This is a genomic window from Erythrobacter sp. S57(2025), assembly GCF_057365055.1.
This window is the reverse complement of sequence record NZ_CP200299.1, coordinates 167762-283104: the sequence shown is the minus strand read 5'-3', so window position 1 is coordinate 283104 and position 115343 is coordinate 167762. Positions and strand designations below refer to the sequence as shown.

General features: G+C 56.8%; 101 protein-coding genes, 1 tRNA gene, 2 pseudogenes and 1 riboswitch (2 of these 105 running past the window's edge). Of the genes and pseudogenes, 56 read left to right on the top strand and 48 right to left on the bottom strand.

The features are described from left to right. Nucleotides 1-117 carry the 3' end of a TonB-dependent receptor gene (locus AC0V6N_RS01390; protein WP_486172402.1) on the top strand. It extends 2226 nt beyond the left edge of the window, so 117 of the gene's 2343 nt are visible here — the last part of the coding sequence; the start codon falls outside the window, past its left edge; its stop codon occupies nucleotides 115-117. 167 nt (nucleotides 118-284) lie between these two features. On the opposite strand, the gene AC0V6N_RS01385 is transcribed toward AC0V6N_RS01390, so the two are convergent. Then, on the bottom strand, nucleotides 285-2237 hold the full coding sequence (locus AC0V6N_RS01385) for a hypothetical protein (RefSeq protein WP_486169804.1): 1953 nt from the start codon (nucleotides 2235-2237) through the stop codon (nucleotides 285-287). 169 nt (nucleotides 2238-2406) lie between these two features. Between AC0V6N_RS01385 and AC0V6N_RS01380 the strand changes: the two genes are divergently transcribed. Further along, nucleotides 2407-4689, top strand: a complete 2283-nt coding sequence (locus AC0V6N_RS01380; RefSeq protein ID WP_486169803.1) for a trypsin-like serine protease — start codon at nucleotides 2407-2409, stop codon at nucleotides 4687-4689. A 95-nt stretch (nucleotides 4690-4784) separates the two neighbouring features. On the opposite strand, the gene AC0V6N_RS01375 is transcribed toward AC0V6N_RS01380, so the two are convergent. From AC0V6N_RS01375 to AC0V6N_RS01365, 3 genes are all read right to left on the bottom strand, one after another. Continuing rightward, nucleotides 4785-5042 (bottom strand): hypothetical protein, encoded by a 258-nt coding sequence (locus tag AC0V6N_RS01375; RefSeq protein ID WP_486169802.1) that lies wholly within the window; start codon nucleotides 5040-5042, stop codon nucleotides 4785-4787. Between the two features lie 36 nt (nucleotides 5043-5078). Beyond that, the gene (locus AC0V6N_RS01370) at nucleotides 5079-7064 is read right to left on the bottom strand and encodes a TIR domain-containing protein (protein ID WP_486169801.1); all 1986 of its coding nucleotides are present in this window, start codon (nucleotides 7062-7064) and stop codon (nucleotides 5079-5081) included. 126 nt (nucleotides 7065-7190) lie between these two features. After that, complete coding sequence (locus AC0V6N_RS01365; protein WP_486169800.1) at nucleotides 7191-9284, bottom strand: 7TM diverse intracellular signaling domain-containing protein; 2094 nt, start codon at nucleotides 9282-9284, stop codon at nucleotides 7191-7193. Between AC0V6N_RS01365 and AC0V6N_RS01360 the strand changes: the two genes are divergently transcribed. The 3 genes from AC0V6N_RS01360 to AC0V6N_RS01350 all read left to right on the top strand — a co-directional run bounded on the left by AC0V6N_RS01360 (nucleotide 9268) and on the right by AC0V6N_RS01350 (nucleotide 12111). Beyond that, a complete protein-coding gene (locus tag AC0V6N_RS01360) occupies nucleotides 9268-9906 on the top strand; it encodes a response regulator (protein WP_486169799.1) in 639 nt (212 codons plus the stop codon). The two genes, AC0V6N_RS01365 and AC0V6N_RS01360, sit on opposite strands and share 17 nt — an antisense overlap. A gap of 255 nt (nucleotides 9907-10161) precedes the next feature. After that, complete coding sequence (locus AC0V6N_RS01355; RefSeq protein WP_486169798.1) at nucleotides 10162-10728, top strand: hypothetical protein; 567 nt, start codon at nucleotides 10162-10164, stop codon at nucleotides 10726-10728. A gap of 39 nt (nucleotides 10729-10767) precedes the next feature. Further along, the gene (locus AC0V6N_RS01350; protein ID WP_486169797.1) at nucleotides 10768-12111 is read left to right on the top strand and encodes a hypothetical protein; all 1344 of its coding nucleotides are present in this window, start codon (nucleotides 10768-10770) and stop codon (nucleotides 12109-12111) included. A gap of 152 nt (nucleotides 12112-12263) precedes the next feature. Here the strand turns inward: AC0V6N_RS01350 and AC0V6N_RS01345 are convergent, their stop codons facing one another. The 5 genes from AC0V6N_RS01345 to AC0V6N_RS01325 all read right to left on the bottom strand — a co-directional run bounded on the left by AC0V6N_RS01345 (nucleotide 12264) and on the right by AC0V6N_RS01325 (nucleotide 28263). Then, entirely contained in the window at nucleotides 12264-23462 is an 11199-nt protein-coding gene (locus AC0V6N_RS01345; protein ID WP_486169796.1) for a hypothetical protein, read from the bottom strand. Between the two features lie 121 nt (nucleotides 23463-23583). Further along, nucleotides 23584-24789, bottom strand: a complete 1206-nt coding sequence (locus AC0V6N_RS01340; RefSeq protein WP_486169795.1) for a TIGR03032 family protein — start codon at nucleotides 24787-24789, stop codon at nucleotides 23584-23586. Nucleotides 24790-24931: 142 nt separating this feature from the next. Next, nucleotides 24932-26521: a bifunctional AfsR/SARP family transcriptional regulator/alpha/beta hydrolase gene (locus AC0V6N_RS01335; protein WP_486169794.1), complete on the bottom strand. Its 1590-nt coding sequence runs from the start codon at nucleotides 26519-26521 to the stop codon at nucleotides 24932-24934. Continuing rightward, complete coding sequence (locus AC0V6N_RS01330) at nucleotides 26518-27195, bottom strand: Fe2+-dependent dioxygenase (protein ID WP_486169793.1); 678 nt, start codon at nucleotides 27193-27195, stop codon at nucleotides 26518-26520. Before AC0V6N_RS01330 ends, AC0V6N_RS01335 begins: the two co-directional genes overlap by 4 nt. Nucleotides 27196-27606: 411 nt before the next feature. Beyond that, nucleotides 27607-28263, bottom strand: a complete 657-nt coding sequence (locus tag AC0V6N_RS01325; RefSeq protein WP_486169792.1) for a helix-turn-helix domain-containing protein — start codon at nucleotides 28261-28263, stop codon at nucleotides 27607-27609. A 235-nt stretch (nucleotides 28264-28498) separates the two neighbouring features. Between AC0V6N_RS01325 and AC0V6N_RS01320 the strand changes: the two genes are divergently transcribed. Then, nucleotides 28499-29689 (top strand): hypothetical protein, encoded by a 1191-nt coding sequence (locus AC0V6N_RS01320; RefSeq protein WP_486169791.1) that lies wholly within the window; start codon nucleotides 28499-28501, stop codon nucleotides 29687-29689. A 93-nt stretch (nucleotides 29690-29782) separates the two neighbouring features. Next, nucleotides 29783-30172, top strand: a complete 390-nt coding sequence (locus tag AC0V6N_RS01315; RefSeq protein WP_486169790.1) for a hypothetical protein — start codon at nucleotides 29783-29785, stop codon at nucleotides 30170-30172. 35 nt (nucleotides 30173-30207) lie between these two features. Here the strand turns inward: AC0V6N_RS01315 and AC0V6N_RS01310 are convergent, their stop codons facing one another. From AC0V6N_RS01310 to AC0V6N_RS01300, 3 genes are all read right to left on the bottom strand, one after another. Then, nucleotides 30208-31467 carry a hypothetical protein gene (locus AC0V6N_RS01310; protein WP_486169789.1) on the bottom strand — a complete coding sequence of 420 codons (1260 nt, stop codon included), beginning with the start codon at nucleotides 31465-31467 and terminating at the stop codon, nucleotides 30208-30210. Between the two features lie 113 nt (nucleotides 31468-31580). After that, nucleotides 31581-32639, bottom strand: coding sequence for an alpha/beta fold hydrolase (locus tag AC0V6N_RS01305; RefSeq protein ID WP_486169788.1), 1059 nt, complete (start codon nucleotides 32637-32639; stop codon nucleotides 31581-31583). A gap of 31 nt (nucleotides 32640-32670) precedes the next feature. Beyond that, complete coding sequence (locus AC0V6N_RS01300) at nucleotides 32671-33318, bottom strand: LytTR family DNA-binding domain-containing protein (protein WP_486169787.1); 648 nt, start codon at nucleotides 33316-33318, stop codon at nucleotides 32671-32673. Between the two features lie 376 nt (nucleotides 33319-33694). On the opposite strand from AC0V6N_RS01300, the gene AC0V6N_RS01295 reads away from it, so the two are divergent. Genes AC0V6N_RS01295 through AC0V6N_RS01275 form a run of 5 tightly spaced genes read left to right on the top strand, consistent with a single transcriptional unit; the run spans nucleotide 33695 to nucleotide 41039 of the window. Next, nucleotides 33695-35386, top strand: coding sequence for a putative bifunctional diguanylate cyclase/phosphodiesterase (locus tag AC0V6N_RS01295; protein ID WP_486169786.1), 1692 nt, complete (start codon nucleotides 33695-33697; stop codon nucleotides 35384-35386). Nucleotides 35387-35428: 42 nt separating this feature from the next. Next, on the top strand, nucleotides 35429-37501 hold the full coding sequence (locus AC0V6N_RS01290; RefSeq protein ID WP_486169785.1) for a TonB-dependent receptor plug domain-containing protein: 2073 nt from the start codon (nucleotides 35429-35431) through the stop codon (nucleotides 37499-37501). Between the two features lie 12 nt (nucleotides 37502-37513). Then, nucleotides 37514-38041, top strand: coding sequence for a YfiR family protein (locus tag AC0V6N_RS01285; RefSeq protein ID WP_486169784.1), 528 nt, complete (start codon nucleotides 37514-37516; stop codon nucleotides 38039-38041). After that, the gene (locus tag AC0V6N_RS01280; RefSeq protein WP_486169783.1) at nucleotides 38038-40302 is read left to right on the top strand and encodes a response regulator; all 2265 of its coding nucleotides are present in this window, start codon (nucleotides 38038-38040) and stop codon (nucleotides 40300-40302) included. Before AC0V6N_RS01285 ends, AC0V6N_RS01280 begins: the two co-directional genes overlap by 4 nt. Further along, nucleotides 40299-41039 carry a response regulator gene (locus AC0V6N_RS01275; protein WP_486169782.1) on the top strand — a complete coding sequence of 247 codons (741 nt, stop codon included), beginning with the start codon at nucleotides 40299-40301 and terminating at the stop codon, nucleotides 41037-41039. The genes AC0V6N_RS01280 and AC0V6N_RS01275 overlap by 4 nt, the downstream gene beginning before the upstream one ends. A 208-nt stretch (nucleotides 41040-41247) precedes the next feature. Here the strand turns inward: AC0V6N_RS01275 and AC0V6N_RS01270 are convergent, their stop codons facing one another. The 4 genes from AC0V6N_RS01270 to AC0V6N_RS01255 all read right to left on the bottom strand — a co-directional run bounded on the left by AC0V6N_RS01270 (nucleotide 41248) and on the right by AC0V6N_RS01255 (nucleotide 47989). Beyond that, the gene (locus tag AC0V6N_RS01270) at nucleotides 41248-41568 is read right to left on the bottom strand and encodes a hypothetical protein (protein WP_486169781.1); all 321 of its coding nucleotides are present in this window, start codon (nucleotides 41566-41568) and stop codon (nucleotides 41248-41250) included. A gap of 119 nt (nucleotides 41569-41687) precedes the next feature. Continuing rightward, nucleotides 41688-44528 carry an autotransporter outer membrane beta-barrel domain-containing protein gene (locus AC0V6N_RS01265; protein ID WP_486169780.1) on the bottom strand — a complete coding sequence of 947 codons (2841 nt, stop codon included), beginning with the start codon at nucleotides 44526-44528 and terminating at the stop codon, nucleotides 41688-41690. 803 nt (nucleotides 44529-45331) lie between these two features. Further along, a complete protein-coding gene (locus tag AC0V6N_RS01260) occupies nucleotides 45332-46000 on the bottom strand; it encodes a response regulator (protein WP_486169779.1) in 669 nt (222 codons plus the stop codon). Between the two features lie 90 nt (nucleotides 46001-46090). Beyond that, nucleotides 46091-47989 (bottom strand): sensor histidine kinase, encoded by a 1899-nt coding sequence (locus AC0V6N_RS01255; RefSeq protein ID WP_486169778.1) that lies wholly within the window; start codon nucleotides 47987-47989, stop codon nucleotides 46091-46093. 248 nt (nucleotides 47990-48237) lie between these two features. Here AC0V6N_RS01255 and AC0V6N_RS01250 point away from each other — a divergent pair, with 248 nt between their 5' ends. Together AC0V6N_RS01250 and AC0V6N_RS01245 are read left to right on the top strand one after the other, a co-directional pair. Further along, nucleotides 48238-48720 (top strand): DUF3617 domain-containing protein, encoded by a 483-nt coding sequence (locus AC0V6N_RS01250; protein WP_486169777.1) that lies wholly within the window; start codon nucleotides 48238-48240, stop codon nucleotides 48718-48720. After that, nucleotides 48698-49174 (top strand): hypothetical protein, encoded by a 477-nt coding sequence (locus tag AC0V6N_RS01245; RefSeq protein ID WP_486169776.1) that lies wholly within the window; start codon nucleotides 48698-48700, stop codon nucleotides 49172-49174. The genes AC0V6N_RS01250 and AC0V6N_RS01245 overlap by 23 nt, the downstream gene beginning before the upstream one ends. 18 nt (nucleotides 49175-49192) lie before the next feature. On the opposite strand, the gene AC0V6N_RS01240 is transcribed toward AC0V6N_RS01245, so the two are convergent. Continuing rightward, a complete protein-coding gene (locus AC0V6N_RS01240) occupies nucleotides 49193-50107 on the bottom strand; it encodes a hypothetical protein (RefSeq protein WP_486169775.1) in 915 nt (304 codons plus the stop codon). A gap of 531 nt (nucleotides 50108-50638) precedes the next feature. Here AC0V6N_RS01240 and AC0V6N_RS01235 point away from each other — a divergent pair. From AC0V6N_RS01235 to AC0V6N_RS01220, 4 genes and pseudogenes are all read left to right on the top strand, one after another. Then, on the top strand, nucleotides 50639-51028 hold the full coding sequence (locus AC0V6N_RS01235) for a hypothetical protein (protein WP_486169774.1): 390 nt from the start codon (nucleotides 50639-50641) through the stop codon (nucleotides 51026-51028). After that, a pseudogene (locus tag AC0V6N_RS01230) lies at nucleotides 51025-51321 on the top strand (helix-turn-helix transcriptional regulator); the annotation flags it as partial. The gene AC0V6N_RS01235 and the pseudogene AC0V6N_RS01230, both read left to right, overlap by 4 nt. 135 nt (nucleotides 51322-51456) lie before the next feature. Further along, nucleotides 51457-51768: pseudogene (rpsJ, locus tag AC0V6N_RS01225) on the top strand (30S ribosomal protein S10); the annotation flags it as partial. A 140-nt stretch (nucleotides 51769-51908) separates the two neighbouring features. After that, a complete protein-coding gene (locus tag AC0V6N_RS01220) occupies nucleotides 51909-52190 on the top strand; it encodes a hypothetical protein (protein ID WP_486169773.1) in 282 nt (93 codons plus the stop codon). Between the two features lie 70 nt (nucleotides 52191-52260). Here the strand turns inward: AC0V6N_RS01220 and AC0V6N_RS01215 are convergent, their stop codons facing one another. The 4 genes from AC0V6N_RS01215 to AC0V6N_RS01200 form a co-directional block, all read right to left on the bottom strand. Beyond that, nucleotides 52261-52899, bottom strand: a complete 639-nt coding sequence (locus AC0V6N_RS01215) for a hypothetical protein (protein ID WP_486169772.1) — start codon at nucleotides 52897-52899, stop codon at nucleotides 52261-52263. A gap of 243 nt (nucleotides 52900-53142) precedes the next feature. Next, complete coding sequence (locus tag AC0V6N_RS01210) at nucleotides 53143-53949, bottom strand: SDR family oxidoreductase (protein ID WP_486169771.1); 807 nt, start codon at nucleotides 53947-53949, stop codon at nucleotides 53143-53145. A gap of 16 nt (nucleotides 53950-53965) precedes the next feature. Continuing rightward, nucleotides 53966-55105 carry an acyl-CoA dehydrogenase family protein gene (locus AC0V6N_RS01205; RefSeq protein ID WP_486169770.1) on the bottom strand — a complete coding sequence of 380 codons (1140 nt, stop codon included), beginning with the start codon at nucleotides 55103-55105 and terminating at the stop codon, nucleotides 53966-53968. Nucleotides 55106-55185: 80 nt separating this feature from the next. After that, a complete protein-coding gene (locus AC0V6N_RS01200; RefSeq protein WP_486169769.1) occupies nucleotides 55186-56379 on the bottom strand; it encodes an acyl-CoA dehydrogenase family protein in 1194 nt (397 codons plus the stop codon). Between the two features lie 173 nt (nucleotides 56380-56552). Here AC0V6N_RS01200 and AC0V6N_RS01195 point away from each other — a divergent pair, with 173 nt between their 5' ends. The 5 genes from AC0V6N_RS01195 (at nucleotide 56553) to AC0V6N_RS01175 (ending at nucleotide 62478) form a co-directional block, all read left to right on the top strand. Then, on the top strand, nucleotides 56553-57419 hold the full coding sequence (locus tag AC0V6N_RS01195; RefSeq protein ID WP_486169768.1) for an SDR family NAD(P)-dependent oxidoreductase: 867 nt from the start codon (nucleotides 56553-56555) through the stop codon (nucleotides 57417-57419). Nucleotides 57420-57430: 11 nt separating this feature from the next. Next, nucleotides 57431-58855 (top strand): MFS transporter, encoded by a 1425-nt coding sequence (locus tag AC0V6N_RS01190; RefSeq protein WP_486169767.1) that lies wholly within the window; start codon nucleotides 57431-57433, stop codon nucleotides 58853-58855. A 102-nt stretch (nucleotides 58856-58957) separates the two neighbouring features. Then, complete coding sequence (locus AC0V6N_RS01185; protein ID WP_486169766.1) at nucleotides 58958-60292, top strand: acyl-CoA dehydrogenase family protein; 1335 nt, start codon at nucleotides 58958-58960, stop codon at nucleotides 60290-60292. 27 nt (nucleotides 60293-60319) lie between these two features. Further along, nucleotides 60320-61408: a Zn-dependent alcohol dehydrogenase gene (locus AC0V6N_RS01180; RefSeq protein ID WP_486169765.1), complete on the top strand. Its 1089-nt coding sequence runs from the start codon at nucleotides 60320-60322 to the stop codon at nucleotides 61406-61408. Then, a complete protein-coding gene (locus AC0V6N_RS01175) occupies nucleotides 61408-62478 on the top strand; it encodes a phosphotransferase family protein (protein ID WP_486169764.1) in 1071 nt (356 codons plus the stop codon). Before AC0V6N_RS01180 ends, AC0V6N_RS01175 begins: the two co-directional genes overlap by 1 nt. On the opposite strand, the gene AC0V6N_RS01170 is transcribed toward AC0V6N_RS01175, so the two are convergent. Beyond that, nucleotides 62479-64884, bottom strand: a complete 2406-nt coding sequence (locus AC0V6N_RS01170) for a S8 family peptidase (protein ID WP_486169763.1) — start codon at nucleotides 64882-64884, stop codon at nucleotides 62479-62481. Between the two features lie 241 nt (nucleotides 64885-65125). On the opposite strand from AC0V6N_RS01170, the gene dapD reads away from it, so the two are divergent. The 4 genes from dapD to AC0V6N_RS01150 all read left to right on the top strand — a co-directional run bounded on the left by dapD (nucleotide 65126) and on the right by AC0V6N_RS01150 (nucleotide 66667). After that, on the top strand, nucleotides 65126-65947 hold the full coding sequence (gene dapD, locus AC0V6N_RS01165) for a 2,3,4,5-tetrahydropyridine-2,6-dicarboxylate N-succinyltransferase (RefSeq protein WP_486169762.1): 822 nt from the start codon (nucleotides 65126-65128) through the stop codon (nucleotides 65945-65947). A gap of 76 nt (nucleotides 65948-66023) precedes the next feature. Next, nucleotides 66024-66176: a hypothetical protein gene (locus AC0V6N_RS01160; RefSeq protein ID WP_486169761.1), complete on the top strand. Its 153-nt coding sequence runs from the start codon at nucleotides 66024-66026 to the stop codon at nucleotides 66174-66176. Nucleotides 66177-66244: 68 nt separating this feature from the next. Next, nucleotides 66245-66472, top strand: coding sequence for a hypervirulence associated TUDOR domain-containing protein (locus AC0V6N_RS01155; RefSeq protein WP_486169760.1), 228 nt, complete (start codon nucleotides 66245-66247; stop codon nucleotides 66470-66472). Nucleotides 66473-66475: 3 nt separating this feature from the next. Beyond that, nucleotides 66476-66667 carry a DUF3008 family protein gene (locus AC0V6N_RS01150; RefSeq protein ID WP_486169759.1) on the top strand — a complete coding sequence of 64 codons (192 nt, stop codon included), beginning with the start codon at nucleotides 66476-66478 and terminating at the stop codon, nucleotides 66665-66667. Between the two features lie 6 nt (nucleotides 66668-66673). On the opposite strand, the gene AC0V6N_RS01145 is transcribed toward AC0V6N_RS01150, so the two are convergent. Further along, entirely contained in the window at nucleotides 66674-68008 is a 1335-nt protein-coding gene (locus tag AC0V6N_RS01145; RefSeq protein WP_486169758.1) for a dipeptidase, read from the bottom strand. Between the two features lie 52 nt (nucleotides 68009-68060). On the opposite strand from AC0V6N_RS01145, the gene AC0V6N_RS01140 reads away from it, so the two are divergent. Together AC0V6N_RS01140 and AC0V6N_RS01135 are read left to right on the top strand one after the other, a co-directional pair. Beyond that, complete coding sequence (locus tag AC0V6N_RS01140; protein ID WP_486169757.1) at nucleotides 68061-68513, top strand: cupin domain-containing protein; 453 nt, start codon at nucleotides 68061-68063, stop codon at nucleotides 68511-68513. After that, nucleotides 68510-68908 carry a DoxX family protein gene (locus tag AC0V6N_RS01135; protein WP_486169756.1) on the top strand — a complete coding sequence of 133 codons (399 nt, stop codon included), beginning with the start codon at nucleotides 68510-68512 and terminating at the stop codon, nucleotides 68906-68908. Before AC0V6N_RS01140 ends, AC0V6N_RS01135 begins: the two co-directional genes overlap by 4 nt. Before the next feature lie 92 nt (nucleotides 68909-69000). Here AC0V6N_RS01135 and AC0V6N_RS01130 read toward each other — a convergent pair whose 3' ends face one another. Beyond that, nucleotides 69001-69243 carry an SWIB/MDM2 domain-containing protein gene (locus AC0V6N_RS01130; protein ID WP_486169755.1) on the bottom strand — a complete coding sequence of 81 codons (243 nt, stop codon included), beginning with the start codon at nucleotides 69241-69243 and terminating at the stop codon, nucleotides 69001-69003. A gap of 27 nt (nucleotides 69244-69270) precedes the next feature. Then, nucleotides 69271-69861: a YbhB/YbcL family Raf kinase inhibitor-like protein gene (locus tag AC0V6N_RS01125; protein WP_486169754.1), complete on the bottom strand. Its 591-nt coding sequence runs from the start codon at nucleotides 69859-69861 to the stop codon at nucleotides 69271-69273. A gap of 243 nt (nucleotides 69862-70104) precedes the next feature. Between AC0V6N_RS01125 and AC0V6N_RS01120 the strand changes: the two genes are divergently transcribed. After that, nucleotides 70105-71538: a S41 family peptidase gene (locus tag AC0V6N_RS01120; protein ID WP_486169753.1), complete on the top strand. Its 1434-nt coding sequence runs from the start codon at nucleotides 70105-70107 to the stop codon at nucleotides 71536-71538. Between the two features lie 15 nt (nucleotides 71539-71553). Here the strand turns inward: AC0V6N_RS01120 and AC0V6N_RS01115 are convergent, their stop codons facing one another. The 3 genes from AC0V6N_RS01115 to AC0V6N_RS01105 all read right to left on the bottom strand — a co-directional run bounded on the left by AC0V6N_RS01115 (nucleotide 71554) and on the right by AC0V6N_RS01105 (nucleotide 73283). Then, nucleotides 71554-71925: a response regulator gene (locus AC0V6N_RS01115; protein WP_486169752.1), complete on the bottom strand. Its 372-nt coding sequence runs from the start codon at nucleotides 71923-71925 to the stop codon at nucleotides 71554-71556. 208 nt (nucleotides 71926-72133) lie between these two features. Further along, nucleotides 72134-72580, bottom strand: a complete 447-nt coding sequence (locus AC0V6N_RS01110) for a COG3650 family protein (RefSeq protein WP_486169751.1) — start codon at nucleotides 72578-72580, stop codon at nucleotides 72134-72136. Between the two features lie 118 nt (nucleotides 72581-72698). Further along, the gene (locus AC0V6N_RS01105; protein WP_486169750.1) at nucleotides 72699-73283 is read right to left on the bottom strand and encodes a fasciclin domain-containing protein; all 585 of its coding nucleotides are present in this window, start codon (nucleotides 73281-73283) and stop codon (nucleotides 72699-72701) included. Between the two features lie 162 nt (nucleotides 73284-73445). Here AC0V6N_RS01105 and AC0V6N_RS01100 point away from each other — a divergent pair, with 162 nt between their 5' ends. After that, nucleotides 73446-74753 carry an FAD-binding domain-containing protein gene (locus AC0V6N_RS01100; protein ID WP_486169749.1) on the top strand — a complete coding sequence of 436 codons (1308 nt, stop codon included), beginning with the start codon at nucleotides 73446-73448 and terminating at the stop codon, nucleotides 74751-74753. A gap of 40 nt (nucleotides 74754-74793) precedes the next feature. Then, nucleotides 74794-75762: a patatin-like phospholipase family protein gene (locus tag AC0V6N_RS01095; protein WP_486169748.1), complete on the top strand. Its 969-nt coding sequence runs from the start codon at nucleotides 74794-74796 to the stop codon at nucleotides 75760-75762. A gap of 35 nt (nucleotides 75763-75797) precedes the next feature. Here AC0V6N_RS01095 and AC0V6N_RS01090 read toward each other — a convergent pair whose 3' ends face one another. The 4 genes from AC0V6N_RS01090 to AC0V6N_RS01075 all read right to left on the bottom strand — a co-directional run bounded on the left by AC0V6N_RS01090 (nucleotide 75798) and on the right by AC0V6N_RS01075 (nucleotide 77614). Beyond that, nucleotides 75798-76328, bottom strand: a complete 531-nt coding sequence (locus tag AC0V6N_RS01090; RefSeq protein WP_486169747.1) for a DUF6491 family protein — start codon at nucleotides 76326-76328, stop codon at nucleotides 75798-75800. A 70-nt stretch (nucleotides 76329-76398) separates the two neighbouring features. Next, nucleotides 76399-76743: an HPF/RaiA family ribosome-associated protein gene (locus tag AC0V6N_RS01085; RefSeq protein WP_486169746.1), complete on the bottom strand. Its 345-nt coding sequence runs from the start codon at nucleotides 76741-76743 to the stop codon at nucleotides 76399-76401. A gap of 338 nt (nucleotides 76744-77081) precedes the next feature. Then, a complete protein-coding gene (locus tag AC0V6N_RS01080; protein ID WP_486169745.1) occupies nucleotides 77082-77306 on the bottom strand; it encodes a hypothetical protein in 225 nt (74 codons plus the stop codon). A gap of 95 nt (nucleotides 77307-77401) precedes the next feature. Then, nucleotides 77402-77614, bottom strand: coding sequence for a cold-shock protein (locus tag AC0V6N_RS01075; RefSeq protein WP_486169744.1), 213 nt, complete (start codon nucleotides 77612-77614; stop codon nucleotides 77402-77404). Nucleotides 77615-77912: 298 nt separating this feature from the next. Here AC0V6N_RS01075 and AC0V6N_RS01070 point away from each other — a divergent pair, with 298 nt between their 5' ends. Both AC0V6N_RS01070 and AC0V6N_RS01065 read left to right on the top strand, forming a co-directional pair. Beyond that, a complete protein-coding gene (locus tag AC0V6N_RS01070; protein WP_486169743.1) occupies nucleotides 77913-78518 on the top strand; it encodes a lipocalin family protein in 606 nt (201 codons plus the stop codon). After that, nucleotides 78515-78970, top strand: a complete 456-nt coding sequence (locus tag AC0V6N_RS01065; protein WP_486169742.1) for a YaiI/YqxD family protein — start codon at nucleotides 78515-78517, stop codon at nucleotides 78968-78970. The genes AC0V6N_RS01070 and AC0V6N_RS01065 overlap by 4 nt, the downstream gene beginning before the upstream one ends. A 49-nt stretch (nucleotides 78971-79019) precedes the next feature. On the opposite strand, the gene AC0V6N_RS01060 is transcribed toward AC0V6N_RS01065, so the two are convergent. Both AC0V6N_RS01060 and thiC read right to left on the bottom strand, forming a co-directional pair. Further along, nucleotides 79020-80159 (bottom strand): DUF4062 domain-containing protein, encoded by a 1140-nt coding sequence (locus tag AC0V6N_RS01060; protein WP_486169741.1) that lies wholly within the window; start codon nucleotides 80157-80159, stop codon nucleotides 79020-79022. A 37-nt stretch (nucleotides 80160-80196) separates the two neighbouring features. Then, nucleotides 80197-82062: a phosphomethylpyrimidine synthase ThiC gene (gene thiC / locus AC0V6N_RS01055; protein ID WP_486169740.1), complete on the bottom strand. Its 1866-nt coding sequence runs from the start codon at nucleotides 82060-82062 to the stop codon at nucleotides 80197-80199. A gap of 39 nt (nucleotides 82063-82101) precedes the next feature. Beyond that, a riboswitch (TPP riboswitch) is annotated at nucleotides 82102-82206 on the bottom strand. A gap of 52 nt (nucleotides 82207-82258) precedes the next feature. Between thiC and AC0V6N_RS01050 the strand changes: the two genes are divergently transcribed. Continuing rightward, a complete protein-coding gene (locus tag AC0V6N_RS01050) occupies nucleotides 82259-83377 on the top strand; it encodes a nitronate monooxygenase (RefSeq protein ID WP_486169739.1) in 1119 nt (372 codons plus the stop codon). A gap of 706 nt (nucleotides 83378-84083) precedes the next feature. Further along, nucleotides 84084-84740 carry a hypothetical protein gene (locus AC0V6N_RS01045; RefSeq protein WP_486169738.1) on the top strand — a complete coding sequence of 219 codons (657 nt, stop codon included), beginning with the start codon at nucleotides 84084-84086 and terminating at the stop codon, nucleotides 84738-84740. 37 nt (nucleotides 84741-84777) lie between these two features. Here the strand turns inward: AC0V6N_RS01045 and AC0V6N_RS01040 are convergent, their stop codons facing one another. Further along, entirely contained in the window at nucleotides 84778-85386 is a 609-nt protein-coding gene (locus tag AC0V6N_RS01040; RefSeq protein ID WP_486169737.1) for a thiamine biosynthesis protein ThiC, read from the bottom strand. A gap of 101 nt (nucleotides 85387-85487) precedes the next feature. On the opposite strand from AC0V6N_RS01040, the gene AC0V6N_RS01035 reads away from it, so the two are divergent. Continuing rightward, complete coding sequence (locus tag AC0V6N_RS01035) at nucleotides 85488-86123, top strand: SOS response-associated peptidase family protein (protein ID WP_486169736.1); 636 nt, start codon at nucleotides 85488-85490, stop codon at nucleotides 86121-86123. Here AC0V6N_RS01035 and AC0V6N_RS01030 read toward each other — a convergent pair. The 3 genes from AC0V6N_RS01030 to AC0V6N_RS01020 all read right to left on the bottom strand — a co-directional run bounded on the left by AC0V6N_RS01030 (nucleotide 86113) and on the right by AC0V6N_RS01020 (nucleotide 89400). Next, nucleotides 86113-87012 (bottom strand): MBL fold metallo-hydrolase, encoded by a 900-nt coding sequence (locus AC0V6N_RS01030; RefSeq protein ID WP_486169735.1) that lies wholly within the window; start codon nucleotides 87010-87012, stop codon nucleotides 86113-86115. The genes AC0V6N_RS01035 and AC0V6N_RS01030 overlap by 11 nt on opposite strands. Before the next feature lie 103 nt (nucleotides 87013-87115). Continuing rightward, nucleotides 87116-88102 (bottom strand): MBL fold metallo-hydrolase, encoded by a 987-nt coding sequence (locus tag AC0V6N_RS01025; RefSeq protein WP_486169734.1) that lies wholly within the window; start codon nucleotides 88100-88102, stop codon nucleotides 87116-87118. Beyond that, complete coding sequence (locus AC0V6N_RS01020) at nucleotides 88099-89400, bottom strand: metal-dependent hydrolase family protein (protein WP_486172401.1); 1302 nt, start codon at nucleotides 89398-89400, stop codon at nucleotides 88099-88101. Before AC0V6N_RS01020 ends, AC0V6N_RS01025 begins: the two co-directional genes overlap by 4 nt. Before the next feature lie 140 nt (nucleotides 89401-89540). Here AC0V6N_RS01020 and AC0V6N_RS01015 point away from each other — a divergent pair, with 140 nt between their 5' ends. Together AC0V6N_RS01015 and AC0V6N_RS01010 are read left to right on the top strand one after the other, a co-directional pair. Next, on the top strand, nucleotides 89541-91622 hold the full coding sequence (locus AC0V6N_RS01015) for a prolyl oligopeptidase family serine peptidase (RefSeq protein WP_486169733.1): 2082 nt from the start codon (nucleotides 89541-89543) through the stop codon (nucleotides 91620-91622). Beyond that, complete coding sequence (locus tag AC0V6N_RS01010; RefSeq protein WP_486169732.1) at nucleotides 91623-92360, top strand: DUF2059 domain-containing protein; 738 nt, start codon at nucleotides 91623-91625, stop codon at nucleotides 92358-92360. Here the strand turns inward: AC0V6N_RS01010 and AC0V6N_RS01005 are convergent. Beyond that, nucleotides 92357-93340, bottom strand: a complete 984-nt coding sequence (locus tag AC0V6N_RS01005) for a MipA/OmpV family protein (protein ID WP_486169731.1) — start codon at nucleotides 93338-93340, stop codon at nucleotides 92357-92359. The genes AC0V6N_RS01010 and AC0V6N_RS01005 overlap by 4 nt on opposite strands. A gap of 147 nt (nucleotides 93341-93487) precedes the next feature. Between AC0V6N_RS01005 and crtY the strand changes: the two genes are divergently transcribed. From crtY to AC0V6N_RS00955, 10 genes are all read left to right on the top strand, one after another. After that, a complete protein-coding gene (gene crtY / locus AC0V6N_RS01000; RefSeq protein ID WP_486169730.1) occupies nucleotides 93488-94744 on the top strand; it encodes a lycopene beta-cyclase CrtY in 1257 nt (418 codons plus the stop codon). 62 nt (nucleotides 94745-94806) lie between these two features. After that, a complete protein-coding gene (locus AC0V6N_RS00995; protein WP_486172400.1) occupies nucleotides 94807-96318 on the top strand; it encodes a phytoene desaturase in 1512 nt (503 codons plus the stop codon). Nucleotides 96319-96377: 59 nt separating this feature from the next. Further along, nucleotides 96378-96713: a hypothetical protein gene (locus tag AC0V6N_RS00990; RefSeq protein WP_486169729.1), complete on the top strand. Its 336-nt coding sequence runs from the start codon at nucleotides 96378-96380 to the stop codon at nucleotides 96711-96713. Nucleotides 96714-96834: 121 nt separating this feature from the next. After that, entirely contained in the window at nucleotides 96835-97248 is a 414-nt protein-coding gene (locus AC0V6N_RS00985; RefSeq protein WP_486169728.1) for a hypothetical protein, read from the top strand. Nucleotides 97249-97356: 108 nt separating this feature from the next. Next, complete coding sequence (locus AC0V6N_RS00980) at nucleotides 97357-97791, top strand: hypothetical protein (protein WP_486169727.1); 435 nt, start codon at nucleotides 97357-97359, stop codon at nucleotides 97789-97791. Nucleotide 97792: 1 nt separating this feature from the next. Next, the gene (locus AC0V6N_RS00975) at nucleotides 97793-98374 is read left to right on the top strand and encodes an LOG family protein (RefSeq protein ID WP_486169726.1); all 582 of its coding nucleotides are present in this window, start codon (nucleotides 97793-97795) and stop codon (nucleotides 98372-98374) included. Between the two features lie 10 nt (nucleotides 98375-98384). Next, nucleotides 98385-99341, top strand: a complete 957-nt coding sequence (locus tag AC0V6N_RS00970; protein WP_486169725.1) for a phytoene/squalene synthase family protein — start codon at nucleotides 98385-98387, stop codon at nucleotides 99339-99341. Nucleotides 99342-99372: 31 nt separating this feature from the next. Continuing rightward, nucleotides 99373-99915 (top strand): hypothetical protein, encoded by a 543-nt coding sequence (locus tag AC0V6N_RS00965; protein ID WP_486169724.1) that lies wholly within the window; start codon nucleotides 99373-99375, stop codon nucleotides 99913-99915. Continuing rightward, nucleotides 99912-101816, top strand: coding sequence for an acetyl/propionyl/methylcrotonyl-CoA carboxylase subunit alpha (locus tag AC0V6N_RS00960; RefSeq protein WP_486169723.1), 1905 nt, complete (start codon nucleotides 99912-99914; stop codon nucleotides 101814-101816). Before AC0V6N_RS00965 ends, AC0V6N_RS00960 begins: the two co-directional genes overlap by 4 nt. A 124-nt stretch (nucleotides 101817-101940) precedes the next feature. Next, a complete protein-coding gene (locus AC0V6N_RS00955) occupies nucleotides 101941-103491 on the top strand; it encodes an acyl-CoA carboxylase subunit beta (protein ID WP_486169722.1) in 1551 nt (516 codons plus the stop codon). Nucleotides 103492-103514: 23 nt separating this feature from the next. On the opposite strand, the gene AC0V6N_RS00950 is transcribed toward AC0V6N_RS00955, so the two are convergent. Continuing rightward, nucleotides 103515-104744, bottom strand: a complete 1230-nt coding sequence (locus tag AC0V6N_RS00950; protein WP_486169721.1) for a multidrug effflux MFS transporter — start codon at nucleotides 104742-104744, stop codon at nucleotides 103515-103517. Between the two features lie 116 nt (nucleotides 104745-104860). On the opposite strand from AC0V6N_RS00950, the gene dinB reads away from it, so the two are divergent. After that, nucleotides 104861-105985, top strand: coding sequence for a DNA polymerase IV (gene dinB, locus AC0V6N_RS00945; protein WP_486169720.1), 1125 nt, complete (start codon nucleotides 104861-104863; stop codon nucleotides 105983-105985). Nucleotides 105986-106015: 30 nt separating this feature from the next. Here dinB and AC0V6N_RS00940 read toward each other — a convergent pair whose 3' ends face one another. The 4 genes from AC0V6N_RS00940 to AC0V6N_RS00925 all read right to left on the bottom strand — a co-directional run bounded on the left by AC0V6N_RS00940 (nucleotide 106016) and on the right by AC0V6N_RS00925 (nucleotide 108349). Next, nucleotides 106016-106495 carry an NUDIX domain-containing protein gene (locus AC0V6N_RS00940; RefSeq protein WP_486169719.1) on the bottom strand — a complete coding sequence of 160 codons (480 nt, stop codon included), beginning with the start codon at nucleotides 106493-106495 and terminating at the stop codon, nucleotides 106016-106018. Continuing rightward, nucleotides 106483-107103 (bottom strand): 6-phosphogluconolactonase, encoded by a 621-nt coding sequence (locus tag AC0V6N_RS00935; RefSeq protein ID WP_486169718.1) that lies wholly within the window; start codon nucleotides 107101-107103, stop codon nucleotides 106483-106485. Before AC0V6N_RS00935 ends, AC0V6N_RS00940 begins: the two co-directional genes overlap by 13 nt. A gap of 74 nt (nucleotides 107104-107177) precedes the next feature. Then, nucleotides 107178-107639, bottom strand: coding sequence for a Dps family protein (locus AC0V6N_RS00930; protein WP_486169717.1), 462 nt, complete (start codon nucleotides 107637-107639; stop codon nucleotides 107178-107180). A 146-nt stretch (nucleotides 107640-107785) separates the two neighbouring features. Then, complete coding sequence (locus AC0V6N_RS00925; RefSeq protein ID WP_486169716.1) at nucleotides 107786-108349, bottom strand: hypothetical protein; 564 nt, start codon at nucleotides 108347-108349, stop codon at nucleotides 107786-107788. Nucleotides 108350-108459: 110 nt separating this feature from the next. On the opposite strand from AC0V6N_RS00925, the gene AC0V6N_RS00920 reads away from it, so the two are divergent. Beyond that, a complete protein-coding gene (locus AC0V6N_RS00920; RefSeq protein WP_486169715.1) occupies nucleotides 108460-109254 on the top strand; it encodes an SDR family oxidoreductase in 795 nt (264 codons plus the stop codon). Between the two features lie 110 nt (nucleotides 109255-109364). Here the strand turns inward: AC0V6N_RS00920 and AC0V6N_RS00915 are convergent. Continuing rightward, nucleotides 109365-109438, bottom strand: a tRNA-Gly gene (locus tag AC0V6N_RS00915). Nucleotides 109439-109492: 54 nt separating this feature from the next. Then, nucleotides 109493-110134, bottom strand: a complete 642-nt coding sequence (gene eda / locus AC0V6N_RS00910) for a bifunctional 4-hydroxy-2-oxoglutarate aldolase/2-dehydro-3-deoxy-phosphogluconate aldolase (RefSeq protein ID WP_486169714.1) — start codon at nucleotides 110132-110134, stop codon at nucleotides 109493-109495. Nucleotides 110135-110330: 196 nt separating this feature from the next. Between eda and AC0V6N_RS00905 the strand changes: the two genes are divergently transcribed. The 5 genes from AC0V6N_RS00905 (at nucleotide 110331) to AC0V6N_RS00885 (ending at nucleotide 114075) form a co-directional block, all read left to right on the top strand. Further along, nucleotides 110331-111824, top strand: a complete 1494-nt coding sequence (locus AC0V6N_RS00905) for a CoA-acylating methylmalonate-semialdehyde dehydrogenase (RefSeq protein ID WP_486169713.1) — start codon at nucleotides 110331-110333, stop codon at nucleotides 111822-111824. Between the two features lie 9 nt (nucleotides 111825-111833). Further along, nucleotides 111834-112238: a hypothetical protein gene (locus tag AC0V6N_RS00900; RefSeq protein ID WP_486169712.1), complete on the top strand. Its 405-nt coding sequence runs from the start codon at nucleotides 111834-111836 to the stop codon at nucleotides 112236-112238. An 8-nt stretch (nucleotides 112239-112246) separates the two neighbouring features. Beyond that, complete coding sequence (locus AC0V6N_RS00895) at nucleotides 112247-113188, top strand: polysaccharide deacetylase family protein (protein WP_486169711.1); 942 nt, start codon at nucleotides 112247-112249, stop codon at nucleotides 113186-113188. A gap of 117 nt (nucleotides 113189-113305) precedes the next feature. Beyond that, on the top strand, nucleotides 113306-113683 hold the full coding sequence (locus tag AC0V6N_RS00890; protein WP_486169710.1) for a hypothetical protein: 378 nt from the start codon (nucleotides 113306-113308) through the stop codon (nucleotides 113681-113683). Continuing rightward, complete coding sequence (locus AC0V6N_RS00885; RefSeq protein WP_486169709.1) at nucleotides 113680-114075, top strand: RidA family protein; 396 nt, start codon at nucleotides 113680-113682, stop codon at nucleotides 114073-114075. The genes AC0V6N_RS00890 and AC0V6N_RS00885 overlap by 4 nt, the downstream gene beginning before the upstream one ends. Before the next feature lie 105 nt (nucleotides 114076-114180). Here AC0V6N_RS00885 and AC0V6N_RS00880 read toward each other — a convergent pair whose 3' ends face one another. Beyond that, the gene (locus AC0V6N_RS00880) at nucleotides 114181-115146 is read right to left on the bottom strand and encodes a Kelch repeat-containing protein (RefSeq protein WP_486169708.1); all 966 of its coding nucleotides are present in this window, start codon (nucleotides 115144-115146) and stop codon (nucleotides 114181-114183) included. Nucleotides 115147-115184: 38 nt separating this feature from the next. Further along, nucleotides 115185-115343, bottom strand: partial view of a hypothetical protein gene (locus tag AC0V6N_RS00875; RefSeq protein ID WP_486169707.1) — the 3' end only. 291 nt of this gene lie beyond the right edge of the window; 159 of the gene's 450 nt are visible here — the last part of the coding sequence; the start codon falls outside the window, past its right edge; its stop codon occupies nucleotides 115185-115187.

The window sequence follows — 115343 nt, the reverse complement described above, 5'->3', positions numbered from 1 at the left end:
GTTGCAGGCGGTGTTGGTGGGGCACCCTTTACCCCGACCCTGGGCCTCGAGGGAACGCTGACAGGCTTTTATGGCGACCCGCAACGCTTCTATGTGTCAGCTGAACTCAATTTCTAGGCCGCATGGTAGCCTATGAAAAATGAATTGGTGATGCGATTGTCCCAGGTTCTCCGGTCGGGTTGCGGCGCAGATGCGGTCTCCAGCCTTGGGTTGGAAGCGCTTCAACAACGGCTTACCGCTTCGGGATTTGGAGAGGGTGGCCAACCTGAAAAGAGCGACGCGGCTTAGGCAGGAAGGGCAAGGCTCTTCGCACCATAGACGGCCTGCCAGCTTTCTATCTCATCAACGATGATCTCTTCCACTGTGCGTACAAGGTCTGAGGCAACATGATAGGTCAATCGCGCCTCATGCCCGCCTAGCAGCAAATTGATACGCTCCTCGACCTCTTCAAGCTTGGTGGCTGTAACCCGCGAAATCGACCCAAAGCGCTCAAAATCGCCAAAATATCTCAGACCCGCAAGGTTCGCACCTATGGTCGGCAAGGCGACGCCCAAAAAGGTGAACGCCTTCGCACTCGCATACGGCCAGCCCGCTGGAGACAGGCCAAGAGCAGCGCCAATTTCAAGCATCAGGTAGATCGAAACGGAGACTACGGCTGCAAGAAAGCTCCAGTCCGCCGCTCTGTCTATTCGGTGGTGTACGCGGTGCAACTGCTCAGATTTCGCCTGATGATATGCGCGCTGATTTTGGACATGCGGCAATACCACGCGCTCCAACACATCACGCATGTAATTGCGATCAACTTTGACTTGGGGCAGACCCGCATCGCGCAAGGCATCACGCCCAAATCGCTCGGGCCAGTCGCGCCCACCGCTGCGAGGCCAACGGCCCAGTGGGCGCGCAACCCCCATCAACAAAACTGCCGGCGCAAAGCGCAGATATTCCGCCACTCGCCGCGTCTCAAACCAGCGACGATGCCAGCCCCTGCGATATCCTGCAAAAGTGATCGCGAGGATGAGAACCAACAACAGCAATTCGACCGAGGCAAATATCCATTTATGCGCGGCAAGGCCGAGCGGCAGATAGGCAATTCCAGCAATGATCGCGATTGCCGACAGGATAAAATTGATCGACATGCCGCTGCGATAGGCGTCGGAAAGTCGCGAAGAGACACCATCGGCCCATGCGAATAGCGGTATGAGCTCGTCACGCAATTTCGAATGAAGTTGCTGGTCCTGCGCTAGGATCGTTTCGCTGGCCTTTAAGATCGGCTCCGCGCTTCCCTGTGCGATGGCATCTGGCGCTTCGTAGATCGCTTTGGTCGTGCCGGATTTGATCGAGCGCCCTCCAAACAGAGCCTCAATCTTGCGATATATGCCGAACCCAAACGTGCTTTTGCGGCGCCATTTTTCGCGATCTAAGTCTTCAGCACCGCTTTCGTCGGTTCCCGCAACAGTCGTGATGAGCGATCGCAGACGGGCTTCATCCGGCTTGGATGCTTTCTCGGTTCGATGGCCCAACTCCTCTGGCCGAGTAAGAATGGACCAGTTCTTTGGAGCCACCGGATCAATCACCAACACGGCGGTCCCCTGCTCGAGCGCTTTGAGAACGGTGTGCCCAGTGCCACCGGGCAAATCGGTCATCTTGCCATCCCACACCGCAATCAGAAAATCGCACCGCTCAATCATCACCCGGCCAGCGAGCGCGACATTGTCAGAGCATAGGGCGGCAAAACGATGCACCGCATTTACATTTTGAGGCTCAGCAAGGGTCGTTTCGAACAATTGCCGGATTTCGGTGTCGCGATCCGCGATTTGAAACACATGCGCGCGCTGTGCCAATTCTCTAATCGCAGCAGCATGGCGCTCAACATCAGGATCGCTGGCAGCTTTGCCATCGGCCAATGCTGCGACGTCTGCGCTCGTCGTCGCTCCTGCATTGATGGCGAGGTTGAGGTCGGTTCCAAACGGCAGCGGTGCAACCAGCGACCACCCGCGATCAAGAGCCAGGTTGGCCGACAATTGATCAATTCCTCGCGCCAGCAAACAGTGCAGCCGGACATCGGCAAGGGTCGCCGCGTGCTCTTTTCTGATCACATCAATGCGCTCAAACAAATCGCTGAGCACTGCGCTGACTTCGGCTTCGTTGGCTGCAAATGATGCGTTGTCAGGTCGATGGCCGGTGACGGCGATAGCCAGATGCGGCCGCCACGAAATGAGCGAGCTTGGGTCCATCATTGCCTTGCCTTGTGTCCCTGTATCGCTGCCGAACCGCTGGTTTATGCGCGCGCCCCTTTTTACAATCCTTAGTCCGCTTGCCTTGCGCAGTACAAGCCCCTCGCAAAAGGCTCTCAGCTTGACAGGCTGAAATGCAACGCGCAGCATCTTCGATGTGCGGGGGTGCAGCATGATTACGCTTAAGGTTCAGCGACTTTGTGGGCTGTTTTTGGCAATAGGCGCGATGTGCCTGCCCAGCGCGATTGCTGCGCAAACAACTCAAGCAGAGCCGGGTGAAGCACGCCAATACGAACGCAGGGGCACGATTAAGGCTCCGCTCGAAAAGTCCCCAGCGCGGCTGGAGGATGAGGCGAGAATTTTCGCTGAGCGTCAAAGCGCGTGCGACATGGGATCGGCGTCTGCATGCGGTGAGCTTGGCGAGGCATATGAGCTTGGAATCGGGACTTCGCAAAACCGCCCAATCGCCGGAATATTGTACGACGAAGCCTGCAATGCGGGCGATGCGCAAAGCTGTACACGCCTTGGAAGACTAACGCTGCTCGCTGTCGAAGACGATGCCAAAAGCGCCAGTTTCGCAGCGTTTGAGCGTGCATGTACGCTCGGTTCGCTCGATGGATGTGCCGGGGTTGCCCGTGCCTATCGCGACGGTAATGGCACGGAGATAAACGCGGCTCGTGCGCAAATCATAGTGGCCGAGACTTGTGAAAAAGGCGGCCAATTGGCGTGCCATGACCTCGCCATGAATATCCGCAGCACCGATCCGGATCGACACAGGATGGGGGAGTTCCGAGAGCTTTGGCTGGGTGCATGCCGTGCCGGAGTTTTGGCTGCTTGCGACGAATTGCGGATTGATCTGCGCGAATATCCAGAAATTGAAGGCCCTGTCAGTCCGATAGAATTGCTGCGCATCGCATGTGACAATGATGATGCCTATAGCTGCCAAGAGCTTGGAGACAACGCGCTTTGGGCGAGCAGCCCGCAGCGCGATGATGCAGCCGCCCTGCAGCTGTATGACCGCGCCTGTTACCTAGAGCCTTATAGACTTTGTGAGCGGGCAAAGGATCTGCGCGCTGAGCCCATTGAATACGCTGCGTGCCAGAACGGCAACGCCTCTGCCTGCAATCGGCTTGCAGAGATTTACGCAAAATTTGACACGCCTCTGTTTGACCGGAGCTTTGCACGCGCGTCGTACGAATTCGCCTGTTACGAGGGCGTGAGCGAGGCGTGTGCGCCTGCTGCATCCTTGGTACTGGATGCGGATGACTATGTAAGCAGCGATGATGCACGCCAAGCGCAAGCTTATCTAGAACGCGGATGCGCAGCCGATGTCTCTATGGCGTGTTGGCGACTGGCCCAGGAATTGAAGTCTGGGCGGGCAATCGCACAAGACATGGAACGCCATTACAGTCTGTTGGTCGAGCTGTGTGATACCAATTGGGGAAGCGCGTGCGAAGACCTTGAAAAGGAATTTGAAAACGACCCGCTCGCTCCATTGACTGAGGCAAGTGTGCGATACGCGCCGCCGCTTGACCCAGAAAATCCCGATGCCCTCGAGGCTATTCAAGCCAGCCGCTCAGAAGAAGAGCGCGAGGCCGATCGCCGCTTGTGTGCTGAAAGCGAGATTGAATTTCGCGGTGAGGTTTACACCGACATCGTTTGCGTCGCGAAGGATCGGGTTATTGGTGGCGAACGGGTCCGCCCCGGAGGCGCGCCGTGGCAGGCACTGATCTGGAGACCGGCGCGGCTCAATGGACAAAACCTACTGCCCGAATACCGCGTGAAGTGCGGCGGTTCGCTCATTGCGCGCGGCTGGATTTTGACCGCCGCGCACTGCCTGGATGATACTGGCCGTTCAATAGCGGGGCGTGGTTATACAATCAGGCTTGGCGTTTCCAATCCGCGGGCCAATGAAGGCGTCACCTATCCGATCACAGGCCTTTACAAGCATCCCAGATACAATTCAGACACTTACGCCTTCGACATTGCGCTGGTTCGTTATGATGCAGATGCTGGGCGAAAGGGTGACTACACCAACTCCATCACAAGCATTGCAATCGACCGCCAGTCTATGAGCGAACGCGTGATCCGGCGCGGCGCACCGGTTTATGTCTATGGCTGGGGCTGGACACAGGCGAATAACAGCACCAGCACGGCCCAGCTGCGCGGGGCGAGGCTGCTGCTGGAATCGCAAATCGCCTGCAATGCGATCACGCAATTTCCGCGTTCACAATGGAATTCGATGCTCTGCGCAGCAGGGCCCAATAACGAGCAAGCTTGCAAAGGCGATAGCGGCGGCCCGCTTATCACTTATAGCGATGCGGATCGCAGGCCTCGGGTGATTGGCGTTGTCAGTTCAGGGCGTTCATGCGGCCAAACGGGCGAAGCCAGCCGTTATGTGCGTATAGCGGCCGCACGCAATTGGATCGACCGGATAATGCGGTCTGCGCGGTAGCCTTCGCGGCGGGTGTTTAGGCAAACAAAAAAGGCCGAAGCAGATAATACTGCACCCGGCCTTTTCATATTCGAATTGCGTGTCAGCGCAGTGCTTTACTGTGGGCCGATTGGGTTGCCGGTGCCGTCAACATCATCGCCGCCTTCTTCAGCAGCACCTTCAGCAGCGCCTTCCGCAGCAGCAGCGGCGGTTTCAGCGCCATCGGCTGCCATTGCGTCTGCCTCTTCGGTCATGGCGTCCGCTTCAGCAGCCATCGCATCTGTGCCTTCCTCGACACTGTCAGTGGCTTCGCCAGCGCAAGCGCTGAGTGCCAGAGCCGATCCAAGCATAGTGATTGCAAAAGTCTTTTTCATAATTTCCCCCTGTGTTGTTCAAACACGCACGCGCTATCACGAGGATAGACGCAAAAGCAAACGATCCAGCGCAGGCTCCCCTCGAATAGGGTCAAGCAGCGGATCATTTGTGGTCAGCAAAACGCCCGGATCACCTTCCTCAAACGCCCGCTCAAGCGCTTCGATGGCAAGCGTATTCTGCCCCCATTGCCCATAGACCTGAGCCTGCTGATAAAGGGCAGCATCACCATATTCTGCAAGCATAGCGTCGAAGCTTTGCTGTGCGCTTTCGCGGTCTCCCAGCCTGTGCTGAGTGATCGCCAGGCCGGTCAGGCGGAACAGTTCCAAAGCCTCCTGATCAAAAGCATCACGTGCGCCTTCCAAGTCACCCAGCATCAAACGCGCATTGCCAATCGCATAATAGGCGCTCGCCAAGCTAGGATTGAGCGCCAGTGCCTTTTCAACCCGGTCAATCGCCGCCTGATAATCGTCAGCAAACAAGGCGATGAAGCCGCCGCTGCGGAAAGCGAGCGCGTTCAAAGGGTCGAGCTCAAACACCTGCTCAATCATCTGCGTCGCCAGCGCCTGCTGGTTGCCATAGGCGTAGAAGACCGAGACTGACCGCAGCGTATCGGCATCGCCCGGCGAAAGCTCCTCGGCGCGCTTGTAATGCGGATAGGCGCCTGAACGATCGGTTTGGCCGTAATAGCGAACATAGCCGAGCGCGAGGTGCCCTTGCGCTAAGTCGGGTGCAATCTCGATTGAGCGCTCTGCGGCTCGGATACTTTCAGCAAACAGCCGGTCAACTTCGTCCGCATCAGAAATGGTGTTTGCAACGGCCGCGAGCATATTGGCGCGCTCCGCATGGGCAGAGGCGTAGTTGGGATCGAGTTCAATAGCGGTTTCAAACTGTGTCAAAGCCGACCGGTCGCTTTCCACGCCCGCAGAAAGGGCCGCGAAAGACTGCCCGCGCAAGTAAGCCTCATAGGCGCGCATATCCTCGGTTCCGCCCACGCCTTGTTGCTGCTCTAAACTTTGGCGCGCTTTGTCTTCGCTTGCGATGCGCTCCACCAGCGAAAGCGCGACCACATCAGCAATTTCTGACTGGACGGTAAGCAGATCCTCAAACTCGCGGTCATAAGTTTCCGACCATTGGACGACGCCATCATCCACTTGGAGCAGCTCTGCAAAAATACGCACAGTTTGGTCGACCCGCTGGACCGTTCCGCGCAGAATGCTGGTGACGCCTAAAGCGCGCCCGATAGCAAAGTCATCATCGCCATCGCTCGCATTGGACGATGTTGGAGCGGACACGCGCAGCAGCGGATTGCGCGATAAAGCCTGCCGCAACTCGTTCGACAAACCATCTGAGAACCAGTCTTGATCATCGCCCTCATTCAAATTTCCAAAGCGCAAGACCGCCATGGATAAAGTGGCTTCGTCGCTGCTAAGTCCAAACCATCCACCTTGCCACGCAGTAAGCGCAGCAGCTGTCCCAGCGAGACCCACGCCGCCCAATAAGAGCGTGCGGCGCGAAAACGGGGTCGCTGAACGAGGCGCTTGTCCCGCCAAGCCCGTCTGAAGTGCAGGCGTTGGATCAATGGCCGAACCAACAGAAACCTGATTGCGGATTGCGGCGACAACTTTGGCTATCTCAGGGGTGTTTGGTTTGCCCGACCAGCCATTGATATCGACCAATTGAATCTGGCGAAATCCCAGCGGTGACATCGTCCCGTCCAGTGAAACGGGGACCAAACACCCTCTCTCCCGCCCGCGCTGGGCCTCATCGCGCACCCAGCTGGATTCCACCGAAAGCTTTGACCACAGCACAACCACACAGTCCGCGCCTTCAAGCGCGGCTTCGGTCGTGGGAAGGTAATTGACGCCGCCTTCGAGTTGCTGATCCCACCAGACCTCAAAGCCTTCGTTCTGGAGGATATCGCGAATACCGCGCGCGGTTTCGATATCGGCGCGCGTGTAGCTTAGGAAAAGCTTGGGCAGGCTTGCAGCCTGCTCATCACCATTGTCGGCGGCGTCTGACATCTATGCTTCCCCCTAAGCAATTCGAGGAGAATATCCTGAGTTGTGCCGCCTGACCAGTCATGGTCTGATCATATCGCCGTGATGGCGTCAATCGCATTGACCCGAAGCGTGAAATGGTCGGACAATTCACGCATAGGCCAAGGTCGCAATCTCAAAACAGGCGCCGGCTCCGGGCAGATTGCGCGCCCGAACGCTCCATCCCTCCCCTTCTGCCAAGTCCAGCACTGCGGCCAGGCCCAGCCCTTCGCCGCTGGATGCTTCGCCGCGCTCATATTCCTTGAACAGATCTTCGATCGATGTGCCCTGCAGCCCCGCCCCATCATCGATCACCTGGACAATTACGCCCGCATTGCGCCTTCGCACACCGATTAGAATGCGTTTCCCACCCGAATGGTTGATCGCATTGGCCACAAGGTTGGTCAAAATCCGCATCAGGGCGACAGGGTCCGCCAAAACGCGGGCGGATGTGGTGACATGATTAAGGCGGATATCTTTGGCAGCGGCCTCATCTTCAAACATCAAAACGACGCTGCTCAGCGCCTTGTTCAACTCAAAACCCTCGTCCCTGTTCAGTGGTTTCGTAGCAGGTCGCGTGTTGTCCAAATTGCGCTGCAAGACCTGCTCAATATAAGAAACACCCAGCGCCGCATTTTCCCCGCCATCCAGTTTGCCAAGCGCCATTTGCAGCGACAAAAGCGGCTGCCTCAAATCATGGCTGGTTGTGGCAAGGTCCCGGCGTCTTTGCTCGGCCAACTGCACAGCTTGTTCGTAATTGCTCTGTGCCTCGTCAAGCTGACCGCGCAGCGCCTCGGCAGCTTGCTCTGCTTGGTTCTGATCGGAACGCGCGACATCACGCTGCTCGCGAATGGCGATTGCGCGAATGACCAGCGCGACCGCAAACAGCAGCCCATCGGCCAAGAACACTGTGTTGATCCCATGATCAACTTGCCATTGCGGCACGCTCCACTGATCGACCGCGGAAAGCGCGCTGATGCAAGCCAGCGCCAGCAACACGAGCGATGCAGACAAGAACCACCGCGCGCCAGGCAAACGCTTCACCACGGCCCAGACAATTCCGTACCCTGCCACAATGGTGAATTGTAGCATGGCTGCAGCTTCGACCAAGCGGCGCGCCGATTGCCATTCAATATTGGCATCAAAGATCGAAAGGACAGGAATGGTCACCAATCCGATCACCGTCGAGATGAAAAGCACGCGGTGATATCGCGGGTTGCTTTGGCGTGAATTGAGAAAGGCTGCGATTGTCAGCGCATAGAAAACCAGTGCAATCGCGGTCGTAATGCGAAACACCACACCGCCCTGCATTTCGCTCAACTGAAGATAAAAGCTGTCAAAGCCGTAATTCGACAAGGTGACCAGCAACAGCCCTGCATGAAAGCCTGTGTAATACAGCGCAGTTCGGTCTTTCAGGACCAGAGCAAAGGCCAAGAGCGCCAGCAGCAAAGCGCCGCGCCCACCGAACAGTAGCGACGACAGTGTGGTATCGAGTTGGCGGTCGTTGATGAAGCGATCCTCCCGCACCAATCGCAGCTGTGTATCCAGCGAATATCCGTATTTCGCATCGATCCAGATTTCGACCTCACCACCTGCGGGAATGGTGACGATGCGCGATGCAACCAGCCTTTCTTGGGGCACGCGCAGTGAAATGTGTTGTTCGACCCAGCGATTATCTAGGATGAGTTGCTCATCGCCTGCCTCGAAGACGGCAAAGGCTCTGATCGAAGGGCTGTAAGCTTGCCTCGCATCGAGCCGCCAGATTGCGTCTTGTGAGGCGGAGTTTTTGAGCGATAACCGTGCCCAAAACGGGCCCAGCATGTAAGTTCCGTCAACATAACCGGGATCATCACGGGCCAGTTCGGTGCGCACTTGTTGGAACGAATGTTCCGCCGTGGTCCCTACCAAACGCCTCGCTTGGTCGAATGGAAGATTTGGGGTGATGCCGGAGCTCTCAGCCTCGCTGTCGCCATCATATTCGGGATAGATATAGCTCGCTTGCTCTTGAAGTTGCGCGACTTCGCTGATCTCGGCGAGATCAATCGGACCTTTAGCCTGCGCGCTCGGTTGAGCCTGCGCTGGCCAAGCGGCGACAATTAGGGCAAAAATCAAACACGACCAGAATGCACTGATCAGGCATCGCGATTGCGCGCCAGGGCTTGCTCCGCACCCAGCAGGGCGGAAGGACATGAGCGAATTGAACAAGACTGTCCTCATTGCTGATGACCATGCCATAGTTCGCCAGGCGATGCGCGAGCTTATCGAAAAGCTCGGCGCGGTCGAGGTTGTTGCAGAGGCAGCCGACGGGCTCGAAGCCATCGCCCTGTGCCGCAAGTTTCGGCCTGACCTGATCATCCTTGATGTCGGCATGCCGCTCGCCAATGGCGCGCAGGTTTTCGCCGATGTGCGCCGCTGGTCCCCTGATAGCAAGGTCGCCGTCTTTACCGGCTTTACCGCCACCGCCATGCTCGCAGATTGGATCGCGACCGGTGTGGATGGCCTGTTTCTCAAAGACTGCTCCGAAGAGGAGTTGAGCCGCGGGATTGGATTGATCCTCTCAGGCGGACGATATGTGATGGAGGCGATTACGGAGCGGCTGGCGGAGAGTTCTGATAGCCCCCAACTCACCGACCGTGAACGCGAAGTGCTGGCCCATATCGCAAACGGATTGACCACCAAACAAATCGGCGAAGTGCTATTCATCAGCCCCAAAACGGTTGAAAAACACCGCGGAGCCTTGTTTGAAAAATTCGGCGTGACTTCAGTCGCGGCCTTGCTGACTGCAAGTTTCAAGGCGGGCATTTTCGACCACCTATTGCAAGAATAGCGCATACTCCAAAGATCGCTACGAAGCTGCCGCTCTTCTCTTCAACAATGCTGCTGTCCATGTGCGGCTCCCATATTCGCGATGACTAATCACTAGGCCCGCTGCCCCACGCGCGCATGGGGTGTTTCCCCCAATGCGCAGCTGACAACCCGTTTTGGCATTTGGGGGAATCCCCCCATGTGCCGCGCTGCTGCTCTGTCTACTCCTTGCCTGTCGCCATCGAACACATGGCATCTAACCACGAAGGAGCAGACTATGTTCAACGCCAAGACAAAACTCGCAATCACTGCCATTGCTCTGGCTATCGCCCCCACTCAGGCGGTGCATGCACAATCCGCTGATGCTTCGGCTGCCAGAGAGCAAGTCGGATGGGCGCTCAACGATCTTGATCGCATTCTACAGCGCGAAAATGAGCTAAACCGCACCGCCAACCGTCTCGACCAGCGCCGCAGCGAGCTGCAACGCTCTGAAAGCAATGCGAATGTCACGATCGGCAATTTCAACCAGCATTGCACCAATGGCCGCTGGGCTAATCCCTGCAATGGCTGGCAGCGCGAGCTTGATGATTGGCAGGCTGGATTTGAACGCGATCTTGCCGCGCTGAATGAGGATTATGACAGGCTCAACGACCAGCTTCGCCGGTCAGAAGATCAGGTGCAGAGTAAGCGTTCCACGTTGATGACTCATGTCGGTGAATTGCTGCGTGCGTGCCGCGCGATGCCGGCTGCTGCGCGCAGCGAGGTCTGCACGATACCAGCGATCGGCAACTACACCGGCGACTTTTACAGCGAAGCGCGCTCTCGGCTGCGCGCCGGACTCTAAATCGCATCCCACCCAAAAGACTTACAGGAGCGTCTCACAATGCCTGTACTCAGCTCAAAATCGCTTTCGACATACACGCCGCTCGCGCTTGTTTTGGCATCTTTAATGCACAGCCCGCTTGCAGCCCAAGAATTGTGGCCCAGCGATCCTATCGTCGGAAGCGCCACATATGTCTGCGACAATGACATGGATATTGATGTGCGCTTCGCGCTGGTCGATGGGCTAAGCGCTGCGGCGGTCAGTTTCCCTGATGGCCGGTCGGCTGAGGGCGTAGCGCGTCAATTATTGCCGCAAACGCAATCAGGCAGCGGGATGCGCTATGCCAGCGACATTGTGGAGCTGCATCTAAAGGGACCTGACATCCACTTTGAGGCGCAGGCGTCTTATTTGTCGGAAGCGGTGGGGCGCACACAGTGCCAGCGGCTCGGTCAGAACCTGTCTGGCCCGCTCACGCAACACGCGCAGAGCGGATCGTATAGCTACCTCGCTCCACGCCAAAGCAACGATCCCACGGTTCGCAAGACCCATCGTTGGGCAGAGAATGTCTGCTTTGCCAGCGATGGTTCGGGGGCGATTGTCTTGGCACCAATCGTACAGGGTCGAAACGCGCGCCTCGTTCAACTCGGGAGCGAGGCGCGGAGCATTGAGCAGGCTGTTGTCGGCCCAGTAGATGCTGGCGCCGGGCAGAGGCAATATGGCCTTTCCCACCCCGACACAGGCCAGGCGATTGGCGCGCTCCACTATTCCGCGCGCGGCACAGGTGATGCAAGCGACATAAACGCCGCAGCCCGATTTAGCAGCGTCACTCTAGATGGTGAGCGCACCCAATGTATGGGGCTCGAAAACGCGCTCTATGCCGCGCTAACGCATAGCGGATTTGTGCAAGTTTCCCTTATTGATGGGTCGTTGCAAGCCAGCCTGATCAGGCCATCCGGCGAAGAGGTCACCTTTCACGAAGGCTATCAGCACGGTGTTGGCACACAGGGGCAATATTGGTTTTTCGACGGTGAGAACCGGCTGAAGGTCGACGTCTCTACAGATGCCACCAAGCACACATCAATCGAATTGAACGATTGGTCCACGCGTCGGCTTACGCCTTTGGCGCACTTTGCGACCGCACCTATCGATCGCTCTGTCGAAGGCGTGCCTGCCCTTTCACAAGCAACTGCGGACCTGATTGAAGACCTGCTGCATTGCAATCACATTGCTGGCGAGGCCAGCGAAGACACCCGGCGTAATGCGCAATTGTCTGTGTTCTCAGCCGAAATCGGGTGCGACACCGTGCCAGCACGATATTCTCAGGTCCTGCGCGAAAGCGAAGGCTCCGCAAACCTCAACCGGTTCCTCGTCGCAAGATCACCCAGTTGGACGGCACCCTTCTGATTGAATGCGATCTCTCATTGCGAAAACTGGCTCCGGCGCGAAAAGGGCCCCATAAAGGGACCCTTTCCGTGTTGCAGGATCGATAAGATCAAAAGCCGATTATTATGCGTGCGACGCCAGTATGCGTTTTGCGGCGCAGAGCGGCGTTGGCGTCAGAACCGCAGTCTGACGCCAACTTTGCCACCGAAGCTCGTGTAGTCTTCGGAGATATCGCCTTCGACCTGGAAGAAGCCCGAAATTGGTCCCGTTCCATCAATCGCAATGCCAGCCTCGACATGGGCATAGGTGTCGATCGCTTCATTTGAAAATTCGGTGCGGTCGCTTCCGAAATTGAAGCGCGTCACCCCGTCTCCTTCAAACTCGCGCACCGCGCTTGCATCAAGGTAGTATCCGATTGCCGAACCGCCCGAACCAAGATCGTTTTGGCCGCCGATCCGGATGCCAGCAGAGCCGCGAAGACCATCAAAGCCATCGAAGTCGAACTGTGTCCCCGCAACGGCAACGCTGTCGAGATCGGTATCCTGGAATTCCAGACTAATGCGCGGCTCAATATACAAACCACTGCCCTGCGTCCGGTAACCAAGTTCGATCCGTCCACCAACGGCGCTGCCGCTAAGCTCGTCATTTAGCCCGCCAATCGTCACATCGCTGACATTGCCAGTAATATCGTCGTATTTGGCCAATGCTTCGGCAAACAAGCCATCTTTCGCAAATGACAGCGACAGACCAATGTTTAGAGCTTCATAGCGTGCTCTTAGCGCGCTTTGATCCAGCTTGAATTGCGAGCTTAGATAACCGCCGGTGACCCCGGCAGTGACCGTTTCACTCGCGCCGAATTCAATTCCGGTCTGGAAACCGAAGAAGTCCTGCGAATAGTCAAGCGTCGCGTCACCAACAGCGAAGCCTGTGCGATCGACAAAGGTCTCATCACGGTTGGCCTGAGCGCCGTAGAGGACGGCCCAAACCGGCGTTGTATTGTCATTGGCAAAGCGCGCGTTGGACCGGTGGTTAGACCACGCATCAGCGCTGCGATACCACAGCGACTGGGCGCTCTCTGCAAGCTTTCCGGCTTCGAACACGCGCGGCTCAAGAGACAATCCAAACAGGAAGTCATTGGTAGCTGCATCGAAATCGAGACGGAATGACAGGAACGGTGAGATCGCTTGTTGCCCTTCCGAGATCGAGAACGCATCCGCTGCGGTGCCCGCCCCTGCATTCACGATCACAACATCGTTTGCCAGCGTGGCCTGAGTGTTCAGGACATTGAGCTCCAATTGCGTTTGACCGGTGGCAGCACCACCAATTGTGATCGTGTCTGCCAAACCAGTGGCAAAATCGATGTCGAGAGCCACGATGCCGCCTGCACCTTCGAAGTCACCGGAGGTCGAGATTGCGCCACCTGCCGTGCCATTGACTAGAGTGATCAGACCGGAATTGGTCAGCTGCTCAAGCCGTTGAAAGTCGGCAACATCTGACACCGAAACCGTGCCGCTATTGGCAAGAGTGTCGAACCCTTCGCCAAAATCGCTGACACCCGCTGCCCGGAACACATCGTTATTGGCGAAACTGTCATCCGCTGCAGCGAAGCTGATCGCTTGCGCAACGACACCATCATTGACGAGGCTGATTGGGCCAGTGCTCTCGGTACTTGCGAAAATCGCGAAATCACCGCCTGTCAGCGTGCCACTATTGGTTATATCAACCGCGCCGCCAGCGTTTGAGACCGCGATCCCGTTCGCATCGCCAATGGTTGTTCCGCCTACATCAATGCTGATCGTGCCTGCATCATTTGTGTTGGCGGTGATGCCTGCAAGCGTACCGGCAATGCCTCCATTGCCTGCAATCGCAATGTTGCCGCCTTCAGCATTGGCAAGAATGCCACTGCCGCCCTCACCGATGACCATGTCGATAGCAGTGACCGAAATCGCGCCACCAGCGGACCCCAGGTCCAATCCTTCGCCCGTCAGACCCTGAACCAGATCGATATCGCGAATTGCAATGTCACCGCCAGTTGAGCGGACATAAATGCCGTCCGAGGCGCCTGAAACCGATCCAGAAGAACCCTGAACCGAGATCGCACCGCCCGTGGACCGAGCATCGATGCCGAAGCCATCAGTGCCTGCAACAATTGCGGTGGAAGACAAGGTGATCGAGGTCAGACCGCTTGTGACCTGGGTATCGATCCCGATTGAACCCATCACTTCATTGACGGTCAGGTTGAGATCCGCATCGCTTTGCTGGTCAGCAAAGATACCCGCGCTGTTGCCAATGATAGTGCCAGCGGAACTGTCGATGTCGACATTGCCTGCGTCACCATCGCTGATCGCTCTAATCCCGGCAGCGCCGCTGCCTTGAACATCGCCGGTTACGATTGCGAGCGCCGCGCTACCATTGTTGCGCGCATCAATACCGTCATCGCCGCCCATTACGGTCCCAGCGCTGGTGTCGATCAACATGGCACCTACAGAGGACGCAGCGTTGATGCCATCGCCAACTGCGCCCATCACGCCTGCGGCTGTCAGAGCGAAATCGCCTGAACCGTTGTGTTCAACGAACAGTCCGTTCGTGCCTCCGGCGATCGTACCTGTGGTACTGTCAATTGACAGAGATGCGCTGCTGGCATTGGTCGTAACCGAAAGGCCGTCCGCATCTACGCCCGCAACATCAGCTGTGGTGATCGAAGTGTCACCAGAGCCATTGTTGACCACTCTAATTCCGATATCCGAACCCACGACAGAGCCCGCTACGCTGTTGAGCGTCAGATCGGTGCCTTCGTTAAATGCACGGATGCCGCGATCCGTCATGCCTGTCACATCGCCAGTGGTGATGGACAGCGCGCCTGTGCCATTGTTGCGCGCCCGAACACCGTTTCCAGAGCCTGTTACTGTTCCAACGCTCGTATCAACGACCAAGTCTGTTCCGAAGGCTTCGGCATCGATGCCATCGCCTGCCAGACCCGTCACGTCAGCGGTCACGATCGCGGATGCACCTGACCCATTGTTGCGGGCGAATATACCGTTTGCGCCGCCGCTTACGGAACCTGCGGTCGTATCGATGGCAAGAGATGAAGTGTTGCCAGCGCTTGTGAACGCGATGCCATCGCCGCTGCCGCCTGTAACATCAGCCGTGATGATAGATGCATCACCATCGCTGCCTGCGTGGTTGACGCGAATGCCGCCCACACCGCCAGTTACGCTGCCAGCTGAGCTATCGATCGCAACACTTCCGCCGCTGGAATTGTCGACTTCGATACCGTTGCCAGCCGCGCCAGAGACGTTTGCACTCGTGACGCTGACGTCACCGCCGCTATCATCATTGCGCACCAGGATGCCGGTCGATCCTCCTGTCACTGTGCCTGCTACCGAATTGACGGTTACATCGCCACTCGCAAAGCCAAACGCGAAGATGCCGTAATTGTTGGTGCCAGTGACATCAGCTGTGGTCACAGTTAGCCCGCTGCCTATTGCGGCAAAGGCATAGATACCCGTCTCACCGCCTGTGACTGCGCCAGGGACGGTGTCGATGGTCACTGTGCGGTCGGTGGAGTTCAGATTGATCCCGGTATCGCCGGCATTCACATCGGCTGTCGCAATCGAAATCGGATTATCGGGGCCAAAGCCATTGTCGGCATCAACCACAATCCCATTTGCACCGCCGGTTACCGTGCCACCGGTTGTGTCTATCGAGAGCATCCCTGCATCACCCTCCAATTCGGCGCGGATTGCATCGCCCATGGTCGCGGCCACATCGCCTGTAGTGATAGCGGTTTCGCCTGTGCCATTATTGACGGCAACGATCCCGTCGGTGAGGCCGGATACGACCCCTGCTTGCGTATCGATTGCAATATCGCCGCCATTGGCCTGAGCAAGGACACCCTCACCGCCGGTGCCACTGACATCCGCGGTGGTCACGCTCACATTGCCATCACCATAATTGACAGCGCGGATACCGACCGCTGCGTTCACGGCGTAATTCGTTGTGTCGATGGTCACATCACCAACGCCATTGTCGGCTCCGGAGTTCACTCCGAATGTGTCGCCTGACACAGGGCCGGACGTGCCAATGGTGATCGTGCCGCCATTGTCGGCATAGGCTGCGATACCGATGCCGCCCGTGGCGGTGATGCCACCTTCAAAACCGACATTGTTGATTGTGATGTTGCCCGTATCGCTGATCGCGAGAATGCCGTTCCCGCCAAGGCCGGTGATTGTGCCAATATCGCTGACGAATATGTTCCCGCCATTGGAGGCAAGGTTTAGGCCATCACCTGCTTGCCCGGTCACGCTGTCGAGACCCGCGACAGTAATATCTGCCCCTTGCGTCGTAAGAGCTATACCGGTTGTCGCGCCGATTACATTGCTATCAACGCCCTCGCCACCCTGAACGAAGATGTCTGCATCGCCCTGCTCGGTTGAGGCAAGGATACCTTCGGCACCCTGTCCGATGACGTTGGCCACTGTAATGGTCAGGTCGTCCGAGCCGCCATGGTTCGCATAGATCCCGCGATTGGCGCCGGTCACCGTGCCCGCACTGGTGTCAATCTCCAGCGTGACGGTATCGGCACCGGTTACCATATTGACGCCATCTTCACCGGTACCGGTGACATTGGCAGTCCTTACAACAGTAGAGCCCGATCCGTTATTCACGCCCCGGACACCGTTCGCCGCGCCAGAAACTGAACCAGCCGTGCTATCGACGATCAGATCGGTCCCGTCGTTCGATGCGTAGATCGCGTCGATGCTGACGCTGGAGACATCGGCCGTGGTGATTGAAAGAATGCCGGTTCCAAAGTTCTGAGCCGCTATTCCGAACCCGCTGCCAATGCCCGGGGTTGGATCCGACGTTTCGCGCTCGCTCGAAACCGTTCCGGCCGATGAATCAATGGTTAGATCGGTGCCAAAGTTTCTAGCGTCGATGCCATCCTCACCGTAGCCCGACACGTCTGCCGTGACGATAGAGAGCACTTCGACCAGGCTATTGTCATCGAATAAATTTCCGTTGGCGGCATAGACGCCGCCACCTTGGCCCGAGACTGTCCCGAGCGAGCTGTCGATGAAAAGGTCGGTTCCATAGTTGAAAGCCTGAATGCCTTCGTCACCGTCGCCTGTCACATCTGCGGTAACAATCGTCAGAGACCCTGTCCCGCCGTTGTTAGCGTCGACGCCTTCGTTACCGCCAAAAACGCTTCCCGCAGTGGTATCGATCAGCAGGTCGGTACCTTCATTATCAACTGTGATACCGAAGTTTGCAACGCCTGCGACATCACCAGTGATGACTGTAAGAGCACCGGTTCCTCCATTATCTGCATCAATGCCATCGTCTCCGCCAGAGACTGACCCTGAAGTGGTATCGATCACAAGGTTGGCTGACGTAGTGTCGCTTCGCGCATTTACTCCGTCGCCTGTTTCACCGGTGACATCGCCGGTGGTGATGGTGGTGTCACCCGTACCATTATTATCAGCAAAGATGCCATTGCTTCCACCCGACACGGCGCCCGCACTCGTGTCGATAGTCAGAGCACCGGTTGAAGTGTTGTTGTTCACCGCTGAGATTCCGGCCCCGCTTGTGCCGGTCACATCGCCGGTCGTAATGACCAGATCGCCAAACGCGCGGTTGGTGGCCGCGATCCCGTCCGTCGCGCCAGTGACGACGCCGCCTGCGCTGTTGATCGTGATCTCGCCCGCGCCATAGCCTGCTTCGCCATATTCATCGGCAAAGATGCCTGCGCCGTTTTGGCCGGTAACGTCGCCGGTGACGATGGTCGTCGTCGCGTCGTATCCACGATTCAAGGTTGAGATACCGCGATTGCCGCCGATCACTGCGCCAGCGCTGCTGTCGATGGAGATGTCGCCCGCGCCATATTCGGTGTCAGCATTGATGCCATCACCGGTTACGCCGGTAACGTTGGCTGTGGTGATCGAGATACCATAGCCACCGCCTTCGCCATTATATTGCGATGCGCTGATGCCATCGTCACCGCCGACTACCGTTCCCGAGATAGTGTCAATAATCACATTGCCGTAGTCCGAGCGGGCCCGGATGCCGTCATCACTGCCGCCACTGACATCGCCGGTGGTGACGGAGAGGTCGCCAAATCCGTAATGGTATGCCTCCACCCCGTCATCGGCGCCCGTTACTGCGCCTGCGCTTGTGTCAATCGTCAGCGAACGGGAGTCAAAACCGGTATAGGCGTATACGCCGTCACTTGATCCACCGACGACATCGGCAGTCGTGATAGCGGTGCCTCCAGAGCCATTCTGGAAGACCTGCACGCCAAAGCTCCCGCCAGAAACCGCCCCGGCCGATGTGTCGATGCTGACATCGCCAGAAGCATAGTCGCTAAGGACATAAACGCCGTCACCAGTTACGCCGGTGACATTGGCAGTCGTGATCGAAACCGGACCAGTTCCCTCGCTTCGCGCATCAATGCCGTCGCTATCTGCTGTTACAGAGCCTGCACTGGTGTCTATGGTGAGCGCTCCCGTCCCGGCTTGGTTGCGCGCGACAATTCCATCGAGTCCAGCCCCGCTGACATCAGCGGTGGTAATTGTAAGGTCACCAGTGCCGCGGTTGTCTGCATTGATACCGATGAAACCCCCTGAAACGGTACCCGCGAGCGTGTTGACGGTCATATCAGCGCCATAAATGCCGCCTTCGCCATCATCATTGATAGAAATGCCGTTACCCGACGCGCCAGTGACATTGCCTGTGATCAATGTCGCATTACCGGTGCTGAAGTTGCTGAGCCTGATGCCACTATCAGAGCCAGAGACCGACCCTGCGCTGCTATCAATCGTGATATCGCCAGCATTGGAGCCAGTGCCAAAATTGATGCCATCGCCATCCTGACCGGTGACATCGCCTGTTACGATGTTCGTAATACCGGTTCCGATATTCGCTGCGTCAATGCCGTCCTCGCCACCGACAATAGCGCCTGCGGTGGTGTTGATGGCAAGATCACTGCCGCGACCGGTGACATCAATGCCGTCACCGTTAGTACCGGTCACAGCGGCCGTCGTAATGGACGTGCTCCCAGCGCTCTCATTACGGGCGAGAATGCCGTTCAGGCTTCCCGTAACAGCACCGGCCGCACTGTCGATTGTCAAACCACCGCTGCCGGTCAGATTACGGGCATCGATCCCGTTGTAAGACTGGCCTGTCACATTTGCCGTGATAACCGTGACCGAACCAGAAATACCATTGCCGGTCGCCAGAATTCCAAACTCTTGGCCAATCACATCGCCAGCGCTGCTATCCACTGCAACGTTCTGCCCGGACTGGGCCAAGGCATTGATGCCCGCCCTGTCGGTGCTCGTCACGTCAGCGGTGGTAATGCTGAGATCGCCAAGTCCGTTTTGAAAGCCAGAAACTCCGTAGCCGAGCCCTTCGACCAGGCCCGCGGAGGTGTCGATTGTTAGGTTCTGGGAGTTTGCCCCACCTGAAACGCTGACACCATTGCCTCCGGTTCCAATCACATCGCCAGTTACGACGGTTGCGTTTCCGGTGCCATTGTTGCGCACGTCGATACCATCGATGAAGCCGGTGACGAGGCCGCCGCTGCTATCAATTGCAACGTCCCCTGTGGTTGCGACCGTCGACACGTCAATGCCATTACCTGCCGCGCCCGTTACATCGCCAGTGGTGACCGAAATGGTACCGCCACCACCATCCTGCGCGACGGCCACTCCGTTCAATCCGCCGGAGATGCTGCCTGAAGTGGTGTTAACTTCTATGTCTCCAGCACTGGAGTAGGCTCGGACACCGTCGCTATCGGTTGAGGAGACATCACCTGTCGTGATCGACAAAAGATCACTGTTATTCTGGATCGCATTGATCCCTACGCCGACACCGAAGACAGCACCCGCGCTGGTATCAATCGTCAGGCTCCCTTCGAGGCCATTGTTCTGGGCCTGAATACCGTTCTGCAATTGGCCGGATACATCAGCAGTTGTGATGCTGACATCACCATTGCCATTGTTGAGCGAATAAATGCCGTTCTCGCGGCCGATCACTGCTCCGTCAGTGCTGTCGATAATAATGCCGTCATCGCCATTCTGGGTCACTGTTATACCAGCATCCAGATCACTGCTGACATTGGCCGTCGTGATGGAAATCGCGCCAGACCCTGCACCACCAACAACTGAAATGCCGGCCCCGCCGACACCCGCGACATCACCCGCGATAATCGTAGTATTCCCGGTTCCAAGCTGGCTCACGCGGATGCCGACACCAACACTCGAGACTTCGCCCGCTGACGTGTCTACTGTCAGATCGCCATCCGTGTTTGCGAGGCTCGCATAAACCCCGTCAAACGCGCCAGCGGAAACGTTAGCTGTGGTGACGGAGATGCCGCCGCCGCCATCAACCCTGGCAAAAATGCCGCCATCCGCACCCGATACATCGCCGGCAACGCTGTTGATGTCGATGCTGCCTGCGGTGCTATCGGCGAATATCCCATAGCCGCCACCTGTCGCGGCGCCGGCCTCGCGGCCCCTTACCGTCGCTGTTGTGATCGTCAGGTCGCCTGACCCGGAATGGCGGGCAAAGATGCCGCTGTTTTCCTGTGAGGTGACAATGCCAGCGGAAGTGTCGATCGATACCCCCCCAGCTGTTGCTGCGGTCTCAACTTCGATACCGTAACCGCTCCCACCATCGACACTAGCGGTGGTGATAGTCGTATCGCCGGAGCCGAAATTGCGCACGCTGATGCCATCTTCGAGGCCGGTGGCCACGCCAGCGCTGCTGTCGACGAACACATTGCCAGTGCCAACAGTGAGGTTATCGGCACGAATGCCGGCTCCGTTGCTGCCCGTGACATCACCCGTTGTGATTGAAAGATCGCCGGTCCCTAAATTGCGCGCGTTGATGCCGTCGCTTCCACCGGTCACCGTCCCTTCGATGGAATTGATCGTAATGTCCGAACCGAAGCTCCCCTCACCATCATCACTAACGTTGATACCGGCGCCCGTTACACCGGTGACGTTTGCCGTGGTGACCGTGATGCCTGCACCGTCCGAGGCGCTGCGAACGCCAATACCGTTGGAAGAACCACTGACCGAACCCGCAGTGGTATCGATCGCGATGCCGCCTGCGGTGGATTCGGTGCGAACGTCGATCCCATCACCGGTCTGCCCGATGACGTCTCCTGTGGTGATAATCGTATCGCCGGTGCCTTCGTTACGCGCAGAAACGCCATCTGTGCCGCCAGTAACTGAGCCTGCGGCGGTGTTGATGATCAAGTCGGCCGCATAGTGGCGCACGCCGATGCCTGGATCGGTCCCGCCAGTGACATTGGCCGTAGTGATTGAGGTAATGCCCGATCCACGGTTGTCGATTTCGAAGCCGAATTCATCGCCTGTAACATCGCCCGCGGTGCTATCGATGATGAAGTCTGTTCCGAAATTATCTCCTGCGATACCTGCGCTATAGCCTGTAACATCTGCAGTGGTGATGGAGACCGCGCCTGTACCATCGTTGCGCACAAATATCCCTTGGGAATCGCCGTTGACTGTTCCGGCGGTGGTGTCGATTGCGATGTCCCCAGCATCCGGCCCAGTAGCGTTCACCGAAATACCGTCATCGCCGCCCGCCACATCAGCGGTTGTGATTGAAAGCAGGTCATGACCAAGGCTGCGAACGTCAATGCCGGTGATGGAACCCGTTACTGTCCCGCTCGTGGTGTCGATGGCGACGGTCTGCGCCTCCCTCAAGTCGTGATCGAGGTTGATCCCAGTTCCACCTTCGCCCGAGCCGCTGGCCGTCGACGTAACATCTCCAGTGGTAATCGATACGTTGTCCGCCGTGATATTCTCGATATCGAGACCGTCACCACCCGTGGCGCTCACCGCGCCAGCAGTGGTGTCGATAGACAGCGCACCTCGACCGCCTTCACCGTTGTAGACGTCTATGCCAGCGCCGAAATTGCCGACGACATCTGCTGTGACGATAGTTGTATCGCCTCCACCGAACTGGCCCACGCGAATGCCGTTGGTATCGCCGGATACAGTGCCAGCAGTGGTGTCGATTTCGAGGCCGGTTGTGGAACCACCGCTGTAGACATCGATACCGTTGCCACCCTCACCCGAACCGTCGCCAGAGGTAACATCTGCAGTTGTGATCCGGGTTATTCCAGTGCCATCGTTTCTGACGCTTATGGCGTCGTCATATGAGAACTCACTGGAGGTAACTGTTCCGGCAGAGGTATCGATAATCAGGTCGGTAGCGGCGGTCTCGTTTGTGGCGGAGATCCCAAAGCCTTGTTCGCCCTCCACATTGCCTGTCGTAATTGTGGTGGCGCCGGTTCCGTAATTGATTGTGCGAATGCCTGTTTCGTCGGACAAAACAGCCCCGCCGGTCGTGTCGACGTCAAGGTCCGTTCCATAGTTACGTGCGTAAACGCCATTGCCGTTTTCACCAGCAGTCACATCGCCAGTCGTGATCGACAGCGCACCCGTGCCATAGTTCTGCGCATCAATCCCGTCATAAGCGCCATAAACGTCACCAGCGATTGTGTTGACGGTGAGGTTAGCGCCATCATTGAACGCGGCTATCCCGTCAGTGAATTGCCCCACAACATCCGCGGTCGTCACGCTGAGGCTGCCTTCGCCGTAGTTCCTCGCATAGATCCCGCTAGAAGCGCCAGTGACAGTTCCGGCAGTGGTATCGAGCTCAACGCTGGCGCCGGTGCCACCTGCGCCGCCGTTGCTCGCATAAATCCCGTCACTGCTCTGGCCGGTTACGTCACCGCCAATGGTGATGGCGATGCTACCATAAGCGCCGTAGACGTCGATGCCAAACCCATTGCCGGTGATCGTGCTCGATCCGCTTTGTTGCGAGATGGATACATTGCCAGCGTTTTGTATGTTGATACCGTCGGCACCGGGAACACCGGTTGTGTCAACCTCGAAACCGTCTTCGATCGTAACAGTTACATCCTCACCAGATGTCGGCGGTGAAAAATCCTGCTCGATCGTTGCCGGATCTCCGTTGTCCTCACACACGAACTGGTCAGGGCTAACTTCAATGCACTGATCGAGCGATTGCGCATGGGCTGGCGCGAAAGCTGGCGTCATCGAAGCAAGCAGCGCTATGGGCGCCACCGACCAACGCAACAGACGACGAGACATACCGAGGGTCAAGGAGGCAGTATCGCCGTCTGCTGCGAGGCCACGCCCTGCACCGTAGGTGACCAGGCCAAGTTCGGGAGAATAGCTTGCAGCCACCCCCTTGAACTTAGTCACACGGCCACCGCGAAGCATGGCGGAACTGCTCATGCGCAAGAAGTTTTCAGCCCCACGCACAACCGTGCTCAGCTGAATGGATTTACTTTGCGCCTGTTTGTTATCTGCCATGATTGCCCTCAATTATCTCTTTGCTTTGCGTGCATTTTTTGGAGTTAGGAGTGCCCCGGCGCCGGGTCGGGAAAGGCGCCAGGGCAATGGCTGCAACACAGCCATGAAGAGTTGGGTGAAACTATCCGCCTTGCAGGGGATCAAAGGTGACGAGCGTTGCGGCATCGACTGATGTCGGCGAAACCGTCATCGGACAGCGATATCCTTTGACCAGCTCGACATCGTACAGCTCGCCAATCTTGCCATCGATGCGAAACCAATCGACGCAGGCGCCGGTTTCGGTGTCTATCACCTGCACGCCGCACCACGGTTCGCTGTCTGTGTCTTTCAATCGCTGATCGAGAGCGAGCCCTTCGAACCTTTTGTATCGCGGTTTTGAGAGACCGACGAAGGCATACTTCCCGCAGAAAGCCAGCCCCCGAAGAAAGCCGGGACAAAACGCCACTGGCTTGAACTTGCCCATTTTTGCTTTGCCTTTGGGGAGTTCTACGAACCCGAAATCGCCTGTGCCGGCATCCAAAACCCATAGCTTGCCATCATGCCAGCGCGGGGAATGCGGCATGGAAAGCCCTTCGCAGATGACTTCGTTTTTCTCGACATCAATCACGACACCGCCATCCGCGCGGCGATCGCGCCAGCCATCAATCGTGTCCGACCGCGAAACAGCGGTGACATAGGCAGCCTTGCCATCGCGCATCGCCAGACCGTTCAGATGGCAGCGATCCTCATCGACAATTTCACTGATGAAAGATGGCTTCCAAACCGGCGTGAAAGAATGGCGGGCAGACGGCTTTGCCAGGCAATTGTACCGGGTATTGACGAACACAATCTCGCCATTCGCATCGACACCCACATCATGCGCATCGAGCTGTCCCGTGACATGATTGACCCGCGGCATAAAACACGCGTCATAGGTTTGGTTGATCCGCTGATCCGGCTCCAAAATATTGGCAAACCGCATAATCTGCGCACCGGTTGAAAGAACCAGACCGCCTTCGCCATCATCGGTCAGGCCCATCGGCTTGGGCATGCCTGATTGGTGCAGTTGCGCCGCGCCCTGCATGTTGCTTCCCAACATGTAGAGAAGGCCGGATTGGTAGGATGTGAAAGCCAGCGATACGTTCAATCCGGCCAACCGGCGAAGAAGACCGCCAGAAAGGGAATATTCCGCCGCGCTTCCACTCGGCGACGCCTGACTGGGAGCGACGTTTTGACGCGCCTCGGCAGCTCCTTTGGCTTGGGCTGTCTTGGATTTCGATGTTTGACGACCGCTATTCGCAGCGTTCTTTTTGGCAGGCGCCGTTGCAGTTTTTTGTGCAGTGTTCATAGTTTGACCCTCTATGACGAGGGCGCACCAGCTGCCCCCTCTTAGCGGGTCACCAATTGTCACACTGGCATGGTAATGAACGTGGTAGAGAGCGTTAGAAAAGCGTTGTATTTCACAAAAAGTTCGTTGGAATTGGGCGATTTCAAGAGGGTTTCAGAAAATCCTGCACCAATTCGACAAACCGTGTGGAGGCCTTTTCGCGGCCGAGAAGCAGGTGATTCTGGCTGTCGAGGCTGGCCAATTGCGCACCCGGAATACGCGATGCCAGCGCGCGTCCGGTCGCAAATGGAATGCGCATATCTGCGCGACTATGGACGACCAGGGTTGGACATTGGATCTTTGGCAGATCGTCCCGCACATTGATGGTTGAAAACGCCTCCAAAAAACGCACTGCATTTTGCGAACTGGTTGTCAGACGCTGAAACTCGTCAAACCAATCCAGCTCTTCGGCATCCGCATCAGGCATGAAAGTACGTGAAAAAACGTGACGATAGGCAGGATTGTCCATGCCCCATCCTGTTTCAGTAAGCACCATGACCGCCTCGCGCTCGCGCACTTGTTCTGGTGTGGCGTCAAATCGCCAACCTTGATCATAAGCGCCGAACAGGATCAGTTTTGAAACACGCTCAGGATAGAGCGCGGCGTATCGGATAGACACGGCCGCTCCTTGACTGATACCGAGCAGCGGAAACCGTTCAAGCCCGGCTGCATCTACAACCTGCTCAAGGTCTTCGACAAATTTGTCGAAGCTGATCTCATCAGCGTCCCAATCGGATAGGCCACAACCGCGCTCATCATACCGCACAAAGTGATGCGATTGAGACAATTTTTTGAAGAGCGGGCTCCAAATTGGAGCATCCCAATCAAGCTCTAGGTGGTTGAGCCAATTCGCCGCCTTCACCAGAGGCGGGTTGTTCGTGTCCCCGATGCTCGCCCACGCGATGCTGACGCCATCTTGCCCTTCAACAAACCGGATCTGTTGTTCGACCGGAACCAGCTTGTCTCTGGAGCTTGCTTTGGAATCGCTCGACTGATCAATTGTAAAATCAGGCGGTTCAATGCCCGCTTCGCGGAATGATTTTTCAAGATAGCTCGACAAGCCCTTCGCAGCAGATCGCCCTGCGGCAAAGTACTTGCATTCAAATGCCGTAAAGGCCGCGCCGCGCGAATAGGGAGTGACCTTAATCCAGCGCTCAGCCCATTTGTCACGGGTTTGCCATGGCAAACTGGCATCGCGCGCAAACCGTTTTGCAACGCTGCCGCGCACTCTGATGTAGTCTTGACGATACCCTTCCACCCAAGTCGAGTACGTGGTCAGGTTCGGTAGCTCGCACCCTTCTAGAGGGAGACCTGTGGTTGCCTTCCAGATTTCGTCGGCCTGCTTTTCATCTTGACCGGATTGATTAGCAAGTTCGTTGAGCTGATCCTTATCCAACCGCGCCAAGCTTGTGTCGAACCAAACACTCTCTCGGTCTGCGTTGAGGTAGTCCCGCCCCTCAACATTTAACAACCCGCGGAGTTTCGAAAGCGACCAACGCAGCCCGGCCAACGGGTCCTCTGTGTTCTCCCAAAACAGCTCACACAGCGATTGTCGTGTGTGTTTCCTGCCCGAAAGCGCGAGATAGGCAAGCAGCGCACGGGTCTTGCGCGAAGATGGCAGCGACAGTTCATCCTCGCCCCGTCGCAATTGCAATGCACCGATGGTCTGGATTTCAAGCAAAGGGATATTCATGGCTGCGCCCACATCCGCAAGAGATTGGCGATGGTTTGGTCAAGCGCGAGCAGTTCTTCTGAATGCGCGGGTAGTTTGTCGCGCAATGATTGGCGCAGCCGCTCAATATCATAGAGCATCTGCCTTTGAGTGGGGTCGGCGATCATGCTTTCAAGCCAACCGACGCAAACGATCCGCTCGCCAGCGGTGACCGGCTTCACTTCATGAATGCTTGTCGAGGGATAGAGCACGAGATTACCAGCGGGCGCCTTGATCGTCTGAGTAAGACCATCGGCATAAACGACCAACTCGCCCCCCTCGTAACTGTCTGGCGAGTTGAGAAACAGCGTGAAGGAAAGGTCGCTGCGCATCCGACCGTCACCTTGGCCCATGATCGCATTGTCAACATGGCGGCCATAAAACCCGCCACCGCTCGTCTTGCTCACCATGATATGCGAAAAACGCCTTGGGCGTGCCGCAGCGCGCAGAGTGGGGTTGTCTACTATATGCGGCAAGACAAGCTGACGCAGCGCCTGCCCAGCAGGGTCATCCATGACCGCTTGCTCGTTGCGCTTCACAGCTTTCGCTACTTTTCCGGCGGTCTTGCGACCATCCGCCCAAGTGAGCTGCCCAACCTGGCGTTGGATCTCAGCTAACTGCTCGGGATCAGCAATCGCAGCAATTGAAAGGATCAAGGTCTTGGCTCCATTGGTCCAGAGGGCCGGTAAGGCGATGCAGATTTGTTTGATGGTAGAATCAGATGACGATCCCGTTACCTCAATTCCTAACGCGCACCAAAATGCTGCGCAATCAGGCTTGCCGTAGCAATACCCTCAAGGACAAGCGTTGCTTGCGCCTTGCATAGGGTCGCATTGGGCAATTACGTCTTTGATATACGTGTTTTCACCTTGCTTTTGCATGGCGGTATCGGATGCTGGACTGTAAATTGGAGCGAGGAGAATTCCCCAATCGAAGCAGCGCTTTACGGTTGGGCACGTTCCTTCGCTATTGTGTGCTCCATGGCTCGTGATGCGCCCTTACCTGACAATTCGGAGCTCTGAGGCTGGGATCATCAAGTCACCCTTCGGATCACGGTACATTTTTCGTCATTCAGCCTTTCGCTCAATGTTCAAGAGCGCAGGCGAACATCCCGTAAGACCCCGCAGATCGTTGATCATGTGTGCCTGGTCAAAAAACCCGTACTGATACGACAAAGCAGCCCAGTCCGGTGTTTTGGTTCGATCCGCCTCAGCGATGACAGCGTTCGCCCGAACGATGCGGCTGTATGCTTTCGCTGACACACCCACCCGTTTCTTGAAGCCTGTTCGAAACTGGCGCTCGCTCAGGCCAATCCGCTCACGGATCGCACGCAAAGATGCCGTCCCTCGCATCCGACGGATCATAGCTACTGCAAGGTCGATGTTGCCGTTGGCTACCTTGGTGGTCATGTCCAGAACGGGCCGAGCCATTGCCTCCGCGATCACGTCAACCTGCGCACCTCGGTTGGCCAAGCGGAGCGGGTTGTCGAAGTCGTCATCTTGCCACTCAACGATCTGGCCTGCGCAGTCTTCGTTTGAAATGCCCAGTGCATTTTGAGCCAGCTCAGGGGCAATGGCTATACCGATGAGTTCGGTAGGTCTTTGCGGTGCATAGAAATATGGATTTGGCTGCGGCCCATGAAGCCGAAGCTTCACATCTGCAATTTCGGCGCTCTCAGTCCATTCGCGCCAGATGACAAGCGAGATATACCAAAACGGCACCATACGATGAGGGGCCGCGGTGGCACTTCGAACACCGTGACACCAAAGCCGAACTTGGTGCCCAGCTTGAAGCAGGGGCAAGAGGCGAAACGTCCCAACCATACCCTGTGTCTAAAGCAAGAGCCGCTGTAGGAACAGAGAGGGCAAGCCTCGCCGCCGATTTTTCCAATACGCCAGCGATCACCCCTGTCAGAAATGGGGTTGGCTCATCAATCCAGACGAACAGGAACAACGCTCAATGCTAAAACCACTGAGATTTCGCCTCAAAATACCATCCGCAGCCTTCTATGCGGCTTTGGCCATCGGCGGGTTTGGCGCGGCACCAGGGTCAGCAGCAACGCCTGATTGGCTCACGCTCCCGCTCAATGAAGAAGCCTTTGATTTTTCTGAAGCCTCGTCTTTTCGCATTGAGAGTGTTCAAGGACGCGAAGCCCTATGCCTTGATGGCGAAGCCTTTGCGCGCGGCGTCAGTCTCCAAAATGGCTCCATTGCAGTGGACATCGCCAATGACGACCGCCGGCGTTTCGCCAATGTTATCTTTCGCGCAGGCACTCGCGACACATATGAGACAGCGTATCTGCGGATGCACAAATCGGGTCAGTTTGATGCCGTGCAATACACGCCGCATCTGAATGGTGAGACCAATTGGCAGCTTTTCCGGGAAGCTCAATTGCGTGCGGATTTCGGAAATGATCCATGGATTACATTGCGCGTCGATTTTGCCGGTGACCGCGCTAAAGTGTCGTTAGGCGGTGACGGTGTTGATCCCGCTTTGATCACTGATCTGACGCTTCCTGCGGAAAGCGGTGCGATCGGCCTTCGCACCCTGTTCGAAGGCTGTTTTTCAAACTTCCGATATTCCTCGGTGATGCCCTCAATGGATACAGAGGGTGAAGCGGGAGACATGACGCCCTCTTCAGAACAATCAGCACTCGGTCGTATCGAGCAATGGGGTTTGTCCGATCCATTCCCACTTGAAAACTGGGCTGGTATCGCTGCCAATCTCCCTCAAGACCCGCGATGGAGCATCGCCGATGTGGAGCGCAACGGGCGGCTGCTGATCTCACGCTATGTCGAAAAACAATCGTCGGGCAGCTTCGAAAGAAATCGGCTCGACGCAGTCTATGCTGGCGTGGCAATTCATTCAGACGAAAACCAAGTCGCCGAATTGCAGATCGATGCGAGTGACATGGCGACGGTCTGGCTCAACGGATCGGTGCTGTACTCCTTCGACAACAGTTTTCGCGCCAAGGGGCCGCTATTTCGCGGGGATTTTGATGCAACGAAACAATCGCTGAGCTTGAGGCTGAAACAAGGGAGGAATGAGCTGATAGTCCTAGTCGCCGAACGCGCGAATGGATGGGGACTTGCTGGTCGCGTATCGGCGGCAAGTCCAGTGCGCATTGAAGCGATTGACCAAGGCCAATGACGTTTGCGCAGTAGCGTAATTCTCCTCCCTCACACTGGGTGGCATTGCTGTGTGACAGCAACGCCATCTTGCTGAAGCACCCGGAGGCAATAGATGTTTCGCTGGCTCGAGAAGACGATCCACAAAAGCCGGACGCTCGTAGTGACAGCGCCGGGCGTTCTGAAAGTCCACAATGTCGAGGCGAAGTTTTACCGTGCCCCCAATGATCGCCGATCGCCATATGGTAAGCTTTCACAAGACCGTTGGAGCGACGGGCAGGAACGCTTCCGCCTTACCCTTCGCAACCTGCCCGATAGTCATGATGGTAAAGTACGCCTCCTAAACGAAGGCAATCTGGTCGCTGAGTTTAACGTGTCAGGCTCCACATTGAAATTTCAATGGAAGGGCTATTCCAGCGAGGATATCCCGCTCATCGCGATTGGTTCCAGCGTTACAATTGAAGCTGGCTCAATGGTTCTGAACGCCATAGTGCAAGCCGACTGATCGTTTAGCGATGAGGGAACACCTTGGACCTGTTTCTATCGTGAGGCCAACGGTGTCGTCGGCGTAGCCGATGAGGTCGTGATCAGGTAATCGAAACCGAGCACCAGAAAACGCGTCATTGGTTCAAGCTCGGCAAGCCCTGCATTGCCAAGCTGGCGCTTGATGGGATCGAGATCGATGACGAAGTGACCTTCGCTGGCATCGATCATCTCAAGATCAATTCCGCTTTCAGCTAACAACGCCCGCAATTCTTCTGCATCCACCGGCCTTTCGCTGAAGGCTCCATCGGGTGACGGCATAATGGCCGTCGCTGAGCCACCAATTGGGAGATAGGCGACATGCAGCGCCTCCAATCCGTTGGACGCAGCCATCCCCTCGATCAGCGATCCCAAATCAAACGTCGACATCGAAGATGTCGCCCGGCCACCATGCGTCAGCCCAAATTTCATCAATACGCGCGGTGCGGCGTCACTGCTTTTCGCAGCAGATTGATAATAGCTCAGGAAATTGCGACGGATCAGCTCCACACGGTCGAGATTGTTTTCAAGCCCCCGCCCCATGAAGAAGGACCGATAGATCAACTGGCTGCGTTCCATTGCCGCGATCCTGTCCAACGCTTCCGAATTGCCTGTGAAAGCATCGCGCATTTCCTGCCATCCATCGGCGTCGATCGTTGCAAAGAGAACTGCCCCTTGGTTTCCGCTAGCAAAAGCCTCCCGTTCAGTCTGTTCAAGACGTTCAACCAGCGCAGGGTTTCGCGATTTCATATCTCCAAGAATTTCTAAATGGATCAGTGGTGAACCAATGAATTCCTGGTCTACGCCCCACAACCCGCCGCTTTGAGCAAAGGCGGTCGCCGCGCGCGCTTCTTCGACTGAATTTAGGAAGGGTATGGCCAAGGGCCGCCCGCTCAACTCTTCTGCTAGACCAGCTTCGCCGCCTTCACGCAGAGTCTGTTGCAACCACTGGGCTGAGTATGGGCCGACTTCGATCGCATAATGGCGGAAACCATAGGCCCGCGTCTCGGACGCAAATGCGGAAACAAGCAGGGGCGCCTCGGCATGTCCGTGGGCTTCGCCAATCATCACAAATTGCGCTTGATGCAGTTCTTCACGTAGTAGGCTCGCCCCTGAACCAACGAAGCCGTTTTCAGAGAATTCCAGCGGCAAGGCAGCAATCTCAGCAGTCTGTTCTACTGGGACCTTGGCTTGAGAAGGCTCGTCCGCCAGAGCCGCAGAATTGGCAAACAACGCGGCGGCACTGGTCGCAGCAAGAAGTGGGCGCAGTACTCTCATAAGTGCTCTCCGTCTTGGGTGACTAGGTGTATTGCATAGTTAATTCAGTAAGTCACCCGCGAGATTCCATTTAGGGCTTCTTGGAACCAGTCAGCGACCAGTGTTCTCTGCCGCTATTCAGCGCTGCGAGGCTCAATCTGACGGAGCCATTCCGACACGGATTCAACGAACAAGTTTGGGCGGCTTTCTCCGCCCTCCCAGGCATAGGCTGCCAAAGCATCCGGATAGATCCTCAATCCATGGCCAGCCTGGGGAATTTCAAGCCAGGTCGCCGTACCGGGCTGCAAGCGATTGACTGTGTCGACAATCACGCGGTGCCCGTGACGGCTCTCAAATTGCTCGAATTCCCCGTAGATGACCATCACGGGAACAGTCAGCTTTGCCCAGGCAGACAGCCAGTTTTGTTCGGCAGCTTGCCAGTGCCATGCATAGGGGCGGCCATAATGGGGCGCCTCGTCGGTTCCCACCAGTGATTGCCAAACGCCTGCCAGAGCAGGAAACTGCGCTTCAATCTGGGTTGGTTCCATTTTCCCAAGGAGATAGTGGCGATGAAACTCCATCCGTCGCCGCATTTCTGCATCAATTTCTTCCGGGCGAAATTCGGGCTGTCGTTCGAGTTGCAATCGATCGAAATGCAGCATTCGTTCGAAATAGGTGAGCGCTCCTCCGCCCTGCACAACGACGCCGGCAACGCGCTTACCCTCAGCTACCAGTGGGGCAGTTGTCGACCCGAGGCTCGATCCCATGATTACAATTTGATCTCGAGCAACCCATGGGTGAGAGGACAGTTGATCTAGTGCCTCACGATAGTGGCGGACTTCGGTATCGTAGTCGAGCACGTCACATCCGGGGCCTTCGCTTTCCCCGGTCCCGGATCGTTCCAGCCGGATCAACGCGTAATTGGAGGCGATCGCGACACGTTCTTCCATCGCAACCCGGTCAGGAGTTGGAGCGATCGAGTAGCAAGCCACCGCCTGTGTGAAGAAGATTGCTGGCAACGGCGCGGTCGCGGTCGCGGGCTTCGATACATAAGCTGCAAGTTGCAGCCCCTCCGACATCGTCACCGTGACGCGTTCATGTATCAATGTATCGGCCGCTTCTTCTGCATGCGCTGAACACGGCAAACAAAGCATTAGCGCGGCGAATGCGAGAATACGATTTGAGTAAGTCATGCCGCTTCTTGTGAAAGCGCAGGCGGCCTGATCAAGTAGTTTGGGACGAAGGGACGAGCGAGTTGCCCTTGATGACTTTTGCCCGGTACCGGTCACCGATTGGTAGCCGGATGCCATTGAGCAGCACGACATGTTTTCGCTCAAAATGGCGGACTGCTGCGGGATGAACCGCATATTGGCGGTGCACTCTAACAAAGTTTGAACCGGTATCCGTTAGAAACTGCGTAAGCGAAGACCGTTTGAGAACAGGGGGACCGCTTACTCGGTGCATTTCGATGTAATTGCCTGCGGACGTAACCCAATCGCAATCGTTCTCCGCACCGCCCATATCTAAAGTGAGAGCGTCACTATCAATGCTGCTGTGCCGCGTCTCCAAAAAGGCAAAAACGCCCAAGCCCATAGCGATCAATACGGCAGCCGGGATGCGCCTGAGAAGGTCGAAGCCGGTTGGCAAAGAGCTGTGCAAGGCCGCATCCAGCAGAAGTGACACACTCGCAGCAGCCAAGAAGATCGCAACCAGGAGGATCCAATTGCGGGTTGCGCGACCCAATTCGAACGCGGCAATCCAAGGGGCGATATTGATAATGCCCCAGGAGAACGCCTCAAACAAAGTGGCCGGATTGCCGGACGCATAACGATAGGCGAGGCAATACATCGCATTTAAAACAACCGCTGCCACAACACCCAGGAATATTCTCTTGGCTGTAGAAGCTGCCAGGTATTGTTTGGCTAACGACATAATTCTTCGAACAACTCGTGACAGTTCATCGCGCGCAACGCAGAAGCACCACGACTTCCTACACGTTATGGTGATGCCGCAAAATGCGTTTTGTCGAGTTTCCAAGTGCGCTGCGCGAGAATTCATAGCGTGAATAGCCGCGCAGGATCGCTTAAACCGGGCCGTTGTCCGGCCGTCTACTGCCGCCTACGCGCCAATTGCGTTCTGTAAGCAATATAGCGCCCTTTGCTCGCAATGTGCGTGCCTCGATCTGGCAGAAGTGTTTTCTACTAACAGCTTAAGGATCTTTTCAGAGGTTTCCGCGAGTGCTCCACGAGTGGACAGTCCCGACGCCTCTTCTCCAAAACACTTGGCGCTTACGACCGAGCGATTGGCCGCGCTCGGCCTAGTCGTGTCCATCTTCATAGTCGGCGTGATCGTTAGCGCATTATATGACCTGTACTTAGGCGGTCTGGTGCTGGTGTGCGCTTGGTTGTTCTACCGAATTGGGCGCTGGCGCGGCTCGCAATGGGCAGCTTCCACTCAGTTGTCGGGCGCATCACGCGCTAAAAGTGCCGAAGAGGCGCACGAAGGTAGCTCTGGGAATGATTCTTCTGATCCCAGATTGGCTAACGATATGGAGCGTCTGCGTCTAATCGCGAAACAAGACGCCTTGACCGGTTTGTACAACCGTTCGCATTTCAAGCTGGTTGTCGAAAAGCATATGCAATCGGCCAATGCTGGTTCTCCGCATTGCCTACTCTTTATCGACTTGGACGGTTTCAAGCAGGTCAATGATGCGCTTGGGCACAGCCATGGCGACAAGCTTCTAGCCGCATGTGCAGATCGCCTAAGATTGGCAGCGACTTTTGATTCCTCCGAAGACGGCAATCCCGATAACGCAAAGATTGAGATCGCCCGCTTCGGTGGAGATGAATTTGTAGTCTTTGTTGGGAACACCGGATCGGGCAACACGGCCCAGCGCCTATCCAACCGGATATTGCGCGTACTGTCCGATCCCTTTCACCTTGCGGGCCGATCCGTCCAAATCGGGGCGAGTATTGGGGTTGCGTTCTCCCCTGATCATAGCACAGATTTCGACGAGCTTATCCGCAAAGCTGATGCTGCAATGTATCAGTCAAAGCGCCTTGGCCGTAACCGCTGCGAATTTTACAGCGCGGCCTTGCTCGAGAATGCGCGACAAGCTGAGCTCGAAGAAAATGAGGTGCGCGAAGCATTTGTTCGCGGCGAGTTTGAGCTGTATTTTCAACCCCTCTTTGATGCTCGTACAATGGAAATCACCTCCGCTGAAGCATTGCTGCGGTGGAGGCACCCACGTCGAGGGCTGCTTTTGCCTGGCGCATTCTTTCCAGCGATAGATCGCGCCAATATGGGCGATCAAGTTGGGGAATGGGTGATCAACGAAGTAACGCGAAGAGTGTCCGAACTTGATCGTGCGGGCACCCCGCTAATGATCGCCGCCAACGTATCACCAACACAGTTGGAAAACCTCGAATTCACTTCGCTTGTTCGCTCGTGCATCAATCGGTGGAAATGCTCCCCTCAAATGCTGCAGCTGGAGATCACCGAAGACACCGCGATGCGCGATCCTGAAACGACGGCGCGCAGCCTGAGCAGGTTGAACGAAATCGGTGTTAGTGTGGCAATTGATGATTTTGGGACCGGATATTCCAACCTCGCCAATTTGATCACCTTGCCTCTTTCACGGTTGAAAATCGATCGCTCCTTGCTTCAGAGCATTGAAGATAGGCCGGAGGCGTTTGTCTTAGTGCAGACCATTATCAACCTATCGAACAGCCTCGGTTTCCATTCAGTCGCCGAAGGGGTCGAAAGCGAGGAGCAGCAGCGCATTCTGCAATCGATGGGCTGCGATATCTTGCAAGGATTTCTGCTCTCGCGCCCCATTACCTTTGAGAAATTGCAGCTGCTGTGCACCGGTATTTCCCAGAGGCGAGATTTACCGAACGGTAATGAAGGTGAGGGCAAGAGCGCAGCAGTCGCTGCTTGACCCCAGTCATTCCAGTTTTTCCTACTCGGAGACGAATTAGCAATGCTTTCGAAGCGTAAGCACCTTTATGCGCTCGGCGCTGCTTTATGCGCCTTGTCAGCCCCCGTGCAGGCTCAAGACGATGACCAGATCATTATCGACGGCGAAGAGGGCACCGATCTTCTCGACGTGGCGCTTGAGGACCTGTTGGTCCTTGAATCCACATCAGTCGCCAAAAAACGCCAAAGCGTTAGCGATTCAGCAGCTGCCGTCTACGTCATCTCGCAAGAGGAAATCCGCAACTCCGCTGCCAGCACAATTCCTGATTTGCTTCGCGCCGTTCCAGGTCTCGAAGTTGGGCAAATTGCCAATGGTGCAACGGCGGTGTCGATCCGCGGATTCAACGGCAGAAACTCAAACTCCCTTCTGGTGATGGTCGATGGCAGAACGATCTATGTCTCCACGCTTTCAGGGGTGTTTTGGGATCAATTGAATCTGCCGCTGCAAGATATTGAGCGGATTGAAGTTGTGCGGGGGCCAGGGGCCACCCTTTGGGGTGCGAACGCCGTGAACGGCGTCATCAACATTATCACTAAACATAGCGGTGAAACTCTCGGAGTGCGCGCTCAGGCCAGAGTTGGAGATCGCCATCAGGAAGCGGCGCTTTCTTACGGCACGCGCATAGGTGAAGATGTGACGCTTCGTGCCTATGGTAACTATCGCCGCGAAGAAGGGCTCGAGCGGGTCAACGGAGAAGACCTCGGGACTGCAGCAGACAACGGCGAAATCGGAGTCCGGCTGGATTGGCAACCCAATGACCGCGATGCCATCACCTTCCAGGCTGATTTTGCGACCGGATCATCCGAGAACATCGGAGAGATATTTGACGTCAATCTGATCAATCCTGCGCCGATCGAGATACTTGGCGATTTCAACTATGACCAGACCAATGTTCTGGCGAGGTGGAACCGGCAGCAATCTGACGACTTCGAATTCTCGCTTCAGGGTTACTATTCAAACATTCGCCGCCAAGAAAGCGTTCTGGCGGAGCTAGAATGGTCAATTGCCGATCTGGATTTTGGTGCCAATTGGCGACCCGACGAAACACATGAAATCACGTTCGGCGTCAATGCGCGGGCGAATTGGGACAATATCGATTCTGAGGGCTTGCAAACTCGGTTTCGATCTCGCGAAAACACCGATCTTTGGATCAGTGGCTATGTCCAAGACGACATCTCTTTGGTCCAAGACACTTTGCGCCTCACGCTGGGTGCAAAGCTAGAGCTCAATGATTTCACAGGCTTTGAATTCCAACCAGGCGCACGGATAATTTACCGCCCAGCTGAGGCAATCGGCATTTGGGGCGCGGTCACACGCGCGGTTCGCACCCCATCGCGTTTTGAGCGTGATTCAGATTTGCGCTTCTCCGCGCAGGCACCTTTTTCACGCAACAACCCTTCACCGCTTCCCGTTTTTGCGAGGATACTAGGTTCTGAAGACTTGGTAGGCGAGAATGTCACCGCATTCGAAGCAGGATTTCGTGCAGATATCGCGCCGAGTTGGAACCTCGATATCGCCGCGTATTACAATCAATATAGTCATCTCAACGAGCCGACCACGGTCGGAGCAACGCCTGTCTTTGTGCAGGGCATTCCATTCCCTGTCAGCATTGACGCATTATTAGAATTCCAATCGCGCGGCGAGGCTGAAACATGGGGCGTAGAAGCTGTTCTTAAGGGCGAAGTTGCCCCGTGGTGGCAGACGCAAATATCCTACTCCAACTTCAACAGTCAGACAGGCCTCGACAACCTGACCGGCGCACCTTTCGCCGGATTTCTCGCATTGGAGGGCTCACCCGAGCACCAAGCCGCGTTCACCAACGATTTTCGAATTGGATCTTCGGTCTCGTTGCACACTCAGCTTCGCTATGTCGACGCGCTGCTGTTCGGTGATGTCCCGTCTTACGTCGATGGCGATGTTAGGCTGCGCTACGAAGGACCAAATGGCCTAGATATCTCGTTGGTGGGGGAGAACCTCTTCGATGATCGACGGCTTGAATTCCTTCAAGATTCCTATCCCGCCCCTGTTTCCTTCAACCCACGCAGCGTTTCTATCGAAGCGCGCTACCGATTCTGAGGAGGCAGGGACATGCAAATATCTTCACGCCTCTTCAAAGTCGCCCGAAACGCAGCGCTTATCGTGTTGGCAGGTTCATCCTTGAGCGCGCCAGCATCAGCTCAAGCGAGTGATGCTGAGCGTTTGCGGGCCGCTATCGTTTTCAACGTTTTGAGATTTGTCGATTTCCCCGATAGCGGGCGCGGACCGATTGATTTCTGCGTTTCGTCAAACAGCTCCTCTGCGTCCAGCTTCCGTGCGTTTTCCGGTCGGCAAGCAGGATCGCGAACGATTTCGGTCAGAGTGGTGCGCGGCACGGGGTATAGTGGCTGCGATGTGGTCTATCTTGGCTCTGCAAGTGCCTCGGCAGTTGCAACCGCCTCCAGTTCCGGTCGCTTGGTCATGGGCGATGGCCGCAGCTTCATTGACCGAGGTGGCGTTGTCGGCCTTGTTCAAACAGGTGGTCAGATCCGGTTTGAGGTTAATCTTGATGCCGCAGACCAATCGGATGTTCGTATCAGCTCACGGCTCATCCGGCTGGCTGCGAGAGTGAAACGATGAGTAAAGGAGCAAATTCTGGTTTCCTTGCTGCGATGCGTTTCAAGACAAAGTTGACCGTATCAAGCGCGATGCTCGTATCGTTTGCGCTGCTTATTGCCTGTCTCGGCCTATTGGGCCTGCAATATCTGACAGAACAACGCCTGTCCGAACAACGTCATGACCAGATCATTCGGGTCATCGCTGCAAATACGGGACCGGCGCTGATGTTCGCTGACATCGAGGCTGCGCAGGAAAACCTGATGTCCATTAACGGCCTCGAAGATGTCGCGGCCGTTTCACTGCGCGATGCGAATGGAAATGTGTTCGCCAGATACGAAAACGCGTCTCTTGCTACTGAAGTGGATGAGAGTGATCTGTCTCGTATTAAGCGAGAAGTGTCAGTCGATGGCGAATGGCTCGGCACATTGGAAATGGAAACACGAAGCCGCGGCTTCTTTGACATTCTTAGCGGCACGTTGCCGGCTATGCTGGTGCTGTTTCTGCTCTGCCTGGGCCTTTCAATGGCTGCTGCCAGAAGTTTGAACAGGATCGCCTTTCGTCCAATCGGTCGCTTGATTGACGCAATGCATAAGATCACAGTTTCTAGCGATTACAGCATGCGCCTGGCAGAGGAAGCGGACCCCGACTTTGCCGCCATTAGTGCCAATTTCAACGCCATGGTTGCCGCAGTTGAACATCGCGATGAGGTTCTCACTGACAACGCGAGAGAACTGCGCGCAGCCCGCGATGATGCCGAAAACGCCAATGTCGCAAAGTCGCAATTCCTTGCCAATATGAGCCACGAACTGCGCACGCCTCTCAATGCCATTTTAGGCTACACAGATGTGCTGAGCGAGGAGTTGAAGAGCTCTGGAAATGCCCGCTCGCTTGACGATGTGCAATGGATCTATAGCTCGGCCCAGCAATTGCTTGCCCTTATCAATTCGATCCTCGACCTTTCAAAAATCGAAGCGGGTCGAATGGACATTGATATTCATGAATTCGACGTGTCGCGGACCGTTCGTGAAGTTGAAAAGATGCTTGCTCCAACAGCGGCCCAACGAAACAACCGCATCCATGTGCAGGTATCAGAAGATATCGGGGCGGCGCATTCGGATTCGGTCAAACTGAGGCAAGCGCTCCTGAACTTGGGTTCTAATGCTTGCAAGTTCACAGAAGGTGGCCAGATTTTCCTACTCGCTCGGCGAGAAGGTGACGACCTTGTCTTTGCAATGTCGGACACGGGAATTGGAATGGACAGTGACCATCTTGCCAAACTGTTCCAGCCCTTCAGCCAGGCTGACACCACCACCACTAGACGCTTTGGCGGGACAGGGCTCGGCCTTGCCATCACGCAGCGTTTTGCGAGTATGCTTGATGGCAGTGTTGAGGTGGAATCTCAGCCGGGCGTAGGGTCAACCTTCACCCTTCGGATAAGCGCTGATCTACGAACCGCGAAGGCTGATCTGGGAAGTCAGGATAGCAGCGAGGCACATTCTCATCCGCTCGAAGAAACTCAAGCGATCGACCCTTCAAAACCGCTCGCGATCATTATCGATGATGAGCCTAGCGCTGCCCAACTGCTTTTGCGCATGGCGACGCAAGCTGGTTACTCGACACTGCTTGCAGCAGATGGCGAAGAAGGGCTCAAACTGGTGCGCCGCCATCGTCCCACGATAATCCTGCTGGATATGGCGATGCCGAAGTTGAATGGTTGGGATGTTCTAAAAGAACTGCAAAACGATGACGAACTTGCGTCTACTCCGGTTGTGGTTGTGTCGGTCGATGAGGATCGAAAAAAGACCATCGAGGCCGGAGCAAGCGATCATCTGATCAAGCCGATTAGCGGCGTCGAAGTAAGCAATGTCCTCCTTCAATATGCTGAGCATAGATCGGGCCGAGTTCTCGTGGTCGACGATGATGAGGCGACCTGCAAACTCTATAGCCGCGGTGTCGCACAGGCAGGATACACAGCCTCGGTCGCGACCAACGGCAGAACCGCACAAGAGCTGTTATCAAAGCACGAATTTGATTTCGTCATCACTGATTTGCGCATGCCTGAGATTGATGGGCATGAGTTAATTGACTGGATCGCAAATCTCCCGGCGCAGAAAAAGCCCCTCGTCTTCGTGGTTACTGGCAAGGCTATGAGCTCTGAAGACACAAGCGATCTGGAGCGCAAAGTCGCCAGCGTCATACCTAAAAATGGTCTTAGCCCAAGAAAACTCGTTGAAGTCCTCTCAGAGGCAGAAGCCGAGAATGTTAGCGGAGCAGCAGCATGATGGAGAATTTCGACATTAAGCCCGATAGCTCAGGAATAACCGTGCTTGTCGTGGATGACATGGAAGCGAACCGTTCAGTCCTTTCGCGTCATCTTGAGATGCACAAATATGCTGTTCTAAGTGTCGATAGCGGCGAAGCAGCCCTCGATCTGCTTTCCCGTTCACGCCCCGACATTGTCCTGCTTGATTACATGATGCCCAAGATGAACGGCATCGAGGTTTTGCGTAAATTGCGCAGTGACCCCCAAACTGCCGATCTGCCAGTGATTATGGTTACGGCGCGAGCGGAAAGCGAGGCAACGGTCGAAGCGCTCGACGCGGGCGCTGATGACTACGTGACAAAGCCAATCGATTTTGTCGCCCTTCGCGCCCGGATTGAACGGCACGTTGCCAAGCGAGGCGACACGACTGATCTGCGCCGCTGCAACGCTGTCTTGGATGAACGCATGACCATGCGCAGCCTTGTCTTGGCCGATATGGAGGTTGAGCTGCGTGAAGAGATAGAGCGACGCAAGGCGCTCGAGGCGAAATTATCGTTGCAGTCCCCTGACCATGCACCAGCAGCGGGTCTAGATTCTGACGCGCTTGCGCAATTGCAATTGATAAAAGAAAAGTTCGAAAGCGTCTTTGAGAGCATCACCAGCGGCCAAACTCCCAACCTTGCACAGATGTATGAAATCAATTCGATACTATCGAACTTGTTGGCAGATAGTGCTGAAGAGCCGGATGACCGATAGACTGAAGAATGGCCAAGCCTTGAGACCTTGACTTGGCATCGTAGCAAGGATTGCATGCACTATCGGGTTGGGTGAACGGGCGAACCGGAACGATGCCCAAACCAGCATGATCCCGTTTGTGCGGGAGCTGATGGGGTGATGCGGGCACCACATATGTCCACTGACGGCCGCACGGCAGCGATGGGCATCAGTGGTTCTTTCGTTGGCGTTACAGCGACAATGCGGCGAAGGTTCCGACTAAGGCAGCGGTGAGAATGATGGCGAAGCTCATCCGTAGCGTTCGCCGGGCTGTTTGGCGCAGTGCTAGTATGTAGGTTGCCAGCCAGACTGCGATGGCGCAGCCCAACGCGTATGTGATGGCCTGTCCGATCTGCTCACCGTTTTCAAAGTCGCTTGCAGCTGCGGAAACTTCCTGGCCCGCCGACGCTACAAAAGCGAGCAGAGCTGAAACCACTGCGCCTATGGCTACAACAAGGGCAGTGTTTCGGCCATTTGCGTTAGCTGATGAACGAAGGGGTGTTTGCGGCATCGTCAGCCTTTCATATTTTGAGACGGTGCTAATTGGACATGGGAAGAAATAGCAGCCCGGCACATGGGCCGTTGGGGGGAATGTGCCGGACTGCTACTCTCAGCGACCCGCTGAGCTCTTTAGAACCCGAACGAGATTGAGACGTGCGCACCTGTGCTGCGGAAATTGTCAGCGCCGATCCCGTCATGGAACGCCGCGATACTGGCGCGGATGCCGCTATCTGACATCAAATCCAGCCCCCCTTCGACGCGGGCTCTAAGGCCATTATCGAGGACTGAGTTCTGAACCGTCGCGAAGGTATAGATACCTTCAACCTCGCCAAAGGGCCGCAATGTCCAACCGTCCTCCAGGTCAATGCGGTGCTGCAGACGCGGGCGGAAGCTGACGTCGCCTTGCCCAACGGCCTGATCCGGGATCGCGACGTTCAGACTATCAGTATAGCCCTCTTGCCGTTCATCCAGATAGCGGATCGTCACCTCTGGTCTGATCTGCGTGGCGCCTCCCAGATCGAACTGCCCAACCAGCGATCCGCTGTAATAAGAGCGATCTGTGTCAAACTCATCGACATAGGTCCCCAGTGGTGAAACCCGGTTGTCGGAGGCACCCCAGGCAGCGCGCAGCTCAAAGTACAACTCTGGCGCCAGCCGGCCCATAACATAGGGGCCAACCAGATACCCGCTGCCTTCGGCCTCTCCCGCTTCAAGATCATCGCGATCGTTGAAGTCATCAAACTCGGCCAGCGCTCCGACAAGCAAATCATCGCTCACCAGATAGTCTGCGCCGATATGGAAGATGCGGAAAGAACCGCGCTGCGACCCAAGCCGGGTGCTGGAGAAGAACGCCTCACCCCAAAGATCAAACGGCTTCTGAGATCGGTCTTGCGGGTTCAGCGCTGACCGTGCCTGTGCCAGGCTGGTGGAAGCATTTGCCTGTCCAGAGCCAAGCGAAAGCGCAAAGGGCAGGAAGCCTGATCCGGGCACAGGAACACCATAAGCGGTGGCAGAGCCTGGGGCGGCAACCGCGCCATCAAGCCGGTCCAAACGCCGCTGAAGATCTGGCTGATGGGTCATGATCAGGGCGTTGCGCCCGGTCAGGAAGTCCGCAATCGCCGCAGTGGCCGCATCGCGCGAGTTGACCGATGTGAAGGTGCAGACAAGGTCTTCGTTGGGCGAAAGCTCTATCGAAACCGAGCGACCCGCAACATTACCAACGGAATCGCTATCATTGCAGGTGATGCTGGTCAGCGCAAAGCCATTGCCAGTGAGATCATTGACAGCAACGGTGTAAGAACCCGCAGCCACATTGCTTGCGCTGATCTGCCCAGAGCCGCCCGCCGTCATGACAATCCCGTTCAACGCCGCAATCGAAGACGTAAACGTAACCGGCGTATCACCGCCCGTAACCTGCTGAATAATCGTAACACTACCAACAGCACGAATGCCAATCGTTACCGTGTCTACGGGCGAGTCGAGCTGTCCGTCATTGACGACCAGAGCAAACACAAGGTCTTCATTGCCGTTGACGAGGGGGGCGACGAAGGTTGGGGCGGCACTGTTGCCACCTGTCAATGTGACCGGCGTTCCTGAGATCTGGGTCCATACATATGCAAGACCATCACCCTCAGGATCAGTCGAAGCGCTGCCATCGAGCGTCACAGTCTGCCCGCTATCAATCGGGCCCTGATCTACACCTGCATCGGCAACAGGTGCGGTGTTTGCAAGGATAGTGATCTCAACGCTGTCTTGCTGTGGGTTGTTAGGCAGCGCGCGGGCGCCTGTGAGAGGCCCCGTCGCCGTCACTCCATCATTAACAAACAGGTCAAAGGTGAGCACTTGATCCACTGATGTCGCCGCTAGCGCAGTGAAGGTTGGGTTGGCGGTGTTCGCACCGCTCAGAACCACAATCGGTCCGCCATTTTGAACCCAGGTGTAGTTGATTGTATCGCCATCAGGATCAGTTGAGCCTGTACCATCCAACGTGATCGTGCTGCCGCCCACTTGGCTTTGGTCTGGGCCAGCATCGGCAATCGGCAGGCCATTGGCCAGCACTGTGGTCGTGGTGCTCGCTGACGAGGATGCGTCAAAGGGATCGGTCACGGTCAACGCAAATTCGAGCACTTGATCGGCATTGGTTCGAGGCGGAGCGGTGAAGGTGGCCGTTGGTGTGTTTGCCCCGGTCAATGTCACGGTGGGCCCTGTCACCTGCACCCAATTGTAGATCAGACTATCATTTTCAGGATCGCTTGACCCAGTGCCATCTAACGTGACGGTGGACCCAGCGATGATATTTTGAGGCGTACCGGCATCGGCGGTTGGGGCCTGATTACCGGTAACTGTTACAGTGACAAAGTCCGATGGGCCAGAGCTGTTGCCGTCATTGCCGACCACTTCAAACGTCAGGACCTGATCGTTCGCAGCGCGTGGCGGAGCGGTGAAAGTCGGGCTCGCTGTGTTCGATCCATTGAGCGTTACGCCAGGCCCGGCTGTTTGCAGCCATTGATAGGTGATGGGGTCGCCTTCAGGGTCGGTGCCTGTGGCGTTCAGTGTGACGCCGTCACCGCCCGAGACAGTTTGATCTGCGCCCGCGTCTACGGTTGGCGGGGCGTTGGGAAGCAATGTGACCCGCACGACATCAGTTTGAGACGTCAAACCGTCAGAGACTTCAACAAAGAACTCGGTCAGAGTTGGTGTCGTGACCTGAGGAACCACAAAAGTGGCTTGAGCGGAGTTTGCAGATTGCAACTGCAAACCGTTGGTAGTGATGAGCGTGTTCCAACTATAAGTTAGGTTATCTCCATCAGGGTCACTAGACGCTGTCGCATCCAATGTAACCGTTTGGCCAATGCTGGCGGTTTGATCAGCACCAGCATCAGCAACCGGTGCCTGATTGGCGGCTATGAATATGTCGACTGTGTCGGTGCCCGTCGCGTTGCCATCATCTGCAGTCAGTTGCCATGTCATTGTTTGCACGGCATTGGTTTTGCCGGGAACATTGAACTGTATCCCCGTTGGTGGGATTGAAGAAATACCTCCGATAGGTGCAGGTCCTGACAGTTGGATCCATGTAAACGTCAGAGGATCATTGTCGGGGTCCGTCCCCGCATTAAACAACGTAACCTGTTGGCCTTGAACGACATTTTGGTCCGCTCCGGCATTCGGGGTTGGGGCGCGATTTACAAAGCCCCTGCAAATAGAACCTCCGTTCAACAAAACCGAGTCTGCGATAGAAGCAGAAGCAACAATATTGCCCGATGGACTGTCCACGATCTGATAGACAAAACCCGACCCAGGTGTCGTTGGATTAAGCAACGAGACAGGAGTGAGGTTACTGACTGTGCCAACCGGTTGACTGAAGGTACCACTTGTCCCGACGATTTGTCCGGTTGGGTCAACGATACGTGACTGAAAGTTGTCCAACCCACTCCCAGTGTCGTTATCAACACCGGTAAAGGTCCCGTTGGCGCGAACGGTGCAGTTGGTGCCTGCACTATTCGTTGATGCACTCGTAACGGAAAAACCCTGCACATCTAGTGCATTGACCTGTTGCGCTGACATCGCCGCAATGCAGAGACTGGTCGCAATACCGGACGTGCGCAAAAGCGATCTTTTGTACGACACTGACATTAAAGAAACCCCTCAAGTAAAAGTTGAGGAGATTTATGCGCATGCTTCTCATTGCTGCGAAAACCACATTGCTGGGTCAGTCTGGGCAATCCGCACCACATCTGTGGTGCGTTACGGCAACCTATCAATCGGACGACAAGCTAGAGCTTCAATTGCCCGGTTTTGAGCGCCTCATAGACCGCCTCGCTGCGCGAATGGACCGCCAATTTGCCGTAAATCGACTTCACATAATTGTTGATCGTCAGTGGGGCGATGCCCATCGCGCTGGCTGCCTCTTTATAGGTCAGTCCGCGCGCAAACAGGTTGAGCAATTCGATCTCGCGCTCTTTGAGTTCAGCGTCTTCATCGGCCTCCGCTGCCTCTACCAGTGCATCATCATTGCGAAGACGTTCAAGCAAATACACTGCGGCTGTAGCGCTGACAGGGGACCCGCCAGCTAGCGTAACGGCCATACCTTCGGTGATTTCTTCGACGCTGCTATCCTTTAACAGATAGCCATCGGCGCCCGCCCTGATCGCGCTGACCACGGTTTGGCGATCGCCAAAGGATGTGACGATCAAGACCTTGGCATCAATTGCTTCTTTGATAGCTGGCACCAGGTCCAAGCCGCTTCCATCCGGCAAGCCAACATCGACAAGAAACAGGTCAGGTTTAAGCTTCAAGAGCTTACGTGCATCTTCGACCGACGATGCAACGCCCGCCAAATCCAAATTCACAACATCGGTGACGATGCCGATGAAATGGTCGAGCAAGTTGGGATCATCTTCAATGATCGCCACTCGCTTTGTCGGTTCAACCTGTTCAGTCATGTTGTTCATCCAAGAGCAAGAATTCTGACCGTGTGAGACCAACCCAAGTTGTGGCGCCAGCCATATCTATGGGCGCGCGCTCCAGACACATCATGCTTTCTTGCCAAGTGTTAGCGCAACTGCAGTGCCCAATTTGTCCGACGTGATGTCGAGCGTAGCCCCGATGCCATGCGCTCGCGCTTTCATGTTCTTGAGACCGCGCCCCGCTTTTGGTGCGGGAGAACTTTGCATGCCTGCCCCATTATCGGCGACCACAATTTGGGCAATGTCGGGATCGCTCGAAGATCGCCGAATGTGCACTGAAATCGTGTCGCCGCCGGAATGTTTGAGCGCATTGGTCAATGCCTCCTGCAAAATCCGAAAGATTTGCAGGATTTCGCGCGGGCTTAGTTGCGGGAATTCAGGCGTGTCAGCATCGTTCCACTCAACCGTGAAACCGGCATCTTGAGCCCTAGGCACCACCCGCTTTTTGAAGATCGCTAGCGCCGACCTGAGGGATTCACCCACGGAATCCATGGAATCAATCATCAAACGCATCTCGTCGATGACCGACTGCAAACCATCGGCATAGTCTGAATGCTGACCGGTTCCGCGTTTGGCCATCATCATCATCGACATGAGATGACTGCCCAAACCATCATGCATGTCGCGCATGATACGCTGCCGCTCTTCATCCAGTGCCTGCTGTCGCACCAAACGCTTTTCGCGATCATGTGCGACCGCAAGCTCAGTTGTCCGCTCATCCAACTGCGACTGGAGCAAGGCGTTGATCTGTCCCGAAGATCGAAAGAGTGTCACCCGACGCGCAAAAAACGCAATTGCGATACCGATGATCAGAAATGGCTGTGCGCGGGTGACGTAGCCCATATTCAGGCTGGACGTGAATTCCGTAATTACCTGCAATCCAAGCAGACAAGCCAAAAGCAAAGCGATAGCAGCCTCAATATAGCGCTCTTCATGAAGGTCGCGAAAGTTCCACAAAAGCCGAACAGCTGTGGCCACAGAGAAGATCATGCCGCTCAACAGCAGCACCTCTCCTGCACGGTCATACCCCACCCCCAACTCGCTGGTCCAAAGCACATAGAGGGTTGCAAATATCGCGATAGCAAAGGTTGCGAGGGCCACGGGCATGATCCAGCGATAACGATCACGCGACCAAGCATTAGCCCATCCAAACCAGGCGAATTGCACCAGAATGCTGATGGCACAATAGTAGGCGATCCGGGTATGTCCGTCGAAAGGAGGGTCGGTCCAAAGGTAATAGTGATTGAGGACCGTAAGGCTGGAGCTTAGAATGAAGAGCCAGAACGCGCCGCCTTCGCGGCCCGAAATTACAAAGAAAATGAGGGAAAAGAGCGCCACCATGGCCATAGCTGCCGTGACGGCGTAGCTGTATCCGTTCGCTATGAATTCAGACCGCTCCATGTTGCTCTTGATATGGTCGTATTCCCCTAGCAGGGGCTTGAAGTAGTCGAAGTAGGGTATGCCTTCACGCACCATTATAAATGTGACTTCATTGGCGCCCGGTTTCAGAACGGAAGGCGAAACAAGGTATGTTGTCCTGAACAGGCTGTCATATGTGTGGCCGGGCATTTCCATCCGACCGGTGCCACCAACAAACGCGCCATTTACGTAGACGGTATAGTTATCTGCGCGAACATGCGGAGACAAACCCAGGCCTTTTTCGGGCACCGCATCAATGTCGAAACTGTATCGAAAAGCTCGGTACCCCGACGAACAGCAATGCCATGCGGGCATTTCGTCGATTGGTTCAAACTCGGCGGCGGCGACCGATGAAAAAGTTGGGTCTTCTAAGGCTGCCTCGGCAAAATCATACCCTGCAATCGTATCGAATTGAGGGTTTGGGGTACCGATCACAAGCGGCTTGACGAGCAACCAAAACAGCAGCTGCACTACCACGATCGCGATGGCCAACCGCGCCAGATTTGAAGAAGGGTTCAGTTGATCCCGCAATGTCCCCCAGATCATCTCTACCCTCTTTATGCACCGGACCGGCCTCGTAAAGCGCCGCACCGTTTATTCGCTACCACACTTATGGCGCCTGAGAACTTGAGTAACACCACAGATATGGTGTGACAAAAAAAGCTTAGAGTGAGCTCACCCGAATTGCGCCGCCTTTGAAAACGGGCCCATATTTATGGGGTTAGCAGAACTCTCGCATCCCCTACCTCCACGAAGCGAGGAAGTGCTCGCAGGTTTTAGGGAATTTGAGGGAAATGAAAAAGACAGCAATTGCAGTCATAGCGATGCTCAGCGTCGCCGCGTGCGGCCAAGGACCCGCAGAAGATGAAATCCTGCCAGGAAACTGGAAAATGTCAGCTGGAATGACAGAATTCGAAGTGCCGGGCGCCAGCGCGGATCAGGTCGAATTCTTCTCCAGCATGGTCGGAGAAATGTCGACGCAGGAACAATGTGTCACTCCAGAAGAGGCAAAGTTTGACCCAGCTGAAATGGGCCAAGCGTTCGCGCAAGGCGGCGACTGCACCTTGGGAGCGTTCGAGTTGGTCGACAGCAAGATTGCAGGCTCCATGTCTTGTGAAATGCCCGGTGGAGAGCGCTCCGATATTGCCATTACCGGCACGCTCGATCCTGAAAACTTCGCAATGTCCGCAACGACCGAGGTTTTTCAGGATTCCTTCCCTGGCGGGAAAGCCAATGTGACGATTGAAGTGAAGGGTGAGCGAATTGGTGATTGCTGATCAGGCCATTGCACCTGAGCGGCAAGCAAACGCTGCGCCATCGACATCATCTCCGATGCGCGCGGCGTTTGCCACTGCTTCGGTTCTCATTCTCACCGGCTGTCAGATCACTCCAATTGGATTCGAGCCAGTCCAAATAGGCGGCACTCTCGATGATGATGCTTGCCCCGGAGTGGGGTTGATAATCGCACCAGCTGAGGCACCCGACGAAGTGCCCGTCTATAACGGACCCGACTACGAAGCTGATGTAAAAGATGTCATTGCCACAGGTGATTATGTTTGGATGTGTGACACAGCCCACGCGGCAACCTGGCGAGGCATCTTATACTCGCACCGTGAAGACGACCGAATTGCCTGCGGGGTTTCCGGCGCGATTGAGAGAAGACAAGACTATCGCGGTGAATGCCGGCAGGGATGGATACCTGCTAAAAACATCGTCCTCTACGCTGGATAACCAGCCGCATCGATGGGCCTATTGGGGTATGTTTTCACAGGCCATTCGCTTTGCTGAATGTGACTGGCGCCGGACACTTGAGCCCTCTTTGATCATTGTAAAGTCGTAGAGGTAGCAATCGCCTGTCGCAGGGTCTTGGACTGCAATGGCGGCATCGCGGGTTTGGCCGATAACGATGCCGAGCGAGTTGCGCTTGGGCACCCAGCCACTGCGAATATGGATACGGCGGATAGTGTAGGGAATTCCCCCTGTTGCCCATGCCTGCCGGAATTGGTTTTCTGTCTGTCGGCTTTGCTGAATTGCAGGAGGCATTTGAACCGACGCGGCTTGCGCGATAACCTGAGCCTCGACGCGTTGGCGCGCTCCGGTGCGTGAGCCGCCATATTCAGCCATCGCGGCCTCTACGCTCTCCATAGCATTGATATACTGCTCATTATCCGGAAAGAACGTGACCGCTCCGTGCAGCATGACCTGCAAGATCAGCAGTTCATTGTATATCCTGTCACCAGCCCCCACGCCCCGCGTGTTCTTGGCAAACGTGATTTGACGCTCGATCCAATTTGGCGTGGAGCGGCCATCGAAATGGATTTTCATATCGCGCCAAAAGTCATCCATGCGCTCAGCTGGCAAGGCTCGATAACGACCGTTTGCCAAATTAGCTGCAAACTGATCAATATGGCTCAGATGCTCGCTTGCCGCTGCATCAACCGGGGCATTATCCTCGGGCGAAATCCAGTTGAAAGAGAAGTCCTCTAGCAATTGGTACCGGACTTCGTTCAATTCAGCCTCAAGCTCGTTGATCTGCTGCCGCCGTGTGCGGGGATCTTGAGCTGTTTCACGCTCGCTGAGCGCAGTCGCTCCTCTACCGACCCAACCGCCACGCGGTCGTGTTGGCAATTCTGGGATGCTCTGAGCAAAAGATACAACCGGCATATGATCGCTCGGCTCTGCTCCGCTCAAAGGCACGCAAAGCAAGAACAACGAACTGCTTCCAAGAAGGCGCCCAAGCATATCAAGTCTCCACTGATTTCAATCGCTCGAATGTGGGCCAAAATTGGGAACATGCCGAACCATAAACATGGTTCGATCTCAGGCAGAGCGCAGAAACTCTCGGTCAAAGTCCGCCTTTACTCCCGAGAGCCAACCATGATCGGCCCAGGAGATGCTTAGAAAGCGGCTGACCGGTGTGATCCTGTTTGTGCGCGAATTGATGGGGTAGGAAGGGCACATTCTTCTGTTTTTCGATGATGATCGAAATACATTTTTCGAACAAGTCGCGAAGGCCAAAGCGCAAATCATTCATCTCTATTGTTTCAATACATCAAAAGAGCTGAATTTTCGGTAGGCTTCGATGGTATTCACAGAAATGATCTGCAATTAGATTGATTGCGGCGTACTTCGACGAATTAAGCGCTCTGAAAGAAGGGTGCCGCAACTTAGATGCACCTTGCAAACTTATAAGGAATGCCTTATATGACTCGTCTGCCAATCGATGGATATCGAGGGAGCCATGGAAATGCTGACGCGGAGCTCGAAGCCTTGGGGGCAGATTGCTGCGAGAAGTTCATTAGATATGCATCCCGCATCACTTCAGGCAAACTGGATCACTGGAGCCTCCAGGCCTTTCACGAGCACAAGGACATTCCCACCTACAAAGCTGATTTCGGCAAGTTTCTGGCGCTGTTTTGTGTCGAAGACTATCCGGATCAGGGACTGTTGTTGACTCTTATGTTTGCGAGCAAGAATGATCAGATTCAACTGCCTGAAAAAACTGCGGAAATTGGAAAATCCGACCTGATGACCGCCGTTCGAGATCAAATTCTGATCCCTCGTCTCGAGGATTTCTTCCAATGAGCCCGTCCAACAAGAAGACTCGTAAGCCCAAACTGCCGGGAGCAAAGGCTAGGCCGGATCGACTGTCCGGGCTTGCTAAGACAATCGCTGCTCTCGAAGAGCATGACAGCAAACTAGCGGACAGTCTGCGAATTGCGGCGACGATCCGCGAAATGCGTACTGAAGCGGGCCTTTCGCAATCCGGACTGGGCAGTTTGCTTGGCGTCAGTCAGGCCCGGATCAGCGAACTGGAATCGGGGGACGGAGTTCACGGACCCTCGTACCTGTTGATGGAAAAGATTGCGATTGCTTGCGGGTCTCGCATCGAGCTTTCCGCCGATGAGCCTAAACAAGAAGGAGATGCCGAAATCAGTTCAGAGCCGTCGCTTTTTTCGCGCACTTTCCAACAGACCACTTCTGGTGTGAAGTCGAAGGTAAAGAGGAAAGTGATCGAACGGGCGAAATCCGGTGCAAACATCCGTATTCGCCTGAAGGCGTTCGACAAACGGGTTCTCGATGCAGCAATGGGAGAGATCGCCGATGCTGCGGTCAACAGCGGTGCTGTAATTCGCGGACCAATTCCCATGCCTTCACGGATCGAAAGGTTCACCGTTCCTCGCGAAGATGCGGCAGTTGCAACAACGACCGATGGGCTTGAAATCCGCACCTACAAGCGACTTCTGGACATTGTGCGACCAAATGCGGCTACTGTGCAGGCATTGACCATGCTCGAATTGAAAGGCGGGGTTGAAGTGGATGTTGCATCCGGAACCCACGGGAAGATGATCCACCGTGGCCAAAAGGGCATCTATACCAGCAAAGTTGCGAAGACCCGTATGGCCGGAAAGAAATTCGGATCGGGACACAAAGGGCTCGGTTCCAAGCGTCCATCCAAGGGGCAATGATGACTGAAGCGCACTGGTTACTGGCCAAGGAATTGCTCGGCCTTATTGGTTCTTTTCTTGTCACTCTACCATGGCTGTTCGATTTCTTTTCACGCGCTTCGCTCAAGAGCTTCATGCGGATAAGGACCGGACTGAAGGCGCAGAAAGCCGCCGCAGACAAGAAGGAGGCCTGGATCAGTGCACCGAAAACTAGAGACCTTTTTCTGACAGGCGCCGGCTTCGGCCTTATTGTCTGTTCCTTCGCAATCGGCGCCTGTCTTGCCCTCGCGAAACTTTAGAATTTTGTATCGAGACATCCAACTAAGCAGACGAAGGACCGGTGCGCTCGTCCAACACACCCGTGCAGCCCTAAACCGTCCCTCGCCGCTCCAATTCCTCCAGCAACTCGCGCAGCTGATCTTCGATAATCGCGCTGCTATCGCCGCCGCCATAGTTCAGGGCGCCGCTTGAAAAGGTGGTGCCGAATGTGTCGGAAAGCGTCTTCGTTTGCAGCAATCCGCTGGCGAAATCGCGCTGGGTTAGGCTGTCGAGCGGGTGGATGAAAGTGCTCCAGACAAGACCTTGCGCAACCGCATAGCGCGCATCCAGAGCGGTATCGAAATTGGCTTGCAGCAGCCGTGCCAGCGCGCCTTCGGGTAGCGCATTAGCTTGCGCAATCGGGGTGATGATCCGCATACGGCTGGCATTGGTATCGGTCACGACCAGCAGCATCGTTTCATCAATTGTGAGCTGCCAATTGTTGCCGGTGCGGGTGGCATCTTCATCCAGAGCGGCGATGACTTCGGCGATTTGGTCCAGCGCCGCTGCATTCTCCGGCGTCAATTCGGCAGGCGCATCATCGGGCTGCGCATCGAAGGATGGCGGGGGCGTAGGCGGGATCGGTGCCTCTTGCGCAGCGGCCATGGTGAGGGTGGGCCCGGTCAGCCCCAGCGCGCCCAGCATAATGATGACGCGGTGGGTGAATTGGTGCGGCTTTGCTGGCTTCACGGGCGGCCTCCTTTAGTTGATACGCCTACCCCCAAGTTCGCGCCGTACAGCCGCCGGGTTACATGCCCCCGAGTGCCATTTTCCTACATACGCGCAGCCTGCTAGGGGCCCCTCGCCTAACAAGAAAGCCCCGCCAGATAGCGGGGCTTTTGTAGGATGCTTGAGCTGTCTCAGACGTCAATTCTCGAAATCGAGCTTTCGTATGTACTTGCTCAACCAGATGAGGTCGCAAGTCAATGGACATCACTCGCCAGCAGCGTCACCAAACAATGGCGGGATGCTAGCATTCACGACACCGCCATCCACGGTCAGCGTCTCACCGATCACATAGTCGCCTGCGCGGCTGCACAGGTAAATCGCGGCGGCCGCCATATCTTCAGCAGAGCCAATACGCTTGGCAGGAATGTACTTGGCGCTGGTGTCCGGCGCGTTCTTAGCCGCCTTGTTCATTTCACTCGCAAACGCGCCGGGCGCAATTGAGGTCACGATGATGTTGTCTTGGATCAGGCGCGCAGCCATTCGGCGGGTGAGCTGGATCACCGCAGCCTTGGAAGCCTGATACGGATAGGTCTCCCACGGATTGATGCGCTGGCCGTCAATGGAGGAGACGTGGATCACCTTTGCCGGATGATCGCCCTTGCCGCCGGCAACCAGAAGATCGTGCAGTTTCTGGGTCAGGAAGAACGGGGTCTTCACATTCAAGTCCATCGTGCGATGCCAGCCCGCCTCACTGAACTCGAGGTAAGGCTGACCCCATGCAGCGCCTGCATTGTTGATGAGGATGTCGAGCTTGTCTTCGCGCTTCGCCATCTCCTCCGCCAGCGCGACCATGCCGTCCATCTGGCTTAGGTCAGCAGGGATGCCGATGACCTTGTCCGCGCCAAATTCTGCAATGGTTTCGTCCATCTGCTCAACCTTACGAGCCGAGATGTAGACGCGCGCGCAACCAGCTGCGAGCAGCCCTTCGACAAACATTTTGCCGATGCCGCGCGAACCGCCAGTTACCAAAGCAACACGGCCTTCGAGGCTAAAGAGATCTTGGATATTCATTGTGGTGTTACCCTTCTTAGTAGCCGCTTAGGTCTGCGACGCGGTTGGCGTGGAAATTGGCGTCGCCCAGAAACTCTTGCAATGCCCGGTCGCGCTTCATGTAAAGGCCGATATCATATTCATCGGTCATGCCGATACCGCCATGCATCTGCACGCCTTCTTTGACGGCGAGACCGGCGGCCTTTGCAACTTTAGCCTTGGCGACGCTTGTCATAAGGTCCGCACTTGGCGCGCCTTCATCGAGCAATTGCTGCGCTTTGATAGTTACAGCGCGGGCGATCTCAACTTCGGAATAGAGGTGGCTGGCGCGGTGCTGCAGCGCCTGAAACTCACCGATCAGCTGGCCGAATTGCTTGCGCTGTTTGAGGTAGTCGATGGTCATATCCATCGCGCCGCGCGCAACGCCAACGCCTTCAGCAGCTGCACCGATGCGGCCAGCATTGAGCATCGCATTGAGCACTTCGCGGCCACCATCAACCTCGCCAATGACCGCATCGCCATCCAGCTCGACGCCGTCAAACTTGGTGTGCGTTGCCATCGAGCTGTCGACCAAGCGGACAGCGTCATGGCTCATATTGGCAGCGTCTTTGGGCACGGCGAACAGGGTGATCCCGTCTTCATCATCGTCATTGCCCGATGTGCGCGCAGCGACCACCAGCATATCAGCGCTCGCGCCTTGAATGACGAAGCTTTTAGAGCCGGTCAGCTTGAAGCCATTGCCCGACTTTTCGGCCTTTGTGGTGATGCGGATGGGCCTGTGTTTCGCAGTTTCATCGACCGCCACAGCAAAGACACTGTCACCCTCGATCAGGCCCGGAAGATAGCGCCCTTTAAGGTCGTTTGATCCATGTTTGAGCGCGGTTGCGGCCAAGACGGAGGAGGTCAGGAACGGCGAAGGGGTCAGGTTGCGGCCGATCTCTTCGAGCACGATGCCCGCCTCAACATTGCCCATGCCAAGCCCGCCATCATCCTCGTCAACGAGCATTCCGGTGAAGCCCATTTCGGCAAATTGCTTCCAAAGCGCATGGCCAAATCCATCCGGGCAATCGCGGTCGCGCCAGTGGCGCAGTTGCTTCGCGATATTGCCTTCATCGGCCATGAAGCCGCTTGCGGTGTCCGCCAACATGGCCTGATCTTCAGTATGATAAAGGGGCATGTGTGCCTCGTTCCTCTCAAGGGGGATTGTTATTGAGGCCGCGCCTCATTGGTCGGGCGCGGCCTGGATGTTTTGCTCGTTTAGGAGCCTGGCAGTTCGAGAATGCGCTTCGAAATCACATTCAGCATCACTTCCGAAGTGCCGCCTTCGATTGAGTTTGCCTTGGTCCGAAGCCAGTTGCGCGATGGCTTACCACCACTCGTGTCATCGCTTTCCCATTCGAGACTGCGCAAGCCACCGGCGCTCATCATCAACTCGTGACGGCGCTTGTTGAGCTCGGTCCCGACATATTTCATCATGTTGGGCTGCGCCGGGTGACCTTTGCCAGACTTCATCTCGTCCATGAATTTCTCAGCCATTGCAGTGAAGGCCAGAGCGTCCACATCAAACAAAGCAAGCTCACTGCGAAGGATCGGATCAAGGTCATCGCCGGTTTTGCCAGCATGACGCTTCATCGCGGAACCAATGGCAGCCGTGCGCTCACCGCCGCCCATGCCAGAGATCATCTCACGCTCATGGCCAAGCAGGTATTTCGCAACGTCCCAGCCGCGATTGATTTCACCGACATAGCCGGGGCAATCTTCGCCATAGCTTTTGGGCACAGGGACATTGTCCATAAAGGTTTCGCAGAACGGGCTGTTGCCGCTGATCAACAAGATCGGCTTGGTTGAAACGCCCTCACCCGCCATGTCGAACAGCATGAAGGTGATGCCTTTATACTTGTCTTCCTTGTCCGTGCGGACGAGGCAAAAGATCCAGTCGGCCTGGTCAGCGTAAGAAGTCCAGATTTTCTGGCCATTGACGATCCAGTGATCGCCCTTGTCCTCGCCAAAGGTCTGCATGGAGACAAGGTCCGAACCGCTGCCAGGCTCCGAGTAACCCTGACACCAGCGGATCTCGCCGCGGGCGATTTCATTGAGGAAGCGTTTTTTCTGGCCCTCAGTGCCAAACTTCAAAAGCGCCGGGCCAAGCATCCAGATGCCGAAACTCGAAAGCGGAGGACGCGCGCCAATCGCAGCCATTTCCTGCCGCAGCACTTTGGCTTCGGGAGCTGACAAGCCCGCGCCGCCATATTCTTTAGGCCAAGACGGAACGGTGTAGCCTTTGTCACGGCAAACCTCGAACCACGCTTTTTGCGCGTCATTTTTGAACGTCGCGCGGCGACCGCCCCAATAGACATCGGCGTCATCGCGAACAGGCTGGCGCATCTCGGCTGGGCAATTCGCTTCAAGCCAGCTGCGTGTTTCTTGGCGGAATGTTTCCAGATCGGACATGGATGCCGACTCCTCTCAAATTAAGCTCCCACTTGACGCTTACGTTATCGTTATTTGCGCGCAAGCTGCAAGCATATCTCGACCGATTGCCTATGCCGTAGCGTCAGCGGCTTTCCGTTGACGGCACGCGCCGCTCAGGTAGGTTGCAAATCGGGATTGAGAGAGGAATTTCGATGCGATTCTCCAGGAAAACCGTGGTCGTTACAGGCGCTGCTTCCGGCATTGGAGAGGCAAGCGCCAAGCTGTTTGCACGCGAAGGAGCCACCGTCTTTGCCAGCGATATCAACCGCGAAGGCGGCGAGGCATTGGCAGCGAGCTCAGATGGGGACATGCGGTTCGTCTACTGCGATGTGAATGACACCGCTTCGATCAAAGCGCTGATGGATCACGCAGCCGCTGAGACGGGCGGTATCGATGTGGTGCTTAACAATGCTGCTGCTGGCGGCGCGCGTCCACCCATCGATGAAATTGAACCGGATGAGTGGGACGGGACAATGGACTTGGTCCTTCGCTCAGTCGCATTTGGCATCCGTTATGCGGCTCCACATATGAAGGGCCGCAAGGGCGCAAGTATCGTCAATATTTCCAGCGTTGCAGCCGTTGGGCCGGGCTACTCTCCCACCGCTTATGCCGTGGGGAAAGCGGGCGTGCTGCACCTGTCCAAATGCGCAGCCACTGATTTGGCGCAGTATGGGATTCGCGTGAATGCCGTGCAGCCGGGCTTCATCAACACCAACATCTTCACGACGTCGCTTGACGTCCCAGATGAGATGAAGGGCATGGCCAACGCTGCAATTGCACAAATGTCGTCCAACGCTCAGCCCGTGGCGCGCGGCGGGCAGCCGCTCGATATCGCCGAGGCGGTGGCCTATTTGGCGAGCGAGGCAGCAAGCTTCGTCACGGGCACTTCCATTATCGTCGATGGTGGCCTGACCACGGGTCCGCGCCACTCGTGGGATGCGGAAGAACCCGGCATGTTCGAAGCACTCGAAGCGATGGAAGCGCAAGCCAAAGCTGCTTCAGAAGGAGGAGCCGCCTAATGGGCTTGGTGATGGGCAAACTACCCATGCGCCTAAAGCTGATCCACGGCTTTGGCGCGGTGGCCTTCGGGGTGAAAGATACCGGCTTTCAGTTTTTCCTTCTGTTCTTTTACAGCCAAGTGATGGGCATGGATGCCGGGCTCGTAAGCCTTGCTCTGCTATGCGCGCTATTGATCGATGCCGTTATCGATCCGATCCTTGGGAACCTATCAGACCGAACCTATACCAAATGGGGCAGGCGCCTTCCTTGGCTGTACGCCGCTCCAATTCCCTTGGCCTTTGCATGGGTGATGATGTGGTCGCCTGTTGGCGGAGAAGCGCCAACATTCTTAGGCTTGCTGGGCATTGCAGTGGTCGTGCGCATTTTGCTTTCCGCTTGCGAAGTGCCCTCCATCTCGCTGCTGCCCGAAATCACTAACGACTATGACGAACGAACAACGCTGTTCCGCTTCCGATATATTTGTGGTTGGCTTGGCGGTATCTTGATGATGGTGCTCGCCTACACCGTATTCATGGCGGGCGAAGACGGCCTTCTCAATCGAGAGGGATACAGAGGTTGGGCAATCACAGGTGGATGCTTAATTATCCTGTCTGTGATGGGTTCAGCATGGGGGCAGCACAAGCTGGTGGCCCACTTGCCAGATACAAAGCCCCCGCCCTTCACCATCAAAGCGTGTTTCGAGGAGATATTTGAAGCGTTCCGCGAGCGGGCTTTCCTGATATTCGCAGCCGGCGGACTAGCGGCCTATGTCAATCAAGGGCTGACCTTCTCACTCACTAACTATTTGACGCTTTATGTGTGGAGGCTGGATACAGCGCCAATTCCCTTCCTACCCGAAAGCGTGACCGCGCTCAGCCTATATCCGCTGGCGCTATTCCTATCCGCGATCCTGATGTTCTTTGTTGTGGGGCCGATGCATAAGCATTTCGGCAAACCGAAGAGCGCAGCGCTGTCTGCCATTGGAACGGTCGTGTTTACGCTGGTCCCTTACATGGCGCTTTATATGGGGGTTTGGCCACCTCTGGACACCGCCGTTTCCGGCCTAACGCTTCTGTTCCTGCTGATCATCGGCAACACGCTGGGCATCGTGGTCCTGATTTCAGCAAGTTCAATGATAGCCGAAATTGTCGAGGCTTATTTGGAACGGACCGGTCGGCGCGCGGAAGGTGCGTTCTATTCTGGCAATTGGTTGATCCAGAAATGCGCGACTGGGCTTGGTATATTCCTGACCGGTCAGGTCCTTTCGTTCATCAGCTTTTCGCGCGATGCCGCACCGGGCGAAGTGCCCGATGCGACAATTGGCAGCCTGATCCTGTTTTATGCGTTAGCGACATCTATCCTTATGGCGATCGCTGGGTTCTGGCTGGGCCGCTTCCCCATCAATCGCGAAGACCACGAGGCACGGGTTAGTGCACTGGCGGCTGCAAAGAATTGAACTGACACAGGCAAAAGATAGCTTGGCGGCGCCAACACGCTCTGCCACGGTCAAGCACAATAAATTCGACTTCAAATCTAAAGAATAGAGAGGAACACCCCCATGGATTTCCAACCCACCGAACGTCAGGTCTATTGGCGCGACCGCGTGCGCGATTTCATTGAAACGCATGTGCGCCCCGAGATGGACACTTATAAAGCGCAGGATGCCGAGGGCGATCGCTGGAAAGTCATCCAGATCATCGAAGACAAAAAGAAGCTCGCCAAGGATGCGGGCATCTGGAATCTCTTCATGCCGCCACGCAATGACGGTCATCACCACGTCGAAGAAACGTTCGAGTTCGAAGGCCCCGGCCTCACCAATCTCGAATATGCTCTGTGCGCTGAAGAAATGGGCCGGATTGGCTGGGCCTCGGAAGTGTTCAATTGCTCCGCGCCCGACACCGGCAACATGGAAGTGTTCCACCGCTACGGTACGATTGAGCAGAAAGAGCAGTGGCTTCGCCCGCTGATGAACGGCGAAATCCGTTCTGCCTTCCTTATGACGGAACCATTCACCGCTTCATCTGACGCGACAAACATCGAAACGCGGATGGAACGCGACGGTGATCACTACGTCATCAATGGCCGCAAATGGTGGTCATCAGGTCTGGGCGATCCACGTTGCAAAGTTTCCATTGTGATGGGTAAGACCGACACGTCAGCTGGCCGCCATGCTCAGCAATCCATGCTCCTCATGCCAAATGACGCACCGGGCGTGAACATCATTCGCCACCTTCCAGTCTTTGGCTATGACGATGCACCGCACGGCCACATGGAAGTCGAAATGAAGGACGTTCGCGTTCCTGTTACCAACATGCTTTTGGGCGAAGGTCGCGGGTTTGAGATCGCGCAAGGCCGCCTCGGCCCTGGCCGTATCCACCACTGCATGCGCACCATCGGCGTTGCTGAAGAAGCGCTGGCGAAGATGTGCAAGCGTCTGCAAGAGCGCGAAGCTTTCGGAAAGCCGATCTACAAGCATTCGGTTTGGGAAGAGCGCGTGGCGCGTGCCCGCATTGATATCGACATGACCCGTCTGCTCTGCCTGAAAGCGGCTGATATGATGGACAAGGTCGGCAACAAGTCCGCCAAGCAAGAAATCGCGATGATCAAGGTTCAAGCGCCGAACATGGCTCTGAAAATCATCGACGATGCCATCCAGGCCCATGGCGGTGGCGGCGTGTCGAATGATTATGGCCTTGCCAATGCCTATGCTCACCAGCGCACTCTGCGTCTCGCGGATGGTCCTGATGAAGTTCACGCCCGCTCGATTGCGCGCATGGAGTTCGGCAAGCATGTTCCTGAGGAAGGTCCAACCGCCAATGCTCTTCGCAAAGGCGGTCAAGCGGCCAATGACGCAGGCGGCTTTAGCTCCGGCGACATGGGCGCAACGCGCTAAGCTCTGATCGGCCAGGAGGGGGCAAGAATGGCAAAAGCAGCAATCCTGGAAACTCCGGGTGAAGGCTTGGTGATCGGCGATATCGAAATCGCCGATCCCATGCCGCATGAGGTTCTGATCGACACAAAGGCTTGTGGCCTGTGCCATTCAGACTTGCACTTCATTGACGGAGCCTACCCGCATGCCATGCCGTGCGTGCCGGGCCACGAAGCCGCCGGCGTCGTTCGCGCGGTTGGTTCTGAAGTCAGAACGGTAAAACCGGGGGACCACGTCGTCTCCTGCCTCAGCGCGTTTTGCGGCACCTGCGAGTTTTGCGTGACGGGACGCATGGCTCTCTGCCTTGGCGGAGCGACGCGTCGCGGTAAGACTGATGCACCGCGGCTCTCTCGAGGCGGTGGTGAGACGGTCAATCAGATGCTCAATCTGTCCGCTTTGTCTGAGCAAATGCTGATCCACGAGAATGCCTGTGTTGCGATCGACAAAGACATGCCTCTCGACCGGGCAGCCGTGATTGGTTGCGCGGTGACGACGGGTGCCGGAACCATCTTCAACGCCTGTAAAGTGACACCAGGTGAAACCGTGCTGGTGGTTGGCTGCGGCGGGGTTGGTTTGGCGACCATCAACGCGGCCAAGATCGCAGGCGCAGGCAAAGTCATTGCGGCAGACCCATTGCCTGAGAAACGAGCACTAGCAGAAGCCTTGGGCGCAACTCACACTGTTGATGCCATGGCAGAAGACGTGGTCAAGCAGATCATGGCGATCTCTGGCGGCGGCGTTGATTGGGGCATCGAAGCGGTTGGCCGTCAGGCTTCTGCTGACCTAGCAGTTGCCTCGCTGCGCCGTGGCGGCACCGCCGTCATCCTCGGCATGATGCCGCTGGATTGCAAAGTGGGCCTAGGCGCCATGGACCTGCTTGGCGGCAAGAAGTTGATGGGCGCGATCATGGGGATGAACCACTTCCCTGTCGATCTGCCCCGGCTCGTGGATTTCTACATGCGCGGCCTTCTCGACCTCGACACGATCATCGCTGAGCGTATCGGGCTTGATGATGTGAATGCTGGTTTCGATAAAATGCGCGCAGGGAGCCACGCGAGAAGCGTGGTGATGTTCGACTGATGGATATTGATTTCGACAAAGAAATGGTCGGCACGGTTGAAGTGCCAGAGGCGGACAAGCTCGACCTTGGGAAACTGAACGCTTGGTTTGAAGCCAATGTTGAAGGTTTTGAAGGGCCAATCAGCTACACGAAGTTTAAGGGCGGGCAGTCCAACCCGACTTACAAGATAGAGACGCCAGCAGCGAACTATGTGCTGCGACGCCAGCCTTTTGGCAAATTGCTGCCTAGCGCTCATGCGGTCGACCGTGAATATGCGGCGATGACAGGGCTGCACCCAACCGGCTTTCCCGTGCCAAAGACCTATGGTCTTTGCAAAGATCCTGAAGTCCTCGGCTCCAAGTTTTTCGTGATGAGCATGGCTGATGGCCGCTCCTTATGGAACGGTGCTTTACCGGGTCTGGAGCCTGATGAACGCCGCGCGCATTATCACGCGTTGATTGACACGATTGCCGATATGCACCTCAATAAGCCGGAAGAGATCGGCCTAGGTGATTATGGCAAGCCAACTGATTATTGCGCCCGTCAGATCGCCCGCTGGTCCAAGCAGTACAAGCTGTCTGAAACCGAGCACATGCCGCAGATGGAGCGATTGATTGAATGGCTCCCCCAGACAATCCCTCCGCAGCACGAAAGCTCTGTGGTCCATGGCGATTACCGGCTCGACAATGTGATCTTTCATAAGACCGAGCCCCGCATCATCGCCGTGCTCGATTGGGAATTATCGACGCTCGGCGATCCGATTGCAGATTTCAGCTATCTCATGCTTAACTGGTTCCAACCTGCCGATGGTCGCGCGGGGTTGCTTGGGCTTGATTTGGAAAAGCTTGGCATTCCTACGGTTGAGCAAGCGGTGGAGCGTTATGTTGCCCGCACTGGCTATCCTGTCCCGCCGATGGATTGGTACTTTGCCTATAATCTGTTCCGGCTTGCTGGGATTATGCAGGGGATCAAGAGGCGCGTTATTGATGGCACGGCTTCGTCAGCCCATGCAAAGAGCATGAGCGACCGTGTGGCACCACTGGTAGATCGGGCCTATCAATTTGCTCTTGCGGCCGGAATGCCGGAATAGTCAGAAACGCGAGCCGAGTGATATCAACGCGCCTACATCGTCAGGCGCGCTGCGATAATGGCCAGGTTCGCGGCGGTAGAAGGCGCTGACACCCAATGTGCCGAACGAAAGCGCTCCGGTCCAGTTGATCTCTCCCATCAGTTCGCGCCCCTCGGGTGAAAGCGATAGGTGTTGCCGTCCCAAAATCGCGCTTTCGCTCGTATAATCATAGGCAATAGGCAGATCGAATTGGATCGCGCCGCCTTCCACGCGCAAGGGTTGGCTAAGGCGTAGTCCAAAACTGTCGCTTTCAATGAAGGTGCTGCGCCGGGTCACATCGAGCGACCACGATTGAGTTAGGATTTGCGAGCCCTCCCCAATCAAATCACCGCCATGCGGACGCGTTATTCCACCGCGATAAGCCGCACCCACACGCCAATGCGCGCCCACTCGCATTGATACTCTGCCATCAAGAAAGAGCGTATCTGAGCCTCGAAGGCCAAACGCAGAATTAAAATGCGCGCCCAGCAGCGTGCCGTCCTCAGCCAGCCAAGATAGCGCAAGGCTCGCGTCAACATCCTGCCAGGACCGGTCCGCTGCAAGGCCAATCGTTGATGTCGGTCGGTGTTCTCTAACGCCAAATATCACATCATTCGCGCGGCGGTTGTTACCGAGCCATGCTTGCCCACGCTCGGCCGAAACGCTTAATCCCCATGCGCCCACTTCAATGCGAGTGGCTGCGGCAACATCGGCTGCCTGCTGAAATCCAGTATCAAGGCCTGCCTCGGGAGAGATCAGAAAGGCTGGGCGATCTGCGCCTTGCATCTGGGCGACAAGACCTACGGCACTTTGCGAAAGGGCGAACCCAATCTGACTTTCAGGCGCTATAGTTGCCACCACGCGGGCGGCCAGTACGCGGGCAGCTGCGGCATCATCGGAGGATAGCTGTAATTGCTCGGCCCAACCAAGGCCTGCCGCTCTGTCACCTTCACCGACGGTTACCGCGAAAGAAAAGTCTCGATTGCCCGCGCTCATTGCATGGCCATTGCGCTCAACCGCCCCGTGCAATCGCGGGATTGCAGCAGCGCCATGCGAACGCTGGGCTAAATCAATCTTATAGGCCCGCTCATACTCATCAGTAACAATTGTATTCAAAGTGCTCTGTGAAAATGCATCTCCCATAGCGGTTGAGCCCACTGCAAAATCGTCGCCAACAACCAGTTTCCTTGATGTCCCGGCAATGGAGGTCGCCCCTTTGGGCTGGAATGCTGCTGCGATATCAAGGAGCCCCGTCCCATAGGTCTGGTCTGGACCCGCTGCACCCACATCTCGCGCGGAATCGAGCAAGATCGACACGATCTGTTCGCCTGTAAGGTTGGGGAAGGCCTGCGCCAGCAATGCCGCAGCCCCTGCCACTTGCGGCGCTGCAAAACTGGTTCCGGAAAAAAGCGTTAGATATTCCTGACCGTCGATCGTTTCGACGAACAGCTCACCATCCTCATAAACGCAACAAATCCGCTCACCACGCGCGGAAATGAAGGATGTTGCGGCTGTCCCTGCGCGATTGCTGAAACCCGAAAAACCGCCATTCACATTTACCGACCCAACGATGATTACATTGCCACCACCAGCTGCAAGCAAACTCGCGGCGAACGGATCGGGCTGCGATGGATCGATCTCGGGATCGGCTCCATTCCCGCCATTGCCAGCGGCAACTACCAACACGATACCCGCACTGGCCGCCCGCTCTACGGCTGACAGCAGACTGGGTGACGCCTCCTCCCCACCCAAGCTCAAATTGACGACGCTTGCGCCCGTCTGGATCGCCAAGTCGATCCCTTGTGCAATCGCCGTGTCAGTGAAGAGGCAATTGAGGCTCGCATTCTGCGGGGTATCAGTACCACACGAACCCGGCATATCGGCTCTGATCGCAAGCACCTGCGCATCGAACGCGGAGCCCAGCACGCCAAGATTATCACGTGCTCCTGCGGCGATCAGCGCTACATTCGTGCCGTGGTCATCCTCTGGATCAATTCCGCGATTGCCAGCAACATCGCGCGAATTGGGATGGATGCGTCCTGCAAACTCGGCGCTGTCGCTGTCGATCCCGGTGTCGATGACCGCGATAATCTGCCCCTCCCCAGTAGCTCCATCACGCCACGCCGCATCAGCCCCATGAAAGGCAGGTCCATCAGAGCGGCGAAACTCAGCCGTATCGAAGTTTGTGGGCGGAGGCGGAGGTGGCGGGGGAGGAGGAGAAGGCAGTGGCGCTTGCGCCGATAGCGTTTGAACGCCTTCTCCAGCACCTCCGCAAGCGCTTAGCGTCGCGCAAATCGCCGCACTGGCCACTACCTTCCAACTGATTGGCGGGGTCGTTTTGGATGCCGTGTTTGCAGATTTCCTGGTCGAATTGATTGTTCGAGGCATGTGGGCTTATCCTTTGCGACTACCCCCTTCTCCGACATGCCACCGCCAGTTCGCCAATAGGCTTACGCACCCATCAGCGACATCACGTATCAGTGCCGCCAGCCCACCGGACGGGCCCATGTCCGATCGCTCATCAATGCACAGCCTTGCCGCGCTACGCTGGTGCGGCTAGCAGCGCTGAGAACTTGCAAGAGGGCGTCTTGCTCTTGCGCCTCTTTGAACAAACTCCGGCGGAGCATTTATGACCGACACCCTGATCGCTGAAATCGAAAACGCTTGGGAAAACCGCGCTGATGTGACCCCTGAAAGCGAGGTGCGCGGAGCAGTGGAGACAGCGCTTGGCATGCTCGACAGCGGCGAAGCGCGCGTGGCTGAGCCCGATGGTGCGGGCGGCTGGCGCGTCAATCAGTGGCTGAAGAAAGCGGTGCTGCTGTCATTCCGCCTGAACGATAACGTTGTGATGGATGGCGGCTCTGCCGGTGCGCCTGCCTATGACAAAGTGCCCAGCAAGTTTGATGGCTGGGATGAGGCACGCTTTGCCGAAGCGGGCATCCGCGTTGTTCCGGGCGCAATTGCGCGCCGTGCCTCTTACATCGCGCCGGGCTGCGTTCTGATGCCGAGCTTTGTCAACATTGGCGCATATGTGGGCGAAGGCACGATGGTTGATACATGGGGCTCAATCGGATCATGCGCTCAGATTGGCAAGAATTGCCATATCTCGGCGGGCACAGGCATTGGAGGCGTGCTCGAACCGATGCAGGCAAACCCAACCATTATTGGCGACAATTGCTTCATTGGCGCTCGCTCAGAGATTGTTGAAGGGGTGATTGTCGGAGAAGGCTGCGTGGTTGCGATGGGCGTCTTCATCACTCAATCAACCAAGATTGTATACCGCGATACGGGCAAGATCATCAAAGGGCATATCCCGCCTTACTCAGTCGTCGTTCCAGGCACTCTGCCCGATCCCAATGGAGGGCCGTCACTTGCATGCGCAGTCATTGTCAAAACAGTGGATGCTCAGACACGCTCAAAGACGGGGATCAACGAACTGCTGAGAGACTAAGTGGTCAAATTCTCTTGGAACAATCGGCTGGGCCCTCCGTTCAATTCAGTGGACACACAAAATAATGGAGGGTTTCATGGCAGACCAAAACGAAGAAATTCATATCGAAGATGATGACGCACGCGCAGGCCACACAACAGGGCATATGCGGTACGTGCTTGGCATCGGCCTATTCATTGCGATTGTAGCGATGAGCGCAATCTGGATCGTGCCTGCACTCTACGGCTAATCACGCGATTTTTGGAACCGTTTCATAGGCTTGCTCATTGATGTTTTACCTTCAAGAAGGAGACATTGATGAGCAATTCCAATAGCTTCCAAACCAACCAGTATGTCGAATGGAATTGGGGCAACGGCAAAGGGCGTGGCCAAATTACGGAGCGTTTCGAACGTGAAGTCACACGCACTCTTCAGGGCACCGAAGTTACAAAACAAGGCGACAGCGACAACCCCGCCTATCTGATTAAGCAAGAAGATGGTGATGAGGTGCTAAAGCGCGGCTCAGAACTTGAGGCGCACGATTAAACCATGCCCAAGGCGAAGAGCAGAGCACAACAAAAGTCAGCCGGTGCAGCTTTGGATGCCAAGCGCGGCGTTTCCAGCAAGTCCGATCTGCAGGGCGCTTCCATCGACATGTATGAAAGCATGACCGAAACTGAACTCGAAGAAATGGCGTCTACGTCGCGAGAGAATCTTCCGCAAACTGCCAATCGGAATTGAAGCAGTTTACTGTTGCTCGGGCAAAAGCGTCTCAATCGGCGCTTGCGATGAAACGCTGGCCGAATAGCGCTCCGCTTGACGCAGCACGCGCAGCGCATTGCGGCTCGCGATAAGTTCCATTTCAACTTGCGAATAGCCGCGGCGCGAGAGTTCAGCGAATAGCTGCGGGTACCCACTCGTGTCTTCAAAACCGATGGGACCTGTTGGCATCCCGTCAAAATCAGCGCCAATACCGATGTATTCAACGCCAATCATATCGCGAATATGGTCAATATGATCAGCCATATGGCTGATCATTGTTGCTGGTTCGGGATTGGCAGCGTCCCATTCGGCCATAGCTGCTTCGAGTACACTGGGTTGCCCTTGAAACAGCGATCCAATGCGCGCTTCCTCAGCTTCGCGTTCGGCATACCATTCGCGCCGCTCATTGTTGAGGAAGCCGGGCAGCGCCACAACCATCACAATCCCGCCATTTTGGGGCAAACGAGCAAGTACGCTGTCGGGCACATTGCGTGCATGGCCGTTGATCGCGCGCACGCCCGAATGGCTGAAGATGACAGGGGCACGCGCGACATCAAGCGCGTCCATCATAGCATCTTCGCTCACATGGCTAAGATCGACCAACATGCCGATCCGGTTCATTTCGCGGATCACGTCTTTGCCGAAATCAGTGAGGCCGCCATGCTCGGGCGTATCTGTCGCGCTGTCCGCCCAAGGCGTGTTGCGGCTATGCGTGATCGTCATATAGCGCGCGCCCAGATCATACATCTGACGCAGCACAGCCAAGCTGGAGCCGATCGAATGGCCCCCTTCCATGCCCAATAGCGATGCGACGCGGCCATCGGCAATCGCCTCCTCCACTTCATCAGCGGTTTCGGCATAGCGAAGGCTTTCAGGATAGCGATCTATCAGCCGCTTCATGACGTCGATCTGTTCCATCGTCATCTGCACTGCCTCGGGCTCTGACAGGCTGACCGGCACATAGACGGACCAATATTGCGCTCCCACCTTGCCTTGCGCGAGGCGCGCAATATCAGTGTGCATGACACGGCCCTGCGGATGCGTTGCTCCGGTGCCGGTCGTATCCGCAAAATCAAAATCATTGATCTGATTGTCAAACCGCGCGCGCAATTGAATGGGCACGTCATTGTGACCATCGAATACTGGCGCAAGCTCAAGCGCAGCCAACGCCGCTTCGAGCGCAGGGTCGACCGGTGGTGCTTCGGCGACTGTCTCTGAGGATGACGCTTCAGTTCCTTCATCCTGAGCGCTCAGCGGAGCTGCGATGCTACAAGCCAAAACGGCGAGCGAGGCGGTGAATGAGGCGGCGAATTGTTGCATGCTATGGTATTCTCCCGATAGGGCGCGCAAATATGAGCAGCGAGTGAGGCCTATGAATAGCGCGGATCAGATCATCGAACAATTGGGCCTGTCCCCGCATCCCGAAGGAGGCTGGTACAGAGAAACTTGGCGTGTTGAAGAGGATGGCTCAGGCCGCGCAAAGGGCACGGCTATCATCTTCCTATTGAAGTCCGGTGAGAGCTCTCATTGGCACAAGGTCGATGCTGACGAAATGTGGATTTGGCAGGGCGGCGACCGCTTGGAGCTCGACATTGCGATAAGAGATGATGGCCCTATTACCACGCACACACTCGGCGACGATGTAACGGCGGGCGAAATGCTTCAGGGTTTGGTGCCGAAATCTGCTTGGCAGGCGGCTCGAACCAGTGAGCAAGGTGATGCAGGCTATTCGCTCGTGTCCTGCATTGTGGTGCCTGGATTTGAATTTGCAGGCTTTGAAATGGCACCGCCCGGATGGTCCCCTGGCAGGGGCGCGACGGCGTGATCCGCTCAATACTCCGTGTAGTTCTCGCCGTATTTTATGCCTTTGCAGGTATAATGCATCTGATTGCACCCGATCCTTTTGTGTCGATCACTCCAGCTTTTGTACCCTTTGCAAGGGAAGTCGTGATTGCGACGGGCATTGCGGAGATCCTAGGCGCAGTTGCACTTGTTCAGCCTTGGATTTCCAAGCTCCGGCAAGCGGCTGGGATCGCACTTGCGCTGTATGCGCTGTGCGTGTGGCCAGCGAACATCAATCATTTCGCGATGGATATGGCCCGCGCCGATGGCGGGCTTGGCCTTGCCTATCACATTCCGCGTATGATCGCGCAGCCGCTGATCATTTGGTGGGCGCTTTGGGTAGGCGAAGCCTCACTGCGACGCCAAGCAGGCAAATAGACCACACAGCAAAAGGCCGACGGCGCGGTGCTAAACGCATCGCGTACCGTCGGCCCTAATTCCCGGACCTCAATAGGCCCGGCAGCAAATCTTTAGCTGATGTGCTTAGAGATTTTGCCAGTCATTTTCATCATGTTGATTTCATCATTGCCGATGACCGCGCCAAGCTTAGCATCAGGAACGATGGTGCGCTTGTCAGATGCTTTCTGAAGGTCGTTAGACTTGATGTAAGCCCAGACCTTTGAAGTCACTTCCGTGCGCGGCATAGGACCTTTGCCAACAATCGCCTCAAGTTCAGGCGAGAGGTTCATCGGTTTTTGCAGTGCGTTTGCCATGGTTAGTCTCCCTTGTGGTTATGGCAGTCATTCAAAATCGTCGTCATCCCACGCCTCATCATCGGCGTCGGTGCCGGTGAAAGGAGCGTAGAGTACAGCGCAACCGGTCACAAAACCCTTGATCGCGGCGACCACGTCCTCGGGTTTGGCACCTGGCATCAAAGTCAGCGGCAGGTCGGTTGCAAATATCTGGAACACATAGTGGCGCGTCTCACCCTCTGGTGGGTCAGGCAGCAGCCATTCGGAATTGCCTTTCGCGTTCTTGCCCGCGCGCGGCGGAACTTCGCCTTCGAGCAATTTGCCGCGCTGCCCAGCCAAACCCCATACCGCCCAATGACAAGCAGGGCTCGCAGAATGGTCTGTCGCGTCTTCGACAATCACAATCAGTTCTTGAGAACCCGAAGGGGGCGCAGTCCACTCTAGTGGAGGCGCAACCGCATCTTCTTCTTTTGCGGTAAAGCAAGGATCGAGTTCTTCACCCGCGTCAAAAGCGGGACTGGTGAGCGCAAATCCGCCCTTGCCAAAGGTCTTCGCCTCACCAAGGCTTGCAATCGCAAGTCCGGGATGACGAGCCTCTGCAGGCAATTTCGCCGCAACCCAATCAGGCAGATCAGTCATGATTCTGTCTTTCCATGTCCTTCTAGCTAGTCCGATAAGGGGGGCAAAACGAGGCGTAGAAGCCCGTTTTCCCTCGGCAACTGGGGAAAACCTGCAAAAAAACGAGCAAATTCAGTCTCGCGTTCACTTTCTGGCCAGTGGACAAGCCGCATAAGCTTGCCTGCAGGGGGTGTTAGCGGCATGCTCCACCCACCGAAAAGGGGTCAATTGTTGTACAAACCTGCCCGGAGTCGCTTCCAAACCATGAAATTTTCAGCTCTGTACGCCCCACGTGTCGCTCTTGGCGCGACGCTAGCCCTTTCGCTTGCTGCTTGCGGTGGTGGCGGATCAAACAGCAATACGGGTGGAGGAACGACCTCGACCGCCAATACATGTTCGATTTCCAACCAAATCCAGTTCGCCGATGATGTGCTGAATGAATGGTATCTGTTCCCCAATCTGCTCGACAACACCGTCAATGCCGCGAACTTTTCCAATGTTCAGTCGTTTCTAGACGCACGCGTTGCCCCGGCGCGGGCGCAATCACGCGACAAAGGATTTACGTTCGCAACCTCGATTGCTGAAGAAAACGCACTGATCAATTCTGGGTCGAGCGCGGGGTTTGGCATCCGCCTCTCCTATGATCAGGTGAACAACCGCGTGTTCCTGCTTGAAGCCTTTGAGGCCGCGCCCGGCTTCGCCGCTGGCATGGACCGCGGGACCGAGTTGCTAGCAATCGGCACATCAAGCGCGGATCTGCAATCAGTCAACGCGCTCATGGCATCGGGTGGCCCCCAAGCTGTGGTCAATGCGCTCGGCCCCTCCGATCCAGGCGTGACCCGCGTTATTCGTTTTCGCCAGTTGGGCGGAGCGACAATCGAACAGAGCATTACCAAGACGGAATTCACGCTCGACCCAGTCTCCGACCGTTATGGAGCATTGATCCTCAATGATAACGGCAAGAATGTCGGCTATCTCAATTTCCGCACATTCTTCCCCAGCAATGCGGGCGGGCAATTGCGTGAAGCATTTCAGCTGTTCAACGCCAATGGCGTGGACGAGTTGATCATAGATTTCCGCTACAACGGCGGCGGGTTGGTCGATCTTGCTGACACATTTGGCGACCTGCTTGGTGAAGGCCGCGTGGGTCAGGTTTGGAGCGAGACGATCCTGCGCGCCTCCAAATCCTCTGAGAACTCAACCGAGTTGTTTGAAAATGAAGTCCAAGCGCTGCAGGCGAGCAAGGTGGCCTTCATCACCACACGCAGCAGTGCCTCTGCCAGCGAGCTCGTCATCAATTCGATGATTCCCTATCTCGCATCAGACAGCATCGCTATCGTCGGCAGCAATACCAGTGGTAAGCCTGTGGGCCAATTCGGTTTTGACTTTGATGCATGCGACCTGCGTATCCGCGCCGTGACGTTTCAAACGGTCAATGCTGACGGTGGAGGAGATTACTTCACAGGTCTTGCTGGCATTATTCCGAACAGCTGCCAGGCCAATGATGATATCTTCACCCCACTGGGTGATCCAAATGAGGCATCAATCTCGACGGCCCTGGGCTTTCTGCGCGGTGATAGCTGCACCGCAATCAGCAAGAGCAATGATGGGTCTCTGGCCCAGCGACAAAGCACCTACGAGATGCTGCAACCCGAACAGCCCAACGCTGCCCAGTTTGAAATCCCCGGCCTTTATTGACCATTGATTTGCGGGCTAATTGGCGGCGCGGTTGCTCGACAAAAGAGCGATCGCCGCCGCCAAGACCTTTTGCGCGCAAACGGGCTTTTTCAAAATGGGGACAGCAAAGCGCTGCATAACCTCATCATTGCTGGCGTCATTGCCAGAATGAAAGACAAATGGCACCGATTGCTGGCGCAGCCGCGATGCAACGGGCGCGCATGTGTGCCCACCAGCCAGCGAAACATCTAGAACAGCAGTTTCAATCGAAGAATGGCGTTTAAGGAGGTCCAGTGCTTCCGCGCTCGACCGCGCTGAGACAAAATCATAGCCTAGTTTTCGGGCTGTCAGCTCAAGATCCAACATGATCAACGGCTCGTCTTCGAGAAGCAAGATCTGCGGACGCATCGCCAACAAGTGTTCTTGTGAGGTACTGAAATCGCTACTCACATTTCCTGCTTTCCCGCCGGATCAAAACCTTTCCCTATCGGGGGCGAGAAGCGATAGGCGGTTGGTGCTTCGTCGTCTCTTCAACGGGCAAACCGTCCGCTCGTTCCAAAGATAGTAGGCCGGCTCAAAGCGATGAGCCTTCTCGATGGCTATGGACAAATCCAAGTCAGGGTGCCTCATCACCCACAAACGGCTCATCGCTAGTGTAGCCACATCCTAGAAGAGTGCGTTCACCAATCGCAATTGTTGCAGTGTAAGGATAGGTGCGGTCACTCATCGCATCGCTGCATTCGCCTGGTGTCAAAGCGATCTGCACCGCCTCACCTGCCAGTTCACCGCTAAAACCGATACCATTGTTGCCTGCAAAACGAGTTGCGGCAAAAATTGAACCGTCCAAGTCTTCTGGCGAGGAATAGCGCGCCTGATATCCGCCCTGTACCGGTTCGATATCGATGCTCCAGAACGGCTCTGTGCCTAAAGTTGTGATACTGGCAGTCTCAGCGATGCCATCAAAGGGTTCTGAATCGCGGGTGATCTCACCAGGCGATTGCGAACAGGCGGTTAGCAGAAGAGCAGCAAAGCAGGCGGCAGAATGGCTAACGAGTTTGCGCATGTTTTCTCCTTAGGGGACGCGCAAGTGCTAGAGACTGCTCGCCTAAATGCAAAGGGCGAACCCGGCAATCGCCGAGGCCCGCCCTTGCTATGCATTCAAGACCCGAAGGCCAAAATTCTTATTGCGGCATGAGCACCGTATCGATCACGTGCACGATGCCGTTTGATGCCTCGACATCAGCCGCCGTTACAGTCGACTTTCCACCAGCGGCGTCGGTCAACACGACTGCACCATCGACGACGTTTGCAGTAAGCGTGCCGCCAGCAACCGTCGTGACCGTGTAGCCAGCATCGCCAGCTTCTTCGATCGCACCGATCAAAGTGCCTGCATCAACTGCTCCTTCGACCACATGGTAGGTCAGGATCGCGCCGAGCGTTTCGGTGTCGTTCGTGGTCAGCTCAGTCAGCACAGCTTCGTCAATCTTACCAAACGCATCATTGGTTGGAGCGAACACGGTGAATGGACCCTCGCCTGAGAGCGTTTCGCCGAGGCCAGCAGCGGTCACAGCTGCGACCAGCGTGGAAAAGCTTTCATCACCTGCAGCAATGTCGACGATGGTACCAGGTGCTTCAGCCTCGGCGGCCACCGCGCCATCATCGGCCATCATTGAGTCTTCGGTCTCTGCACTCTCCGCGCAGGCAGCCAGAGCCAGAGCGAGCGTCGATGCCAGTGCAATCTTCGGCATAGTGTTCAGTGTCATCATGGGGGTTCTCTTTCATATTCGCTGGGATCAAGGGAAGCCGACCAGACGGCCAAGCCAGCCCTATTTACATATACGCAACGCCGCGCGGGTTGGATTACAAAGTTTGTTACCCTCTCCCAAGAATTCGCGGAACGCACCGCGTGTCTTGCGTGTTTAGATCGCATGCAATTCCAACCGACCAGAGAAGCCGGGCTTGAACGCCTCAATGAGTTTTTGCCGCACGCCGGCCGAGCCTACGCGAACAACCGCAATTATGATGATGGGCCGAGCGCAGGTCAGGGCAAGAATGGCATGCGCAGCAATGTCTCGCAGCTGTCCCCGTGGCTGCATGCGGGTCTACTGAGTGAGCGTGAGGTGGTCGAGGCTGTGCTTGGATCGCACAGCGCATCAGCCGCCGAAAAATTCATCGCAGAAGTTTTCTGGCGCGTCTATTTCAAGGGATATCTCGAACAGCGCCCCACAATTTGGAGCGACTACACCGCAGCTCGCGACACGGCATTTACCTGCCTCGAAAGCAACGCTGGGCTGCGCACTGCTTACAACCAGGCCGTTGAAGGTGAGACAGGTATTTTAGCCTTTGACCATTGGGCGCGCGAGCTGACCGAAACGGGATATCTGCACAATCACGCACGAATGTGGTTTGCGAGCATTTGGATATTCACGCTCAAACTCGATTGGCAGCTGGGTGCGGATCTCTTCTTGCGCCATCTGATTGACGCAGATGCCGCGTCAAACACGCTTTCTTGGCGTTGGGTTTGCGGGCTGCATACCAAGGGCAAGACCTATCTGGCACGAGCGAGCAATATCGCACGATACACCGCCAATCAGCCAGGTGGTGCACTCGCGGCGAAAGGATTGGCCGACGACGCTCCTGCGCTTGAGGAGAGGATTGAGCATGGCAGGCAACAACTCAAACTGCCTGAGCCAGGCCAAGAAAGCTCGGACGGCGCACCCTATGCGTTGATCCTACATGATGAGGGTGCAACCCACACTCCGCTCAATCTATCGCATCCGCCAGCCCTGATTATTGGCGCTGCACGTCCACAATCGCGGTCCGGCCAAGAAGTCGGTGGTGAGGCCTTAGAATTCGCCCAGCAAGCCGTCTTCAATGGCGCAGTGAGCGCAGCCGCTCACTTTGATTGCCCACACACCACGTGGAACGAGGGCGAAAGTCTTTCTGCCATCCTCGCAGACAACAATTTGCAACGCATCATTTTGCCCTATTTGCCCCAAGGATGGACTCGTGACGCGCTAATGCCGGAACTGTCACCATTTGCCGGCGACGGACAAATGGTCGAAGTCCTCGACGAATTAAACCGCGCAACATGGCCGCATGCCAAAGCCGGATTTTTCGGCGTCAAGAAAAAGATCGAACCCATCTTGCGGGAGCTCAGCATCACCGGCTCTGCCAATTCTGATGACGCGCAGGTCGATCAATTGGTTATGCCGTTCTCATCCAATACCGCCTGATCGATAGCGTCTAATCGCCGGTTCGAAAGGATTTGGGGGCATGGCTGGCGGATTAGCATTGGCTTTGAGTGGAGGAGGCGCAAGAGGCGCGTTCCAGGTTGGCGTCATTGACGAATTGATCCGCGTGCGCGGAGTGGAATTTGAAACTGCTGCAGGCACTTCGACAGGCGCCATCCAAGCCGCCGCCGTCGCGCAAGATGATGTCAGCAAGTTGGTTGACTTCTGGAACGCGATAACCAGCAATTCGTCCATCTATCGACACCGAGGCGGGGAGTTATGGGCTCTGCTGACCGGCAAGGAATCGCTCTACAACCCAGCGCCATTGCGCGACCTTTTCGGTGAGATGTACGATGATGCGAAGATTGCGGCGTCGGGCAAAAACCTGCGTCTGGCGATCGTCAATCTTGCAACTGGCGATCTGCGAATGGTGGCTGAGAATGCGAGCAATATCGCTGAGTGGGTTTACGCAAGCTCAGCGCAACCACCGTTCTTTCCGCCATTCGAAACGGTAGATGCGTCGGGCAAAGCCGAGCATTGGGTCGATGGCGGCGTGCGCGACATTGTGCCACTGGCCGCCGCGCTTGAGCTTCGCCCACGCGCAGTGTTGGCGGTGCGAGCGGAAGCTCCTTTACCGCCATCCAAGGAAGACTTCAGCAACCTGATTGAGATCGGCCTGCAATCCGTCGAACTGCTCATGAGCGAGGTTGCAAACAGCGATTTACAGAACGTTGAGCTCATGACCGATATGTTGAAAGCGGCAAGCGATCAGCGCCGCGAGCTTGCCGCTCTTGGTCTCGATGCTGGACAGATTGAGCAGGCGTTGCGCCCGCTAACCGAAAGCATCAATCGCCACAACTTTGCGCCCACAATGGTGCTGCAACCGCCGACTGAGCTCTATGATCGGCTTGAGTTTGAGCCTGCTCTCATCGCCCAGAATATCGAACGTGGCCGTCAGACCGTGCGTGATCAATGGGATGAGATTGCCGCATTTCTGGGGGTGCCCGCATGAGCCACGCCGCAACCGGACAGCAGCTCGTGTCAGGCCTATTCCTTTGCCCCAGCTCTGGCGAAGGGTTCGCCAGGAGCGATCTTGCGGACCATCGTCACTCGGCATCTGTCAGCTCCCTGGGCATCATTGACCAGCAAGTCGACCTCGAGCCCGTCGCAGATGCGCCCTACACCGGTTTGGTCGAGCGCGATGCTGCGGGCAAAGCGCAAGGCCGGGCAGCGACGCATCAACTGGAACTCGAATGTGTCCGCAGCTCCCACATCGATCAAGACCTTGTCGTCGACCCGGCGTCCGTCTTCGTCTTCGACATTGCGGAAACCGTTGACCTGACGGGCGAAGAAGCACTGCCTTCCACCTTGCTGCCGAGCGGTAAGCTCGCTGGTGGACTGTTCGGCAGGAGCCGCTTGGACGATCCCCTCGCCGCTTAAGCCGCTGCCTTCCAAGCCGCGCGCTTCGGCTCTGCTTTCAACCACGCCGCATGCGCTGACCAAGGGCACAAGCGCCAATGCTGCCAGCGCGGTTAAAGGTTTGAGACCGGGGCTTTGCGAGAGGGGTGAGTTAAGCATGCATCACATCCTCACCCTCACCACCTGAACCTCGCATTACCCAGCCTCTTTACCTGCTCAAAGCACCCAATCACAGCACCTTGTCAGGGCGGGCGTCGTGCTTGTGCTTCTCGATCTTGCCGAACACGCGCTCTAGCCGTTGAACCATGGTGGTGGCCGCTTTGCGCGCGGCTGCATCGACCTTCGCGCCGTGCTCTGTCACGCCAATCGGTTTGCCACCGCGCGGGCGCGCTTCGATGGTGCAAACCTTGTCGTCATGTCCATGCTTATGACCGTTTTCATCTGAAACATGCACTTCGAGCCGGGTGAGCCGTTCCTCAAAGCGAGCGAACTTCTCGCGCATCATCTCCTCAATCCGCTCTGCCACATTCTCGGTGCCCATGACCGTGTGATCGGAGTTGAACTGGAACTGCATGACGCGTTTCTCCTTTTCGCTGTTTTGATACCATCAATGTGGGATCGAATTGCGGCGAGCGCAAGGCATCAGCGCATCTAGGGAGCAGTCCGTAGGCGTGTTTTTGGCCCCGTTCATCTCCAACAGCCCAGTTTGAGCGTTTACAGACACTTAAGCGAGACATGGACCGCATGTTACACGGTCCTAGAGTAAAAAAGTGCCCCTGCCCGCAGACGCCATGAAACGGCCCGCAAAGCCTGTGGTCGGATAGGGTATGGGGAGCTGCAAACATGGCCCCGATTTAGCTAATTTTGCCAGCTGTAGGAAAGCGCGAAAGCAGCTGCGTTCGCTTACTCGGCCTAACCCTCTTGAAGGGCAGCTTCTGCCTCAGCAGCGCGGCGCTCTGCCCGGATCGCGTCAGCTTTGTCGCGCGCGATTACGGTCTTGCGGGCTTGATCTGCCAGTTTGCGCCAGCTTTCCTCTGCGCGCAATTCGCGTTCGCGGACATTGTCCAGCCCCGCCTCTTTCGCGCGTTCCGCCGCTTCATCTGCGCGGGCGGTGTAAAATTCGTATGTCTGGGCCATATGCGCCCTTTCCTCATAGAGTGTTGCGATCAATCCTTGTCAGCAAAAGGGGGCACGAGACACGCTTCGCGCCCGCGCCCCATTTTACAAATTGATCAGTCAGCAGCCGAGAGGTTTACGGCGCTTTCCTTGCCATTACGGCCGGTTTCAACTTCAAAGTTCAAACGCTGGTCCTTATCAAGGCCCTGCATGCCGGCTGCTTGAACAGCGGTGATGTGAACGAAGCTGTCAGGTGAGCCATCGTCAGGCTGAATGAAGCCGTAGCCTTTGTCATTGTTGAAGAATTTAACGGTGCCAGTCTTTGACATAAGTGTTCCTTTCAAGAACGTTTTGCCCCGCGCAGCAGCATGCCGCGTGGGTAGTGCGTCTAATCGTTCAGGGAGAAAGGAAGTCGTCGTCCGGTTTACGCCGGGGGTCCGAAGAACCAAGCGGCGGTCGTCAAATTTCGAAGTCCGTCGCAAATTCCGACGTCAGCAAAGCATCGTCTAGCAGACTATTGCGCAAACGCCTAATTATTGTTCGCAAAGGTCTTTTTTGGCAGATGCTGGCGGCGCGTATATAGTGCCTTTAAACACTCACTATTGCGCAAAAAGGCGTTCACTTTCCATGACCACAACCACCCGCCGCTCCGCCCTGTTTGCAGCGCCGCTCCTCTTGGCGCTGGGCGTTGGCGTAAGCGGCTGTGCCAGCCTGATTGGCGGCTCTCCCGGTCCCGTCGGCAATGTCGCCGTGCCAGAGCCTGCGAAGCCCGTCGCGCTCGAGGCGTATCTTGGCACTTGGTACGAGTACGGACGCTACGAAGCCCCCTTTCAGCGCGGCTGCGAAGGCGTCACGGCAGAATATTCGCTGCGAGAGACCTCTGGCGAGGCGAACATCCAAGTCGTCAATTCCTGCTACAAAGGCTCGCTTGATGAAGAATTCGACCAGTCCACGGGCCGCGCCAAAGTGGTCGAAGGGTCAAACGGCGCCAAGCTGCGCGTGAGCTTTTTCGGGCCTTTCTTTGGCGACTACTGGATCCTCGACCGCTCGCTGCTCAACACACAAGGGACCTATGACTGGTCCATCGTCGGCGAGCCATCGGGGCGCTATCTCTGGATGCTAACCCGCGAAGCAAAGCCCGATGCGCAGTTGCGCGCAGAACTGGAGCGCCGCGTGCGCGAACTGGGCTATGACTGGGAGCTGGTGCGGATTACTGAGCAGCCTTCTGAATGACCGCCACCGTCACGATCCTGATCGACGCGGATGCCTGCCCGGTCAAAGAGGAAATCTACCGCGTCGCCAGCCGATTTAAGGCCGAAGTGCGCGTGGTCAGCAACTCCCCTTTTCGCATCCCAGACAGCCCTCGGGTCAAGCGCGTGGTGGTCGATGATGGCTTTGACGCAGCGGACGATTGGATTGCGGAGAACGCAGGACCCCGAAGCGTGGTGATCACCGCCGATATCCTGCTGGCGGAGCGGTGCCTGAAAGCAGGCGCCCGCGTGCTCAAGCACAATGGCGAAGAGTTCAGCGCCGCGAGCATCGGAGGCGCCATCGCAACCCGCGCGATAATGGAAGACCTGCGCGCAGGCATGGACGGAATTGGTGGAGGCCCGCCGCCTTTCAGCAAAGCGGACCGGTCACGGTTTTTGCAAAGCTTGGACCGGGTGCTGGTGGCTATGGGGTGACGGAACTAGTTTTTAAGTGTTGGCAACCGGGGTTCCGCCAAATCCCATATCAATCATCGTCTGTGTCTTCACGGTTCATTCGCTCAAGGTACTCTTCAATTGGCTCCTGTCGATGCCGAAACATCATATTCGGTCTGCCATCGCTTGTATCAATTAGAGCTTCGTAGACCGCCTCTCTCATTGGGTCATTCAGTGCCCGAAAATCTGCCCAGTCATTCTGGATTTTTTGATAGAGGCGTTCTGAACCGCGAAATAGGTAAAAAGTCCTATCTTCTTTGACAAAAACCGTATCAGGCCGCCTCGTTGCTCGAGTATAAAACTGAAACAAAATTTCCACGACCCCCGCGCTCTCGAGGATATTCTCCCAACTAGACTCACTTAGGATAATCTCTCTGCGGTCGTCCAATTTCAGGCCAGTAAGAAAATCGAACAGCATTCTAAATCTAAGCACGCCCGATGCGGTTTGTTTGAGCTGATCACTGCCGATCGACGCCAACACGACAGCTTTCAAATCCTCGATCTGATTCGAGAAAGCATTGAATTCTCGTGATGTCTTTTCGTCGGATCTGCTTTCACCTAAAAATCTTTGGAAAAGGTGTGCCCACTGAGATCGCAGAGACTTTCGTATATCCTCTATATTAGAAAACTCAAAGATAGAGTTATTAATGCTCCGCTTCCGAAGAAAATTGATGAACTCGAAAATATAGATCGCCGAGTCAGGCTTACTGATAGATGGAAATTCAGCTTCCTCTATGACTTGTTTCTTCTTCTTGTTTTTTTCGTAAAATAGGTGATCGCGATGAACTCCAGATTCCACGAAAGTATAAACTGGGATCCCGTTTTCGATTGCCTTAAGAACTTCAAGCTGTGTGATCGACAATTTGTCTTTGAACTCAGACAATTTAGACGCACTCCAATCATCCGAGAGCTTGTCAAAGTTCACAAGTTCCGTCGCTGATGGAAGTGCCTCGCCACCTAACCTAGAACCTATGATCAGGACCAGAATGTCGGCAGTAACTATCTCACGAACGCAGCTATCATGAGTGTGTTTTCTTGGATCGAAAAGAATGTCCGAAAACTCGCTCATTATTGGCTCGTAACCAACTGAGTCGATAAAGGGTCTCAACTCGGCTCTGACGGTTCCAAGATCATAGCAAGTAGACGAAATAAAAACTCTAGGTCGTGCCATCAAAGCGCCTCAAAAAAATCCAATTTTTTAGAATTGGTCACTCCTCAGGCAAATACAACTCCTGCCCCTTCTCCTTATAGACGCGGCTCATCTCCTCCATGCCCTTCTCCGCGTCCTCAACCGGCGCGGTTGCGGCTAGGAAGCTGTCGGGGTCTGAGTTTTGCTTTGCGGCGAAGTCGCGGACTTCTTGACTGATCTTCATTGAACAGAATTTTGGTCCGCACATGGAGCAGAAGTGGGCCGTCTTGGCGCCCTCTGCTGGCAGCGTCTGGTCGTGATATTGCTCGGCGGTTTCGGGGTCGAGCGACAGGTTGAACTGGTCCCTCCAGCGGAACTCAAACCGCGCCTTTGACAGGGCATCGTCGCGAACCTTTGCAGCCGGGTGGCCCTTGGCAAGGTCGGCGGCGTGCGCGGCGAGCTTATAGGTCACAACGCCCACTTTCACATCGTCGCGGTCAGGCAGGCCGAGATGCTCTTTAGGCGTCACGTAGCAGAGCATCGCGGTGCCGTACCAACCGATTTGCGCCGCTCCAATGCCGCTGGTGATGTGGTCGTAACCCGGCGCAATATCGGTGACGAGCGGCCCAAGCGTATAGAATGGCGCTTCGCCGCAAGCCTCCAGCTGCTTTTCCATATTTTCCTTGATCTTGTGCATGGGCACGTGGCCCGGCCCCTCGATCATGACCTGCACGTCTTGCGCCCAAGCGCGCTTGGTGAGCTCACCAAGGGTGTAGAGCTCGGCAAACTGCGCTTCGTCATTGGCGTCGGCGATGGAGCCGGGGCGCAGGCCGTCGCCCAGCGAATAGGCGATGTCATAGGCGGCGCAGATCTCGGAGATTTCGTCGAAATGCTCGTAGAGGAAGCTTTCCTTGTGATGCGCGAGGCACCATTTCGCCATGATCGACCCGCCGCGAGAGACGATGCCGGTGACGCGCTTGGCGGCCATGGGGACGAAGGGCAGGCGCACGCCAGCGTGGATGGTGAAGTAGTCGACGCCTTGCTCGGCCTGCTCGATCAGAGTGTCGCGGAAGATGTCCCAGGTGAGGTCTTCGGCAACACCGCCGACTTTCTCAAGCGCTTGGTAAATCGGCACGGTGCCAACCGGAACGGCAGAGTTGCGGATGATCCATTCGCGCGTGTCGTGGATGTTGCGGCCCGTGGAAAGGTCCATGATCGTATCCGCCCCCCAGCGCGTCGCCCAGACCATCTTGTCCACTTCGGTTGCGACGTCAGAGGCGACGGCAGAATTGCCGATATTGGCGTTGATCTTGACGAGGAAATTGCGCCCAATTGCCATGGGCTCAGTTTCTGGGTGGTTGATGTTGTTGGGAATGATCGCGCGGCCACGGGCGACCTCGGATCGGACGAACTCAGGGGTGATCACATCGGGGATCTCCGCACCCCAGCTCTCCCCATCGCGCACAAAGTCTGCGGCGAGTTCGCGGCCCAAATTCTCACGCTCGGCGACATATTCCATCTCAGGTGTGATGATGCCTTTGCGCGCATAGTGAATTTGCGTGACGTTGTGCCCGGCTTTGGCGCGTAAGGGGCGCTTCACCACGTTCGGGAATTGCGGGACGCCGCCTGAACGGTCTGGCCCGAGCTGGCCGTTATCCTCTGGCTTTACCTCGCGGCCATCATAGGCTTCCACATCGCCGCGCGATGCGATCCAGTCGGAGCGTAGCCCTGCAAGGCCAGCATTGATGTCAATCGCGGCTTCTGGGTCGGTATAGGGGCCGGATGTGTCGTAGACGCGGACCGAAGGCTCATCGCCCTCAAGGTCAATCTCACGCATGGCAACCCGCACGCCGGAACCGGTGCGCGCGCCAACATAGACCTTGCGGCTGCCGCGAATAGGGCCCGTGGTTACGCCAATTTCTACAGGTGTGTTGATGTCGGCCATTGCGCTCGTTCTCCAGTAAACGGAAAGCGCGGGGTGCCCATTTCAGACCAGCCCACTCCCTCCGCCGATGTTAGTCGGTTCAGGTTCAACGGGTCGGTGGACTTTAACCACCCTCTCAGCCTCATGGCTCCCCGGGGATGGCATGGGGTTTAGAGCTATGGCATGGGATAGTCCAGCTAATCCGCAGGAGAGAAATGTGCCGTTCAAAATGACAGAAATGGTGGGGTGTGAATTCCCGTTGTTTGCCTTTTCGCATTGCCGCGATGTGGTGGCTGCCGCCAGCCGTGCGGGCGGGTTCGGCGTGCTGGGCGCGGTTAGCTACACACCGGAACAGTTGGAGCATGAACTCAACTGGATTGACGATCATGTGGAGGGCAAACCCTACGGCGTCGATGTGCTCATCCCTGAAATTCAGGCGGTCGATAGTTCGGTAAGCGCTGATGAGATTATCGCCGCCATCCCATCAGAATATCGCGACTTCACGCGCGACCTTTTGCGCGAATGCGGAATGGATGAAGCGCTCGCTGCACCGCTTGGCGGATCGCAGGCGCCCAACACATCGTTGGGTCAGGAATTGCTGGAGGTGAGCTTCAACCATCCCGTGCGACTAATCGCCAATGCGCTTGGCACCGCTCCTCCCGCCATGATCGAGGCGGGCAAGAAACACGGCATTCCGGTCGCGGCGCTCGTGGGCGCAAAGGAACACGCGCTCAAACAGGTTGAGGCAGGCGTCGATGTGATCGTTGCACAAGGCGGCGAAGGCGGCGGACATTGCGGCGATGTCTCCACCATCGTGCTGGTGCCCGAAGTGATCCGGGCGATTGAAGAAAGCGGCGCGGACATTCCCGTGTTGGCCGCTGGCGGGATTATGACGGGCAAGCAAATGGCGGGCATGATGGCGATGGGCGCCGCGGGCGCATGGTGCGGTAGCGTCTGGCTCGCTTCACCTGAGGCCGAAACCACAGAAGTCTTCCGCGACAAGATGATCGCAGCAGGATCGCGCGATACGATCCGGTCTAAGCACCGCACCGGCAAATATTCGCGCCAGTTGAAGAGCGAATGGCATGAACGCTGGGAAGCAGCGGGTATGCCTGCCCTGCCGATGCCGCTGATGAGCTTGCTTGCAGAACCCGTGCTGCGCGCGCTCGACAGCGCGGCGATTGCAGGCAACCCTAAGGCGCAGGCTCTATCGAGCTATTGGGTCGGACAAGGCCTAGGCCTCGTTCAAGATTCGCGCGGCGTCGGAACAATTGTGCAAGACTTCAAATCCGACTTCGCCGCCGGATTTGAAGGTCTCGCCGCAAGCTTGGATTAGTCGTCCGATTTCAGACCAAACTGGCTGCCTGGAAGTAGCGGCGCTGACCACTCATACGGTCCGGCATGATCAACGCGGGATTGCGTGACGTTGCAGCATTGGCAACTGCATGGGAGCAGCGAATCGGTTCGCGATTGACACATGGAAAGCCCCATGTGGGGCCCAAGAATTCTTGTCAAAAATGGGCGTCGATTGAATCGAACAGGCTTTGCATTTGGCGCAACCCATTGGATTGACGTTACGGAATCATGGCGTGGCGAGCTGTGAAAACTGGCGCTATGACGTCATCCATTCGAGGCCTGACAAGACTCCCAATTCAGTTGATACTGTGTTACTTTACCTTCGGTAAGCAGATCGATTAAGTCGATCTGTTAGCTGACGAAAACAATCTCGCCCGTGGCGGTATTGGTACACCAGAAGCCAAAGCCGTCATGCGAAGCGACAGCAGGCCCGGCAACATGAATGCGAGAGGCCAAGCGTGGAAACAGACCACGCATACTTGTTGGCATATGCACACTGCTTTTTTGCAAAGAGCCACAAGTTCAGGGGCAAATTCGGATTGATCCGAAACCCGTCATCGCCATTGGCAGAGACCGGGTCAGACGCTTCGCAACAGAAGCCTATCGAAATGTGAATTGCAAAAGCCAAAAGGCTTTGAAGGACGTCGCACGTGTTGGAGGCGCGTGCGTGAATAGGAGAGGCAAAAGTGGAAGTTTTGTTCGCTACCCTTCAGCAATTTGCGTCGCTAATCGCAGCATTGGCAGCGGTGGCAGGCGCTTGGTTGCTTTGGATATTCGCTCCAGCGCGTAGCAAAGCGCGCGCCATCCGTGCTGCCCAGCCCGTCCTAAGATTCATCAAGAACTTCCTGACAGGTCTGAAATTGCTGTTCAGAGCAGCTCTGACTTTGCTTGCCATTATGGCCGCCACACTGGTCTTGGCGACAATGAGCGCGGCGCATAAGAACGGTTATGGGCACGGTTACCCCGTCGATCTGGGCTGTAAATTTGGTTGGTTCGAAGGTGCGCCTTGCACCGATCTGCATCCCGAACCGGTCTATATTGCTGAGCCCGAAGACGAGCCAGACGCCTTGCCCGTACCAAGCATTAATCGCCGTGCGATAGAGCCTGAACCGGAGAAAAAGAAGTCCGGCACAGCTCCATCTCTGGCGAAGGTGCCACCTGTCATTCTGCCAATCCCTTGCCCGGTCCCGCCAGGAGGCAAGATCAAAGAATTTCCATTGGAGGCACCGTCTGCGGTCGACACTTCGCCCGAGGCATTCGGGCTTGAGACACAGGCCGACGACGCGCCCCTGGAAGGCCCAATCAACCTGCTTCCCGACGCTATAGAAGCACCCGACGTCTAACGAGTGCTGTCACAGGGCATCACGGTCTGCTTGGCAATCAATCCTCGTTCGCGACGCCAAACAGGCAGAGCGCCAGCAGGATAGTCGCGACCACGCCGGACGCGCCGGATGGCATCAGACCGCCGCCAGTGACGGATGCGCTCAGCCCCAGAGCCATGACCACAATGTTGCTGGCAAAAGCGACCACGCCGACAAAAGCGGTCAATCCGCCCAGCGCTTTGCTACCAGAATTGAGCTTTGCCATGCCGAATACAATTGCGGCAAGGCCAAGCAGCGCCTTTGCGCCATTGTAGATGAAAAACGAAAAGGCGACGACCGATCCAGCCATGGGCGCAGCGCTTTCCACCGCTTCTGCCGCCTCACGAAAGGGGCCGAACATCACAAGGCCAATGCCGACTTGAATGAAGTTCAAAATGGCGCTGACGAAAATTGCTGACCAGCCGAGCGTGAATTGCTTTGCTTTGACAAAGGCGACGCCCGCCACCGCAGAAAGAGCGATGAACAAGATCGCCTCGATCCGCCAGAGGAACAACCGCGATACATCAGGGGCTCCAACATAAAGCGCGGTGTAGGCTGCCTGAGTGACAGCAATCGTGATCAACAAAATGGCGGTGTATTTGACCGCGCGCGACACTGCGAGTTCCATGATAGTCATCCCCTAACTTTGATAAGTCGTTGGTGGCTATTCGCAGGGCTGTCAATTCTGGTTACTGAGATGCGGATTCAGTCCGACAAACGGGAGCCCAATTGACTCAGCTCTATCGCCTCGATGCTAGCGCCGCTGAAATCGCGCGCCGCTTTGGCGCTGTGCAGGGCGAGGACCCTTGGGCAGGTGGGTACGTCGCTCCATTGAAGTTTGCACCGATAATCACCGCTGGGCGCGAATTTGTGGCAGGGCCGCGTCCCACTGGCGCAAACCTGCAACCGCGTATGACGCCGCGTCTGTGGGGTGTCGCCCCACCGCCGTCAGACGATGATCCCACGCGCCGCATCACGCATCTGCGCAACCTGCAAAGCCCGTTCTGGATTGGCAATTTGCGCAATAGCGAGTTCCGCTGCCTGATCCCCGCCACGCAAGTCATGCTGTGGGGGAGCGAGACCGATTATGAAGGGCGGCGATTGAAGCACTGGTTCGCTCCCGAAGACGAAGTGCCCTTTGCCATGGCAGGCGTTTGGAAGGACGAAGAAGTGCCCAGCTTTGCGCTGCTTACGTTGGATCCGGTGGGCGAGCCCAAGGCGCACGGCTGCTCTGCAATGCCGCTGGTCCTGCCGGACACGCAAGAGGCGCGGGAGACATGGCTCAATGGTGGCTGGGATGCAGCGCAGCGATTGGTGAGTACGCGCGCCTGTGCGCCCTTGCTGGAAATCACCCCTATTCGCTGACCGGTATCGGCGCTGTCTCGCCCACGTCAGAGAAGTATGGGCGATCGCCCTCTTTCAGAGAGGCAGGCACTCGCACGGGCACATGCATCGCAACCGCGCTGTCTGCGTTGAGCGTTTGATCGAGCAGCGCGTCCAAAGCGTCCTCCTGATAAAACCAGAACGGCACCATCGCCAGGCCGCTGCGGCGTGCGGCCAGCAATTCCTTGTGAGGCTCAAAATGCTCAATCGCCGGATCGGCATCACCCATATGGATGATTGTTGGATAGGTCAGCCCGCCGCCATTGCGCGAATAGCTTACTCGGTAAGTAATATTGTGCACGTCTGCATGCCGATCGGGCCAGCCATTATGTGGCGATAGGAATGCATCAACCAGCAGAAAACCCTCGGTCATCCTACTTCCGTAGGATTGCTGCATACTGCCAATCTCAGGCGTGAGGGAGAGCGAGGCGGTGCGCGTGTAGAAACGGATATCCCAGCCGCCCTCTTCAACCATCGCTTCGACCGCCTGCGCCGGCGCGAAAAGTTGCAATTGAGGCTGCGCCGCCATCATCCGGTTGAGATTGTGAGCAGAAAAGTGATCGCCATGCGCGTGGCTTACGAAGACTGCGCTGACCCCATCATAGGGTGGCGCGCCCGTCACAATCGCTTCGATCAGCTCCGGCGTCATTTCCTCAAACGCGCCATAGTGATCGTCATAGAGCGGGTCGAATAGCACTTTCATAGGCTCACCCTCACCGCTGCCCAAATGCGCGATAACACCTGCATTTAAGATCGCCGTTGCTTCTCCAGCGGGAGCCAATGGATCAGGCTCACTATCGGGCGTTATCACCAAGCCACAGGAGGTAAGAACAACGAGCGCTAGCAGCGTTAAAGGCAAGCGAAACGGCATGAGGCAACCTTTCAAACGGAGAGTTCACGCGCACGCTACGCCGCGCTGACAGATCGTGTCCAGCACGCATGCAATGGACCGATCGGACGAAGCGACCGCCGCGTTAGTCAGTGAGACAATGCCGATCACCCCGGCGCGCAACATTGAAACCGCGCTCAACGACTTCGCGGCTTTCAGCGCTTTCTGGATCACGAATGGGGTTGGTGTGGTTGTAGTGAATGAAGTGGACTTTGACCCGCTCGCTTGCCGGCAGGTTTTGCAACAGATCCATCGTTTCGGTGACGCGAGGATGCGGGATTTCGCTCATATCCCTACCAGGGAGTTCATTGTCGTCCCAGAAGGTCGCGTCGATGAAGATGAAATCGGCCTTGCTCACAAGGTTTGAGAGCCCAAATTCTGAACCGCGAGCCTCAAGCTCTTCCCAGCTATCGATGTCTGGCAAGTACATGACGACGAAGCGGTCGGGGTCGAGGATTGCCCAAGCCACCGTCTCTGAATATTCGTCGCGATGTGGGACCGGCAAAGCGGCTGCTCCCAATTTTTCAGAGATCCGAATGATAGCGGGGCGCTGTTCAGCGGGCATATCAGGACTGAGTAGACCCCTCGCAATCTCAGGCGTTTCGATATTAATATTACCAAGCTCCACCAACTGGCTCCACGGGCCATTGGTGCGCAAAAAATCCGCCATGCGCGGCATTGCATAGACAGGCAAATTTCTCGCGCCCGCCGCCTCTCGCCCGAAATAGGCAAGGCCAAGATAGTGCCCGATATGGGCATGGGTAAGGAAGACGCCGTCAACGCCCAGCCCTTGCTGTGCTGGCTCAATCGCATCCAGCATGGCGAGCTGCTCGGTAATGGCGGGGGTTGCGTCGAGGACGTATCGCTTGCCCTCTTCACGGTCGATCAGGCCGAGCGAGGATGGCAGCAAGCGCGGCCCATCATCGTCAGCGTTCCCAATCTGCGGCGCGCCTGCATCCTGGCCCGCGCCAAGCACGACCAGCTCAACCACGCACGCAGGTTCTTGCGCGATAGCGGGCGAGCCAAGCAAAAGGCCCGCTGCACACGCACTCGCAAAAGGCTTTGCCTTCACTCGATCACCCGGCCGCGAACCATTACGAAGCCCACTTCTTCCAGCACCGTCACATCCTCCAGCGGATTGCCATCCACCGCGATGATATCGGCGGAATAGCCCGGCGCGATGCGGCCGATTGTATCGCCCATTCCGAGTATATCAGCAGCGACCGTGGTGGCGCTGGCAAGCGCTTCGCGGTTCGACATGCCGCCGCGCACCAGCAAAGCGAACTCGCCCGCATTCTCGCCATGAGGAAACACGCCTGCATCGGTGCCAAAGGCGATGCGCACATTGTTGGCCCGCGCGCGTTCAACAATCGTTCCGGCAACTTCGGCGACTGCGCGGATCTTCTCCTCAACTACAGGGGTATAGAAGCCTTTGCCAAGGTTCTGCCGGATGCCTTCAAACGCCATCAGCGTGGGCACAAGCGTCGTGCCGCTTTCATTCATCGCCCGCGCTGCTGCATCGTCAATGTAAGTGCCATGCTCAATAGTATGCACGCCAGCCCGAGCCGCCGCTTCGATACCGCGCGCGCCGTGGGCATGGGCAGCAACTCTCAGGCCAAGCGATTCTGCCGTGTCGACAATCGCGCTCATCTCTTCATCAGTGAAATGCGCCTCTAGGCCCCGCCCCTGCTGTGAGAGGACGCCGCCTGTTGCGGTGATCTTGATGAGGTCTGCGCCATATTGCGAGGCAAGGCGCACCTTGGCCGCGCATTCGGTCGCGCCAGTACAAGTAAACCCGCTGTCGAGCACATCATTCACATGCTCGGTAAAGCCAGACACATCGCCGTGCCCACCAATGATCGAGATCGTGCGCGCGCTGGTGATGATGCGTGGACCGGCTACAATCCCTTCGGCGGTTGCTTGGCGCAGGGATTGCGTGACCTGATCCGTGCGCGAGCCCAGATCGCGCACCGTGGTAAAGCCAGCAAGCGCAGTGATCCGCGCATTCTTCGCACCGATCAGTGTGTAGTATTCCGGCGGCGTGGTCGCCCCGCGCCAGAACTCACCCGACGGGTCGCCAGACAGATGCGTGTGCAGGTCAATCAAACCGGGAAGTACGGTTTTGTCGGAGAGGTCAATGATCTGTGACGCCTCAGCTTCCATCGTTTCCCGCGTAGCTGCGTCAATGCTCAGGACATTTGTGACCACACCGTCTGTAACGACAATCGTCATTGGCCCAGTTGGCTCGCTATTGGCGTCAGCCACTATGCTGCCCGCATGGACGAGCGTGATGTCTTGAGCCATCGCGGGCGCTGCGACCAGCGCAGCCAATCCAGCGATCACACCAACGGCTTGCCTTAAAATTCTCATCATAATCTCTCCGAAAACCCCTTGGGCATGTGATGCTCTCAGCGCATCAAGATGGCAAGCGCGTGGAACAAATTTGCGATTCATCGGCTGGACGTTATGAAACCACGCAACAATACCTGTGCTTAAGGAATCGATCACCCATGAACCGCTCAACTCTGACCAAAGCGACCCTCACCGCAGCAACCCTGCTTGCCTCTGCTTCGCTAACCGCGACCGCTCATGCCCGTCCGATGACTCCGGAAGACATTGCAAAGCTTGAAAGCGTTGGCGCAATCGCTGTCTCACCCGACGGATCGCGCGTTGCCTACACTACCTCCAGCCTGCCTGACGTCACCGAGGGCGAGAAGAACGGCAGCTTCACTAGCGAGCTGAGCGTGGCCCATGCACCCGATGCTGCGCGCCAATATCTGCCCGACGACATCAGCCCATCAGGCGTCGCATTCTCACCCGATGGCCGCATGGTCACTTTCATGTGGGCCAAAGACGATGAAGACCGCGCCGTATGGGGTGTGCCGGTCGATGGCGGCACTTACATGAAGCTGGCTGCGGTTGAGGATACAGGCGTTCGCTCCTACCGCTTTAGCCCAGACGGAGCCACAATCTACATGCTCACCGGCCCCGGCGAAGATGCTCAGCGCGAGGCACAGCGCAAAGGCGGCTTTACCGCGCGCGTTTATGAGGAAGAATTCCGCCCCGCCCGCCTGTTTGCCGCAAGCGTGGGCGATGAAGTGGACAAAGAGCCACGCGAAATTGAACTGCCCGGTTTTGTAAGCGCGTTTGACGTTTCCTCTGATGGCCGCATGGGCATTATTGAGACAACACCATCTCCGCTGGTCGATGACAGCTACACATCAAAGCGGGTCAACGTAATCGACCTCAACACCGGCGAAGTGACTGCCGTGGTCGAAACGCCTGGCAAGATCGGCGATGTTGAGATTTCACCCGATGGCTCGCAATTGTCGCTGATCGCAGGCGTCGATATGAACGATCCTGCGGCAACGACATTGCACTTAGTCGACACCGCAACCGGTGAATTCCGTGCGCTTAACGCCGGTGCAGCTGAGGCGGCAGTGGACGCAGAATGGCTTGCAGACGGCAATCTCGCAGCAGTGATCCATGTCGGCGTGCAAAGCGTGCTGCGTATGTATTCGGCAGACGGCTCGCAGATGTCTGAGATTGATCCGGGCGAGTTGATCCTGACCCGTGTCGAGGCTGCTGGCGACCGCGTTGCCGTTGCCGCCAATGCGCCGCGCCACCCGACCGAATTGTTCGTGCTAGATGGCACCAGCTTCAACCGCTGGACCAACCACAATGATTGGCTCAGCGAAATCGACTTCGGTGAGCAACGCGCCTATCGCTATACCGCCACTGACGGTCAACAAATCGAAGGCGTTCTGATTACGCCTGTTGGCGGCATCTCCGAAGGCGGCGCACCGACCATTATGGATGTGCATGGCGGACCCGAAGCGCATGAGAGCAATGGCTGGCAGACCAGCTATTCAAACCCCGGCCACCTCGCCGCAGCGCAAGGCTATGCCGTGTTCCTCCCGAACTATCGCGGATCAACCGGCTACGGCACAGACTTCTCGAAGCAGCATCAGGGCCGCTACACCGATCCTGAATTTCGCGACATTGTCGATGGCAAGAACGCATTGGCCGCAGACGGCATCACCGATCCTGATCGCACAGGCATCACTGGCGGTTCCTATGGCGGCTATGCCAGCGCATGGGGCGCGACATATTATTCGGAAGAATACGCGGCATCGGTGATGTTTGTCGGCATCTCTGACCAGATCAGCAAGTTTGGCACCACCGACATCCCATACGAAATGTACAATGTGCACTCGCTCGCATGGCCTTGGGATGATTGGCAGAAGATGCTTGAAGTCTCCCCGATCTACTACACTGATCGTGCGGAAACCCCGCTGCTGATTATGCACGGTGCCGAGGATACGCGCGTTGATCCAAGCCAGTCGATGGAGCTGTATCGCTTCGTCAAAGTGCGCAATCCGGACCTGCCACTGCGCCTCGTCTTCTATCCGGGCGAAGGCCACGGCAATCGCATGGCGGCCAGCCGCTATGACTACAATCTGCGCATGATGGAATGGTTCGACACATACCTGAAGACAGGCGATCGCACCGCGGAAATGCCTGCCCCACGCCCACAACTGGCTGAAGGTGCCAAAGGTGCAGAGGTGCCTGAGGAAGAAGGGGAAGACTAAATGCGAGTTACTCTGCGCAGCGCAGTCGCCGCATTTGCGGCAATTATTATGGCACCGGGGGTTGCTGTTACGGCAACTCCCGCCATCGCTCAGGCCTCAGCCGCCGCATATGAAGATATGTACGATTCGATGAATGAAGGGGTCGATCATGAGGTCGCCCTCGACAATACGATGCAAGTCGTACGCAGTGAATATGCCTCGATTGCAATGTTTCAGCAGATGGAAGCGCAAAGCCCCGGACTACTGGACGAATTGATCAAGGAAATTCGCCCCGCTTTCCGCGACTATCAAATTCGCGTTCGCGACCAGTATCGGCCACGCATGACAGCCCTATTCGCGCAATATCTAACTCCTGATGACGCACAAGAAATTGCGGAATTCTATCGTTCAGATCTGGGAAAGCGCATTTTGAGCGGTGCCTCGCGTAATTTCAGCCCCGATGAGACAATTTCAGATCTCGAAAGATTCGAAGACGCTAGTCCAAGCGAACTCGAAGAGGACGTGAATAGCGATCTGGAGAATGCTTCAGCCGCGACGATCGCAGAACTGTCTCAGGAAGATATGGCCGAGATGGGCCGCCTCGCGATGTCAAACCCCAGCTTGCTTAAGCTGAGCCAGGTTCAACCGGGCATCGTTACCCTGCGCGCAGAGATGGAACTGACGCCCCTTACTCCTGAGGAACAAGCGCGAATTGTTGCAGCGGTAGAGAGCGTGCTTAAGCGAAGGCTGGGCGGCTAGAACGTATAGCCCACGCCAATCCCGCCGATAAACTGGTTCGCGCTGCCGCGTTCGCTGGTGAAGGGGGTGTCCGCTGCGTCTCCGATCAGCCGGGAATAGCCCGCAAGGCCGTAAATGTTGAACCCGCCATTGAGCGCATTGCCATCTAGGTCAAGTGTCAGGATCGCGAGTGTGCCGACCGAGTTCAACCCGCCATCGGCCTGAAATTCTGCAAGGCCCGTCGCCGCGCTCGCAGCCGGGGTGACGGAATAATAGTAGTCCGCAAAATCATCATCGACGATGCTGGCATTCACAGACAATTGCATCACGGCGCTGCGCCCAAGCGGGGTAAAGTAAGACACCCCCGGCTCGATCAGCATGCCGTTATGCGCGTCCAGAATGTCCCAACGCACTTGGGTGGAAAGCCCCAGCCGGTCGCGCGAATGCAGGACGCCTGGAATGCTCACGCCGCCATTCACGCCCACTTCGATTGCGGTGTCGAGTTCGCCTGCCAGCTCAACCACTTCGTCATCAATCTGGTTCGCGCGGTCATTGCGAAAACGGAAAGAGGGACCAAAGGAAAAGGTGGTTTCAGCCGGTCCACGCGATGGCGGCTGCGACAGCAAATCAAGGTTGAAGCCGGGGCCATTGGGGCTGATCCCCACTCCGCCCACGCGCCCAACGATTAGCGGCAATGGAAAGACGTTGTAATCGTCAGAGCCCGAATAGCTCGGCACTAGACCGGCACCAATACCGACCGTGATCCATGTCTCATCAAATACGGGCTTAAAGGGAGGGCCACCTGCGCCAACTCCGGCAGGTGGACCCTGTCGCTCACCTTGTTGGCCACCTTGTTGAGGACGCGCTTGCTGCTCGCGATCTTCTGCCAGCGCCAGAGCCTCTTCAGCATCCTTATCCGCAGGCGCATCGGCAAAGGCAGGTGTCGCCAGCATTGTGGTCGTAAAAGTGGCAAGCGCAGCGGTGCGCATGAATGAATGCATTGAGGCGATCCTTTGTGGGGGCCTTAGTGGGGGCGTTTGTGGTTGAGTAATTGCAATACTCGCGAGAGCAATAATCGTTTCCTTTTATGGCATTGCACCTTCTGCATCATTGCTACGTGCCGCGCGCTGTCCTACGGGGAAACCCGAATGAGCGACTCACAATTCGATTGCGTCATAGTTGGCGGCGGTTTGGCCGGTGGGTTGATCGCGCTCGCGCTCCATCGCGCTCGCCCCGAATATCGCATCGCCGTGATCGAAGCGGGCCGCACAATTGGTGGCAATCACCGTTGGAGCTGGTTTGACAGCGACCTTTCAGAACAGGGTCGCGCGTTGCTCGCTGGCTTTCGTCAGACGGGTTGGGATGCGGGCTACAACGTCGTCTTTCCCAAATATCGCCGGCACTTAAAAACCGCTTATCGCTCTATGGCGTCGGCTGATTTTCACGAAGGTCTGGTGCGCGAATTGCCCGAAGGCGCGGTGATGCTCAAACGCAAGGCCGCCAGCCTTGATGCGCGCGGGGTCGATCTTGAGACGCCCAGCGGTGAGACCCAGCGGCTTGATGCGCGCACCGTGATTGATTGCCGCAGCTTCCAATCCTCGCCGCATTTGAATGGCGGGTGGCAGGTCTTCCTTGGGCGGCACATGAAGCTTGAAGAGGCGCATGGCCTGGACCGGCCAATCATCATGGACGCCAATGTCGATCAGCTCGCCCCGCATGGCAATGGCGGCGCGTATCGGTTCGTCTACACGCTGCCATTGGGCGCGCATGATATCTTTATTGAAGACACCTATTACGCCGATGATCCGCAGCTCGATCGCGCCGCTCTGTCTTCGCGGATTGACCAATATATGCACGCCAATGGCTGGAAGGACAGCGCAGTTATCGGCCACGAGGCGGGCGTTTTGCCGGTGCTAACAGGCGGTGATTTTGGCGCCTATCAGGACGAGATCCGCATCGAAGGTGTAACCGCAGCAGGCGCACGCGGCGGCTTCACCCATCCGCTCACCAGCTACACAATGTGCATTGCGGTTGAAAATGCGCTGGTGATCGCGGACGAGGCTGACCTTTCCGGCCCGCAACTGGCTGTAATGTTCGAAGCGCGCGCGCGTGAACATTGGAGCCGCACGGGATATTACCGCTTGCTCGCGCGTTTCTTGTTCTTCGCTGCTAAACCGGAGAAGCGCGTCAAAGTGTTCCAACGCTTCTACAAATTGCGCGAAGGTTTGATCGAACGGTTCTATGCCGCGCGCTCAAATCCGCTCGATAAATTACGCGTCTTATGGGGTGAGCCCCCCGTACCTATTCCAAGCGCGATCGCGGCCATGTTTAAACGCGGCGCGCCACTTAAAAATACGTCCGGGATCGTTGGCCAAGATCCCACACCCACGGAGAAACAGGCATGAACGCAGATGCCACGCTAGACCTTAACCCCTCGATCCCCGGTGATAGAGGCATCAACCCTGCCATGGCAGAGCGATATGCAGGCAAAACCGCCTGCGTTATCGGCGCTGGCTTTGGCGGGATGGCGCTGGCGCTGCGCCTGCAATCGCACGGCATCGCCACCACCGTGGTCGAGGCGCGCGATAAGCCGGGTGGCCGCGCATATTTCTGGGAAAAGGACGGCTTTACCTTCGATGCAGGCCCCACGGTTATCACCGACCCGCCCTGCCTTGAGGAGTTATGGCAGCTAACAGGGCACGACATTGCCGATGATGTTGAGCTGATGAAGGTCATGCCGTTTTACCGCCTCAACTGGCCCGACGGCACGAATTTCGACTATTCGAATGACGAAGCCGAACTGAACGCAGAGATTGCCAAGCTGAACCCGGATGATGTGGTCGGCTACCAGCAATTCCTCGAATATTCGGCGCGCGTTTATGAGGAAGGCTACCTCAAACTCGGCACTGTCCCGTTCCTCGATTTCAAGACGATGCTGAAAGCCGCGCCGGCGCTTATCAAAGAGCAGGCATGGCGCAGCGTCTATTCAATGGTATCCAGCTACATCGAACACCCCAAGCTGCGCGAGGCGTTCAGCTTCCACTCGTTGTTGGTGGGTGGCAATCCGATGAAGACCAGCAGCATCTATGCGCTGATCCACAAGCTGGAAAAAGACGGCGGCGTGTGGTGGGCACGCGGCGGCACCAACCGATTAATCGCAGGCATGGTGCGCCATTTTGAGCGGCTCGGCGGCACAATGCGTGTGGGCGATCCGGTGACGCAAATCCACACAATCGGCACGCGCGCGGATGAGGTCGAAACCAAGTCTGGCTGGAGGCAACGCTTTGATGCGGTCGCTTCCAATGGCGATATTATGCATTCCTATAAGGACTTGCTGTCCAATTCACAGCGCGGACCAAAGATGGCAAAGTCGCTGAAGAGAAAGAGCTTTTCACCTTCTCTGTTTGTGGTCCACTTTGGCCTTGAGGGAACATGGCCCGGCATTGCGCATCACATGATCCTGTTCGCAAACCGCTATAAGGGGCTGCTCGAAGACATATTCAACAATGGCGTTCTGCCAGAAGATTTTGCGATCTATCTGCACCACCCCACCGTAACCGATCCGAGCATGGCCCCTCCGGGTAAGAGCACATTCTACGCGCTCGTCCCAGTCGCTCACATGGGTAAGATGCCGGTCGATTGGGATGAGGTGGGGCCGAAGCTCGAAAAGATGATCCTTGATGAGATTGGCCGCCGGTTGATCCCTGACATCCACGACCGGATCGTCACCAAGTTCAGTTACGCGCCAAAGGACTTCCAGCAAGACCTCTCCGCTTACATGGGCAGCGCCTTCAGCCTAGAGCCGTTGCTGTGGCAGAGCGCTTACCTGCGTGGCCACAACCGCGATGATGAGATTGAGAACTTCTACCTCGTCGGCGCAGGCACGCATCCGGGCGCAGGCATTCCCGGCGTGGTCGGCAGCGCGAAAGCGACAGCGGGCATTGTGCTGGAGGACCTCAAGGCCAAGGCGACGGTGTGATAGGGGTCCTAGTTTCGATCGCAGCTTTTGCGGGCGCTTTAGGCCAATCGCCGATTGCCGTGAGCGGCCACCAACATGCATGGGTACAAGTGTATTCTGGTGACTCTGGGCATGCTTGGCTAGATACAAATTCAGCCGGGACTGAGATCTATGAAGGAACAAAGCTGCAATTGGCATTGTTCCGCATTGATTTGCACGGACAGTTTCAGGGCGACTATTTGTTTGCGATGGACTGTGAAACTGGGCGGTATGGCCTAAAGACCGCGCACTTTTTCACTATTTTTGGCTCAGACGAGCAGCGCGTGACACCTGAGACCTTTGAAATGATTGAAGATGGATATTTCATGGTTGATCAACAACAGTCTCACGAACTGATTTGCAGCGAAAAATCATGAAACGCCCTATGAAAAGGGTAGCCTTCTACTGCGGATCGGCAGTGCCCGAAGACCCGCTCTGCAAGGCAAGTGCGTGAGCCTTCTGCTTCTCCCCATCCTTATGCAAACGGGACAAATAGAGATGCCAAGTTCAGAGCTGGTCAATGACGATCATGCGCATGATTGGATAGAGGTTGATCGGGAGATCAAGCGCAACGAAGAAGTCGTGCTGCTCGATATTGCCGATCAACCAGCCTACACCGATGACACCGGCACATTTCAAACGGCCCTCATCCGGGGAGCTGAAAGCAAGGATGGCGGCACCCTTTACTACGTAGACATCAGGGTCGCGATTGATTGTGCAAATTCACGGATGGCGATTGTCGGTATGTTCGACCCGAAGATCGATGAGAATTGGCCGAAGGAACCAAACGCCCGGATCGGAGAATTCGGACCGATAGTTGACGAGCAGCATGACAGTGGCGATGAAAAAGTGCTCACCGCGATGTTCAAACATGTTTGCGGTCCGGAATGGAGTTACGAATTCCCCCGATGAAACATCTCGCTGTTAACTGCGGATCGGCCTCACGAAGACTGGTTCCGCAGTGGCTGTGGTTGAAACGGTGGGTGTTGTGCTGAAGGATTTGAGAGTTAAAGCGACGTCATGAGCCTTGTAGAAATCGTAAATGAAAGCTGGGGTTGGGCTGGCTTCACTGCGCAGCGTGTGCGTGCCCAAAGCCCGATGGGTCATTTGCTGCTTTCGGACGCTGACGACCAATTCTTCTACCTCGATCCCGACGGGTTGAGCGTTATCGCCTTAGGCGATCAGAGCTCTGCACAGGCCCATCTCGACACCGATGAGGCGAAAGAATTGTGGTTCGGCGGCGAACTTCTGACCAAAGGATATGATCTTTTGGGTGAGCCAGAAGATGGCTCCGTAATCACGCTCAAGCCATTGTCACTTTTGCAAGGTGACTATGCGCCTGAGAATCTTTGCATTCTGCCTTTAGAAGAGCTTATCCGATTTACAGGCGAAAGCGCTGAACAATTGAAAGACCTTCCTGAGGGCGCACAGTTCAAGGTCGAGGTAACCGACTAAAATGAAACGTCTCGCTATCTATTGCGGATCGGCCACGCCCGAAGATCCGCGCTATATTGAACTTGCCCGCGAAGTGGGCGCTGGCTTGGCGCAGCGCGGAATTGGCGTTGTCTATGGCGGCGGCAGGCTCGGCCTGATGGGCGCGGTTGCGAACGGCGCGAAGGATGCAGGCGGCGAAGTCATTGGCGTCATCCCGGAGGCACTGGTCAACTCAGAAGTCGCCAATCACAATTGCGATGAGCTGATCACCGTCAAAGGTATGCATGAACGCAAACAACGCTTCACCGACCTATCCGATGGCTTTGTCACCATTCCCGGCGGGGTGGGCACAATGGACGAGCTGTGGGAAGCAATGAGCTGGGCGCAGCTGGGCTATCATTCAGACCCAGTAGGCCTGCTCAATGCGTTTGGGTTTTACGACGATCTCATCGCGTTCAATGCTAAAATGGCCGAAGTCGGCTTTGTGCGAGAGGCGCATCAGAACATCCTGATCCACTCTGAAACACTGCCGGATTTGCTCGACAAGATGGCCGCCTATCAACCGCATACGCCGATCTTCCGTATGAAGGCAGAGGATCTGTAAGAGGCGCGCTATGGCTGTCGATCCCGAAACCCGGCTGGCCTTAGTCAACCATGCGCATCAAGCGATCAAATTCGGATCGCAGAGCTTTTCTGCGGCCTCCCAACTCTTCGACAGCGAAACACGCGAACGCGCTTGGCTGCTCTACGCGTGGTGCCGCCGCTGTGATGATATTGCCGACAATCAGGTGATGGGTGGTGAGCTGGGGGATCAATCCGATTTGGACGCGCGCCTTGCCCATATCCGCAAACTGACCGCGCTCGCCTTCGAAGGCAAACCAACGGGCGATCCGGCTTTCGATGCACTGGGCGTAGTGGCAGAGGAATGCGGCCTCACCCCCGCCATGGCCGAAGACGTGATTGCAGGCTTTGCGCTGGATGCCGAAGACTGGCGACCGCGCACAGAGGCCGACATGATGCAATATTGCTTCCATGTTGCAGGCGCGGTTGGCGTCATGATGGCAGTGGTGATGGGCGTTGCCCCCGAAGACCGCGACACGCTCGACCGCGCGAACGATCTTGGGCTCGCGTTCCAGCTCTCCAATATCGCCCGCGATATCGTTGAGGATGACGCCGCAGGACGCTGCTACTTGCCTGTGGAATGGCTGGTCGAGCAGGATATTGAGCCAGGCCAACACACCAAACCGCACCACCGCGAAGAGCTTGCTGAAATGGCCGCGCGGTTGGTTGCTCTGGTCGAAAAACACGAGGCTGCTGCGCGAGTAGGTGCAGAACGCCTCCCCTTCCGCAGCCGCTGGGCCGTGCTCTCCGCCGCGCGCATCTACGGCGCAATCGGGCGCAAAGTAAGGAAGCGCGGAACCGAGGCATGGAATTCGCGCACCTATGTGCCCCGCTCGGAAAAGGCGCTCTACGGCATGCGCGCATTCCTTTCCGCGATAATCAACCGCGAGAAACACCCCGACGGCCCGATCACATGGGGCATTGCGGATTTCAAACCCAAAGCCGCTTGAAGCTTGGGCTGCGTCAGCGTAGCGACCGGGTATGAGAGGACTTCATAAATTCTGCGCACTTGCACTGGCGGCCATTTCGGCACCGGCCATTGCGGACGATCATGTTTCTGCTGCCGAAAAGTCGGCTTTGGATGAGGCCGAAGTCCGCCTAGGGGTCAACGCCTTCATGAACGCCATCAGCAGCCACGACAAAACCGACCTTGCTGACCACATGATCCCCGAAGCGATGATCTTCGTGCACAATCGGATGGACCCGCAAAATCCTCGCATTGATGTCGTGCCGGTCGCGCAGCATCTGGAAGGCTGGGCAAGGCGCGATGCAAGGTACATTGAGATTATGGCGATCACCTCAGTGCAGGTTGACGGGGACATGGCCCATGCATGGGGACCGTATTCGTTTTGGGAAAACCATAAGCTGTCACATTGCGGGATCAATTCCCTAAGCCTTGTGCGCGAAGACGACCTCTGGAAAGTCGCCAATACCAGCTTCACTATGGAGCAACCAAGCGAATGCGAACGGTTGGGGGTTCCAGGTTTTCTCGTTGAGGCAGCAAGCGATGGAGCACCGCAATGATCAAAAAACTCCTCATCGCCAATCGCGGAGAAATAGCCTGCCGCATTATGCGCACCGCGCGCGACATGGGTATTGCGACGGTTGCGGTCTACTCGGACGCGGATGCCAAGGCTTTGCACACCCGCTCAGCGGATGAAGCGGTCCATATCGGGCCTTCACCTGCGGCTGAGAGCTATCTGGTGGGTGAAAAGATCATCGCGGCGGCCAAGGAAACGGGCGCTGAGGCAATCCATCCGGGTTATGGCTTCCTGTCGGAGAATGCCGACTTTGCCCGCGCCGTGATCGAGGCGGGGCTGATTTGGGTCGGTCCAAAGCCCGAAAGCATCGAGGCGATGGGCCTTAAGGACGCCGCCAAAGAGCGGATGATTGCCGCCGGTGTGCCGGTGACGCCCGGCTATCTAGGCAAAGACCAGTCGCTCGAACGGCTCTCAGCCGAAGCCGACACAATCGGCTACCCTGTATTGATCAAGGCGGTCGCGGGCGGCGGCGGCAAGGGGATGCGCAAGGTCGATGATCCTGCCGACTTCGCCGCCAGCTTGGAGAGCTGCCAGCGCGAGGCCAAGGCGAGCTTCGGCAATGATGAGGTGCTGCTGGAGAGGTGGATCACCTCCCCGCGCCATATCGAAGTGCAGGTCTTCGGCGACAGCCACGGCAATGTCGTCCATCTGTTCGAGCGCGATTGCTCCCTCCAACGCCGCCACCAAAAGGTAATCGAAGAAGCCCCCGCTCCCGGCATGGATGAAACCACCCGCGAAGAAATCTGCGCCGCCGCCGTGCGCGCCGCCAAAGCGGTCGATTACGAGGGCGCAGGCACGATCGAATTCATCGCCGACGCCAGCGAAGGCCTACGCGCTGACCGCATCTTCTTTATGGAGATGAACACGCGCCTTCAGGTCGAACACCCCGTCACCGAAGAGATCACCGGCGTGGACTTGGTGGAGTGGCAGCTGAGGGTTGCGAGTGGTGAGCCGATTCCGCTGAAGCAGGACGAGCTTTCGATCAACGGCCACGCGATTGAGGCCCGGCTCTATGCGGAAGACCCCGCGAAAGGGTTTTTGCCGAGCACGGGGCGGTTGGAAGCAATCGCAATTGGCGACGGTTTTTTCCGGGTTGAACACGGGATTGCCGAAAACTCTGCAATTTCTCCATATTACGATCCGATGATTGCAAAGCTAATTTGTCACGGCTCGACCCGCGAAGAAGCAATCCACGCGTTGATGGGAGAATGCGGGGTAACTTACGCTCGTCCTATCAAGCATAATGCCTGGTTCCTCTATCGTTTGCTCGGCTTGGCGGAATTCCGCGATGGAACCATGACTACGGGAACCATCGGCGATCACCTCGAAATGCTCACTGAGCCACCAAGCCTCTCAAAGTCGGCTCTCAGGGCAATACTAGCAGACATCCGACACCCCTCTTTTGATGCTTCAAATAGAGAATTCGAGATAGGCTTGTCGGGATTCCGTTTGAACTCCGGCAAGCACAAGCGAACAAGACTCCTTATCGAAGGGGAGTTGGTCGAAATCGATCCCTCAAGACTTAACGGAGAAGGCAACCTTATCTTTTTCGGAAATGCTGGCGATGACCAACATTTCTATGAAAATGGAGCGACATTCTCGGCCGTCCCATACCGACACGATGGAGGCGGCACCACCTCCGCAGCCGACGGCGCCATACTCGCGCCCATGCCGGGCAAGGTTATCGCGGTGGACGTTTCAGACGGCGACACCGTCACCGCTGGCCAGCGCCTTATGGTGCTCGAAGCGATGAAGATGGAGCATGCTCTCCTTGCGCCCTTTGATGGGACCGTGACGGGGCTTGAGGCCTCTGAGGGCGGGCAGGTGCAGGTTGAAGCGGTGCTTTGTGTGGTGGAGCCAAGCGTGGTGGAGCCTGCCGAGTGAGGGGCGCTCCATGGCACCAAACGATTGCACAGCAACCGCAAGGGCGACCGCCCGCCCGCAGCGACGCGATCTTTGATCGCATGAGCGAGGATATCGCGCGCCGGATGGCGTGCGAAAAACAAAGATGACCTGGGCAAAAGAACTCGAAGAATTACGCCACCGCGAAGCGCTCGCCGAAGAAATGGGCGGGCCGGACAAGATCGCGCGCCAGCATTCTCGCGGCAAGATGGATGCGCGCGCTCGGCTCGCGGCGCTTTGCGACCCCGGCTCCTTTCGCGAGATCGGCAAGATTGCGGGCAAAGGCCATTATGACGAAAACGGCGACCTAACCGGCGTCACCCCTGCCCCGTTCCTCTTTGGCAAAGCGACGGTTCATGGACGCCCCGTTGTCGCCACAGCCGACGACTTCACCATACGCGGCGGCGCGGCGGATGCGGGCATCAAGCGCAAGATGGTGCAGGCCGAGCAGATGGCGCATGAGCTCAAGCTTCCCATCATCAAGATGATCGACGGCACGGGCGGCGGCGGCTCGGTCAAGACGCTGGAACAGATCGGCGCGACCTACATCCCGGCGGTTCCGGGCTGGGGCGATACGGTCAAGAACCTCGATACAGTGCCTGTGGTGGCGCTGGCGCTAGGCCCAACCGCAGGGCTTGGTGCGGCGCGGATTGTTGCGAGCCACTATTCGATCATGGTGCGCGGCCTCTCCCAACTCTTTGCCGCTGGCCCTGCCGTAGTCGATGGCTTGGGCGAAGCGTACAAGAGCGCCGCTGACCACCAGCAGGCCAAGGAAGAGCTTGGCGGCGTCGACATTCACACCCGCAACGGCGTGGTCGATGATGAGGTCGCGAGCGAGGCTGAGGCCTTTGCCCGCGCGCGCCACTTCCTGAGCTTTATGCCAGAACATGTCGGCCAATTGGCCCGCCGCGCACCTTCTGGCGATCCGGTTGACCGGCGCGAGGAAGCGTTGCTGAGCCTCGTCCCGCGCGATCCGCAGCAAGTCTATTCGATGCGCCGCGCGATGGAGATGGTGCTAGATCAAGGCACCGTGTTTGAGATCGGCAAGAATTGGGGCCGCGCAGCGATTACCGCGCTCGCCCGGCTCGATGGCTATCCTGTCGCAGTGGTGGCGAGCGATCCGTCCTATCTCGGCGGATCATGGGAAGCGAAAACCAGCGAGAAGGTCGAACGTTTCGTCAAACTCGCCAACCAGTTCCGCCTGCCCATCGTGCACCTCGTCGACAATCCCGGCTTTATGATCGGACGTGAGGCCGAAATGGCGGGCACGATCCGATACGGCGTGCAAGCGATGAACGCGATTTACAAAGCGACCGTGCCGCTTGCGAGTATCGTCATGCGCCGCGCCTATGGCATTGCGGGCAGCGCGATGAGCAATGCGGATTTGTACCAATACCGCTTTTGCTGGCCGAGCGGCGACTGGGGCAGCCTTCCCATCGCAGGCGGGCTGGAAGTCGCGTATAAATCCGAGCTCGAAGCCGCCGATGATCCCCCCGCTATGCTAGAGGAAATCAGAGCGCGATTGGATAAGGTTACCTCACCCTTCCGCTCAGCCGAGCTGTTCAATGTTGAGGACATTATCGACCCACGCGATACGCGGCCGCTGCTGTGCGAATTTGCTGGGCTGGCTTGGCGAATGCTTCAAAGCAAGGCCTGACACCACGCCTCCAGCGAGGACGGTCAAACAGCCAGGTTTGGCCGGGTAAACAGCTTGCCGTTCTCGCTTATCAGAACCATCACAAGGCTCGCGAGAGAACACACCACCATCGACACGGCCAGAGGGTATGCGGTGCCATCATAGGCCCCGCCAATCACACCGCCCAGCACTGCGCCCATACTCATGCGAAGCGCGGTGTGGATTGAGCTGGCTGCCCCCGCAATATGCTGAAACGGCTGCATCGCGATCGAGCCAAAATTGGCCCCTACAAATCCGAGCATCGCCATATTGAAGCTGAGGATCGGCACAAAAGTCCACACGCTTTGATTGCCGCCGCTCGCCGCCCAAAGCTGCACGAAGGCGGCCAGGATGAAGCCGAACAAAGCCGTGTGGCTCACCCGGCGCGCGCCAAACCGTTCCACAATGCGCGAATTGAGGAAGTTGGCGGCCACCATACCCAACACCGCGCCGCCAAAGATGAGCGCAAAATAGTCGCCCATACCAAATGCCTCACCGATCAGCTGCTGCGAGGAATTGAGGAAGCCGAACAGCGAACCGAACACCAGCGCACTGCCAATAACATAGCCAATCGCGCCGCGATTTGAGAGCGCCGCGCCCATGTTACGGACCACAGAAACAGGGTCGATTTTCTGCGCGTTTTCAGGCGAAAGCGTCTCCGGCAATCGGAACCAGGCCCATATGCCCACGCCCAATCCCATCGCTGCCATCGCGAAGAAAATGGCTTTCCACCCGGCGAATATCAGCAACACCTGTCCGATGGCAGGCGCAATAATTGGGACGACGAGGAACGTCATCATCACAAGGCTCATCAGGCGCGCCATGCGGTCTCCGCCCATTTGATCGCGCACGATGGCGGCAGGCAACACGCCAAGCGCGGCCCCGCAGGCCCCTTGGGTCAATCGGATGACCAGCAGCGAAGTGAAATCGGGCGCCAGCGCACTTGCGAAGGACAATAGGATGTATGCCAGAAGCGCCGCGAACAGCACCGGGCGGCGACCAAATCGGTCAGCCAAGGCTCCGGGGAACAGCGCGCCTACCCCTGCCCCCAAGAAGTAGGAACTGATCACGAATTGCCGGTCGTTGCCCTCAGCACCCAAATCATTTGCGATCTCGCCCAAAGCAGGCAGCATCGCATCAATGCCAAAAGCCTGAAGGCTCATCAGCATCGCCATCAGCACGATCATCTCGCGCTCGCTCAGCGGCTTTGTTGGGTTGGCGGTGATTGCGGTCATGCGCGCTCCTTGGGCGCAATCCGGCAATTAGGAAAGCGGCTTTTACTTGGCACTGTTCAAGCGTTTGCATCTGCACATGGTTCCGCAGCTGGGCAAACCGGGCTACATTGCGCGCCATGAACGCAGACCCCGCCAGTGATGATCGTGATGGAGAGGAAGCAGCGGGCCTGCGCAAGATCATCCATGTCGATATGGATGCGTTTTTTGCGAGCGTAGAACAGCGCGATCACTCGGAATTACGCGGCAAACCTGTCGCGGTTGGCGGATCTGGCGGGCGCGGCGTTGTGGCAGCGGCCAGTTACGAAGCGCGCAAGTTTGGTGTCAAAAGCGCGATGCCATCTGTCACGGCCAGACGCCTGTGCCCCGATCTCATTTTCGTGAAGCACCGCTTCGACGCGTACAAAGAAGCAAGCCGTCAGATCCGCGCGATCTTTCACCATCACACACCGCATGTGGAACCGCTCAGCTTGGATGAAGCCTATCTTGACGTGACGCAGGACAAGCTTGGCATTGGCTCTGCCACGCGCATTGCCGATTTGATCCGCCAAGAGATTCGCGCCAAGACCAAGCTGACGGCAAGCGCGGGCGTCTCCTACAACAAATTCCTCGCCAAGATCGCGAGTGATCAGAACAAGCCCGATGGCATTTGCGTGATCCGCCCCGGTGAAGGCGCAGACTTTGTCGCCACCTTGCCCATTCGCCGGTTCCATGGCGTTGGCCCAAAGGCCGAGGAGAAGATGAAGCGCCACGGGATCGAGACCGGCGCAGACTTAGCCGCCAAGGATATTGAATTTCTGCGGGCCAATTTCGGCAGCTTTGCCGATTACCTTTACCGCGCCGCGCGCGGCATAGACCTGCGGCCCGTGCGCGCGCACCGTGTACGCAAATCTGTCGGCGGTGAGCGGACCTTTAGTGAGGACATATCCAGCGGTGCACAACTTCGCGAGACGCTGGAGAATACGATCGAATATGTCTGGGAGAGTATTGAGCGCACAAAAGCTCGCGGACGGACGGTGACGCTCAAAATGAAGTTCACCGACTTTCAGAATATGACCCGGTCGAAGTCCGTCCCGCATTGGATCGAAACGAGGGACGAATTCGCCCAACTCAGCCGCGCACTGCTCGAAGAAGCACTGCCCCTGCCCATGCCAATCCGGCTGATGGGGCTGACTTTATCAAACCTTGACCACGGCGATGAAAAGGAAGCGCCAAAAGACAGCGCGCAATTGTCGCTGCTTTAGTGCGGCGCGCGCCAGTCACCCTCGCGTCACTCACCCTCGCGACCGCCACGCATCAATGCGGCGGCGAGTGGTTTCGCCCAGTGGCTCTGGCAGGGAGTGCGTAGGGAAGAAGCGCGCCTCTAAGACCTCGCGCCTGTCCGGTTTAGGGTGGGCATCAACCATTGCAGTAAATAGGTGCGCAGTATGGGGAGAGCCTGACAGCGTCTCTTCCAAATTGCCGACATGCTGGATCTTGTTGATTTCGATCCCCAGCTCCTCAAGCACTTCACGCCGCGCGGCTTCTTCAGGGTCTTCGCCCGGCTTCAATCCGCCGCCAGGCAGTGCCCATACCTTTGGGCCATAGGAATGGCGCAACAGCAGCAATTCTCCGTTGAGATCGGTCAGCGCCACACTCACGCCAGCAATCGGTTTGCCGCGCCAATTTCGCCAGCGATGCCGCACCTTATGGGCAATGGGCAATAGCGCCCGATGCAAAGGCGCTGGCAGAAGGCGTTCGATCAGGTGAAGCATGTGATCGGCTGGTCGGCTGCGCGCAGCAATCTTGCAATAGGCAGATCATGCTCGCCCGACTGTGCGCCATCAAACACCACCCGCTTTTCATCGCCGCGGATCACGAACATCAGATTATCGCTGCGGGTAAGCGCAGGGATCGTCAGCGTTATGCGGTCAAACGGAGCCTCTGGTGGCAAAGGATCAGGCGTCAGTCGCCGAATGGCCTGCGGGTCGTCTGTTCGCGGATCGGTGTTGGGAAAGAGCGAGGCAATATGGCCATCGCCGCCCATGCCCATCCAGCAAATCGCGAAATGTGGCGGCTGATCGTCTAGGCTCAGCGCCTTCACCCGTGCGCCAACGGGTTCAAACAAAGCCCTGATCTTGCTCGTGTTCGATGCCGCATGATCCTCTGGCACGATGCGATCATCGCCCGGCCAAACGACCAGCCGATCAAACGGCAGGTCAGTCTTCACAAGCTCTGCAAATATCGGGAACGGGGTGCTTCCGCCCGGCACACTGATCGCGACATCACCGCTCGAGCCGGCAAACGCATCCGCCAGCTTTTGTGACAGCCAATGCGCGATATCGGCGTCGCTGGCGCCTTCGACAATTTCGACATTTTTCATAGGTGACACGCATAGCAAAAGGGCCGCTCCCGACTAGTCGGAAACGGCCCTTTCTTTTGCGACCCTTACGGGTTTTAGCCGAGCGCTGAATTCAAGAACCAGACGCGTTCCTCGGCCATATCGGTCCAATCATCGATCAGACCATCTGTGGCATTGTCACCTGCGGCATCGGCGGTGTCCTTCATCGCCTTGAGGCGTGTGACCATTGCTGCATTGTCATCACGCAACTCGCGGATCATATCCTCGGCGCTGAGTGACGCGCTGTCCTGATCTTTCACCTGGGTGTGCTGAGCAATCATGCCCACCGATGTGATCGTATCGCCGCCAATTTTCCGGGCACGCTCACCGATCGCGTCAATCTGGTCGCGGATCTCGATCGCCTGCTCGTCAAACAGCAGGTGCAGGTCACGGAAACGCGGGCCCTTTACGTGCCAATGAAAGTTCTTGGTCTTCACATAGAGCGCGAAGTGATCTGCCAGCAGGGCGTTGATTTCGGCTACCATCTGAGTGGTCGAGTTGTTGTTGGGGTCAAGCATGTGTTGTCCTCCTTTATCAATGCTTTACGACGCCAAAAAGCCCGGGTAAACCAGGGAACGTGCGCCGTTGATGCGTTCAATAATACTACGCGCCAAACGGAATTTAGTTTCGAGAAAGATCAATTCGCAGTGATCGTGCGGATCGATTACAGGAACGTGTAACGAGCGTTCAATCCGATCAGCAATGCCGCAAGAAACAAACAAACGGCCAGCGCCATTCGGATCCAGCGCAAGGGGAACTTTTGCAATTTCGCAAGACCCACTACCCATCCCAGCGCCACTGCTGCCGCGCCGCCAATCGCGCCGCCGATCAATGCGGTGGTCGGATAACTCGCAGCGGCGGCAAAGGCGAATATCGCAAAGCGCGCCGCATCCATGATCTGCCGGAACAGCACAACCACACCGATTGCGACAATGGAGCGGGTCGGCTCTTTCATCGTCTTCAGCTTAACCGGCCACAAAAGCTCGATTGCGGCGGCGCCAAGAGCAAAGGCCACTAACATGTCAGCTGCGCGCTGCGGCAGGATAGAGGCAATGCTCGCGCCGAAATACGCCATGATACTTGCGCTGATTAGCGCGCACAGCATGCCCATCGCCAGCAGCGCGGTGGTGCGCCCCACCGCCTCTACAAACTGCGCAATGATCAATTGCTCGCGCCCGCCAAAGGCAATCGCGAATGTCAAGATCAGGCAGAGCAGGAAAGCATCCATGCGCGCCCTCTAGCATGCGCGCGGTTGATGAACAGTTGGCGTTTGCATTTGATCTGGGGCTTTCGATCTGGCTTATCGTCTCCCGCAAATTCATTGAGGGGAGAAAGCGAATGAAACTCGAAGCGGGTATGGCAGCCGTTGTTACAGGCGGTGCATCGGGATTGGGCCGAGCCAGCGCTACGGCCTTGGCAGAAGCGGGATTGAAAGTCGCAATCTTCGACATCAATGATGAAGCGGGCGAAGAACACGCCGCCGCGATTGGCGGCACTTTCCACCATGTCGACATTATGGATGAAGCATCGGCGATGGCTGGTTTCGAAGCCGCACGCGCCGCGAACGGGCAAGAACGCGTAACGGTGCACTGCGCGATGGCCTCCAAACGCGGCAAGACGGTGGGCTATGACAAGGCAACGGGCGGCTACAAGCGCCTTTCAACCGAAGACTATGCCTTTGGCGCTGAGGGCATTCTGGTGGCGAGCTATCGCATCGCCAGTATCTCAGCCCTTGGCATGGCAAACGCTGAGCCTTTGAACGCCGATGGCGAGCGCGGTTCTATCACGCTCACCGCTAGTGTGGCCGCTCAAGATGGTCAGATAGGGCAGGTCATTTATGGCTCTTGCAAGTCGGGTGTGAACGGGCTTGTCCTGCCGATGGCGCGCGATCTGATGGAGCTTGGCATTCGGGTGAATTCAGTCATGCCCGGTATCTTTGCGACCCCGCTGATGCTCGGCATGAAAGACCGCAACCCGCAAATGTGGGACCAGCTAAATGCCAGCGTCCCCTTCCCCAAACGGCTCGGCGAACCCGAAGAATTCGCCTCTCTGATCTGCGAGATCGCGCGCAATTCCTATATCAACGGCCACCAGTTCCGGCTGGACGGCGCGATCAGGATGCCACCAAAGTAAGAGGTTTTGGTGAACAGGACTGGAGCGGGTGGACTCGAAGCGCCTAGGCGCTGAGAGGGCGAAGCGAAGCGCGGCCAACGGAACCGAGCGCGCTCAAATCCTCTTTGGATTGGAGCGGGTGAAGGGAATCGAACCCTCGTCGTCAGCTTGGGAAGCTGCTGCTCTACCATTGAGCTACACCCGCTTCGAGCAATGCGCCCCTGCCTTTGCGATGGCGCGGCTTGGGCGTCAATGCACTTTAGCTGCGCACCTCGCGTGCGATCTGAACGGCATCGGCGGCAAGCTTGGTGATCGCGTCCATGTCGCCTGACGCCACCGCATCCTTCGGCGTGAGCCAACTTCCGCCGCAGGCAAGCACGCTGGGCACGGCCAGAAACTCACCCAGATTGGCCGCTGAAACGCCGCCCGTGGGCATGAAGCGCATCTCGCGGAACACGGAACCAAACGCCTTCAGCATCGGCACACCGCCGGCAAGGTTAGCGGGGAAGAACTTCACTTCGCGAAGGCCCAGCGCATAGGCGCGCTGCACTTCGCCTGCGGTCATAGTGCCGGGGTAGAATGGGATGTTCTCAGCTAGGCAATATTCAGCGATTTCATCGACCAGCCCCGGTGAGACGATAAATTGAGCGCCGCTCGCGCGGACTGACTTTGCCTGATCCAGCGTCAGGACCGTACCCGCGCCAATGATGGCGCCGGGGACTTGCTCTAGGATCGCCTCCATACCCTTTTGCGCATTGTCGCTGCGCATCACCACTTCGATTACGCTCAGGCCACCTGCGACCAGTGCATGCGTGGTATCGACAGCTTTGGCTGCATCGTCTTCTCCGATTAGGGGGACGACGGGGGCAGAGGCGAGGCGGGATTGAAGGTCACTAGACAAGTCAGGATACTCCGATTGATCGGTCAGAGAGGGGACCTGCGTCCGATAGGCTCATAAAGCCGCCTCAGCAATCATCGAAAGTCACATTTCGCCGAGAAATGACGCAACTTTCGATCTTGTTCGCTCTTTCGCCTTGTGCCACTCGCGCCGTAGCGTCATTTGAGGGCGCAATTGAGAGGAAATTTGGGAACCCACAATGCGTCAGATTGATCACTTTCTAGTGGGCGACAGCCCTGTCCCCACACGTAAGCACCAAGTGTGGAACCCATCGACCGGTGAGATTCAGGCGGAGGTCGCCTTGGGCGATGCTGGCTTGCTCGAACGCGCTGTTGCCACTGCGAAAGAAGTTCAACCCGGTTGGGCCGCGACCAATCCGCAAAAACGCGCGCGGGTCATGTTCCGGTTCAAGGAGTTGATTGAGGCCAATATGCAGAGCCTCGCCGAACTCCTCGCCAGCGAACACGGCAAGGTTGTCGATGATGCGAAGGGCGATGTGCAGCGCGGCCTTGAAGTGATCGAATATGCTTGCGGCATCCCGCAAGTGCTCAAAGGCGAATACACTCAAGGCGCTGGCCCCGGCATCGATGTCTATTCGATGCGCCAGCCGCTGGGCATTGGCGCAGGCATCACCCCGTTCAACTTCCCCGCAATGATCCCGATGTGGATGTTCGGTATGGCTTGTGCCGCGGGCAATGCCTTTATCCTGAAGCCATCTGAGCGTGATCCGTCCGTGCCAGTGCGCTTGGCAGAATTGTTCGTCGAAGCGGGCGCGCCGGAAGGGCTGCTCCAAGTCGTTCACGGCGACAAGGAAATGGTCGATGCGATTATCGACCACCCCGATATTCCTGCAATCAGCTTTGTCGGCAGCTCTGACATTGCGCATTACATTTATCATCGCGGCGCTGAGCAGGGCAAACGCGTGCAAGCCTTTGGCGGCGCGAAGAACCACGGGATTGTGATGCCCGATGCGGACCTTGATCAGGTTGTAAATGACCTCGCCGGAGCCGCCTTTGGCTCCGCGGGCGAGCGCTGCATGGCGCTGCCTGTGGTGGTGCCCGTGGGTGATGATACCGCCGACGCTCTTCGCGAGAAGCTGATCCCGGCGATCAACGCACTGCGCGTGGGTGTCTCCACTGACCCGGACGCGCATTACGGCCCCGTCGTCACGCCAGAGCACAAAGCGCGGGTCGAGCAATGGATCACCACCGCTGAGGAAGAAGGCGGTGAAATCGTTGTCGATGGGCGCGGCTTCAAGCTTCAGGGGCATGAGAAAGGCTTCTTTGTAGGCCCAACTTTGATCGACCGTGTGACACCGCAGATGAAGAGCTACCAAGAGGAAATCTTCGGACCTGTGCTTCAGATCGTGCGCGCCAAGGACTTCGAAGAAGCCGTGCGACTGCCTTCGGATCACCAATATGGCAACGGCGTCGCGATCTTCACCCGCAATGGCCACGCCGCACGCGAATTTGCGAGCCGCGTTCAGGTCGGCATGGTCGGTGTGAACGTGCCGATCCCTGTGCCAGTCAGCTACCACTCGTTTGGCGGTTGGAAGCGTTCTGGCTTTGGCGATATCGACCAATATGGAACAGAAGGCCTCGCATTCTGGACCAAGAAGAAAAAGATCACCCAGCGCTGGCCCGATGGTGGCGGTGATGGCTCAAACGCTTTCATTATTCCAACCATGGGGTAAGCTGCTCTTATGCGGCGTTCTTATATCTTTGTCAGTCTAATCGCCTTGCTGAGTGCGGTGATTGTGCCTGCCCAGTCACGCGAGGGGTCAGAGGCGAAGACACTCATCATTCCAGAACGCTTCCACGGATTGTGGGACATGGATGAAGGAGATTGCTCGGTCTATTCAGATTCGCGGCTGCGTATTACCGCAACCGAGCTGATTTTTCACGAAAGCACGGGTGCGGTGAAAACACTTCGCCACGATGGAGAGACTGTGGAAGTTGCCGTCCTTTCCTCAGGCGAAGGCGAGGTTTGGGAAACGTCCTATCGTTTGAAGGTCGAGAACACTCGGCTGATGATGGAAGTTGTGGGAAGCCGTTGGGGGACGTTTGAGCGCAAGCGCTGCCCCAACGAACGTCCAAACGAGAATTAAAGCGCGCAATGATCCGCAAACTGCTTTCCGTCTTGCTTGCCCTAGTCATTTTGGCGAGCGGAGCGGTGGGCCATGCGCAAGACAAACGCATCGCGATCACATTTGACGATACACCGCGTCATCCGGGGGCTTTCTTCACCGAGGATGAGCGCACCCGGTTGCTGATCACCAAGCTCGAAGAAGCAGGCGTTGAGCAGGCGGTGTTCTTCGTCAATCCGGGCAAAATCCCTGAGCGCGATGGGGCTGTCGCGCGCATGGAGGCCTATGTCGCAGCGGGTCACGTGCTGGCCAATCACACCGCGAACCACCCGCGCCTGTCGCAAACCGAGACGGGCGAATTTATCGCTGATTTAGACAGCGCGCAAAGCTGGCTTTCAGGCCGTGACGGCGTGCGAGACTGGTTCCGCTTTCCCTATCTCGACGAAGGGCGCGCCGATAAGGACAAGCGCGACGCTGTTCGCGCTGCCTTGGCTGCGCGCGGGCTGCTCAATGCCACGCCGACCGTGGACGCATCAGACTGGTGGATCGACAGTGCGCTGGGCCGGGCTGAACGTGAGCAGGCAAGTTATGACCCCGCAGCTGCAAGAGACCTTTTCGTTGAGGTCCATGTCGAGGCGGCTGAGTTCTATCACGCGCTCGCGCTGGAGACCTTCGGCCAGCCCATCACTCACAATATCCTGCTGCACGAAACCGATCTATCGGCGCTGTTTATCGGCGATTTGATTACGGCTTTGCGCAATGCCGGATGGACAATCGTGACCGCTGACGAAGCCTTTGCTGACCCTGTATACTTGAACGCGCCCGACGTGCCCTCTGCGCAAGGAACGCTGGTGGAACTCGCCGCATGGTATCAAGGGATCGCATCACAGCGCTGGTATCCGGGCAATGATACGCGTCTGTTGGAGCAGCAGTTCAACGAACGAGTGCTCGGGCAAGAGGGGGAAGAGTAGGTGCGGATTTGGTTGACCTTAGGCGCTGTTGCAGCGCTAACAGCTTGCGGTAAAATTCCCGATCAAGCTCCCCTGAGCGAAGAGACGCCGGCGGCGCAAGCACCAACCGAGACCCCCATGCCGGTCGAACCCGATGGCGGGATTGGCGGTGGCGCGATCCCCTTGGATGAAGCGCAGGCACTTGCGAACAATCAAATTCCGGAGCGGTTTCACGGTGTGTGGGATTATGTCGAAGGAACATGCGCGCTCGAAAGCGATCTGCGCATCGAAATCAGCGCAGGCGAAATCATGTTCTACGAAAGCTTTGGCAAGGTGAAATCAGCAACGCAGGCCAGCAAAGATGTGGTCTTGATGCTTGCGATGGAAGGCGAAGGCGAGGTTTGGGATGAAGAATATCGCCTAAACCTGTCAGAGGACGGCGAAACGCTGACCCCGCAATTTATCTTTGAGGGGCAGTCCAATGATCCCATGCCGCGCAAACGCTGCCCATCATGACCCGCACCCGCGCTACTTCCGGCTCCCCGTTTGAGGCGCAGTTCGGCTTTTGCCGCGCCGTTCGCGTTGATAGTTCTGGGGCAAACCGCATCATCGTGGCTGGCACTGGTCCGGTGGAGCCCGATGGCTCGACTACTCCGGGCGGCGTGAGCGAACAGGCGGATCGCTGCCTCGCAATTATCGTCGCTGCGATTGAGGAGTTGGGCGGCTCTGCCAAAGACGTTGTGCGCACCCGGATGCTGCTCACCGATCCAGCAGACCAAGACGCGGTGGGCGAAGTTCACGCGCGCTATTTCGGCGCTCATCCCCCCGCTGCCACTATGGCAGGTGTCGCATGGCTATGCCGTCCGGAATGGAAGGTTGAGATCGAAGCGGAGGCTGTCTTATCTTGATGGGCCAGGCCACCCGCTCCCTCCGCCCTTCCACCCGGATTATCACACCGGGTTACGATCCGGGTGGAACGGCGGAGGGAGCGGGTGGCTACGGCATCGCAGAAATCACCGACTAAGCTTCAGCGGAAACGCAGTGCCGGTCACAGAAATCAGCGTGTCCCGCCCTGCAAGCTCTCCGCCCGCAATAATCCAAGATGTATCGCCGATCCGAGCCGTGGCAAGCCCGTGCCGCGGCTCCGCCATGGCAACCTCTTCGCGCCAACCCGCCGATGGGTCCGCCAGATCAAGCGACATATGCCGCGTAAAGACTTCGCGTGTATTCACATTCTCACCGCCAAAGACGTGCAAGCGCCCTTCAAAATAGGCAGCGCCGTGGCCTGCCAGCGGAAACTCCGCATCAGGAAGGGCGCTCCAACTATCAGCCTCGAAATCATAGACCTCGACCACCCGTGAATGCGCGCCGAGCGTTTCGCTGCGCCCGCCGGTCACGAACAGCTTGCCGTCTCCCAGCGCATAGGCATGCGAATGGCGCGGTGTGGGCATGGCAGTACGCTCGCTCCATTCGCCGCTTTCAAGATCATACCGCCATAGAGCGCCCGTGACGGTGCCCTTACTCTCTCCGCCGATCAGCCACACTCCGCCATCGCGGTAAAACATGGCGTGTTGGCCCAAAGGCGCGGGCAGTTTGCTGAGTTCAACCCAGGCATCCTCGCCCGGTGTCAGCGCAAACAGCGCGCCATCGGGATCTTGTTCAAACCACAATCGGATATAGCCGCCGGAAGCAAAAACGCGTCCTTCGCCAGCCGCCATCCCGACATGGTGCAGAGTGCGCGGCAATTCTGGGCAGGCGCTAAAGCTCTCGCTCGCCACATCGAAAGCAGCGCAGCTGTCGAGCGTGCGGGAAAAACCGATGCCGCCCGCGACATAGATCGTCCCATCAAGCTCGGCTGCATGCACTTCAGAGCGCGGCTCTGCCATATCGCCTTCAGCGCGCAAAAGCTCGGGACCAACGGTCCATACCAAGAGGCCTAGAGCAAAGATGCTCGTGATCGCGATCAGAAGTTTTCGCATTGCGGCACTCAACGATACCGCCGCAGGCCCGTCAAGCCCTATGCCATCTCGCTGGCACGGCGGCCAAGATCGGGGCCGCGCAGAAATTCCTCGGCCAGCTTCTCTTCCACGCGCGCCATTAGCTCAACCGTAGAGGTCATAACATCAAGCTCCTCTGCCGGGATCAAAACGCGTGTCTGCGCGCCCCGGTCTTCCAC

Coding starts and splice junctions, on each gene's coding strand:
- AC0V6N_RS00890 (WP_486169710.1), top strand. CDS start 113,306: ATGCCGGTCGAACCCGATGGCGGGATTGGCGGTGGCGCGATCCCCTTG.
- AC0V6N_RS01075 (WP_486169744.1), bottom strand. CDS start 77,614: ATGTCAAAGACTGGCACCGTTAAATTCTTCAACAATGACAAAGGCTAC.
- AC0V6N_RS00980 (WP_486169727.1), top strand. CDS start 97,357: ATGAGCCTTGTAGAAATCGTAAATGAAAGCTGGGGTTGGGCTGGCTTC.
- AC0V6N_RS01130 (WP_486169755.1), bottom strand. CDS start 69,243: ATGGCAAACGCACTGCAAAAACCGATGAACCTCTCGCCTGAACTTGAG.
- AC0V6N_RS01280 (WP_486169783.1), top strand. CDS start 38,038: ATGAGTAAAGGAGCAAATTCTGGTTTCCTTGCTGCGATGCGTTTCAAG.
- AC0V6N_RS01380 (WP_486169803.1), top strand. CDS start 2,407: ATGATTACGCTTAAGGTTCAGCGACTTTGTGGGCTGTTTTTGGCAATA.
- crtY (WP_486169730.1), top strand. CDS start 93,488: ATGAGCGACTCACAATTCGATTGCGTCATAGTTGGCGGCGGTTTGGCC.
- AC0V6N_RS00930 (WP_486169717.1), bottom strand. CDS start 107,639: ATGCTTGACCCCAACAACAACTCGACCACTCAGATGGTAGCCGAAATC.
- AC0V6N_RS01285 (WP_486169784.1), top strand. CDS start 37,514: ATGCAAATATCTTCACGCCTCTTCAAAGTCGCCCGAAACGCAGCGCTT.
- AC0V6N_RS01180 (WP_486169765.1), top strand. CDS start 60,320: ATGGCAAAAGCAGCAATCCTGGAAACTCCGGGTGAAGGCTTGGTGATC.
- AC0V6N_RS01210 (WP_486169771.1), bottom strand. CDS start 53,949: ATGAATATCCAAGATCTCTTTAGCCTCGAAGGCCGTGTTGCTTTGGTA.
- AC0V6N_RS01010 (WP_486169732.1), top strand. CDS start 91,623: ATGCGAGTTACTCTGCGCAGCGCAGTCGCCGCATTTGCGGCAATTATT.
- AC0V6N_RS01240 (WP_486169775.1), bottom strand. CDS start 50,107: ATGCCGGTTGTATCTTTTGCTCAGAGCATCCCAGAATTGCCAACACGA.
- AC0V6N_RS01275 (WP_486169782.1), top strand. CDS start 40,299: ATGATGGAGAATTTCGACATTAAGCCCGATAGCTCAGGAATAACCGTG.
- AC0V6N_RS01060 (WP_486169741.1), bottom strand. CDS start 80,159: ATGGCACGACCTAGAGTTTTTATTTCGTCTACTTGCTATGATCTTGGA.
- AC0V6N_RS00885 (WP_486169709.1), top strand. CDS start 113,680: ATGACCCGCACCCGCGCTACTTCCGGCTCCCCGTTTGAGGCGCAGTTC.
- AC0V6N_RS01090 (WP_486169747.1), bottom strand. CDS start 76,328: ATGCTTAACTCACCCCTCTCGCAAAGCCCCGGTCTCAAACCTTTAACC.
- AC0V6N_RS00935 (WP_486169718.1), bottom strand. CDS start 107,103: ATGAAAAATGTCGAAATTGTCGAAGGCGCCAGCGACGCCGATATCGCG.
- AC0V6N_RS01170 (WP_486169763.1), bottom strand. CDS start 64,884: ATGCCTCGAACAATCAATTCGACCAGGAAATCTGCAAACACGGCATCC.
- AC0V6N_RS01255 (WP_486169778.1), bottom strand. CDS start 47,989: ATGATCTGGGGGACATTGCGGGATCAACTGAACCCTTCTTCAAATCTG.
- AC0V6N_RS01115 (WP_486169752.1), bottom strand. CDS start 71,925: ATGCGTCCGCAGATCTTGCTTCTCGAAGACGAGCCGTTGATCATGTTG.
- AC0V6N_RS01155 (WP_486169760.1), top strand. CDS start 66,245: ATGAGCAATTCCAATAGCTTCCAAACCAACCAGTATGTCGAATGGAAT.
- AC0V6N_RS00940 (WP_486169719.1), bottom strand. CDS start 106,495: ATGCTTCACCTGATCGAACGCCTTCTGCCAGCGCCTTTGCATCGGGCG.
- AC0V6N_RS00965 (WP_486169724.1), top strand. CDS start 99,373: ATGAGAGGACTTCATAAATTCTGCGCACTTGCACTGGCGGCCATTTCG.
- AC0V6N_RS01200 (WP_486169769.1), bottom strand. CDS start 56,379: ATGTCCGATCTGGAAACATTCCGCCAAGAAACACGCAGCTGGCTTGAA.
- AC0V6N_RS01085 (WP_486169746.1), bottom strand. CDS start 76,743: ATGCAGTTCCAGTTCAACTCCGATCACACGGTCATGGGCACCGAGAAT.
- AC0V6N_RS01345 (WP_486169796.1), bottom strand. CDS start 23,462: ATGGCAGATAACAAACAGGCGCAAAGTAAATCCATTCAGCTGAGCACG.
- AC0V6N_RS00905 (WP_486169713.1), top strand. CDS start 110,331: ATGCGTCAGATTGATCACTTTCTAGTGGGCGACAGCCCTGTCCCCACA.
- AC0V6N_RS01030 (WP_486169735.1), bottom strand. CDS start 87,012: ATGCCGTTTCGCTTGCCTTTAACGCTGCTAGCGCTCGTTGTTCTTACC.
- AC0V6N_RS00995 (WP_486172400.1), top strand. CDS start 94,807: ATGGCAGAGCGATATGCAGGCAAAACCGCCTGCGTTATCGGCGCTGGC.
- AC0V6N_RS01220 (WP_486169773.1), top strand. CDS start 51,909: ATGATGACTGAAGCGCACTGGTTACTGGCCAAGGAATTGCTCGGCCTT.
- AC0V6N_RS00955 (WP_486169722.1), top strand. CDS start 101,941: ATGACCTGGGCAAAAGAACTCGAAGAATTACGCCACCGCGAAGCGCTC.
- AC0V6N_RS01020 (WP_486172401.1), bottom strand. CDS start 89,400: ATGAGAATTTTAAGGCAAGCCGTTGGTGTGATCGCTGGATTGGCTGCG.
- AC0V6N_RS01375 (WP_486169802.1), bottom strand. CDS start 5,042: ATGAAAAAGACTTTTGCAATCACTATGCTTGGATCGGCTCTGGCACTC.
- AC0V6N_RS01160 (WP_486169761.1), top strand. CDS start 66,024: ATGGCAGACCAAAACGAAGAAATTCATATCGAAGATGATGACGCACGC.
- AC0V6N_RS01315 (WP_486169790.1), top strand. CDS start 29,783: ATGTTTCGCTGGCTCGAGAAGACGATCCACAAAAGCCGGACGCTCGTA.
- dapD (WP_486169762.1), top strand. CDS start 65,126: ATGACCGACACCCTGATCGCTGAAATCGAAAACGCTTGGGAAAACCGC.
- AC0V6N_RS01265 (WP_486169780.1), bottom strand. CDS start 44,528: ATGACATGGCAACTGACTGCAGATGATGGCAACGCGACGGGCACCGAC.
- AC0V6N_RS01105 (WP_486169750.1), bottom strand. CDS start 73,283: ATGATGACACTGAACACTATGCCGAAGATTGCACTGGCATCGACGCTC.
- AC0V6N_RS01015 (WP_486169733.1), top strand. CDS start 89,541: ATGAACCGCTCAACTCTGACCAAAGCGACCCTCACCGCAGCAACCCTG.
- AC0V6N_RS00920 (WP_486169715.1), top strand. CDS start 108,460: ATGAAACTCGAAGCGGGTATGGCAGCCGTTGTTACAGGCGGTGCATCG.
- AC0V6N_RS01120 (WP_486169753.1), top strand. CDS start 70,105: ATGAAATTTTCAGCTCTGTACGCCCCACGTGTCGCTCTTGGCGCGACG.
- AC0V6N_RS01150 (WP_486169759.1), top strand. CDS start 66,476: ATGCCCAAGGCGAAGAGCAGAGCACAACAAAAGTCAGCCGGTGCAGCT.
- AC0V6N_RS01260 (WP_486169779.1), bottom strand. CDS start 46,000: ATGACTGAACAGGTTGAACCGACAAAGCGAGTGGCGATCATTGAAGAT.
- AC0V6N_RS01250 (WP_486169777.1), top strand. CDS start 48,238: ATGAAAAAGACAGCAATTGCAGTCATAGCGATGCTCAGCGTCGCCGCG.
- dinB (WP_486169720.1), top strand. CDS start 104,861: ATGAACGCAGACCCCGCCAGTGATGATCGTGATGGAGAGGAAGCAGCG.
- AC0V6N_RS01355 (WP_486169798.1), top strand. CDS start 10,162: ATGTTCAACGCCAAGACAAAACTCGCAATCACTGCCATTGCTCTGGCT.
- AC0V6N_RS01125 (WP_486169754.1), bottom strand. CDS start 69,861: ATGACTGATCTGCCTGATTGGGTTGCGGCGAAATTGCCTGCAGAGGCT.
- AC0V6N_RS01360 (WP_486169799.1), top strand. CDS start 9,268: ATGAGCGAATTGAACAAGACTGTCCTCATTGCTGATGACCATGCCATA.
- AC0V6N_RS00925 (WP_486169716.1), bottom strand. CDS start 108,349: ATGGATGCTTTCCTGCTCTGCCTGATCTTGACATTCGCGATTGCCTTT.
- AC0V6N_RS01080 (WP_486169745.1), bottom strand. CDS start 77,306: ATGGCCCAGACATACGAATTTTACACCGCCCGCGCAGATGAAGCGGCG.
- AC0V6N_RS00960 (WP_486169723.1), top strand. CDS start 99,912: ATGATCAAAAAACTCCTCATCGCCAATCGCGGAGAAATAGCCTGCCGC.
- AC0V6N_RS01335 (WP_486169794.1), bottom strand. CDS start 26,521: ATGAATATCCCTTTGCTTGAAATCCAGACCATCGGTGCATTGCAATTG.
- AC0V6N_RS01310 (WP_486169789.1), bottom strand. CDS start 31,467: ATGAGAGTACTGCGCCCACTTCTTGCTGCGACCAGTGCCGCCGCGTTG.
- AC0V6N_RS01350 (WP_486169797.1), top strand. CDS start 10,768: ATGCCTGTACTCAGCTCAAAATCGCTTTCGACATACACGCCGCTCGCG.
- AC0V6N_RS00950 (WP_486169721.1), bottom strand. CDS start 104,744: ATGACCGCAATCACCGCCAACCCAACAAAGCCGCTGAGCGAGCGCGAG.
- AC0V6N_RS00970 (WP_486169725.1), top strand. CDS start 98,385: ATGGCTGTCGATCCCGAAACCCGGCTGGCCTTAGTCAACCATGCGCAT.
- AC0V6N_RS01340 (WP_486169795.1), bottom strand. CDS start 24,789: ATGAACACTGCACAAAAAACTGCAACGGCGCCTGCCAAAAAGAACGCT.
- AC0V6N_RS01205 (WP_486169770.1), bottom strand. CDS start 55,105: ATGCCCCTTTATCATACTGAAGATCAGGCCATGTTGGCGGACACCGCA.
- AC0V6N_RS01325 (WP_486169792.1), bottom strand. CDS start 28,263: ATGGTGCCGTTTTGGTATATCTCGCTTGTCATCTGGCGCGAATGGACT.
- AC0V6N_RS01005 (WP_486169731.1), bottom strand. CDS start 93,340: ATGCATTCATTCATGCGCACCGCTGCGCTTGCCACTTTTACGACCACA.
- thiC (WP_486169740.1), bottom strand. CDS start 82,062: ATGGCCGACATCAACACACCTGTAGAAATTGGCGTAACCACGGGCCCT.
- AC0V6N_RS00895 (WP_486169711.1), top strand. CDS start 112,247: ATGATCCGCAAACTGCTTTCCGTCTTGCTTGCCCTAGTCATTTTGGCG.
- AC0V6N_RS01270 (WP_486169781.1), bottom strand. CDS start 41,568: ATGCCGCAAACACCCCTTCGTTCATCAGCTAACGCAAATGGCCGAAAC.
- AC0V6N_RS01095 (WP_486169748.1), top strand. CDS start 74,794: ATGGCTGGCGGATTAGCATTGGCTTTGAGTGGAGGAGGCGCAAGAGGC.
- AC0V6N_RS00975 (WP_486169726.1), top strand. CDS start 97,793: ATGAAACGTCTCGCTATCTATTGCGGATCGGCCACGCCCGAAGATCCG.
- AC0V6N_RS00880 (WP_486169708.1), bottom strand. CDS start 115,146: ATGCGAAAACTTCTGATCGCGATCACGAGCATCTTTGCTCTAGGCCTC.
- AC0V6N_RS01140 (WP_486169757.1), top strand. CDS start 68,061: ATGAATAGCGCGGATCAGATCATCGAACAATTGGGCCTGTCCCCGCAT.
- AC0V6N_RS01185 (WP_486169766.1), top strand. CDS start 58,958: ATGGATTTCCAACCCACCGAACGTCAGGTCTATTGGCGCGACCGCGTG.
- AC0V6N_RS00985 (WP_486169728.1), top strand. CDS start 96,835: ATGCCAAGTTCAGAGCTGGTCAATGACGATCATGCGCATGATTGGATA.
- AC0V6N_RS01290 (WP_486169785.1), top strand. CDS start 35,429: ATGCTTTCGAAGCGTAAGCACCTTTATGCGCTCGGCGCTGCTTTATGC.
- AC0V6N_RS01235 (WP_486169774.1), top strand. CDS start 50,639: ATGCCTTATATGACTCGTCTGCCAATCGATGGATATCGAGGGAGCCAT.
- AC0V6N_RS01305 (WP_486169788.1), bottom strand. CDS start 32,639: ATGACTTACTCAAATCGTATTCTCGCATTCGCCGCGCTAATGCTTTGT.
- AC0V6N_RS01110 (WP_486169751.1), bottom strand. CDS start 72,580: ATGCGCAAACTCGTTAGCCATTCTGCCGCCTGCTTTGCTGCTCTTCTG.
- AC0V6N_RS01320 (WP_486169791.1), top strand. CDS start 28,499: ATGCTAAAACCACTGAGATTTCGCCTCAAAATACCATCCGCAGCCTTC.
- AC0V6N_RS01040 (WP_486169737.1), bottom strand. CDS start 85,386: ATGGAACTCGCAGTGTCGCGCGCGGTCAAATACACCGCCATTTTGTTG.
- AC0V6N_RS01370 (WP_486169801.1), bottom strand. CDS start 7,064: ATGTCAGACGCCGCCGACAATGGTGATGAGCAGGCTGCAAGCCTGCCC.
- AC0V6N_RS00900 (WP_486169712.1), top strand. CDS start 111,834: ATGCGGCGTTCTTATATCTTTGTCAGTCTAATCGCCTTGCTGAGTGCG.
- AC0V6N_RS01100 (WP_486169749.1), top strand. CDS start 73,446: ATGCAATTCCAACCGACCAGAGAAGCCGGGCTTGAACGCCTCAATGAG.
- AC0V6N_RS01195 (WP_486169768.1), top strand. CDS start 56,553: ATGCGATTCTCCAGGAAAACCGTGGTCGTTACAGGCGCTGCTTCCGGC.
- AC0V6N_RS01065 (WP_486169742.1), top strand. CDS start 78,515: ATGACCGCCACCGTCACGATCCTGATCGACGCGGATGCCTGCCCGGTC.
- AC0V6N_RS01145 (WP_486169758.1), bottom strand. CDS start 68,008: ATGCAACAATTCGCCGCCTCATTCACCGCCTCGCTCGCCGTTTTGGCT.
- AC0V6N_RS01190 (WP_486169767.1), top strand. CDS start 57,431: ATGGGCAAACTACCCATGCGCCTAAAGCTGATCCACGGCTTTGGCGCG.
- AC0V6N_RS01070 (WP_486169743.1), top strand. CDS start 77,913: ATGACCACAACCACCCGCCGCTCCGCCCTGTTTGCAGCGCCGCTCCTC.
- AC0V6N_RS01175 (WP_486169764.1), top strand. CDS start 61,408: ATGGATATTGATTTCGACAAAGAAATGGTCGGCACGGTTGAAGTGCCA.
- AC0V6N_RS01385 (WP_486169804.1), bottom strand. CDS start 2,237: ATGATGGACCCAAGCTCGCTCATTTCGTGGCGGCCGCATCTGGCTATC.